The organism is Methylosinus sp. Ce-a6 (genome assembly GCF_009811655.1).
In the GTDB taxonomy this organism is placed as follows: domain Bacteria; phylum Pseudomonadota; class Alphaproteobacteria; order Rhizobiales; family Beijerinckiaceae; genus Methylosinus.
The window spans coordinates 1-111,019 of record NZ_BGJX01000010.1 but is presented as its reverse complement, the minus strand read 5'-3'; the positions used below and the strand labels follow the sequence as shown (position 1 = coordinate 111,019).

107 protein-coding genes, 2 tRNA genes, 1 other RNA gene and 1 pseudogene (1 of these 111 cut by a window edge) are annotated in these 111,019 nt (G+C 66.2%); 62 read left to right on the top strand and 49 right to left on the bottom strand.

All coding sequences use genetic code 11. The features are described 5' to 3' along the window. The 3 genes in view from Mspo_RS09140 to Mspo_RS09130 are tightly spaced (at most 16 nt apart) and all read right to left on the bottom strand, a layout consistent with a single transcriptional unit that may run on beyond the window. Positions 1–757: the 5' portion of an Hsp33 family molecular chaperone gene (locus Mspo_RS09140; RefSeq protein ID WP_159728975.1), read on the bottom strand. Its footprint begins 209 nt before the window's first position; 757 of the gene's 966 nt are visible here — the first part of the coding sequence; its start codon is at positions 755–757; its stop codon lies off the left edge, out of view. A 16-nt stretch (positions 758–773) separates the two neighbouring features. Further along, positions 774–1,724: an ornithine carbamoyltransferase gene (gene argF, locus Mspo_RS09135; protein ID WP_159728973.1), complete on the bottom strand. Its 951-nt coding sequence runs from the start codon at positions 1,722–1,724 to the stop codon at positions 774–776. Next, a complete protein-coding gene (locus Mspo_RS09130) occupies positions 1,721–2,908 on the bottom strand; it encodes an aspartate aminotransferase family protein (protein ID WP_159728971.1) in 1,188 nt (395 codons plus the stop codon). The genes argF and Mspo_RS09130 overlap by 4 nt, the downstream gene beginning before the upstream one ends. Positions 2,909–3,453: 545 nt before the next feature. Here Mspo_RS09130 and Mspo_RS09125 point away from each other — a divergent pair. Next, positions 3,454–3,999 (top strand): GcrA family cell cycle regulator, encoded by a 546-nt coding sequence (locus Mspo_RS09125; RefSeq protein ID WP_159728969.1) that lies wholly within the window; start codon positions 3,454–3,456, stop codon positions 3,997–3,999. A gap of 17 nt (positions 4,000–4,016) precedes the next feature. Here Mspo_RS09125 and Mspo_RS09120 read toward each other — a convergent pair whose 3' ends face one another. The 4 genes from Mspo_RS09120 to pdxH form a co-directional block, all read right to left on the bottom strand. Further along, complete coding sequence (locus tag Mspo_RS09120; RefSeq protein ID WP_244613270.1) at positions 4,017–4,523, bottom strand: hypothetical protein; 507 nt, start codon at positions 4,521–4,523, stop codon at positions 4,017–4,019. A gap of 22 nt (positions 4,524–4,545) precedes the next feature. Continuing rightward, positions 4,546–4,803: a hypothetical protein gene (locus Mspo_RS09115; protein ID WP_159728967.1), complete on the bottom strand. Its 258-nt coding sequence runs from the start codon at positions 4,801–4,803 to the stop codon at positions 4,546–4,548. Between the two features lie 81 nt (positions 4,804–4,884). Continuing rightward, entirely contained in the window at positions 4,885–5,358 is a 474-nt protein-coding gene (locus Mspo_RS09110) for a TIGR02301 family protein (RefSeq protein ID WP_244613268.1), read from the bottom strand. Positions 5,359–5,525: 167 nt separating this feature from the next. Continuing rightward, positions 5,526–6,134 (bottom strand): pyridoxamine 5'-phosphate oxidase, encoded by a 609-nt coding sequence (gene pdxH / locus Mspo_RS09105; RefSeq protein ID WP_159728963.1) that lies wholly within the window; start codon positions 6,132–6,134, stop codon positions 5,526–5,528. A gap of 62 nt (positions 6,135–6,196) precedes the next feature. Between pdxH and Mspo_RS09100 the strand changes: the two genes are divergently transcribed. The 3 genes from Mspo_RS09100 (at position 6,197) to Mspo_RS09090 (ending at position 9,919) form a co-directional block, all read left to right on the top strand. After that, positions 6,197–6,706 (top strand): RT0821/Lpp0805 family surface protein, encoded by a 510-nt coding sequence (locus Mspo_RS09100; protein WP_244613266.1) that lies wholly within the window; start codon positions 6,197–6,199, stop codon positions 6,704–6,706. A gap of 112 nt (positions 6,707–6,818) precedes the next feature. Next, positions 6,819–7,775, top strand: coding sequence for a DnaJ C-terminal domain-containing protein (locus tag Mspo_RS09095; protein ID WP_159728989.1), 957 nt, complete (start codon positions 6,819–6,821; stop codon positions 7,773–7,775). A 278-nt stretch (positions 7,776–8,053) separates the two neighbouring features. After that, entirely contained in the window at positions 8,054–9,919 is a 1,866-nt protein-coding gene (locus tag Mspo_RS09090; protein ID WP_159728961.1) for a cation:proton antiporter, read from the top strand. Between the two features lie 76 nt (positions 9,920–9,995). On the opposite strand, the gene Mspo_RS09085 is transcribed toward Mspo_RS09090, so the two are convergent. From Mspo_RS09085 to amoC, 9 genes are all read right to left on the bottom strand, one after another. After that, positions 9,996–11,537, bottom strand: a complete 1,542-nt coding sequence (locus tag Mspo_RS09085) for a RecQ family ATP-dependent DNA helicase (RefSeq protein WP_244613264.1) — start codon at positions 11,535–11,537, stop codon at positions 9,996–9,998. Between the two features lie 50 nt (positions 11,538–11,587). Continuing rightward, positions 11,588–12,211, bottom strand: a complete 624-nt coding sequence (fixJ, locus tag Mspo_RS09080) for a response regulator FixJ (protein ID WP_159728959.1) — start codon at positions 12,209–12,211, stop codon at positions 11,588–11,590. A gap of 333 nt (positions 12,212–12,544) precedes the next feature. Beyond that, a complete protein-coding gene (locus Mspo_RS19590) occupies positions 12,545–13,051 on the bottom strand; it encodes a hypothetical protein (RefSeq protein ID WP_201281664.1) in 507 nt (168 codons plus the stop codon). Positions 13,052–14,094: 1,043 nt separating this feature from the next. Further along, positions 14,095–14,571: an ATP F0F1 synthase subunit B gene (locus Mspo_RS09070; protein WP_159728957.1), complete on the bottom strand. Its 477-nt coding sequence runs from the start codon at positions 14,569–14,571 to the stop codon at positions 14,095–14,097. Positions 14,572–14,585: 14 nt separating this feature from the next. Beyond that, a complete protein-coding gene (locus Mspo_RS09065; RefSeq protein WP_159728955.1) occupies positions 14,586–15,182 on the bottom strand; it encodes an ATPase in 597 nt (198 codons plus the stop codon). Positions 15,183–15,260: 78 nt separating this feature from the next. After that, positions 15,261–15,488, bottom strand: coding sequence for a F0F1 ATP synthase subunit C (locus Mspo_RS09060; RefSeq protein ID WP_159728953.1), 228 nt, complete (start codon positions 15,486–15,488; stop codon positions 15,261–15,263). 50 nt (positions 15,489–15,538) lie between these two features. Continuing rightward, positions 15,539–16,279, bottom strand: a complete 741-nt coding sequence (locus Mspo_RS09055) for a F0F1 ATP synthase subunit A (RefSeq protein WP_159728951.1) — start codon at positions 16,277–16,279, stop codon at positions 15,539–15,541. Positions 16,280–16,345: 66 nt separating this feature from the next. Continuing rightward, on the bottom strand, positions 16,346–16,681 hold the full coding sequence (locus tag Mspo_RS09050) for an AtpZ/AtpI family protein (protein WP_159728949.1): 336 nt from the start codon (positions 16,679–16,681) through the stop codon (positions 16,346–16,348). A 385-nt stretch (positions 16,682–17,066) separates the two neighbouring features. Further along, entirely contained in the window at positions 17,067–17,843 is a 777-nt protein-coding gene (gene amoC, locus Mspo_RS09045; RefSeq protein ID WP_159728947.1) for a bacterial ammonia monooxygenase, subunit AmoC, read from the bottom strand. Positions 17,844–18,037: 194 nt separating this feature from the next. Here amoC and Mspo_RS09040 point away from each other — a divergent pair, with 194 nt between their 5' ends. Next, positions 18,038–19,012 carry a LysR family transcriptional regulator gene (locus Mspo_RS09040; protein WP_159728945.1) on the top strand — a complete coding sequence of 325 codons (975 nt, stop codon included), beginning with the start codon at positions 18,038–18,040 and terminating at the stop codon, positions 19,010–19,012. Between the two features lie 126 nt (positions 19,013–19,138). Here Mspo_RS09040 and Mspo_RS09035 read toward each other — a convergent pair whose 3' ends face one another. The 3 genes from Mspo_RS09035 to ettA are packed head-to-tail and all read right to left on the bottom strand — an operon-like array spanning position 19,139 to position 23,007. Beyond that, positions 19,139–20,140: a ParA family protein gene (locus Mspo_RS09035; RefSeq protein WP_159728943.1), complete on the bottom strand. Its 1,002-nt coding sequence runs from the start codon at positions 20,138–20,140 to the stop codon at positions 19,139–19,141. After that, a complete protein-coding gene (locus Mspo_RS09030; RefSeq protein WP_159728941.1) occupies positions 20,137–21,318 on the bottom strand; it encodes an RNA-binding domain-containing protein in 1,182 nt (393 codons plus the stop codon). The genes Mspo_RS09035 and Mspo_RS09030 overlap by 4 nt, the downstream gene beginning before the upstream one ends. Before the next feature lie 36 nt (positions 21,319–21,354). Continuing rightward, complete coding sequence (gene ettA / locus Mspo_RS09025) at positions 21,355–23,007, bottom strand: energy-dependent translational throttle protein EttA (protein WP_159728939.1); 1,653 nt, start codon at positions 23,005–23,007, stop codon at positions 21,355–21,357. A gap of 183 nt (positions 23,008–23,190) precedes the next feature. Here ettA and Mspo_RS09020 point away from each other — a divergent pair, with 183 nt between their 5' ends. Next, positions 23,191–24,189: an NAD-dependent epimerase/dehydratase family protein gene (locus Mspo_RS09020; protein WP_159728937.1), complete on the top strand. Its 999-nt coding sequence runs from the start codon at positions 23,191–23,193 to the stop codon at positions 24,187–24,189. 233 nt (positions 24,190–24,422) lie between these two features. On the opposite strand, the gene lysA is transcribed toward Mspo_RS09020, so the two are convergent. The 3 genes from lysA to argH form a co-directional block, all read right to left on the bottom strand. Next, positions 24,423–25,697: a diaminopimelate decarboxylase gene (gene lysA, locus Mspo_RS09015; protein WP_159728935.1), complete on the bottom strand. Its 1,275-nt coding sequence runs from the start codon at positions 25,695–25,697 to the stop codon at positions 24,423–24,425. 9 nt (positions 25,698–25,706) lie between these two features. Further along, a complete protein-coding gene (locus Mspo_RS09010; RefSeq protein WP_159728933.1) occupies positions 25,707–25,976 on the bottom strand; it encodes a lipoprotein in 270 nt (89 codons plus the stop codon). 220 nt (positions 25,977–26,196) lie between these two features. Beyond that, a complete protein-coding gene (gene argH, locus Mspo_RS09005; protein ID WP_159728931.1) occupies positions 26,197–27,588 on the bottom strand; it encodes an argininosuccinate lyase in 1,392 nt (463 codons plus the stop codon). 25 nt (positions 27,589–27,613) lie between these two features. Here argH and Mspo_RS09000 point away from each other — a divergent pair, with 25 nt between their 5' ends. Continuing rightward, positions 27,614–28,303 (top strand): TlpA disulfide reductase family protein, encoded by a 690-nt coding sequence (locus Mspo_RS09000; RefSeq protein ID WP_159728929.1) that lies wholly within the window; start codon positions 27,614–27,616, stop codon positions 28,301–28,303. Continuing rightward, the gene (locus tag Mspo_RS08995) at positions 28,300–28,872 is read left to right on the top strand and encodes an NUDIX hydrolase (RefSeq protein WP_159728927.1); all 573 of its coding nucleotides are present in this window, start codon (positions 28,300–28,302) and stop codon (positions 28,870–28,872) included. The genes Mspo_RS09000 and Mspo_RS08995 overlap by 4 nt, the downstream gene beginning before the upstream one ends. Positions 28,873–29,070: 198 nt before the next feature. Here Mspo_RS08995 and grxD read toward each other — a convergent pair whose 3' ends face one another. The 3 genes from grxD to purL form a co-directional block, all read right to left on the bottom strand. Then, a complete protein-coding gene (grxD, locus tag Mspo_RS08990) occupies positions 29,071–29,412 on the bottom strand; it encodes a Grx4 family monothiol glutaredoxin (RefSeq protein WP_159728925.1) in 342 nt (113 codons plus the stop codon). A gap of 75 nt (positions 29,413–29,487) precedes the next feature. After that, positions 29,488–29,718: a BolA/IbaG family iron-sulfur metabolism protein gene (locus Mspo_RS08985; RefSeq protein WP_201281663.1), complete on the bottom strand. Its 231-nt coding sequence runs from the start codon at positions 29,716–29,718 to the stop codon at positions 29,488–29,490. A 23-nt stretch (positions 29,719–29,741) separates the two neighbouring features. Continuing rightward, positions 29,742–31,937: a phosphoribosylformylglycinamidine synthase subunit PurL gene (gene purL, locus Mspo_RS08980; protein WP_159728923.1), complete on the bottom strand. Its 2,196-nt coding sequence runs from the start codon at positions 31,935–31,937 to the stop codon at positions 29,742–29,744. Between the two features lie 363 nt (positions 31,938–32,300). Between purL and Mspo_RS08975 the strand changes: the two genes are divergently transcribed. Both Mspo_RS08975 and Mspo_RS08970 read left to right on the top strand, forming a co-directional pair. Then, the gene (locus Mspo_RS08975) at positions 32,301–34,016 is read left to right on the top strand and encodes an OmpW family outer membrane protein (protein WP_159728921.1); all 1,716 of its coding nucleotides are present in this window, start codon (positions 32,301–32,303) and stop codon (positions 34,014–34,016) included. A 182-nt stretch (positions 34,017–34,198) separates the two neighbouring features. Then, a complete protein-coding gene (locus Mspo_RS08970) occupies positions 34,199–35,305 on the top strand; it encodes a DGQHR domain-containing protein (protein ID WP_159728919.1) in 1,107 nt (368 codons plus the stop codon). Positions 35,306–35,493: 188 nt separating this feature from the next. Here the strand turns inward: Mspo_RS08970 and Mspo_RS08965 are convergent, their stop codons facing one another. The 7 genes from Mspo_RS08965 to Mspo_RS08935 form a co-directional block, all read right to left on the bottom strand. Further along, entirely contained in the window at positions 35,494–35,688 is a 195-nt protein-coding gene (locus Mspo_RS08965) for a DUF4169 family protein (protein ID WP_159728917.1), read from the bottom strand. Positions 35,689–35,694: 6 nt separating this feature from the next. After that, positions 35,695–36,249, bottom strand: a complete 555-nt coding sequence (locus Mspo_RS08960) for an SspB family protein (RefSeq protein ID WP_159728915.1) — start codon at positions 36,247–36,249, stop codon at positions 35,695–35,697. Between the two features lie 45 nt (positions 36,250–36,294). After that, positions 36,295–36,670, bottom strand: a transfer-messenger RNA (tmRNA) gene (gene ssrA / locus Mspo_RS08955). Between the two features lie 123 nt (positions 36,671–36,793). After that, complete coding sequence (locus tag Mspo_RS08950) at positions 36,794–37,126, bottom strand: helix-hairpin-helix domain-containing protein (protein WP_159728913.1); 333 nt, start codon at positions 37,124–37,126, stop codon at positions 36,794–36,796. Between the two features lie 119 nt (positions 37,127–37,245). Next, positions 37,246–37,470, bottom strand: coding sequence for a hypothetical protein (locus tag Mspo_RS08945; protein ID WP_159728911.1), 225 nt, complete (start codon positions 37,468–37,470; stop codon positions 37,246–37,248). Then, the gene (gene pth / locus Mspo_RS08940; protein WP_159728909.1) at positions 37,467–38,072 is read right to left on the bottom strand and encodes an aminoacyl-tRNA hydrolase; all 606 of its coding nucleotides are present in this window, start codon (positions 38,070–38,072) and stop codon (positions 37,467–37,469) included. The genes Mspo_RS08945 and pth overlap by 4 nt, the downstream gene beginning before the upstream one ends. A gap of 101 nt (positions 38,073–38,173) precedes the next feature. Beyond that, complete coding sequence (locus Mspo_RS08935) at positions 38,174–38,833, bottom strand: 50S ribosomal protein L25/general stress protein Ctc (RefSeq protein ID WP_159728907.1); 660 nt, start codon at positions 38,831–38,833, stop codon at positions 38,174–38,176. A 231-nt stretch (positions 38,834–39,064) separates the two neighbouring features. On the opposite strand from Mspo_RS08935, the gene Mspo_RS08930 reads away from it, so the two are divergent. The 7 genes from Mspo_RS08930 to Mspo_RS08900 all read left to right on the top strand — a co-directional run bounded on the left by Mspo_RS08930 (position 39,065) and on the right by Mspo_RS08900 (position 43,470). Further along, entirely contained in the window at positions 39,065–39,409 is a 345-nt protein-coding gene (locus Mspo_RS08930) for a helix-turn-helix transcriptional regulator (RefSeq protein ID WP_159728905.1), read from the top strand. Continuing rightward, the gene (locus Mspo_RS08925; RefSeq protein WP_159728903.1) at positions 39,393–40,295 is read left to right on the top strand and encodes an SRPBCC domain-containing protein; all 903 of its coding nucleotides are present in this window, start codon (positions 39,393–39,395) and stop codon (positions 40,293–40,295) included. The genes Mspo_RS08930 and Mspo_RS08925 overlap by 17 nt, the downstream gene beginning before the upstream one ends. A gap of 9 nt (positions 40,296–40,304) precedes the next feature. Beyond that, on the top strand, positions 40,305–41,315 hold the full coding sequence (locus Mspo_RS08920; protein WP_159728901.1) for an SRPBCC family protein: 1,011 nt from the start codon (positions 40,305–40,307) through the stop codon (positions 41,313–41,315). 90 nt (positions 41,316–41,405) lie between these two features. After that, the gene (locus Mspo_RS08915) at positions 41,406–41,828 is read left to right on the top strand and encodes a VOC family protein (RefSeq protein ID WP_159728899.1); all 423 of its coding nucleotides are present in this window, start codon (positions 41,406–41,408) and stop codon (positions 41,826–41,828) included. A gap of 144 nt (positions 41,829–41,972) precedes the next feature. After that, positions 41,973–42,383 (top strand): VOC family protein, encoded by a 411-nt coding sequence (locus Mspo_RS08910; RefSeq protein WP_159728897.1) that lies wholly within the window; start codon positions 41,973–41,975, stop codon positions 42,381–42,383. Between the two features lie 62 nt (positions 42,384–42,445). Further along, positions 42,446–42,991: an SRPBCC family protein gene (locus Mspo_RS08905; protein ID WP_159728895.1), complete on the top strand. Its 546-nt coding sequence runs from the start codon at positions 42,446–42,448 to the stop codon at positions 42,989–42,991. Further along, on the top strand, positions 42,988–43,470 hold the full coding sequence (locus Mspo_RS08900) for a VOC family protein (RefSeq protein ID WP_159728894.1): 483 nt from the start codon (positions 42,988–42,990) through the stop codon (positions 43,468–43,470). Before Mspo_RS08905 ends, Mspo_RS08900 begins: the two co-directional genes overlap by 4 nt. A gap of 87 nt (positions 43,471–43,557) precedes the next feature. On the opposite strand, the gene Mspo_RS08895 is transcribed toward Mspo_RS08900, so the two are convergent. Beyond that, positions 43,558–44,967, bottom strand: coding sequence for a cytochrome P450 (locus Mspo_RS08895; protein WP_159728892.1), 1,410 nt, complete (start codon positions 44,965–44,967; stop codon positions 43,558–43,560). A gap of 225 nt (positions 44,968–45,192) precedes the next feature. Here Mspo_RS08895 and Mspo_RS08890 point away from each other — a divergent pair, with 225 nt between their 5' ends. Next, positions 45,193–46,857 (top strand): acyl-CoA dehydrogenase family protein, encoded by a 1,665-nt coding sequence (locus tag Mspo_RS08890; RefSeq protein ID WP_159728890.1) that lies wholly within the window; start codon positions 45,193–45,195, stop codon positions 46,855–46,857. 67 nt (positions 46,858–46,924) lie between these two features. On the opposite strand, the gene Mspo_RS08885 is transcribed toward Mspo_RS08890, so the two are convergent. After that, positions 46,925–47,905 carry a glycoside hydrolase family 26 protein gene (locus Mspo_RS08885; protein ID WP_159728888.1) on the bottom strand — a complete coding sequence of 327 codons (981 nt, stop codon included), beginning with the start codon at positions 47,903–47,905 and terminating at the stop codon, positions 46,925–46,927. A 175-nt stretch (positions 47,906–48,080) separates the two neighbouring features. Between Mspo_RS08885 and Mspo_RS08880 the strand changes: the two genes are divergently transcribed. The 3 genes from Mspo_RS08880 to Mspo_RS20195 all read left to right on the top strand — a co-directional run bounded on the left by Mspo_RS08880 (position 48,081) and on the right by Mspo_RS20195 (position 51,146). Next, entirely contained in the window at positions 48,081–48,542 is a 462-nt protein-coding gene (locus Mspo_RS08880) for a host attachment protein (protein ID WP_159728886.1), read from the top strand. A 136-nt stretch (positions 48,543–48,678) separates the two neighbouring features. Continuing rightward, positions 48,679–50,913 carry a TonB-dependent receptor gene (locus tag Mspo_RS08875; RefSeq protein ID WP_306344959.1) on the top strand — a complete coding sequence of 745 codons (2,235 nt, stop codon included), beginning with the start codon at positions 48,679–48,681 and terminating at the stop codon, positions 50,911–50,913. Positions 50,914–50,927: 14 nt separating this feature from the next. After that, on the top strand, positions 50,928–51,146 hold the full coding sequence (locus Mspo_RS20195) for a TonB-dependent receptor (protein WP_306344958.1): 219 nt from the start codon (positions 50,928–50,930) through the stop codon (positions 51,144–51,146). 15 nt (positions 51,147–51,161) lie between these two features. Here Mspo_RS20195 and Mspo_RS08870 read toward each other — a convergent pair whose 3' ends face one another. Next, positions 51,162–52,013, bottom strand: coding sequence for a transporter substrate-binding domain-containing protein (locus Mspo_RS08870; RefSeq protein WP_244613262.1), 852 nt, complete (start codon positions 52,011–52,013; stop codon positions 51,162–51,164). A gap of 114 nt (positions 52,014–52,127) precedes the next feature. On the opposite strand from Mspo_RS08870, the gene Mspo_RS08865 reads away from it, so the two are divergent. Beyond that, on the top strand, positions 52,128–54,101 hold the full coding sequence (locus Mspo_RS08865) for a glycosyltransferase family 2 protein (protein ID WP_159728882.1): 1,974 nt from the start codon (positions 52,128–52,130) through the stop codon (positions 54,099–54,101). Continuing rightward, positions 54,098–54,382 carry a ribbon-helix-helix domain-containing protein gene (locus Mspo_RS08860; RefSeq protein WP_159728880.1) on the top strand — a complete coding sequence of 95 codons (285 nt, stop codon included), beginning with the start codon at positions 54,098–54,100 and terminating at the stop codon, positions 54,380–54,382. The genes Mspo_RS08865 and Mspo_RS08860 overlap by 4 nt, the downstream gene beginning before the upstream one ends. A gap of 12 nt (positions 54,383–54,394) precedes the next feature. On the opposite strand, the gene Mspo_RS08855 is transcribed toward Mspo_RS08860, so the two are convergent. Then, positions 54,395–55,090, bottom strand: coding sequence for a pirin family protein (locus Mspo_RS08855; RefSeq protein ID WP_159728878.1), 696 nt, complete (start codon positions 55,088–55,090; stop codon positions 54,395–54,397). A 120-nt stretch (positions 55,091–55,210) separates the two neighbouring features. Here Mspo_RS08855 and Mspo_RS08850 point away from each other — a divergent pair, with 120 nt between their 5' ends. Beyond that, on the top strand, positions 55,211–56,134 hold the full coding sequence (locus Mspo_RS08850; RefSeq protein WP_159728876.1) for a LysR family transcriptional regulator: 924 nt from the start codon (positions 55,211–55,213) through the stop codon (positions 56,132–56,134). An 18-nt stretch (positions 56,135–56,152) separates the two neighbouring features. Here Mspo_RS08850 and Mspo_RS08845 read toward each other — a convergent pair whose 3' ends face one another. Further along, positions 56,153–56,602, bottom strand: a complete 450-nt coding sequence (locus Mspo_RS08845; RefSeq protein ID WP_159728874.1) for a hypothetical protein — start codon at positions 56,600–56,602, stop codon at positions 56,153–56,155. A gap of 150 nt (positions 56,603–56,752) precedes the next feature. Between Mspo_RS08845 and Mspo_RS08840 the strand changes: the two genes are divergently transcribed. Continuing rightward, the gene (locus tag Mspo_RS08840; protein ID WP_159728872.1) at positions 56,753–59,074 is read left to right on the top strand and encodes an ATP-dependent helicase; all 2,322 of its coding nucleotides are present in this window, start codon (positions 56,753–56,755) and stop codon (positions 59,072–59,074) included. A 105-nt stretch (positions 59,075–59,179) separates the two neighbouring features. Here Mspo_RS08840 and Mspo_RS08835 read toward each other — a convergent pair whose 3' ends face one another. Beyond that, the gene (locus Mspo_RS08835; RefSeq protein ID WP_159728870.1) at positions 59,180–60,721 is read right to left on the bottom strand and encodes a sugar transferase; all 1,542 of its coding nucleotides are present in this window, start codon (positions 60,719–60,721) and stop codon (positions 59,180–59,182) included. A gap of 299 nt (positions 60,722–61,020) precedes the next feature. Between Mspo_RS08835 and Mspo_RS08830 the strand changes: the two genes are divergently transcribed. From Mspo_RS08830 to Mspo_RS08795, 8 genes are all read left to right on the top strand, one after another. Then, positions 61,021–62,985: an autotransporter assembly complex family protein gene (locus tag Mspo_RS08830; protein ID WP_159728868.1), complete on the top strand. Its 1,965-nt coding sequence runs from the start codon at positions 61,021–61,023 to the stop codon at positions 62,983–62,985. After that, positions 62,985–66,752 (top strand): translocation/assembly module TamB domain-containing protein, encoded by a 3,768-nt coding sequence (locus Mspo_RS08825; protein WP_159728866.1) that lies wholly within the window; start codon positions 62,985–62,987, stop codon positions 66,750–66,752. Before Mspo_RS08830 ends, Mspo_RS08825 begins: the two co-directional genes overlap by 1 nt. Before the next feature lie 185 nt (positions 66,753–66,937). After that, positions 66,938–68,314 (top strand): TldD/PmbA family protein, encoded by a 1,377-nt coding sequence (locus Mspo_RS08820; RefSeq protein WP_159728865.1) that lies wholly within the window; start codon positions 66,938–66,940, stop codon positions 68,312–68,314. Next, positions 68,311–69,606, top strand: a complete 1,296-nt coding sequence (locus Mspo_RS08815; protein WP_159728863.1) for a TldD/PmbA family protein — start codon at positions 68,311–68,313, stop codon at positions 69,604–69,606. The genes Mspo_RS08820 and Mspo_RS08815 overlap by 4 nt, the downstream gene beginning before the upstream one ends. 38 nt (positions 69,607–69,644) lie before the next feature. Beyond that, complete coding sequence (gene lspA / locus Mspo_RS08810; protein WP_244613260.1) at positions 69,645–70,169, top strand: signal peptidase II; 525 nt, start codon at positions 69,645–69,647, stop codon at positions 70,167–70,169. Between the two features lie 138 nt (positions 70,170–70,307). Then, positions 70,308–70,922, top strand: a complete 615-nt coding sequence (locus Mspo_RS08805; RefSeq protein WP_159728860.1) for a hypothetical protein — start codon at positions 70,308–70,310, stop codon at positions 70,920–70,922. 435 nt (positions 70,923–71,357) lie between these two features. After that, positions 71,358–72,746 (top strand): pitrilysin family protein, encoded by a 1,389-nt coding sequence (locus Mspo_RS08800; RefSeq protein ID WP_159728858.1) that lies wholly within the window; start codon positions 71,358–71,360, stop codon positions 72,744–72,746. 17 nt (positions 72,747–72,763) lie between these two features. Beyond that, positions 72,764–74,044: a pitrilysin family protein gene (locus Mspo_RS08795; RefSeq protein WP_159728856.1), complete on the top strand. Its 1,281-nt coding sequence runs from the start codon at positions 72,764–72,766 to the stop codon at positions 74,042–74,044. A gap of 936 nt (positions 74,045–74,980) precedes the next feature. On the opposite strand, the gene Mspo_RS08790 is transcribed toward Mspo_RS08795, so the two are convergent. Then, the gene (locus Mspo_RS08790; protein WP_159728854.1) at positions 74,981–76,417 is read right to left on the bottom strand and encodes a hypothetical protein; all 1,437 of its coding nucleotides are present in this window, start codon (positions 76,415–76,417) and stop codon (positions 74,981–74,983) included. A gap of 343 nt (positions 76,418–76,760) precedes the next feature. Here Mspo_RS08790 and Mspo_RS08785 point away from each other — a divergent pair. Further along, positions 76,761–76,850: transfer RNA gene (locus Mspo_RS08785), tRNA-Ser, on the top strand. A 179-nt stretch (positions 76,851–77,029) separates the two neighbouring features. Here Mspo_RS08785 and Mspo_RS08780 read toward each other — a convergent pair. Next, complete coding sequence (locus Mspo_RS08780) at positions 77,030–77,923, bottom strand: aldo/keto reductase (RefSeq protein ID WP_159728852.1); 894 nt, start codon at positions 77,921–77,923, stop codon at positions 77,030–77,032. A gap of 19 nt (positions 77,924–77,942) precedes the next feature. Then, positions 77,943–79,091, bottom strand: coding sequence for an FIST N-terminal domain-containing protein (locus Mspo_RS08775; protein ID WP_159728850.1), 1,149 nt, complete (start codon positions 79,089–79,091; stop codon positions 77,943–77,945). Positions 79,092–79,402: 311 nt separating this feature from the next. Here Mspo_RS08775 and Mspo_RS08770 point away from each other — a divergent pair, with 311 nt between their 5' ends. Further along, the gene (locus Mspo_RS08770; RefSeq protein ID WP_159728848.1) at positions 79,403–80,662 is read left to right on the top strand and encodes a NupC/NupG family nucleoside CNT transporter; all 1,260 of its coding nucleotides are present in this window, start codon (positions 79,403–79,405) and stop codon (positions 80,660–80,662) included. A 21-nt stretch (positions 80,663–80,683) separates the two neighbouring features. Here the strand turns inward: Mspo_RS08770 and Mspo_RS08765 are convergent, their stop codons facing one another. Then, positions 80,684–80,974, bottom strand: a complete 291-nt coding sequence (locus Mspo_RS08765; RefSeq protein WP_159728846.1) for a hypothetical protein — start codon at positions 80,972–80,974, stop codon at positions 80,684–80,686. Positions 80,975–81,314: 340 nt separating this feature from the next. Between Mspo_RS08765 and Mspo_RS08760 the strand changes: the two genes are divergently transcribed. The 5 genes from Mspo_RS08760 (at position 81,315) to gor (ending at position 87,755) form a co-directional block, all read left to right on the top strand. After that, a complete protein-coding gene (locus tag Mspo_RS08760) occupies positions 81,315–82,712 on the top strand; it encodes a M23 family metallopeptidase (RefSeq protein ID WP_159728844.1) in 1,398 nt (465 codons plus the stop codon). A 75-nt stretch (positions 82,713–82,787) separates the two neighbouring features. Beyond that, positions 82,788–84,605, top strand: a complete 1,818-nt coding sequence (locus Mspo_RS08755; protein ID WP_159728842.1) for an ABC-F family ATP-binding cassette domain-containing protein — start codon at positions 82,788–82,790, stop codon at positions 84,603–84,605. 269 nt (positions 84,606–84,874) lie between these two features. Next, a complete protein-coding gene (gene rpiA, locus Mspo_RS08750) occupies positions 84,875–85,591 on the top strand; it encodes a ribose-5-phosphate isomerase RpiA (protein WP_159728840.1) in 717 nt (238 codons plus the stop codon). Between the two features lie 148 nt (positions 85,592–85,739). Beyond that, a complete protein-coding gene (locus Mspo_RS08745; RefSeq protein WP_244613258.1) occupies positions 85,740–86,312 on the top strand; it encodes a DUF2059 domain-containing protein in 573 nt (190 codons plus the stop codon). 75 nt (positions 86,313–86,387) lie between these two features. Beyond that, positions 86,388–87,755, top strand: coding sequence for a glutathione-disulfide reductase (gene gor, locus Mspo_RS08740; protein WP_159728839.1), 1,368 nt, complete (start codon positions 86,388–86,390; stop codon positions 87,753–87,755). Between the two features lie 40 nt (positions 87,756–87,795). Here gor and Mspo_RS08735 read toward each other — a convergent pair whose 3' ends face one another. Both Mspo_RS08735 and Mspo_RS08730 read right to left on the bottom strand, forming a co-directional pair. Further along, positions 87,796–90,339, bottom strand: a complete 2,544-nt coding sequence (locus Mspo_RS08735) for a TonB-dependent receptor (RefSeq protein WP_159728837.1) — start codon at positions 90,337–90,339, stop codon at positions 87,796–87,798. 83 nt (positions 90,340–90,422) lie between these two features. Beyond that, positions 90,423–90,806: a hypothetical protein gene (locus Mspo_RS08730; RefSeq protein ID WP_159728835.1), complete on the bottom strand. Its 384-nt coding sequence runs from the start codon at positions 90,804–90,806 to the stop codon at positions 90,423–90,425. A 110-nt stretch (positions 90,807–90,916) separates the two neighbouring features. On the opposite strand from Mspo_RS08730, the gene Mspo_RS08725 reads away from it, so the two are divergent. The 8 genes from Mspo_RS08725 to Mspo_RS08695 all read left to right on the top strand — a co-directional run bounded on the left by Mspo_RS08725 (position 90,917) and on the right by Mspo_RS08695 (position 97,192). Further along, positions 90,917–91,327 (top strand): DUF2946 family protein, encoded by a 411-nt coding sequence (locus Mspo_RS08725; protein WP_159728834.1) that lies wholly within the window; start codon positions 90,917–90,919, stop codon positions 91,325–91,327. A 175-nt stretch (positions 91,328–91,502) separates the two neighbouring features. Then, positions 91,503–92,144, top strand: coding sequence for a MotA/TolQ/ExbB proton channel family protein (locus tag Mspo_RS08720; protein ID WP_159728832.1), 642 nt, complete (start codon positions 91,503–91,505; stop codon positions 92,142–92,144). Next, a complete protein-coding gene (locus Mspo_RS08715) occupies positions 92,144–92,644 on the top strand; it encodes a biopolymer transporter ExbD (RefSeq protein WP_159728830.1) in 501 nt (166 codons plus the stop codon). Before Mspo_RS08720 ends, Mspo_RS08715 begins: the two co-directional genes overlap by 1 nt. Further along, the gene (locus tag Mspo_RS08710; RefSeq protein ID WP_159728828.1) at positions 92,641–93,354 is read left to right on the top strand and encodes a hypothetical protein; all 714 of its coding nucleotides are present in this window, start codon (positions 92,641–92,643) and stop codon (positions 93,352–93,354) included. Before Mspo_RS08715 ends, Mspo_RS08710 begins: the two co-directional genes overlap by 4 nt. A 23-nt stretch (positions 93,355–93,377) precedes the next feature. Then, a complete protein-coding gene (locus tag Mspo_RS20085) occupies positions 93,378–93,506 on the top strand; it encodes a hypothetical protein (protein ID WP_256366352.1) in 129 nt (42 codons plus the stop codon). 56 nt (positions 93,507–93,562) lie between these two features. Then, positions 93,563–93,904, top strand: coding sequence for an energy transducer TonB (locus Mspo_RS08705; protein ID WP_159728826.1), 342 nt, complete (start codon positions 93,563–93,565; stop codon positions 93,902–93,904). Between the two features lie 85 nt (positions 93,905–93,989). Continuing rightward, a complete protein-coding gene (locus Mspo_RS08700) occupies positions 93,990–95,261 on the top strand; it encodes a sialidase family protein (RefSeq protein WP_159728824.1) in 1,272 nt (423 codons plus the stop codon). 107 nt (positions 95,262–95,368) lie between these two features. Further along, complete coding sequence (locus tag Mspo_RS08695) at positions 95,369–97,192, top strand: patatin-like phospholipase family protein (RefSeq protein WP_159728823.1); 1,824 nt, start codon at positions 95,369–95,371, stop codon at positions 97,190–97,192. A 238-nt stretch (positions 97,193–97,430) separates the two neighbouring features. On the opposite strand, the gene Mspo_RS08690 is transcribed toward Mspo_RS08695, so the two are convergent. Then, a complete protein-coding gene (locus Mspo_RS08690) occupies positions 97,431–98,357 on the bottom strand; it encodes an alpha/beta fold hydrolase (protein WP_159728821.1) in 927 nt (308 codons plus the stop codon). Positions 98,358–98,733: 376 nt separating this feature from the next. Between Mspo_RS08690 and Mspo_RS08685 the strand changes: the two genes are divergently transcribed. The 3 genes from Mspo_RS08685 to Mspo_RS08675 are packed head-to-tail and all read left to right on the top strand — an operon-like array spanning position 98,734 to position 102,051. Beyond that, on the top strand, positions 98,734–100,011 hold the full coding sequence (locus tag Mspo_RS08685; RefSeq protein ID WP_159728819.1) for a class I SAM-dependent methyltransferase: 1,278 nt from the start codon (positions 98,734–98,736) through the stop codon (positions 100,009–100,011). 28 nt (positions 100,012–100,039) lie between these two features. Beyond that, positions 100,040–101,200: an acyl-CoA desaturase gene (locus Mspo_RS08680; protein WP_159728817.1), complete on the top strand. Its 1,161-nt coding sequence runs from the start codon at positions 100,040–100,042 to the stop codon at positions 101,198–101,200. Further along, entirely contained in the window at positions 101,197–102,051 is an 855-nt protein-coding gene (locus Mspo_RS08675) for an alpha/beta fold hydrolase (RefSeq protein WP_159728815.1), read from the top strand. Before Mspo_RS08680 ends, Mspo_RS08675 begins: the two co-directional genes overlap by 4 nt. Positions 102,052–102,078: 27 nt before the next feature. Here the strand turns inward: Mspo_RS08675 and Mspo_RS08670 are convergent, their stop codons facing one another. The 3 genes from Mspo_RS08670 to Mspo_RS08660 form a co-directional block, all read right to left on the bottom strand. Beyond that, positions 102,079–102,366 (bottom strand): hypothetical protein, encoded by a 288-nt coding sequence (locus Mspo_RS08670; protein ID WP_159728813.1) that lies wholly within the window; start codon positions 102,364–102,366, stop codon positions 102,079–102,081. A gap of 130 nt (positions 102,367–102,496) precedes the next feature. Then, positions 102,497–102,573: transfer RNA gene (locus Mspo_RS08665), tRNA-Asp, on the bottom strand. Then, positions 102,564–102,794, bottom strand: coding sequence for a hypothetical protein (locus Mspo_RS08660; RefSeq protein WP_159728811.1), 231 nt, complete (start codon positions 102,792–102,794; stop codon positions 102,564–102,566). The genes Mspo_RS08665 and Mspo_RS08660 overlap by 10 nt, the downstream gene beginning before the upstream one ends. A gap of 157 nt (positions 102,795–102,951) precedes the next feature. Here Mspo_RS08660 and cydP point away from each other — a divergent pair, with 157 nt between their 5' ends. The 10 genes from cydP to Mspo_RS08610 all read left to right on the top strand — a co-directional run bounded on the left by cydP (position 102,952) and on the right by Mspo_RS08610 (position 110,179). Then, positions 102,952–103,122, top strand: coding sequence for a cytochrome oxidase putative small subunit CydP (cydP, locus tag Mspo_RS08655; RefSeq protein WP_159728809.1), 171 nt, complete (start codon positions 102,952–102,954; stop codon positions 103,120–103,122). A gap of 22 nt (positions 103,123–103,144) precedes the next feature. Further along, complete coding sequence (locus Mspo_RS08650) at positions 103,145–104,707, top strand: cytochrome ubiquinol oxidase subunit I (protein ID WP_159728808.1); 1,563 nt, start codon at positions 103,145–103,147, stop codon at positions 104,705–104,707. A 233-nt stretch (positions 104,708–104,940) separates the two neighbouring features. Next, complete coding sequence (gene cydB / locus Mspo_RS08645; RefSeq protein WP_159728806.1) at positions 104,941–106,080, top strand: cytochrome d ubiquinol oxidase subunit II; 1,140 nt, start codon at positions 104,941–104,943, stop codon at positions 106,078–106,080. Between the two features lie 33 nt (positions 106,081–106,113). Next, positions 106,114–106,215 carry a cytochrome bd-I oxidase subunit CydX gene (gene cydX / locus Mspo_RS08640; protein WP_024878255.1) on the top strand — a complete coding sequence of 34 codons (102 nt, stop codon included), beginning with the start codon at positions 106,114–106,116 and terminating at the stop codon, positions 106,213–106,215. Between the two features lie 199 nt (positions 106,216–106,414). Next, on the top strand, positions 106,415–106,783 hold the full coding sequence (gene rpsM, locus Mspo_RS08635) for a 30S ribosomal protein S13 (RefSeq protein WP_018267193.1): 369 nt from the start codon (positions 106,415–106,417) through the stop codon (positions 106,781–106,783). Between the two features lie 126 nt (positions 106,784–106,909). Then, positions 106,910–107,299, top strand: a complete 390-nt coding sequence (rpsK, locus tag Mspo_RS08630) for a 30S ribosomal protein S11 (protein ID WP_018267194.1) — start codon at positions 106,910–106,912, stop codon at positions 107,297–107,299. A gap of 88 nt (positions 107,300–107,387) precedes the next feature. Further along, positions 107,388–108,407, top strand: coding sequence for a DNA-directed RNA polymerase subunit alpha (locus tag Mspo_RS08625; RefSeq protein ID WP_159728804.1), 1,020 nt, complete (start codon positions 107,388–107,390; stop codon positions 108,405–108,407). 121 nt (positions 108,408–108,528) lie between these two features. Beyond that, positions 108,529–108,945, top strand: a complete 417-nt coding sequence (gene rplQ / locus Mspo_RS08620; protein ID WP_159728802.1) for a 50S ribosomal protein L17 — start codon at positions 108,529–108,531, stop codon at positions 108,943–108,945. 4 nt (positions 108,946–108,949) lie between these two features. Beyond that, complete coding sequence (locus Mspo_RS08615; RefSeq protein ID WP_159728800.1) at positions 108,950–109,369, top strand: DUF4260 domain-containing protein; 420 nt, start codon at positions 108,950–108,952, stop codon at positions 109,367–109,369. Positions 109,370–109,507: 138 nt separating this feature from the next. Continuing rightward, entirely contained in the window at positions 109,508–110,179 is a 672-nt protein-coding gene (locus Mspo_RS08610; protein ID WP_159728798.1) for a hypothetical protein, read from the top strand. Between the two features lie 6 nt (positions 110,180–110,185). On the opposite strand, the pseudogene Mspo_RS08605 reads toward Mspo_RS08610, so the two are convergent. Then, positions 110,186–110,536: pseudogene (locus tag Mspo_RS08605) on the bottom strand (ATP-binding cassette domain-containing protein); the annotation flags it as partial. A gap of 91 nt (positions 110,537–110,627) precedes the next feature. On the opposite strand from Mspo_RS08605, the gene Mspo_RS08600 reads away from it, so the two are divergent. Continuing rightward, on the top strand, positions 110,628–110,891 hold the full coding sequence (locus Mspo_RS08600; RefSeq protein WP_201281662.1) for a hypothetical protein: 264 nt from the start codon (positions 110,628–110,630) through the stop codon (positions 110,889–110,891). The last annotated feature ends 128 nt before the right edge of the window (positions 110,892–111,019 follow it).

Sequence of the window (111,019 nt, the reverse complement as noted above, 5' to 3'; positions counted from 1 at the left end):
AGAGCAGCCGCTCGCCCGAGAGGCCGGGGTCGACGAGCTCGTGATCCTGCGTCGTCGCCGCGAGCGACAGGCCCTCGACCCAAGCATCGTCTTCCGCCCCCTCGAGCGGGACGACGCCTTCGGGCGCGTCGCCGGGATCGAGATCGCGCGGACGCAGCGGCGCCTCGGGCAGATATTGCAGCAGCAGCCCGCCCGCGCGCCAGCTTCGCCCGGCGGGCGTCACGCTCTCGGCGACAGCGAGCCGCACATAGCTCGGAATCTGCTCGGACTGGCGAAAATAGCGATGCGCCGCCTCGGCGAGGCCGTCGCCTTCCAGCGCCACCACGCCCTGATAGCGCGCGGCGTCGCGGTCGCGCTCCATGGTCAGCGCCAGATGGCCGCAGCCGATGAGCGCGCCCGGACCCATGCCCGCGAGGATGCGGCTCTCGTCATAGCGCGCGAAGCCGCGCAGCTTACCCGGCGCGTCGAAATCGACGACGATCATATCGACGGGCCCGTCGCTGCGCGTCTGCAATTGGAAACGCCCATGCGACTCGATGAGCGAGCCGAGCAGCGTCGTCAGCGCCGCCGCCTCGCCGAGCAGGCGCGCGACGGCGGGCGGATAGTCGTAATGGGTGAGGATGGAGTTCACGGATGGCCCGAGCCGCGCCAGACGCCCGCGCAAATCGAGCGGCTCGACGGCGAAGGGGAGCAGGCTGTCGTCCTCGGCGAAGGGCGACGCCGGCCGGGCGATGGCCTCCTCCGCCCGCCTGGTCATTTGCTCGCCTGTGCGTTCATGGCGCCGCGACTCCGAACACCCAGGCGAGCACGCCCTTTTGCGCGTGAAGCCGGTTCTCCGCCTCGTCGAAGACGACCGATCGCGGCCCGTCTATGACCTCGTCCGTCACTTCCTCGCCGCGATGCGCCGGCAGGCAGTGCATGAAGATCGCATCCTTGTTCGCCGCTTGCATCAGCTTGGCGTTCACTTGGAAGGGCGCGAGCAGCGCATGGCGGCGCGCCTCCTCCTGCTCGTCGCCCATCGACACCCAGCAGTCGGAGATCACCGCATCCGCGCCGGCGACCGCCTCGTAAGGATCGGCGGTCAAGTTCAGCCGCACGCCATTGGCGCGCGACCAGGCGACGAGCTCGTCGGAAGGCGCGAGCTCCTTGGGCGTCGCCACATTGATGGTGAAGTCGAAAGGCTTCGCCGCATGGACCCAGCTCGCCAGAACATTATTGGCGTCGCCAGTCCAGGCGACGGTGCGTCCCGCTATGGGGCCGAGACGCTCCTCGAATGTCAGCACATCGGCCATCACCTGGCAGGGATGCGAGAGCTTGGTGAGCCCATTGACCACCGGCACGCTCGAATAACGCGCGAGCTCGGCGAGATCGTCATGCGAGAGAATGCGAATGACGATGGCGTCGACGAAGCGCGACAGCACGCGGGCCGTGTCGGCGATCGTCTCGCCGCGGCCGAGCTGCATCTCCTGGCCCGTCAGCATGATCGTCTCGCCGCCGAGCTCGCGCATGGCGAGATCGAAGGAGACGCGCGTGCGTGTCGAGGGCTTGTCGAAGATCATCGCCAGCGACTTGCCGGCGAGCGGCCGGAAGGCGGGCGGCGCGCCGCGCACGCGCTTGCCCTTGATCGCGGCCGAGATATCGAGAATGCGCCGGAGCTCCGCGGCCGGAACTTCGGAAATATCGAGGAAATGACGGGCGCCCGTCAGCGGCGCATGAGCGGTCATCGCGCGGCTCCCGCGCTCTCGAGCGCAACGCAGGCGGCGCCGAGCCGCCGCGCCGCTTCGGCGAGCTCGCTCTCGCCGACGATGAGCGGCGGCAGCAGGCGCACGACATTGTCGCTCGCCGGAATGGTCAAGAGCCTCGCCTCACGCGCCGCGGCGGCGAAATCCATGTTGGAGACGCGCGTCTTCAGGCCGAACATCAGGCCCTCGCCGCGCACGCTCTCGATGATCGTGGAATGGCGATCCTCGAGCTCGGCGAGCTTCTGGCGGAACAGCGCGCCGAGGCCGGCGACGCGCTCGATGAAGCCCGGCTCCAGCACGACGTCCAGCACGGCGTTGCCGACCGCCGTGGCGAGCGGATTGCCGCCATAGGTGGAGCCATGCGCGCCGACCGTCATGCCCTTGCCGGCCTCGGCCGTGGCGAGGCAGGCGCCGAGCGGAAAGCCCCCGCCTATGCCCTTCGCCAGCGTGGCTATGTCCGGCGTCACGCCCGAATGTTCGACGGCGAGGAAACGCCCGGTGCGGCCGACGCCCGTCTGCACCTCGTCGACGACGAGCAGCAGGCCATGCTCGTCGCAGAGCTCGCGCAAGCCGGCCAAGAACCGCGGCGGCGCCACGCGCACGCCGCCCTCGCCCTGGATCGGCTCCAGCAGCACGCCGGCCGTCTGCGGGCCGATCAGCGCGCGAACGGCGTCGAGATCGCCATAGGGCGCCTGGTCGAAACCGTCGGTCGGCGGCCCGAAGCCGTCGAGATATTTGGGATTGCCGCCGGCCGCGATGGTCGCCAGCGTGCGGCCGTGGAAGGCGCCCTCGAAAGTGACGAGCCGATAGCGCTCGGGCCTTCCTTCCACAGCGTGGAATTTGCGCGCCGTCTTGATCGCGCATTCGACCGCCTCGGCGCCCGAATTGGTGAAGAAGACGAGATCGGCGAAAGTCGCCTGGACGAGGCGGCGGGCGAGGCGCTCGGCCTCCGGAATCTGGAACAGATTGGAGACGTGCCAGGGCTTCGCCGCGGCGGCGGCCAGCGTGCCGACGAGATGCGGATGGCCATGGCCGAGCGAATTGACCGCGACGCCGGCGCCGAAGTCGAGATAGCGCTCGCCGTCGCTGGCTGCGAGCCAAGCGCCCTCTCCCCGCTCGAAAGCGAGATCGGCCCGCGCATAAGTCGGAAACAGCGCCGAAACCACCTCTGGCGACTCCTTCGGAGAGACCCTGCTCGCCGGCGCCGCAGCACGGCGCGGGACCGCGCGGCGAGGGTCTGAAAATCAAAGTGCCGCCCTTCGGGGGCGGCATCTCTCACGTGGAAACATTCTAGGTCCTCCCCTCGCGTCGGTCAAATCCGTTTCCGGAAGGGCCGAAGGCGCCTGGAGTGCGGCGAAACGACGGCGCCGAAAGGGCCGCGGCCGCAGCGCTCGCGCGCGAACGAGACCTTCACGCGCGGCGCAATGCGCGCGGACCCTTATAATTCCAATGCGCGCGACGCCCATAGTGAGTCCTCGGCGCAACACCAGCGAAGAATGAACAGCATTACCTTGTGGGGAACGCCGTTTCGCTTGCCAGGGACTCTTGCGCGTGATTCAACTGGTAGAGTAGCGTTCGCGTCATCGCCCACGACATCTCGTGAGGCGCCTTCAATCGAGTGTGTGTGCGTCTTGTCGACTCCGGCATCGCCGGTTGCGCGAGCGTTCGCCGATTCTCTCGGCTGAAGCCGGCTTAATCGAGGAGGACCTTCATGTCCTGGACCGACGAGCGCGTCGAGATGCTGCGCAAGCTCTGGAACGACGGCCTCAGCGCCAGTCAGGTGGCGGCCGAGATCGGCGCCGGCATCACGCGCAACGCAGTCATCGGTAAAATCCATCGTCTCGGCCTCGCGCAGCGCGCCAAGACGCCCATTGCGGCGCGCCCGCGCGTCGCCAAGCCGCAACGCCCGCAGCCGGCGGCCGCGGCGCCGCGCGCGCATCACGGACATGGTCCGAGCGTCGTCGGCAATGTCGCGCTCGCCCTCGCGCCGCGCGCGCTCTTGCTGCCGGACGCGCGTCCGCAAGAGGAAGTCGTCATTCCCCTGTCCGAGCGGGTCACGCTGATGGAGCTCAGAGAGGCGATGTGCCGCTGGCCGATCGGCGATCCGACAACGGCGGATTTCCGCTTCTGCGGCGCGAAATCGCCGGGCGGCGGCGGCGGCCCCTATTGCGGCTATCATTCGCAGGTCGCCTATCAGCCTGCGCAGGATCGTCGCCGCGCGCGCGACCAGCTGCGCTCCGCCGCGCGTCTTGCCTGAACGGCGCGTATTTCCCGTCAATCCGCGTTCCAGAAATAGTGCCAGACGCCGTCCGCGCCGACGCCGATCCGCATGACCTTCGGACGGCCGTCCGCATTGGACGAGACGAGATCGAAAAAGCGCACGCAGGCCCATAGCGCGCGCGCCTCTTCCTCATTCGCCGGCGGCGTCGGACGGCGCGCATAGGCCGGCCATTCATAGGCTTCGAAAGGCCCGCGCGCGACGCGCAGAAAAGGCTGCGTCAAAACCGCGCGCGCCAGGACGAGCATCTCGCGTCCGGCGCGGTCGAAGGAGAGCGACTTCAAAACCTCGATCGGATCGGCGCCCGCCGGTCGCCGCGCGCCGCGCTCGAACAAGGGACGCACCTCGTTCCAGTCGATCGGAATGCGCAGCGCCTCTATGTCGCCGGTCTCGCAGGCGGCGAGGATCTTCTCGCGTAGCGCGCGCACCGGCGCAGGCAGCGCCGCGAGATCGCGCATCGGCTCGGAGATGGATTCGACCGCAGGCTTCGTCGGCTTCTTCACGCGCGCGCCTCGAGGAGCCCGCTCAATGGCGCAGGCCGCTCGAGAATTCGCCGTCGCGAAGGCGACGCGGCAGACGCTCCGCGAAGGCGGCGACCTCCTCCTCGCCATAAGTGGCGACGAGCTCGTGCAGCGCCGCGGAGAGCGCCGCATGGGCGAAGGAATCGCCTTCTATCCCGGCGAGCGCGGCTTCCGCGAAAGCCTCGGCGAGATAAGCGAGCGCGACGCGCCGCTGCTCGGAGCCTGCGGCGTCGTCCAATGCGAAAGGGAGAAGGCGCGTCATGCGGATCACTGTAACGAAGCGCGGCAAAACGCGCGAGACGGGTCCTTGCCGGACGGTTAACGCCCATCCGCGCTTTCGGCGTCAGGAATTCCCGTAGCGATAGGCGATCTCATGCGCGATGCGGCCGCCCTCGTCGAGATAGCGCGAGATCGCCGTGCGCGCATTGGGCGTGCAGGAACGATAGGTCGTCTCATAGCCGCGAAAGCCGCGGTTGAACGCGCCCGTGAGCTTCAGCCGCCGTTGACCTGTCTTGGCTTCCGCCTCGAGCAGCGCGCTCATTTTGGCGCGCCAATCGTCGCCGTCCTCCGCGCCGCAGAGATCGCGCAGATAAGAGAGCGCGCCGAGAATTTCGGAGAGCCGCAGCAATTGCGGCTCATAGGGCGGCGGCGGCCCTTCCGCGGGCTGCTGCGCCTCGGGCTGCGCCGGCGGCTGCTTTCCCGGCGGCGTTTTCGCGGCGCTCTTCTTCTTGGGCTTGGTCTTGCCCTGTGACGGCGCCGGCTGGGTCACGCGCGGCGCCGATTGCTGCCGGCCCCAGCCGAAGAGGCTCTGGAACAAGTCCTGCGCGCGCGCCGGCTGAGCGATCGCGCATGAGAACGCGAGAAGGAAGGCGAGCCTGAAGGCTCGCGGTCCAGGGCGCGCTTTGGATCGCGAGCCTTCAGGCTCGCTCGCCCGAATACTTGCATCATCCGACCAGCGTCTCATCGCTTCGCCGCTTTCTCTCGTCACGGATAGAGCCGCGCCTTCATCCAGCCCGCGCCTTCGCGCGTGAATTGCACGCGATCATGCAGGCGAAAGGGCCGATCCGCCCAGAATTCGATTGCCGAGGGAATGATCCGATAGCCGCGCCAATGCGGCGGCCGCGGCACCTCGCCGAGCCCGAAGCGCGCGACCTGAAGGGCGACCGCCTTCTCGAGCGCGAAACGGCTCTCGAGCGGCTGCGACTGGCGGCTCGCCCAGGCGCCGATGCGGCTGTCGCGCGGGCGGCTCGCGAAATAGGCGTCGGCCTCGGCCTCGGACACGAGCTCCACGGGACCGCGCAGCCGCACTTGGCGGCGCAGCGATTTCCAGTGGAAAAGCGCCGCCGCCTTCATCGTGGCGGCGAGCTCGCGGCCCTTGGCGCTCTCGGCGTTGGTATAGAAGGTGAAGCCGGATTCGTCCCAATCCTTCATCAGCACCATGCGGGCGTCCGGCAGGCCGAGCTCGTCGACCGTGGCGAGCGCCATCGCTTCGGGAACGTCGGGCTCGCGAGATCTGGCCTCCTCGAACCACTCGCCGAACAATGCGTAAGGTTCGGAAGCCTCGCAGAAGTCACTCTGTGTTAACCCCTTCACGAGAAAATCCTCAGCTGCCGCCGAAAGGACGAGGCGGTGGTCCTGGTGGTGAGGCAGCGCATTTGCACGACCTGCGAGACACACATAACGCCGCCGCGGCCGGTTCTCAAATCGGCCGCGCCATAGTGCGCCCGGCCGCCGCACGCCTGCTCGCGGCCGCGCTCGCGGCGGCTGCGCTCGGCGGCTGCTCCTTCGCCATTCCCGGCGGCGAGCCGGCTCCGACCTGGAAAACCGTCGGCGACGATGTGACCGGCTCCATTCCGCACAAGACGGCGCCGACGCTCTCCCATGGGCTCGACCAGGAGGATTGGCGGCGCGCCAGCGCCGCGCTCGGCGTCGCGCTCGATCCTCAAGGCGCCGGCGCGACTGTCAATTGGGACAATCCGGAGAGCCGCGCGCGCGGCTCCTTCACGCCGGTCGGCCAGCCCTATCCGTCCGACGGCAGGGTGTGCCGCGCCTTTCTGGCGGAAGTCGGGACCAAGGACAGCCATGAGCAGCTGCAGGGCACGGCCTGCCGCGAGAAATCCGCCGAATGGGCGCTGATCGACGTCCGTCCCTGGCGCAAGGCGTGATTTTCGAACTCGGACGCATCCTTGCGCGCCGCGAGCTCTTCTCCCAAATAGACAGTCGGACATGAGCGTCCGCGCCGCTCGAGGCGGACGCGACAATGGGCTTTTGAAAGAAATGCGCGATCCATACGACGTCCTGGGCGTCGCCAAGACGGCGAGCGCCGCCGAGATCAAGAAGGCGTTCCGCCATCTGGCGAAGAAATACCACCCCGACCAGAACAAGAACGACCCCAAGGCCAAGGAGAAATTCGCCGAGGCCAATTCGGCCTATGAGATTCTCGGCGACGAGAAGAAGAAGGCGCAATTCGACCGCGGCGAGATCGACGCCGAGGGCAAGCCGCGCTTCACCGGCTTCGAGGGCTTCGGCGCCGGGCCGGGCGGCTTCTCGCGCGGGCAGCGCGGGCCGGGCGGCGCCGAGCATTTCGAATTCCATTTCGGCGGCGGCGACGCCCCCGGCGGGCGCGCCGGCTTCGATCCCTCCGACCTCTTCGCCGATCTCTTCGGCGGCGGAGCGGGCGCGCGCCGCACCCGCGCCCCGCGGCGGGGCGAGGATGTCGCGCTGCAGGTGACGATCTCGCTGGCCGAGGCGGTGAAAGGCGGCGGCACGCGCGTCTTTCTGCCCACGGGCCGCACGCTCGAGGTGAATATTCCGGTCGGCATAGAGGACGGCAAGCAGATCCGCCTGCGCGGACAGGGCCACGCCGCCCCGCCCGGCGGCGAGCCCGGCGACGCCATCGTCACCGTGAAAATCGCGCCGGACCCGCTGTTCGCCGTGTCGGGCCGCGATCTGAAGCTCGACCTGCCGATCGCCTTCTATGAGGCGGCGCTCGGCGCCAAGGTGGCCGCCCCGACGCTCGGCGGCCAGGTGGAGCTCACCATACCGCCGGGCTCCAACGGCGGCCGCGTGCTGCGCCTGCGCGGCAAGGGGCTGCCCGCCGCCGACGGCAAGCCGGCCGGCGATCTCTATGTGACGCTGAGGATCATGCTGCCCGAGGGCGCCGACGCCGAGCTCGAGGCCTTCGCGCAGAAATGGCGCAGCTCCAAGCCCTACGATCCGCGCAAGGGGATGTGAGGGGGCGCCCATCTCCTTCTCCCACTCGAGGGAGAAGGCGGCCCTCGCGTCAGCGAGGGTCGGATGAGGGGCGCCGCGAAAACGCGACATCACGACGGTCCGCGCTCGGACAACACCGAAGATTTCCTGCCGACCCGACGGCCCTCATCCGACCCGGCTACGCCGGGCCACCTTCTCCCGCAAGCGGGAGAAGGAAGAGCCCCGAGAAACGACGTTCGTAACCGGCCGTCCGCTCCCCTATGCTGAATCCCGAATCGGCGGGACGGGAAAGGATGGCGATGACGGGAGCTGCGGCGTTTCAATGGGGCGAATATCGCGAGGCGCTGCTGTTCCTCGGCACCGCGGGAATCGTCGCGCCTCTGTTCCACCGGCTGCGCGTCAGTCCGATCCTCGGCTTCCTCCTCGCCGGCGCGGCGCTCGGGCCCTTCGGCCTGGGACGGCTGGCGCAGCGGCATGAATCGCTCGCCGCCTTCGCGCTCGGCGATCTCGAGGGCGTCGCCAAGATCGCCGAATTCGGGCTCGTCTTCCTGCTCTTCATGATCGGCCTCGAGCTGTCCTGGGAGCGCCTCGCGCGTATGCGCCTCTTGGTGTTCGGTCTCGGCCTTTCGCAAGTGTTTCTCTGCGGCGGCGCGCTGGCCGCGGCCGGCGTGTTCTGGGCCGGGCTCGGCGCCGCGCCGGCGGCGCTGCTCGGCGCGGCGCTCGCAATGTCCTCCACGGCGATCGTCATTCCCCTGCTCGCCGAGCGCCGGCGCCTCACCCGCGCCGCCGGCCGCGCCGCCTTTTCAGTGCTGCTGCTGCAAGATCTGATGGTCGCGCCGCTGTTGTTCCTCATCTCCTTTCTCTCCGATGCGCAGGTGGAGAGCGAAGGATTGAAGGCGCTGCTCGCCTTTCTGCCCGCGCTGGCGGCGATGGCGGCGCTCATCGTCGCGGGCCGGCTGCTGCTGCGGCCGCTGTTCCATCTGGTGGCGGCGGCGCAATCGATCGAGCTCTTCACCGCCGCGAGCCTGCTCGTCATCATCGGCGCGGGCGTCGCCAGCGCCGCCGCCGGCTTTTCGATGGGGCTCGGCGCCTTCATCGCCGGCCTGCTGCTCGCCGAGACGGAGTTCCGCCGCGAGATCGAGGTGACGATCGAGCCGTTCAAGGGTCTGCTGCTCGGCCTGTTCTTCGTCTCCGTCGGCGCCGGCCTCGATTTCGGCCGCGTGATCGACGATCTCCACCAGGTGCTCGTCATCGCGCTCGGCCTCGTCGCGGCGAAGACAACGATCGTCTTTCTGCTCGGCCGCGCCTTTCGGATGCAAAGACGCGTCGCGGCGGAAACGGCGCTGCTGCTCGCGCCCGGCGGCGAATTCGCCTTCATTCTCGTCGGCGCGGCGATCGCCGCCGGCGTGCTGCCGAAAGGCCTCGGCGCCGACGCGATGCTCGCCGTGACGCTCGGCCTCTTCATCCTGCCGGGGCTGGCGCGGCTCGGCGAGTGGATCAATCCGGGCCGCCGGCCGCAGGACGACGAGGCCGAATTCGCCCATCTCGCGCCGGAGAGCGAGATCGCCGCGGGTCAAGTCGTCATCGTCGGTTATGGACGCGTCGGCGCGCTCATCGGCGAGATGCTGAGCCGCCACGGCATTCCTTTCGTCGCCGTGGACAATTCGGCGAAGCTCGTCGCCGAGAAACGCGACCGGGGCGTCGACATTTATTGGGGCAATTGCATGAGGCGCGAATTCCTCATGCGGCTCGGCGTCGCGCAGGCGCGCGCCCTGGTGGTGACGGTGGAGAATCCCCATGCGGCGCAGGAGATCGTGCGCCTCGCGCATCAGGAGCGCGCCGATATGGCCATCGTCGCGCGCGCCCGCGACGCGCGGCACGCGACGCATCTCTACGAGCTCGGCGCGAGCGACGCCATTCCGGAGACGATCGAGGCGAGCCTGCAGCTCGCCGAGACCGTGCTCGTCGATCTCGGCGTGCCCATGGGCTATGTGATCGCCTCCATTCACGAGAAGCGCGACGAATATCGCAAGCTGCTGCAGCCGACCGGCGAAGAGGCGCGCAAGCGCGCCGATCGCGCCTCGACGCGGCTGCTCGAGCTGAAGAAGCGCCGCGCCCGGCCGGCGCCGGAGGGGGAAACGGAGGGGAGCGAGGGCGAGGGATAGTCGAGCGCCCCCACCCCTCCCCCGCACAGCGCCCGCCCCTTCTCTCGCGAGGCGAAGCGGGGATGAGCGAGGGGCCTCAGCCCACTCTCTCGGCCTCGCCGACGGCGCGCAAAAACGCCTCCGCCTCGATCATCGTCTCGCCTTCGGGCAGGGCGTGCGGCCGCGCGATCGCCAGCCGCCGCAACATCGCGTCGCTCGCCACCGCGCGCGGCGCGAGGCGGCGGCGTTTCGCTATGGCGAGCCGCAGCCCGATCAGCTCCCGATAGAGCCGCTCGTCGGCGACGCTGAGCGTCTCCTCCTCCTTCTTCGCTTCGGAGGCGAAGGCGGCAGTGGCGGCGAGGCTCGGCGGCGCCTCCGGCTCGTCGATCGCCGCGGCGCTCACGCCGGAAAAACGCGCGAGCGCCGCCACGCGCCAGCCGAGCGCCACGAGCCCTGCGCGGCGCGGCAGAGTCAGCACGCCGCCGCGGCAATTGTCGCAGCGCCCGCAGCGGTCGCTCGCCTCGCCGAAGGCGGCGAGCAGCGCCTGAAAGCGGCAGGAGGGCGTGAGGCAGAGCCGCGCCATGGCGCGGCGGCGCTCCGTCTCCCCCGCGGCGACGGGATCGTCGGCCGGCGGCGCGAAGCCGAAGCGGCCGGCGAGCTCGCCCGGATCGAACAGAGCGAGCGCGTCGGCCGGCTCGCCGTCGCGGCCGGCGCGGCCGATCTCCTGATAATAGGCCTCGATCGAATTCGGCAGATCGGCGTGGAAAATGAAGCGCACGTCCTTTTTGTCGACGCCCATGCCGAAGGCGATGGTCGCGACCATGACGACGCCGGCGCGCGCGAAGAAGGCGTCCTGATGGGCGGCGCGCGTCGCCGCGTCCAGCCCTGCGTGATAGGCGAGCGCGTCGAAGCCGAGCCGGCGCAGCGTCGCCGCCATATCGTCGGCCTTGCGGCGCGAATTCACATAGACGACGCCGCTCTGCCCCGCCCGTCGGCGCAGGAACCGCGCGAGCCGCCCGAGCGCGTCGGCGCGGGGCGCGAAAGCAAGCCGCAGATTGGGCCGCGCGAAGGAGGAGACGAAGACCTCCGGCGCGCGCGCAAAGAGGCTCGCGACAATGTCGGCGCGCGTGCGCGGGCCGGCCGTCGCCGTCACCGCGAGGATCGGCGCGCCGAGCCGCGCGGCGATCTCGCCGAGCCTTGCGTAATCGGGACGGAACTCGTGGCCCCATTGCGAGACGCAATGCGCCTCGTCCACCGCGAACAGCGCGACGCGGGCGCTGCGCAGCAGCTCGACCGTTCCGTCCTGGACGAGGCGCTCGGGCGCGAGATAGACGAGCCGCGCCCGCCCGCCGGCGAGGCTCGCGATCGCCTCGCCATGCTCCTCCTCGCTCTGGCCCGAATGCAGCGCCACAGCCGGAACGCCCGAGCGGGCGAGGCTCCGCAACTGGTCGCGCATCAGCGAGATGAGCGGCGAGACGACGACGACCGGCGCGACGCCCATGGCCGCCGGCAGCTGATAGAGCAGCGATTTGCCGGCCCCGGTGGGCATGACGGCGAGCGCGTCGCGCCCGGCGAGCAGCGCGGCAAGCGCGCTCTCCTGCCCGGGCAGAAAGGCCGCGTGCCCGAAACGCGCGCGCATGACGCGCCGGGCCTCCTCCATAGCGAGCGGAAAATGTCGCAACAGCGTCCTCAGGCGGATGCGGCGGGCGGAATCAGCACCGCCATGCGCACGAGCTCCGAGAGGCTCTTGGCTTGCATTTTCATCATCAGCCGGGCGCGATGGGCCTCCACCGTGCGCACGCTGATGCCGAGCTCGTGAGCGATGAGCTTATTGGGCCGGCCATCGAGGACGCCCATCAGCACCTCGCGCTCGCGGACGGTGAGGCTGGCGAGCCGGTCGCGCGCCGCGGCGGCCTCGGAGCCGACGACGCTCTCGCCGTCGAAGAGGCGGCGCAGCGCCTGGCGCACGGCGCCGAGCAGCGCCTCGTCGTCGAATGGCTTCTCCAGGAGGTCGACGGCCCCGGCCTTCATCGCCTGGACCGCGAGCGTCACATCGGCATGGGCGGTGATGACGATGACCGGCAGATCGACACGGCGCGCCTTGAATTCGGCGAGCAGGTCCATTCCGCTCACTTCCGGCATACGCACGTCGGTGATGACGCACCCCGCTTCGCCCGGCCCGGCGCTCGCGAGGAAATCGCGCGCGGAGGCGTAAGCGCGCACGTCGAAATTCTCCGTCGCCAGCAGGAGCCTCAAAGAATCGCGGACGGCGGCGTCATCGTCGATGACATGGACGATGGCCGCCGTCGTCATATCCGCGGCCCCCCGCTCCGAGATCCGGACAGGCGAAAAAAGACGAAATAAAAAAAGCCGATCGGTCGCATCGAGAAGACGTCCGACCGCCCGTTGGGCGGGGTTTCGGGCCACAATAGGCGCAATCGGCCGGGATGATCCTATGCGGCGCGCCGATTGGCAATAGCCTGCAGACCGCAATCACGAGCCGATGGCGCGGCTCCTCCCTCGCGTCGCGATCGAGCTCGAGCGAAAACTCGAAGAATCGGAAGCAGATCTTTTCCGTGAAACTCCCGCATATGCAAGAAATTCGACACAGAACTCGCTCGAAGCGGCGAAGGCCCGCTCGGCCGCTCAGCGATCGCTCCTCAGGGAAAGGCGCGAGCCCGGCCGGGCGACGACCGCGTCGCCGCCGTGGGATCCCGGCGGCTCGCCGAGCGCCGCGCGACGATCGGCCCGGCGGCCCTCACGCGAAAAGGACAGCACGACCCCCGGCACACGCGAGGCCCCGGCGGATGCGGGGCGGCTTCGGCGCGCATCCAGATATTGGGCGGCGAGCGCGGTCTCGAAGGCGGCGTCGAGCTCGGCGGCCAGGGTCGAAGCGGCGACACCGGCCTCCGGATGGGCCGTCAGCAGCAGCCTGAGCACGATGAGCAGATCGGCGGCGCGCGAAGCGACGCCGAGATCGAGGTAGGCGCGCAGATCGGAAACGATCATGGCCCGCACGGCGCCGAGGCCGCGATGAGCGTTGAGCATATAGCTCTCGAGGAGCGCGTCATGGTCGGAAGAGGGGATGGCGCCGAGAACCAGCTCGTTGGAAGCCAGACCCGCTCGGGCCGCGCATTGCGACACGGTAATCATGAGGAACTCCTTACGCGTTAGGCAAACTCGATACAGTTTTGTCGATGAGGCGTGGGTCAGAAGAAAGATGTTTCGGCCTGAACGCCAGGGGGCTGCGCAGTGGATCGTCGAAGACGAGACGCCGAAAGGAATGTTTCGAATTGTTCGATTGCGCATGGAGGTGAAATCGAGAGGTCGAGACCATCAGAACCAAATCTCCTGGTCGGCCGGATCGCGGCGCGCCGCGCTGATTCGTCATTACTTGGTACGCGCGAATTCCAAAATTAGGACATGTACCTATTTGGACGAGACCGGCCCCGGCGTCAGGGATAATATCATCTATTTTCAGTGATTTATGCCGTCATCTGCGCGGCCTTCCGAAGGCATTTTTCTGCGGTCGCTTGCAAAAGAATAGAAAACTATATTGATATAACGTTCGTATATATTCGATTTCAATTCAAATTCGCTTCGCTCGAAGAAACGATGACCGCCCCGGCCATCATCGCGCGCGGAGCGAAGATTCCATGGGGATGGATAGCGGCCGCAATGCGCGGCCGCGCATGATGATGGTCCAGCTCGCATGGCTTCGGCGCTGTCGCTGTGGTACGAGGAGCGCGCGGCCGCGGCCGGCAGGGATCGTCTGTCTTGACGGAACAAACGCACATTCGGTCGTCGCAGCTTTGCGACCGCACGCTGATTCCGCATTCGGCGGGCGAGGCTCGGGAGGGCGAGACCATTCTTCGCCGCGGCGTCGTGAACGCCACGCGATCCATCGGATCGCCCGCCTCGGATCCGGGCCGAGGCCATTGGACCTCGGGCTATTCAAGCTCCGCTCGGCCGATCTTCGTCCGGCCGGCGCTTCGGACGGGAAGCGGTCAGGCGGCCTTCGCGGCGACGGCGCCCTCGATGACGGCTCCCTGCGTCGCATATCTTCACAAGGCGACCAGCAGCCTGCGCGCCAAAGCGACGAACGTCCGTCTCTTCGCAATGACGGCTGGGGTGACAATAGGAAACGGCCCGAGGTCTCGCGACTTCGGGCCGTTTTTGTTCTTATCGTGCGGTCGTCAGTGCGCCAGCGACTTCACATCCGCAATGCCGGCGGAGACGAAATCCGTTCCAGCGACGCCCTTGCGCAGCACGGCTTCAACGACCTTCACCGCGGCGTCGGCGGCGCTGGCGCGCACTTCGGCGGCGGCCTGCGCCTCGGCCTGGGCGATCTTGTCCTCGACCTGCTTGGTGCGGCGGGCGATATATTCCTCGAGACGCTGGCGGGCCTCGGTGGCGAGCAGCTCCGCCTCGCTCTTGGCCTGGGCGACGATCGCCTTGGCCTCGATCTCGGCGTCCTCGCGCTTCTTCTCGAAGGAGGCGAGCAGGCTCTCGGCCTCGCTGCGCAGGCGCTCGGCCTCGGCGAGCTCGCCCTTGATGCGGATGGCCCGCGCGTCGAGCGATGCGGCGAGCTTCTTATGCGCGCCCACATAGAGAAGCACGCAGAGGAAGATGGCGAAGCCGATGGCGACGAAAAGTTCCGCGTCGTAATGCATGGCCGGTTCCCTGCTCAGCTCGCCTTGATGTTGCGGAATTCGCTCTGCAGCGTCTCGGCGGCGAGACGGGCGCCGGTCAGCTTCTCGAGGATCGCGCCGGCGGCCTCGGTGGCGATCGCCTCGACATTCGACAGCGCCTCGGACTTGGCGGCGAGAATCTTCGCCTCGGCCTCGGAGACCTTCTTGGCGAAGGCGGCCTCTTCCGAAGCGCGGCGCGAGGCCGTCTCCGACGCGGCCTGCTGCTGCGCGGCGCGGCCGATGTCCTGCGCCTGCGCCTTGGTGGCGCGCAGCGTCTCGTCATGCTCGGCGGCGGCGGCCTGCGCCTTCGCCTGCAGCTCGCGGGAGGCGAAGAGGTCGCTCTCGATGCGGCTCTCGCGCTCGCTCAGGATCGAGCCGATGCGCGGCAGCGCGATGCGCGACATGAGGATGTAGAGAAGACCGAAAATCAGCGCCAGCCAGACGAGCTGCGGCGCGAAATTATTCGTGTCGAAGGGCGGGAAGTCGCCCCCGCCGTGATGCTCGACGGTCCCATGCCCCGCGGACTCATGCGTCGCGCCCTGCGCGGCGTGCGGCGCCGCTTCCTCGGCGGCGGCGAGAACGATGTTCGCCATGACGGCTCCGAAACCTCTTCGAGTGTTGTCAGATGCGACGAAGGCCCGGAACCTTCCGCCCCGGGCCTTCGAAACGGATCACTTCAGATAGAGCAGGATCGCGATCAGGAACGCGAAGATGCCGAGACCTTCGGCCAGCGCCGCGCCGATGATGGCGTTGGTGAACTGGCCGGCGGCGGCCGACGGGTTGCGCAGCGCGCCATTGACGAAATTGCCGAAGATGAGACCGACGCCGATCGCGGCGGCGCCCGTGCCGATCGCGGCGAGGCCCGCGCCGATCAGCTGGAAGGAAGAAGCATCAGCCATTGGTAACTCCTGCTCTTTTCAGTGGGCGACTATTTATTGTTGGATATTTATCAGTGGCCCGGGTGGATCGCGTCATTGAGATAGACGCAAGTGAGGACGGCGAAGACGAACGCCTGAAGACAATTGACGAGCAGCTCCAGCGCATACATCGCGACGACCGCCAGGATCGGGATGGGCGAGAGCGCGGCCCAGGCGCCGGCGCCGAGCAGCATCACCACGAAGCCGCCGAAGACGGCGAGGGTGATATGGCCGGCGAGGATGTTCGCGAAGAGACGAACGGAGAGCGACACGGGGCGCGAGAGGAAGGAGATGATCTCGATCGGGATCAGCACGACGAGCACCGGCGCCGGAACGCCATGCGGCACGAAGAGCTTCAGAAAGCCGAGGCCGTGGCGATAGAGCCCGTAGAGGATCACCAGCGTGATGACGAAGGCCGCGAAGGCGAAAGTGACGACGATCTGGCTCGACAGCGAGAAGGTGTAGGGGACGAGGCCGATCAGATTCGACATCAGGATGAAGGTGAACAGCGTGAAGACGAAGGGGAAGAAGCGCATCCCTTCCTTGCCCGCCGTCGAGCGCACCGTGCTGGCGACGAACTCATAGAGCACTTCGGCGAGCGCCTGGCCGCGGCCCGGCACCAGCGCGCGCCTGGAGGTGGCGCCGATCGTCAGCAGAACCGCGGCGAAGGCCGCGAGCAGCATATAGAGCGCAGAATTGGTGAAGGAGACGTCGACGCCGTTGATGAAGTAAGGCGCAATGCGTTGGAGCTCGAACTGCTCGATAGGATTCATCGCTCGATCCGGACGGCGCGCCCGGCCCTTCATCTCCGCGGCGCCGAGGGAGTCGGGCCGCCCGTTTCATCCGCCGCCTCGCGCGTCTTTCGGCGCGGCGAAGCGAAACACATTATAGAAGCCCGCGGCGACGCCGAGCCCCAAGAACAGGACCAGCAGCCACGGCTTGGTGCCGAACCAGCCATCCGCCTGCCAGCCGATCAGCGCGCCGACGAGAATCGCCGCGACGAATTCGGACAGCACGGTGAAGCCCGCGCTCAGCGCCTTTCCGAACGACCCGCCGACCGGCAACCCTCCTCCAGTCTCGGCGCGCCGTTCCTCCTCCTGCTTGCCGAGCTCGGTCTGGAGCTTCTCCAGCCTCGCGCGCAGCTCTTGGTCGCTCTCGTTCTTGCCCGCTCTCATCGACTCTCTCCCTCGCGCAAAAGCTCAGCAGCACGCGCGAGCAGAATAGATGATCGCCGAAGAAACGCCCGGACAGGGGCGACGGAAGGGATTTCGACGCGACGCGATATGGGCCGGGCGGCCAAGTCGTTCGAGCCGCGCGCAACATATGGGCGGCGCCATTTCGTGTCAAGCCGCCGCTGCGTCGCGCTATGCCTAGAAAAATCACGAGTTTTTCGAGATTGTGCAATTCTCGAGCAGCGAAGTTTCTCGCGTCTGCGAAATGTGGCGATCTTCGTCCGGGGCGGGGAATGGCGATGGCTCCGGACGAAAGGCGGCCGCCCTTCCTTTTCAAAAGGGCGGCCTTCTCGTCATCTTCGGGAGCTTTTGAGGAACGAAAGAGGCGTCAGCCGATGACCGCGTTCACGCCCTCCTCGCCGAGCAGCGCCTTGACGCGCATCAGCAGTTGCAGCACCACGCCGAACACGCCGAGCGCCATCCAGCCGAAGAAGACGAAACCCCAGTGCAGCGGCGCGACGAAGAGCTCCTCCATGAACCAGAAGGTGTGGCCCCATTCATTGAGGCCGACATTGGGGATGATCATGAAGGGTCCGACCGCGACGATCAGATAGGCGAGCGAGAATCCACGCGCGAAATAGGGGATGCGAGTCTTGGCGTGGAAGAAGGCGCCCACCGCCATGATCGAGTAGATCGGATAGCTCATGTAGAATTCGATGATATGCGACGGGGTGAAATCGGTGTCGCGGATCACCGTCATGTGCCAGGTGCCGTCCTGCTCCGTGAAGAAGCTCGCGCCCCAGTAAATGGCGATGGCGTAGATCGTCAGCCATTTCATATTGTCGACGAGCGCGCGCATCTCCTGGCGCGGCGTCACCGTGGACATGTCGCGGGTGCGCGTCTTCCACAGATAGCCGGCGAGGCCGAGCCCGGCGACGAGCTCCAACGGAATCTCGGTCCACAGGATCGAGAGCCAATAGGTCTGGAACTCCGGCGCGAAGGAATCGAGGCCGGCGCGCCAGCCGAAAATCTGCTCATAGATGCGCACGATCAGATAGAATGTGCACAGCGACGCCGCGCCGATCCAGAATAGCTTCAGATCGACGATCGCATCGACGTCGTCTGCGGCGCCGGTCCGCGAGGCCGTCTCCGTCGTGAGGCTCATGTTTCTCTCCTTTTGTTTTGCGTCCGCGCGCTCTTCCACGCGGCCGTCCGGAGAGGTAAGGTCGCTCTCGCCTTGACGTAAAATGCATTGTTTTCATCGTGCTATCGAAAATTTTCAGTGGCGTCGAAGGCGCCGTTCTGGCGTCATCTTCACGCGCGATCCTCGTGATCGCGCGAAGGGCGGATGGCGGGAACATGACCGAGCTGCGGAACTTCGATCTCAATCTTCTCGTCGCCTTCAACTTCCTGATGGAGGAGCGCAATGTCTCGCGCGCGGCGCAGAAGATGTTCATCACCCAGTCGGCGATGAGCCATGTGCTGCAGCGCCTGCGCCAGCAATTGGACGATCCGGTGCTGGTGAAGACGCCGCAGGGCATGAAGCCGACGCAGCGCGCGCTCGCGCTCGTCGAGCCGATCGCGGCGATATTGAACGAAGTGGAGCAGGTGATCCGCGGCTCGAAGGCGTTTTCGCCGGCGACGACGCAGCGTCGCTTCACCATAGCGACCAACGACTATGTCGAATTCTGCTTGCTGCCGCCGCTGATGAGATCGGTGAGCCGGCAGGCTCCGAATGTGGAGATTCATCTCGTGCAGACGTCGGGCTCGCTGCGCGAGGCGGCGGACGCCGGCGAGGTCGATCTCGTCATCGGCTTCGACGTGATCCTCGATTCGACGCCCTATGTGCGCCGCGAGCGGCTCTACACCGATCGCATCGTCTCGCTGGTGCGCCAGGATCATCCGGATTTTCCCGATGACGAGCCGACGCTCGAGCAATTCGTCGCCGCGAAACATATGCTGATGTCGCGCCGCGAGGCGGGCACCGGGATCATCGACGATTGGCTGGAGAGCCGCGGCCTCGCGCGCACGGTCTCGCTCGTCGTGCCGAATTTTCTGTCCGCGCCTTGGATCGTGGCGAGCACGGATCTCGTCTTCTCGCTGCCGCTGCGCATCGCCGAGCATTTCGTGCGTCTCGCGCCGCTGCGGATTTTGGAGATACCGATCGAATTCCCGACCTATGATCTGTTGATGGTCTGGCGCTCGCTGCAAGACCGCGAGCCGGCCCACGCCTGGCTGCGGCGGGAGATCGTGGAGGTTTGCCACGGCGTCGTGGAGCCGCCGGTGGAGGAGCCACCGCAGCCGGCGCGGGAAAAAGGAAGGGCGCCGGCGTGACGTAGCGCCGGCGGCGGCGTCAAAAAGCGAAGAACGGCCGTTCCGGGCTGACGCGCGCCGCTCGCGAAGGCAGTCGAGCCGGAGAGACGGTAGCCATCGCACGACCGAGCAATGGCGGCGCTCTCGTTAAAGACGAAGTCGATCGATAATTTTGTCGGCCAGAGCTCGAAAGTTCTTACGAGCCTCGATCACGCCGGCCTGATGCGCGCCAATCGCTCCATCCGCCGCTTTCAAGTTGAAAATCGGCTTGATTGCGTCCTGCGCCATCGGCATCAAGGATCGATAATCCTTCAGCTCTGCGAGGCAGTTGGGATCTTGATGCGGATCGCGGCAACTTTCATCGACACCGACGTGTCTTAGGACAAACTCTCGGTAGGCTGCGGGCATTTCCGCCGCCCAATTGAGATAGGCTCTCGCCGGACGTCCCGAGCGCATCGAAAAGCGGCTGATGACATAGCCGATAGGCTCCATCGCCCCCTCCGGCGCTTCGAAACCCAAGCCTTTTGGCGCACGCTTCTTTTTTTCCGCCCAGTCTTCCCGCCATGTGGTCAAAGTCTTGCCAACATTTTTCAGCCCTTGCAGCGAGAATGCGTCGCTGCCGAGAGGAATCACGACATGATCGCTCGCCACCAGAGCCGCGCGATTCAGCGGTCCGAGATTCGGACCGACATCGATGAGCGCTATCGTTGCATTTTGCTTATGCGCCACCGTGACGATTGCCCGGTGGAAACCGCATATCGTCCGAAACGCTTTCTTTTTCGTCGGCTCTTCAGAGGAAAGGCAATTTCCCCACTGGGTCGACAATTCACTTTCCGCACCGGAAAGAGCCAAGTCGCCAGGGATCAGCGTAAGGCCTTCAGTCATGATTTCGGCGTCGATCTCGGCAAGATCACCCACCCCTTCCAGCAACGGCAGAAACGCATGGTAGATCGTTCGGACGCCATGGCCCGTTTCCAACAACTCCGCCGCGCGGTCCTCCCCGAGGAAAAACGTCGTGACATTGGCTTGCGGATCGAGGTCGCAGACGACCACTTTGTGGCCCATCTCATTGAGCATCCAGGCCAAATGAAAAACGAGCGATGTCTTTCCGACGCCGCCTTTATTGTTGAAGAAGGCGACTGTCTTCATCGAGCGGCTCGCATGACGACGAACACGAAATTACCTTCAGCGCGTATTTCCAACGGCGGATTTCCGTTATCTTCCAATGCCTTGCGCGCAAGAGGAATCCCTACGCCGAACCTCTCCACCAAGCCCATGTTGTGCATCGCTTCCGCGACATTCGGATTCCGATATCCGGTGAAGCCCGGCTCTCCCAATTTATCCGGTTGAATTTGAAACGGGCCGCCGGGATTGTCGATTTGGATTCTGTCGTCGAACCAAGTCACCCTGATCGGGGCGCTGATTTCGTAATCGCGGTGCATGACGGCGTTTCGGACGATCTGTTGGAGAGCCGTTATCGGATAGAGCGACTGTTTGACATGACGCTCACCCGGGATGGTCAGTGATGTGACGTTATGCGCCGAGAGCTTTTCCTCCAGAACACGCACAATTACGTCGATGGTGCCGCTCGAGCGCGCCTCATCGATCGTGTCGTCAGTGATTTTGTCGCCTGCAATCCGACGAAACTGCACATAAGCGCCGGGCAACCAAGAGAGTGGATCGATTCCGACGACGAGCAATCCGGTAGGTGTGGCGCGGCCCTCCCCGTCCATGAGCTTGAGAGCGGCGAGCTGTTGCTCCACCGAACGCCCGTTTTCCGCCAAAACCGACGGATTCACAGCCTCGGTCAAGTAATCCAGTTGAAATCGCTTCACATCGAGGTCGCCGATCGCGCTTCCCGAGATGCCTCGCGCATCGAAGGGCAGCGCCCGGCCTTTACGTTGCTCGATAAGTCTTCGTTCCTCCTCCGAAGTCGCTGGCGTAGTCGTTGTTCCGATCCGCACATAAGCAATGCCGTGGCGGCGAACGGGCGGCGATTCCGATGGAGAAACCTCCAGAACTATGACCGTTTTGCCGTGAACGGCGACAGGCGTGACCGTCATCGAAGGGGTCGGCGTAATTTTTCCGTCCACTCGGAGCTGCGCCAATTTTTGCAATGTCGCATCGTCACTTGGCGTTCCGACAATTCGTCCATCCTTGTCGATGCCGATCAAGATTAACCCAGGGCTTCCAAACCCATTGATGTCGTTGGCAAACGCGCACACGGTCTTGCTGATGCCGTCAAGACCGGCGATCGATTCCTTGAACTCTATCGTTGCAGCTTCGCCTTTGGAGGCGAGCGCCTCGAGATCGTGTGGAGCAGGCATGTCGCCTCTCTCTTCCAGCGAGTTTCGATCATTCATTCACCGCGAGAATTTCTTATATTTCAGCCGATGCGGAATCACGCTGTCGAGGCCGAGACGGCGCTTCTTGTCCTCCTCGTAATCGGCGAAATTGCCCTCGAACCATTCGACATGGCTGTCGCCCTCGAAGGCGAGCATATGGGTCGCGATGCGGTCGAGGAAGAAGCGGTCGTGCGAGATGATGACCACGCAGCCGGCGTAATCGACCAGCGCCTCTTCCAGCGCGCGCAGCGTGTCGACGTCGAGATCGTTGGTCGGCTCGTCGAGCAGCAGCACATTGGCGCCCTGCTTCAAAATCTTGGCGAGATGCACGCGGTTGCGCTCGCCGCCCGAGAGCATCCCGACCTTCTTCTGCTGGTCGGTTCCCTTGAAGTTGAAGGCGCCGCAATAGGCGCGCGAATTGATCTCGCGCTTGCCGAGATAGATGATGTCATTGCCGCCGGAAATCTCCTCCCAGACGGTCTTTTTGTCGTCGAGCGCGTCGCGCGACTGGTCGACATAGCCGAGCTGCACGCTCTCGCCGACGTTGACGGAGCCGCCGTCCGGCTTCTCCTGCCCGGTGATCATGCGGAACAAGGTCGTCTTGCCGGCGCCGTTGGGGCCGATCACGCCGACGATGCCGCCCGGCGGCAGCTTGAAGGAGAGATCGTCGATGAGCAGGCGATCGTTGAAGGCCTTCGACACATGCTCGACGTCGATGACATTGGCGCCGAGGCGCTCGGCCACCGGAATGACGATCTGCGCGGTCGTCGGCGCCTTCTCGTTCTGCTTGGCGACCAACTCCTCATAACGCTGGATGCGCGCCTTGGATTTGGCCTGGCGGGCCTTGGGCGAGGAGGAGATCCAGTCGCTCTCCGCCTCGAGGGCGCGCTGGCGGGCCTTGTCCTCGCTGCTCTCCTGCGCGAGGCGCTTCTGCTTCTGCTTCAGCCAGCTGGTGTAATTGCCCTCGTAAGGAATGCCGCGGCCGCGATCGAGCTCGAGAATCCAGCCCGTGACATTGTCGAGAAAGTAGCGGTCGTGGGTGACGATGAGGATCGCGCCCGGATAATTGCGCAAATGCCCTTCCAGCCAATTCACCGTCTCGGCGTCGAGATGGTTCGTCGGCTCGTCGAGCAGCAGCATCTCCGGCTGCTCGAGCAGCAGGCGGCAGAGCGCCACGCGGCGCCGCTCGCCGCCCGAGAGCTTGACGACGTCGGCGTCGTCGGGCGGGCAGCCCAAAGCCTCCATCGCCTGATCCACCTGGCTGTCCAAGTCCCAGAGGCCCTTGGCCTCGATCTCGTCCTGCAAGCGGGTCATCTCGTCCGCCGTCTCGTCGGAATAATTCACCGCGAGATCATTGTAGCGGTCGAGAACCGCCTTTTTCTCGGCGACGCCGAGCATCACATTGCCGCGCACGTCGAGCGCCGAGTCGAGCTGCGGCTCCTGCGGGAGATAGCCGACGCGCGCGCCCTCGGCGACGAAGCCTTCGCCGGTGAACTCCTTGTCCGTGCCGGCCATTATACGCAGGAGCGTCGACTTGCCCGCGCCATTGACGCCGAGCACGCCGATCTTGGCGTCCGGGTAGAAGGAGAGATTGACGTTGTCGAGGACCTTCTTGCCGCCCGGATAGGTCTTGGTGAGACCCTGCATGTGATAGATGAACTGCCGCGCCATGGGTGATCGGTCCCGCTAGAGAAAGAAACTCGGCGCGATGTTTAGCGCCTTTTGGGCGGAAGTGAAAACCGGCTTTTTGCGCGGCGGGAGGGCGCGACCGCGGCAGATACGTACGGGGCCGAATGTTGACAGCGCCGGGCCTTTTCCGCCACAGGTTGACCGTCTCCAACGGGAGCGGGCGATATGCGCGTCTTCGTGACCGGCACGGCCGGATTCATCGGCTTCCACCTCGCAAGACATCTGCTCGAGCTCGGCCACCGGGTCGACGGCTTCGACGGGCTCACCCCCTATTACGACGTGACGCTGAAAGAGGCGCGCCATGCCGAGCTCCGCCAGTTCGAACGCTTTCGCGCGCATATCGCCATGCTCGAGGATATGGAGGCGCTGACGCGCGCCGTCGAGACGGCGGAGCCCGAGGTCATCGTCCATCTCGCCGCGCAGGCGGGCGTGCGCTACAGCCTCGAGAATCCGCGCGCCTATATCGACGCCAATCTCGTCGGCGGCTTCAATATTCTCGAGGTCGCGCGCGCGCAGGGCGTCCGCCATCTGCTGATGGCCTCGACGAGCTCCGTCTATGGCGGCAATGAGCATATGCCTTTCCTCGAGAGCGAACGCGCCGATTTCCCGTTGACGCTCTACGCCGCGACGAAAAAAGCCAATGAGGCGATGGCGCATTCCTACGCGCATCTGTGGCGCATTCCGACGACGATATTCCGCTTCTTCACCGTCTATGGCCCCTGGGGCCGGCCGGATATGGCGCTGTTCAAATTCGTCGACGCGATCGAGAAGGAAAAGCCGATCGACATCTATAATCACGGGAAGATGCAGCGCGATTTCACCTATGTCGGCGATCTCGTCGACGCGATCCAGCGGCTCGTCGACCTCCCGCCGGAGATCGGCGCGGACGACTCCGTCTCGCCCGTGGCGCCTTTCCGCATCGTCAATATCGGACGCGGCGAGCCTGTCGGCCTGCTCGATTTCGTCGAGGCGATCGAGCGCAAATTGGGCAGACGAGCGATCCGCAACTATCTCGAGATGCAGAAGGGCGACGTGCCCAGCACATTCGCCGATTGCTCGCTGCTGGAGCGGCTCACCGGATATCGTCCGCACACATCGGTGGAAGAGGGGGTTGCGGCTTTCGTCGATTGGTATCGCGGATATTACGGGAGCGCGAGGGGCTGAACGGGCCCCTCCCCGCTTCGCAAAACAGGCGCTCCCTGTTTGCGTATGATACGGTTTCCGCGTGATCGCTTCGCTCGATGACCGCCCCGGCCGTCATTGCGAGCGAAGCGAAGCAATCCAGAGCCGCCCCACGGCTCTGGATTGCTTCGTCGCTCCGCTCCTCGCAATGACGACCATACGGAATGCGAAACGCATGACTGCCGAAGTCGGCAACAGCCGACGCGGGGAGGGAACTATTTGCCCAACCACTCCGGCACGGAGTCGAGCGCGATCAGCTGCTCCACGCTCGGCCGCTCGCGCACCACCGCCCATTTCGCGCCGTCGACGAGAACCTCCGGCGCGAGCGGGCGGCTGTTGTAGGTTCCCGCCTGCACCGCGCCATAGGCGCCGGCCGTGAGAATCGCCAGCAGATCGCCCTGCGCCGGCTCGGGGATGGAGCGGCCGAGCGCGATATAATCGCCCGTCTCGCAAACCGGCCCGACGACATCGGCGACGATCTTTGGATGCGACGGCGAAGCCTGCGCGACCGGGATCAGCTCGTGCCAGGCGTCATAGAGCGTCGGGCGGACGAGATCGTTCATGCCGGCGTCGACGATGACGAAAGTCTTGGCCTCGCCCTGCTTCACATAGAGCACGCGAGTCACCAGAATTCCGGAATTGCCGACGATGAGCCGCCCCGGCTCGAACAGCAATTTGCATCCCAGCCCGGCCATATGGCGGCGCACGATCTCGGCGTAGCGGTCGGGGTGATAGGAGGCCGGATCCTCACCCTCGTGATAGGGAATGCCGAGGCCGCCGCCGAGATCGACATGGGAGATCGCGCGCCCGTCGGCGCGCAGCCCCGCGACCAGCTCGGCGAGCAGCGAAAACGCCTCGTCGAAAGGCGAAAGATCGGTGATCTGCGAGCCGATATGCATATCGACGCCCGTGACCGCAACGCCCGGCAGGCGCGCGGCATGGGCGTAAATCTCGCGGGCGCGCGACAGCGGCACGCCGAATTTGTTCTCGGCGAGACCGGTCGAAATCTTGGCGTGCGTCTTGGCGTCGACGTCCGGATTGACGCGCAAGGAGACAGGCGCGCGCTTGCCCTTGGCGGAGGCGATGCGGGAAATCTCGGCGAGCTCGGGCTCCGACTCCACATTGAAGCAGAATATGCCCTCGTCAATGGCGAGCGCGATCTCGGCTTGCGTCTTGCCGACGCCCGAGAAGGTGATCTTGCCCGCGGGAACGCCAGCGGCTCTGGCGCGCTTCAGCTCGCCGCCCGAGACGACGTCCATTCCAGCGCCGAGGCCAGCGAGCAGCGTCAGCACGGCCTGGTTGGAATTGGCCTTCAGCGCATAGCAGACGAGCGCGTCGAGGCCCGCGAAGGCGGCGGAGAAGACCTCGAAATGCCGGCGGATCGTCGTCGCCGAATAGCAGTAGAAGGGCGTTCCGACCTTCTCGGCGATCTTTGCCAACGGAACATCGTCGGCGTGGAGCGCGCCGGCGCGATAGTCGAAGTGATGCATGTCGCGCTTTTAATCCAGCAGCGGGTCGAGGATGAAGGGATATTGATCGGGCGGCCGGAAGCCGGGCGTGCCGGGGATATATTCCACCGCCTTCACATCCTCGGCGACCGGCGTCTTGCCGCCGACGGGCGTGACCGTGGTCTTCTGCGCCACCACCGCCCTGGGCCGCGCCGCGACCTCGGGCGGCAGATCGAGCGCGCCGCGCCGCCCGCAGCCGGAGAGGGCGAGCGCGAGGATCAGGAGCGACGCCGCCGAACGCGGCCGGAACAGATCAGCCATGAATCTCATCCATCGGAGAATCTCATCCATCAGCGCCCTGACGAAAGGGCGCTCACCTCCCCCTGATCGCCGAAGGCGAGCGGGAGGGGGCGACATTCCGAGTTTCGGGGCTCACCCCACCCCGGACCGCTTCGCGGTCCGACCCTCCCCTCGAGGGGAGGGTGAGACCAGGTCCGCGGCACTATAGACGAAAGCGCGCGGATGACGAGACCGCGCGGCCTCAGTCCTTCCTCTTGGCCAATTGCTTCAGCCAGCGCCGCGCCTGCTTGCGCACATTCTCGGGCGCCGCGCCGCCATAGCTCGTGCGGCTCTTCACCGATTTGTCGACGCCGAGCACGCTGAACACATCTTCGGTGATGCGCGGCTCGACCGACCGCATCGTCTCCAGCGGCAGCTTCTCGAGGCCTAAATTGCGCGCGGCGGCGAGGCCGACGATACGCCCCGTCACATGATGCGCCTCGCGGAAGGGCAGGCCGAGCGCGCGCACCAGCCAGTCGGCGAGATCGGTCGCCGTGGCGTAGCCGGCGCCCGCCGCCTTGCGCATTCGAGGACGGTCGACGCTCATGTCGCGGACCATGCCCGCGATCGCCGCCACGCAGAGCGCGAAATTGTCGAGCGCGTCGAAGGTCCCTTCCTTATCCTCCTGCATGTCCTTGGAATAGGCGAGCGGCAGGCCCTTCATGACGACGAGCATCGCCTGCAACGCGCCGAGAATGCGCCCGGTCTTGCCGCGCACCAGCTCGGCGGCGTCGGGATTGCGCTTCTGCGGCATGATGGAGGAGCCGGTGGTGAATTTGTCGGAGAGCGCGACAAAGGCGAATTGCGAGGTCGTCCACAGCACGATCTCTTCGGCGAAGCGCGAGAGATGCGTCGCCGAGATCGCCGTCGCCGAGAGCGTCTCCAGCACGAAATCGCGATCGGAGACGCTGTCCAGGGAATTGGCCGTCGGCCGCGCGAAGCCGAGCGCCTTGGCCGTCTTCTCGCGATCGATGGGGAAGGAGGTGCCGGCGAGCGCCGCCGCGCCGAGCGGACATTCGTTCAACCGCGCGCGCGCATCGGAAAAGCGCCCGCGGTCGCGCGCGAGCATTTCGACATAGGCGAGCAGATGATGACCGAAAGTGACCGGCTGCGCCGATTGCAGATGGGTGAAGCCGGGCATGACGCTGCCGGCCTCTTCCAGCGCCTTCTCGGCGAGGGCGAGCTGGAGATCGGCCAATTGCGCGTCTATGTCGTCGATGGCGTCGCGGACATAGAGGCGGAAGTCGGTCGCGACCTGGTCATTGCGCGAGCGCGCCGTGTGCAGGCGTCCGGCCGCCGGGCCGATGAGATCGGCGAGCCGCTGCTCGACATTCATATGAATGTCCTCGAGCGCGCGCGAGAAAGCGAAGCTCCCCTCCTCGATTTCGCCCAGAATCTGCTCTAGGCCGCGCGTGATGGCGGCGGCGTCCTCCTGCGACACGATGCCCGTCTCGGCGAGCATGGCGACATGAGCGAGCGAGCCGCGCACATCCTGCGGGGCGAGGCGCCTGTCGAAGTCGATGGAGACGTTGATCGCCTCCAGAATCGCGTCGGTTGCGCTTTGGAAGCGGCCGCCCCATATTTTGCTCGTCATAAATCCTCTCGGGATGAGCCGATCGATGACCGACCAGAAAGTAAGCCCCAGCCGAGGCCGCCTGCCGACTTACGCCGGCGGCGCGCTCGTCCTCGCTGCGATCGCCGGCGTTCTATACGTGAACGGCGGCGGCAGCGGCAAGACGAGCGCCGTGAGCCAGGCCTGCGCGGCGTCGCGCGAGACGTCACAGCGCGTCTCGGCGCTCGCGAAGGGCGAGGTCGCGGCCATGGCCATCGCGAGCGAGCCCGAGCCCATGCCGGACGTGACCTTCACCGGGCCGGACGGCCAGAAGCGCAAGCTCGAGGACTTCAAGGGCAAGACGGTGCTGCTCAATCTCTGGGCCACTTGGTGCGTGCCCTGCCGCGGCGAGATGGCGGCGCTCGACCGGCTGCAGGCCAAGGCTGGCTCGGATAAATTCGAGGTGGTGACGATCAATGTCGACACCTCCAGGCTCGACCGGCCCAAGGCCTTTCTCGGCGAGATCGGCGCGAAGAGCCTCGCCTACTACGCCGATCCCAAGGCCGAGATCTTCTTCCAGCTGCGGCAGAGCGGCCAGGCGCTGGGCCTGCCGACGACCTTCCTCATCGACGGCTCCGGTTGCCAGATCGGCTTGATGCAGGGTCCGGCCAATTGGGATTCGGAGGAGGGCCGCTCGCTGGTGACGCGCACGGCGGAGCTCTCCTCGAGACCGGCGCCCGCCGAGACCATACATTGACCGACGACATATTGCGGCCCTGGGAGGTGCGGTCGTCCCGCACGCTCGTCCGCGACCGCTGGATCAATCTGCGCGCCGACCGCTGCGTGACGCAGCGGGGCGCGGAGCTCGATCCCTATTATGTGTTGGAATACGAGGACTGGGTCCATGTCGTCGCCTTGGACGAGGAGGACCGTCTGCTGCTGGTGCGCCAATATCGCCATGGCGCCGGCTCGGCGTCGCTGGAGCTGCCGGGCGGCAAGCTGGACGCACATGAGAGCGATCCGATCGCGGCCGGCGCGCGCGAGCTGCTGGAGGAAACCGGACACGCCGCGCCATCATTGCGACATTTGGCGCGCCTGTCGCCCAATCCGGCGACGCACGCCAACTGGATTCACGTCCTTTATGGCGAGGGCGCGAAAGAGATCGCGCCTTTAAATCTCGACAGCGGCGAGGACATTTGCGTCGAGCGCATCCCCTGGCGCGAGGCGCTGGCGCTGGCGCTCGGCGGCGGCGTCCTCAACGTCCAGCATGTCGGCCTGCTGGCCATCGCTTTCGCCCGCATGAAGGGCGTGACCATCGGCGGTTAGGCGCTCTCCTTCTCCCGCTTGCGGGAGAAGGTGGCCCGGCGAAGCCGGGTCGGATGAGGGCTCGTCCCACATCGACGCTCTTCGAACAAGAGCCCGCGCGCTCCCGGGACGAGAGCCCGCTTCGCGTCACAGCCCCTCATCCGACCTCGCTTCGCGAGGCCACCTTCTCCCGTAAACGGGAGAAGGATTCGCGCCCCATTACGCCTTCGCCGCCGCCTTGTGGGGAATGCCTTCCTTGTCGAAGAGCGCGGTCAGCTCGCCCGACTGGAACATTTCGCGGGTGATGTCGCAACCGCCGATGAACTCGCCCTTCACATAGAGCTGGGGAATGGTCGGCCATTGCGAATAGGCCTTGATTCCGTCGCGAATGGCGGCGTCGGCCAGCACATTGACGCTCTTGAAGGGAACGCCGACGTGGCCGAGAATCTGGCAGACCTGCATGGAGAAGCCGCATTGCGGGGCGGCGGGGGTGCCCTTCATGAACAGCACGACGTCGGCGCTGTCGATCTCGGATTTGATCGCGGTGGTGATGTCGGACATGGGATTACCTCGTCTAGCGGAATTCAAGGTTCCGTTGCAGGCGGCCCGGCGAGCGCCGCCGGACAAAACGCGAATTTATAGAGCGGTCGTCGTCAAGGCCAGAGCATGCAGCTCGCCGCCGAGCCGCTCGCCGAAGGCCTTGTTGACCATCTGATGCTGCTGCACGCGGCTCTTGCCGCGGAAAGCCTCCGATTTCACCGTGGCGGCCCAATGATCGCCGTCGTCGGCGAGCGCGGTGATCTCGATCACGGCGTCCGGAATGGCCGCCTTGATGAGACGCTCGATTTCACTTCTTTCCATCGCCATTTGCGCATCGACCTCCTGGAGCCTTAGGCGAAGACGCCGTCATCGCCGGCCATATAGGCCGGCAGCGGCGCCTCCTGCGCATGTTGCAAGCCGTAAAGCAATATCGGCGCCTCGCCGGGGAGATGCAACTCGTTTCCGCCGGTCGCGCCCAGGGCGAGGATCGCGATTCCCCCGGCCCTCGCTTCCTTCTCGATCGCCTCCGCCTCCGCGGGCTCGGCCACGATCAGGAAGCGCGCCTGATCCTCGCCGAACAGAACCGCATGGGCCGGCCCCTCGGGCAGGCGCTCGATCGTCGCGCCGACGCCGCCGGCGATCGCCATTTCCGCGAGCGCCACGGCGAGGCCGCCGTCCGAGAGATCATGGGCGGCGAGTATGCGCTGCTCGAGCACGAGAGCGCGAACGAAATCGCCGTTGCGCTTCTCGGCCTCGAGGTCGACCGGCGGCGGCGCGCCGTCGCGGCGGCCGCAAAGATCGCGCAGATAGAGCGACTGGCCGAGCCAACCCTTCGTCTCGCCGACGAGCAGGATCGTCTTGCCGCCGTCGGGCAGAGCGCTGGCAGAGGCGAGCGCCACATCGCTGATGACGCCGACGCCGCCGATCGCCGGTGTCGGCAGAATGCCTGTCCCCATCGTCTCATTGTAGAGCGAGACATTGCCGGAGACGATGGGGAAGTCGAGCGCCCGCGCCGCCTCGCCTATGCCTTCCAGGCAGCCGACCAATTGGCCCATGATCTCGGGCTTCTCGGGATTGCCGAAATTGAGATTGTCGGTGAGCGCCAGCGGCTGGCCGCCGCGCGCGGAAATATTGCGCCAGGCCTCCGCCACCGCCTGTTTGCCGCCCTCGACCGGATCGGCCGCGCAATAGCGCGCCGTCACATCGGTCGTCAGCACCAATCCCTTGCGCCCCTCGCGGACGCGGACCACGGCCGCGTCGCCGCCCGGCGCGCGCACCGTATTGCCGAGGATCAGATGGTCATATTGCTCCCACACCCAGCGCTTGGAGCAGAGGTCCGGCGTCGCCAGCAGGGCGAGCAGCGCCGCGCCATTGGAGTCGGCCGGCGCGATCGAAGCCGCATCGAGAACCGGCGCCTTCGGCGTCGGGACATGCGGCCGGTCATAGACCGGCGCCTCGTCGCCGAGCTCCTTGATCGGCAGATCGGCCTCGACCGCGCCCTTATGCTTCACGACGAAGCGCAGATTATCGGTGGTCTTGCCGATGATCGCGAAATCGAGGCCCCATTTGCGGAAAATGGCCTCGGCTTCTTTCTCCTGCTCGGGCCGCAGCACCATGAGCATGCGCTCCTGGCTCTCCGAGAGCATCATCTCATAGGCGCTCATGCCTTCCTCGCGGCAGGGCACGGCGTCGAGATCGAGCTCTATGCCGAGATTGCCCTTGGCGCCCATCTCGACGGCGGAGGAGGTGAGGCCGGCCGCGCCCATATCCTGGATCGCGATGACGGCGCCCGACGCCATCAGCTCGAGACAGGCCTCGAGCAGCAGCTTTTCCGAAAAAGGATCGCCGACCTGCACGGTCGGGCGCTTCTCCTCGGCGTCGGCCTCGAAGGAGGCGGAGGCCATGCTCGCGCCGTGAATGCCGTCGCGGCCGGTCTTGGAGCCGAGATAGACGATCGGATTGCCGACGCCGGCCGCCGCCGAATAGAAGATCGCATCGGCGCGCGCGAGGCCCACGGCCATGGCGTTGACCAGAATATTGCCGTCATAGGACGAGTCGAATTCGGTCGAGCCGCCGACCGTCGGCACGCCGAAGGAATTGCCATAGCCGCCGATTCCGGCGACGACGCCGGCGACGAGCCGCCGAGTCTTCGGGTGCGCCGGCCGGCCGAAGCGCAAGAGATTCAGGCAGGCGATCGGCCGGGCGCCCATTGTGAAGACGTCGCGCAATATGCCGCCCACGCCCGTCGCGGCGCCTTGATAGGGCTCGATGAAGGAGGGGTGGTTGTGGCTCTCCATCTTGAACACGCAGGCGTCGCCGCCGCCTATGTCGATGACGCCGGCGTTCTCGCCCGGCCCCTTTATGACCCAGGGCGCCTTGGTCGGCAGCTTGCGCAAATGGATGCGCGACGATTTGTAGGAACAATGCTCGTTCCACATGGCCGAGAAAATTCCGAGCTCGGTGAGGGTCGGCGCGCGGCCGATGAGCGCGAGAATGCGATCATATTCCTCTTTCTTCAGCCCATGCGCCAAGGCCGTCTCGAGCATCGTCTCTCCCCCGCCGGCGCCGCCCGGAGGCGGTCTTCGGCTCTGTCGCCTGGAAGTCAAATCGTCGCAGTCACGGCCGAGCTCCATGGAGGCCGGCTGCCGACGAATCTGCCGCGATTCTCTCGATTCGGCCCGGAAAGGCCGAAGAATCCGGCGGTTCGCCACCCGATTAATAGGATCGCCGCGCGATGGCAACAGCGGCGCCCTGTTGCCAAAGAGTCACAGCCGGAGAGAAAGAATTGTGAGACGCCGCAATCTTTGATCTAGATCAAGTCCTCCAGTCTAAAATCGGAGCAATTTGATCGCCGACTCGGACAAGCGCGCGCTTCGCGCCGGTCCTCGAGAGCAATACGGGGGAGCCTGATGAGAAGAGTTTTACGCGGCGCGCTCGCCGCATCTGTTTTGACCGCAGCGAGCGCTACGGCTCAGGCGGCGGATCTTCCCTCGCTGAAGGGCGCGCCGCTCCCGCCGCCGCCCCCGGCCTTCAGCTGGACCGGCCTCTATGGCGGTATCAACATCGGCTATGGCTTCGGCGACTCGAGCCGGGAGACCGGCTCGCTCGGCTATCTGACGCCCGGGGCGCTCGGCGCTCTTCCGGGAGGGTCGGGCTGGAGCGCCTCCCAGGATCTCAACGGCGTCATCGGCGGCGGACAGGTCGGCTATAATTATCAGGTCTCGCCCTGGCTCGTGCTCGGTCTCGAGGCCGACATTCAGGCCTCGAGCGTGGAGAGCAAGGCGAAATCCGCGATCGGCGTCTTCGACGCCATCAACGGCCCGCATCTGCAGACCTCCGATTCGACCAAGGGCGTCGACTGGTTCGGCACGGTGCGCGGCCGCGTCGGCTTCACTCTGCCGTCCCTGCCGAATCTGATGGTCTATGGCACCGGCGGCTTCGCCTATGGCCAGGTCATCCACAATGTCGGCTTCGCCGATAATTTCATCGCCGCGGGCGCCGGCTTCGGCGGCGCCGCCGTCGGCCATGGCTATTCCGACGACACGCGGACCGGCTGGGCGGCGGGCGGCGGCGTCGAATGGTCGCCCTTGCCGAACTGGTCGCTCAAGGCCGAATATCTCTATGTCGATCTCGGCTCGACCAACGCCAATTCCGTCGCTCTGAACGGCGGCGCGGTGGCGGCGCTCGGCGCCACGGCCCCGGTGTTCGCGGCGACGCAGAACTCGCCGACCCGCTTCCACAATGTTCGCGTCGGCCTCAACTGGCACTTCGACCCCTTCGCGCCGGGCCTCGTCGCGCGCTCGGCCGGCGGTCTGCCGTCGCTCAAGGAGCCGCCGCCGCCGGCTTTCGTCGACAGCTATCAGCCCTTCCAGGTCCGCCTGAAGGTCGCCGGCGTCATTCCGCTGAACGGCCATGGCACGGTCTATGATCAGGGCATCGGCTATCCGGGCCTCGGCTCCATCGGCCGTCTCTCGGGCCTCACCGGCGCCAATGGCGTGATCGCCGGCGCGAGCACCAACACCTCGACGTCGATCATCCCCATGCTCGACGTGGCCTATTATCTCACCAAGAACTGGGCGATCGAAGCCATCTGCTGCGTGGCGCCGCATCACATCCAGGGCACGGGGACGATCGCCAGCGACTTCGCCCGCGCCTGGCTGTTCCCGCCGTCCATCATGGCGCAGTATCACTTCACCAATTTCGGCCAGTTCCAGCCCTATCTCGGCGTCGGCGTGAACTTCACGACCTTCTGGGGCGTGCGCGTCAACAACGACACCTGGGGCATTCCCTTCGCGGCGGGCTCGGCGCTGGCTGGCCTCGGCGTTCCCGGCGTCACCAGCACCTTCCAATGGGCGACCGTCGCTCCGTCCTGGGGTCCGGTCGGACAGGTCGGCTTCGACTATATGTTCAACGAACATTGGGGCGTGAACGTCGACTTCAAATATATCGGGCTCCACCCGATGGTTCACTCCACGGCCGTCGCTTTCGCGCCGACGGCTCCGGTGCTCGGACCGATCTTCCTCCCGGTCAAAGTGTCGCTGCCGATCAATCCGATCGTCATCTCGGCGGGCATCACCTATCGCTTCGGCGGCGGCCTGCTGCAGCCTGTGCTCGCCAATTTCTGAGCGACCCCGTAAATCGAGAAAAAACAAACCGGCTCCGAAAGGAGCCGGTTTTTTGTTGGGGATAATGCGATTCGCCTTGTCCTTTGCCGCCTTCTCGTTAGGATTCGGTCGGTCACGTGTTCGATTCGGTTTATTTCGACGATCGCCGGCGCATCCGGCGCGTTTTTTCGAAGGATCAGAACATGGAAAATCCGATCGACGCGCCGCCGTCCGACCATGCCGATCCGAGCGAGCTCGAGCCTGCGCTCGAAGCCGCGCTTCCAGCCGAGCGCGCCGACGAAACGGATGCGCCGCAACCGCCGAGCGACGGGCGCTTCGCCAAAGCCCCCGCCCTGCTCGTCACCCAGGGCAAGCACCGTTTCTACACGCTCGTCCTGCCCAGCGATCTGCTCGCGGCGACCTGCACGGTGGAGGCGCGGCTCGAAAATCCGATCGAAGGTTTCCAGCGCCTCCTCGACAAGAAGCGCGCGCGAGAAATCGCCGATTATATCGATAGCGGTTTCGGCAGCGTGCCGAGCGCGATCATCCTGTCCGCGCAGCCGCGCGCGCAGCTCCATTTCGACCGCCAGACGGGTGAGCTGAGCTTCCGCAAGGACCCGCGCTCCTTTCTCATCATCGACGGGCAGCACCGCGTCTATGGCTTCAATCTGGCGGCCAAGAGCGTCAAGGCGCCGGTCGTCGTCTACAACAGGCTGACGCGCGCGCAGGAATGTCAGCTGTTCATGGACATCAACACCAAGCAGCGCCCCGTCCCGCCGGAGCTCCTGCTCGACATTCGACGCCTCTCCGAATCGGAGACCGAGGCCGAGGCGCTGCTGCACAATGTGTTCGACCTCTTCGCGACCGACGAGAAGAGCGTGCTCTCCGGCCTACTGAGCCCGTCCGAGCGCCGCAAAGGCAAGATTTCGCGCGTGACCTTCAACGCCGCGCTGAAGTCGATCGACGGCGCTTTCGTCGACGCCTCGCCGCAGGACGTCTATCAGGTGCTCAACGCCTATTTGCGCGCCTGCCTCAACGGGCTGCGCTATCACGGGGCGGAGGCGAACATCGTCAATCCCGCTCTGTTCAAGGCCCTCGTGCTGCTGTTCGCCAATGTCGCCGAGCGCGTCTCCGACCGCTATGGCGGCCGCTACACGACGCAGAATTTCGAGGACATTCTCGGCCCCTTCTTCCGCAAGCTGAAGAAGAACGAGCTGCCCAAGCCCACGACGGGCCATCTCGCGCTCTATGAGTATTACCGGAAGACGCTGAGCTCGGGCTTCTCGCTCAAGCAATGGCTGTTCGCCTGATCGTCTAGAGCCATTTGAATTCGCATGTTCTTCTCCGAAAACCGCTTCGCACTTTTCGGGAACATGCTCTAACGTCAACGTCATTGCGAGCGGAGCGAAGCAATCCTTCAGCCCTGGGGCGGCCCCTGGATCGCTTCGTCGCTTCGCTCCTCGCGATGACGGCCGTGAGATGATCAACCGGAAGCCGATCACTTCGGCGTGGATTCCGGCTTCTCCAGCCGATGCGCGTCGAGCTTTCCGCTCTCGAGCCGAGCGGCCGCTTCGCCGAGCTCACGCTCTGCTTTCGTGCGGCCGAAGGCGACGCGATTGGCCTGCGCCTCCGCCTCTTCGGCGCGCTTCTCCCTGATCTTGCGGGCGCGTCGCAGATTGACGATCTCGCCCATGGCGGGTCAGGTCTTTTTGCGGAAGGCGTCGATGGAGACGATTTTGGCGGCCTCGCCGCTCTCCTCGGCCGCGGGCGGCTCCGTCTCCTGCCGCTTGTCGCTGCGGGCCGGACGCAGACCCGGCCGCACCGGGGTCGGCTCGGCGCTTTGCTGCGGCCGCGCCGGAAACTGAGTCGGAGCCTCGTCGCGGGCCGGGGCGAGCTCGTCCACCTCCCATTTGAGGCCGAAATCGACGGACGGGTCCGAGAAGACCGTCACCGCGTCGAAGGGCACATAGAGCTGCTCGGGAATGCTGCGGAAGGACAGGCCCACGGAGAAGCCGCGCTCGTCGACGACGAGATTGGAATATTGATGCTGCAGGATGATCGTCATTTCCTGCGGCCATTGCTCGGCGAGGCGCATGGAAATGCGCACGCCCGGCGCCTTGGTGCGAAAACTGATGGTGAAATGATGGTCGCCGGGCAGCCGGCCGGCGGCCGCCGCATCGGCGAGAACCTTGCGCATGACGCCGCGCAGCGCGTCCTGAACGAGAAGATCGTATCTGATGAGGTCGGTGGACATGACGCTCGCCGAGAACCCCTGTTTGCTCTGCCCCTTGGGGACGAAAGTGGAGGCTTCTGTTGCCAGGCGCCTCCGAGCCCCGCCTAGAAGTGCAACCCCCTAGGGCTTGAATCCCAGTACCTTCACTGCATTACGCAGCGACGGCCACCGGAGCATAGTTGTCGTTGGCAACTATAAGGTTCGACCCGATAACGGCGGTATCATGCCGAGCGAAAAATCACCCTTTACGCCCTCGTCGATCCTATTTCGCCCCCGCCCCAGGCCGCCGCGCCAAATGCATCGATGCGTGACGGCCTCGGGTGGAGGCGCCGGGTACCGCCCCCGGGTCCGATAGGTTTATTACGGAGTTCGTTTATCGCCATAGCCGCCCCGAGGGACGGCAGTTCACAATATACGCATTACGGGCCGATGCGGAAAGGGGCTCGGCGACGGAGCCTCGCTGTTTCTCCCCCGCTTTCTGCCAAAACGACGAAAACGCCCGCCGAAGTTCGGCGGGCGTCTCGAAAAGCGCGGAGGTCCTGGGGAGGACGCGCTCGGCTAGGGATCAATTGTGCTTGACGGTCAGCCCGTCCTTGACCTGGGTGAACAGCGTCTCGGTCAGAATGCGGCTCTTCACCAGCTCGTCCGTGGACTTATAGGGCCGGCCCTTGACGATCGCCTCCGCCAGAGTGTGGGTGAGGCCCTTGACGCCGGCGAGCTGCTCCACCGTCGCCGTATTGATGTCGAGCGGCTGGGCGACGGCGACCACCTGCTTCACCGGCGCGGTCGCGGCGGCGGCCGGTCCCGCCGCAGGCTTCGCCGCGGGCGCCGTCGCGGTCTGGGCGAAAGCCGGAGCGGAGGCGAAAAGGGCGATGGCGAGAATGGCGTTGGTCTTCATGATGTCTGTCTCCTTGGACCGGGACGTTTCCCCGATCGACGAGCGCATCATGCCGGCCTCGCGCTGAACCCGATTTGAATGCGGCGTTCAGCGGAAATTCAGCCGCCGGGCCCCGGCTCTCACTCGCCCTTCAGGCAGGAGACGGCGGCGGGCAGGCAGGCCGCGCCGACCATGGAGCAAGCCGCGGCGCCATCCGCCTGACGCGCGCAGACGAGGCAGCCGTCGGTCCATTCCTGGCAGGCGGGGTGGTCTTCGCCATAGGCCTGGGTCGGTTTTTCTTCGGCCGCAGCGGCCACGCTCGCGCAAAAAAACGCGAGCGCGAAGGCCGCGCGCGCGGCGATCACGGCTCGCCCACGCGCTTGGGCGCGGCGAAGCCCGCCGCCTCCATGGCGAGATGAATCCTGTTCTGCAGGCCGGCGTCGTCGCCCTTGGCGATCAGCGCGGCATTGTCGGCGAGCGCGCCGCAGAGCGCGCGCACCCATGGCTCCTCGCTCTTGGCGAAATCGCCCAGCACATAAGAATGCACGCGCGCCTTGTCGCCCGGATGGCCGATGCCGAGCCGCACGCGCTTGAAATCCTGCCCGATATGCGCGCCGATGGAGCGCAGGCCATTGTGGCCGGCCGCGCCGCCGCCCACTTTCACGCGGCATTTGGCCGGCGCGAGATCGAGCTCGTCATGAAAGACGACGACGTCGGAGAGCGCGATCTTGTGGAAGCGCGACGCCTCGCCGACGGAGCGGCCCGATTCGTTCATATAAGTCTGCGGCAGCAGCGCGAGCACGCGCTCGCCGGCGATCGTCCCCTCGCGGACGAGGCCCTGGAACCGCGCGCGCGGCGCGGAAAAATTATGGGCGGCGGCGATCGCCTCGACCGCCATGAAGCCGATATTGTGCCGGTTCCCGGCATATTCGCGGCCGGGATTGCCGAGGCCGACGAAGAGCAGCATCGCCTATTGGCTCCCAGCGAGGAGTGCGGTCGGAATTGGGCAGTCGGCGTCGGGCGGTCGGCAGTCGAGACGACCGCCCAACGCCCGACTGCCCGCTGTCGTTACTTCTTCTTCTCGGGAGCGGCCTTGCCGCCCTTGCCCTTGGCCGGAGCCGCGGCGGCGGCGGCCGCAGCGGCGGCGGTCTCCTCTGCCGAGACGACGGGCGGCGCGATCGAGGCGACGGTGAAGTTCTTGTCCGGATTGGTCGGCTTGCAGTTCGGCGGCAGGGTGAAGGCCGAAATATGCAGCGAATCGTTGAAGTCGAGACCGGTCAGATCGCCGGTGATCGCATCCGGAATATTATCGGCCGGCACCCACATCTCCACCGAATGGTAGACGATGTTGAGCGAGCCGCCGCGCTTCAGGCCCGGAGCCGCCTCATGATTGACGAGATGCACGGGAACTTCGACGCGCAGGCGCGAGCCGGCCTTCAGGCGCAGGAAGTCGACATGCAGCGGGAAATCCTTGACGACGTCGAGCTGATAGTCGCGCGGAATGGCCCGCTCGGCCTTGCCGTCTATGTCGAGCTCGAAGATCGTCGTGAGGAAGTGCCCGGCGTAGATGAGCTTGGTCAGCTCCTTCTTGTCGAGCGACAGCGGCGTCGGCGCCTCGCCGCCGCCATAGATGACTCCTGGTATACGGCCCTCACGGCGAACGCTGCGGGCGGCCCCCTTGCCTGTCCCGCTGCGCACCGTGGCCGCGAGCTTCTTGATCTCGGCCATTTCGGTGTCCTTTTTCAAAGAGAAAGCGCGCCTTTCGCCTCCAGGGGTGTCGGATGCCGGCGCGCTGCAGGGCTTATAGGCGACGCCCAAATCCGAGGCAAGGCTGCGGGTGGCCTCGGTGTCCTCGGCGGCCTCGAGGTTTGGTCGCCACGAGGAACCGAACACGAAGCTTGACAGCTATATTCCATATTAGTTATATAACTGTATAGTTAATTACATGACAGGTAACAGATGCCCGACCCACTCAGCGCCACATTCGCCGCGCTGGCCGATCCGACGCGCAGGGCGATCCTCGCCAGGCTCGCTCGAGGCGAAGCATCGGTCGGCGAGCTCGCGGCCCCTTTCTCCATCAGTCAACCGGCGGTCTCGAAACATCTGAAGGTGCTCGAGCAGGCCGGCCTGATCAAACGCGGCCGCGCCGCCCAATCGCGTCCCTGCAAGCTGGACGCGGCGCGGCTGCGCGAAGTCTCCGACTGGCTCGAGACCTATCGGCGATTCTGGGAAGAGAGCTTCGATCGGCTCGACGCTTATCTCGCCGAACTGCAGAAAGGCGACCCCGATGCTCAAAAGAATTGACGAATCCTTTCCTCCCCTCGTGATCGCGCGGCGCTTCGCGGCGCCGCCGGCGCTGCTCTTCGACGCCTGGCTCGATCCGAAGGCGGTCGGCAATTGGCTCTTTCGCACGCCCTCCGGACAATCCGCGCATGTCGAGATCGGCGCGCGCGTCGGCGGCGGCTTCGCCATTCACGAGCGGCGCGGCGAAATTCTCCAGATGCATTTCGGCGAATATCTCGAGATCGAGCGCCCGAGCCGTCTCGTCTTCGCCTTGGGAATACGGCGCGAAGGCCCGTTCACGCGAATCGACGTCGACATTCGCCCCGACGGCGCTGGAAGCCTGCTGACGCTGACGCATTATCTGACGCCGGAAGCGGCGCCGAGATCCTTGGCCATCCGCGCCGGCTGGACCGGAATTCTCGAAGGCCTCGCGCGCCAGACGGGCGAAGCGGACGCGCCGCATCGGCTCGTTCTGCTGCGCACATTCGAGGCGCCGCGCGCGCTCGTCTTCAAATGCTGGACCGAGCCGCAGCATCTCATGCGCTGGCTCTGCCCCGCGACATTCCGTGTGCTGTTCGTCGAGAATGATCTGCGCGTCGGCGGCAATTGGCGCGGCGGCATGCGCTCGCCCGAGGGCGAGGATTTCATTCACCGCGGCGAATATCTCGAGATCGAGGCGCCCGCGCGCCTCGTGCTGACGCATCAATGGGAGCGCAATCATCTCGAGCCGAAAGCGCTGACGACTCTCGAGATCGAGCTCACGGAGCAGGACGGCAGGACCGAGATGATCTTCGTGCAGAGCGGCCTCGCCACCGCAGAGTCCGCCGCGTCGCACGGCCATGGCTGGACCGGCGCATTCGACAATCTCGCCGAGCTCGCGCGCGAGCTCGGCGCGAAAAGCGAGTGAGGAGACGTCATGTCCGACGAGGCTCGAATTTCCATTCCAGCCGATGCGCCCGAGATTTCCGGCGCGCGCCTCGTCGATGCGCCGCGCGCGCTCGTCTTCGACGCTTTCTTCTCCGCCGATCGCCTCGCGCGATGGTTCGGGCCGAAGGGCTTCTCGCTCACGACGCGCGCTTTCGAATTCGCGTCCGGCGGCGTCTGGCGTTTCGTCATGCACGGCCCGGACGGACGCGATTATGAGAACAGAATCGTGTTTCGCGAGATCATGCGCCCCGAGCGCATCTCCTATATTCATGCCGGCGACGACGTCGACGTCGAGCCCGTGCGGATGGAGACGATCATCGTTCTCTCGCAGGAGGGCGAGAAGACGCGCGTCGATTGGCGAATGCGCTTTCCCTCTCTCGCCGAGCGCGATCGCGTCGAGCGCGACTATGGCGCCGCGATCGGCCTCGAGGAAAATCTCGGACGTCTCGGCGATTTCGTCGAGGCGTCGGCGGGCTCCGCCTTCGTCACGTCACGCCGCTTTTCCGCCTCGCGCGAGCTGCTGTGGAAAGCGCTCACCGAGCCCGAGCGCATGGCGCAATGGTTCGGGCCGAAGGGCGTTCCGGCCGTCGCCGCGCAAATGGATTTCCGCCCCGGCGGCTCCTATCACTATGGGCTGCGGACGCCGGACGGCGGCGCGATGTGGGGGTTGTTCGAGTATCTCGAAATCGAGCCGCCGGCGCGCATCGTCCTCCTCGCTTCCTTCTCGGACGCGATGCGCGGCCTCACGCGCCATCCTCTGAGCGGAACCTGGCCGTTGAAGGTCGAGACGACTTATCTCTTCGCGGAAACAGACGGCGGCTCGGAACTGACGTGCCTCGCCCGGCGCCCTTCGAAGCGAGCGCGGAAAAGATCGCGACCTTCGCCGGCGCGCTCGGCGCCATCAACAATGGCTGGGCCGGAACACTCGAACAGCTCGAGAGCTATCTCGCGAGAGTCTTGTTTCACTGAAACACGGAAAGACTCTAGGCTTTTGTTTTGACGCATTTCCGACGCCGAACCGGCGTCCGCTTCGGCTGGAAACGCTCTAGCCTCTGATCGCGGCGAACCGCTTCACACAAAGGAGACGTCCATGACCATCGAGCCTTATCTCTTTTTCGCGGGCCGCGCCGACGAGGCCATCGCCTTCTACGCAAATGCGCTCGGCGCCGAAGTGCGGATGCTGCTGCGCCACAAGGACAATCCCGAGCCGCCGCCGCAAGGCGTCATCGCGCCCGGCTTCGAGGACAAGGTGATGCACTCGACCTTGAAGATCGGCGACGCCATCCTGCACGCTTCCGACGGCTGCGGCCAGGAGGAGCCGGGGGCGACGGGTTTCAACGGTTTCGCCCTCTCCATCTCGGCGAAGGACGAGCCGGACGCCGATCGCATCTTCGGGGCGCTCGTCGACGGCGGCGAGGTCCGCATGCCCCTGGGCAAAACCTTCTTTTCTCCTCGTTTCGGCATGGTCGCGGATCGCTTCGGCGTGCTGTGGATCGTCATCGTCCAGCACTGATCGCGCTTCCCCGGGACATGATCTTCAGCCCTGAAAGGCGGCCTCCGGATTGCTTCAGAGCTCGCGCTCGCGAGCCCAGCGAACGATCCGTAAAATCGCGGCGAGCGCCACGCATGAAGCGGCGCTCGCAGGGGAGAAGACGCCATGACCATTCAACCTTATCTGATCTTCGACGGCCGCGCCGAGGAAGCCGCCGCCTTCTACGAGAAAGCGCTCGGAGCGCAGATTCAAATGCTGATGCGCTACAAGGATTCCCCCCTGGCGCCGCCCGCGGACATGATGCCGCCGGGATGGACCGCGAAGGTCATGCATATGGCGCTGAAGATCGGCGACACGATCGTCTTCGGCTCGGACGGCGACGGCGAGGAAACCGGCTTCAAAGGCTTCTCGCTCTCCTATGGCGCAAAAACGATCGACGAAGCCGAACGCGTCTTCGCCGCGCTCGCCGAAGGCGGCGAGACGCAGATGCGTTTGACCAAAACTTTCTTCTCACCTGCTTTCGGCACGCTCACCGATCGCTTCGGCGTTCCCTGGATGGTGGTCGTGCCGCAGTGACCGCGCGCGGCGCTCTATGCTTTCGAGCAAGAGCGCCGCTCCGCCCCTTTGCGAGGTTCGACATGTTGGAGATCATCGGCGCCGGCGTCGCCGTCATCATCGCCGCTATTCTGATCCTGGCCGCGCGCCAGCCGGACGTCTGCCACATCGCGCGCTCGATTTTCGTCGCCGCGCCGCCGGAGCGGATTTTCCCGCTCGTCGACGATCCGCGCGCCACCAATGAATGGAGCCCTTTCGTGAAGGACCCGAGCGTGAAGCTCTCCTATGCCGGTCCGGAACGCGGCGTCGGCGCGGCCTGCGATTTCGAAGGCGATGCGAAGGTCGGCGCCGGGCGCGTCGAGATCGTCGAATCCGTCACGCCGACGAAAGTGGTCCTCGCCTTGCGCATGGATCGGCCGATGAAATGCAGCAATCGCGTCGAATTCACCATTGCGCCGCAAGAAGGCGGCTCGCTCGTCACCTGGGACATGAAGGGACGCCAGCCTTTCATCGGCAAGCTGTTCAGCCTCGTCATGAAGCCGGAACAAATGGTCGGAGGCGCTTTCGAGCAAGGTCTCGCCGAGCTCAAGACGCTCGTCGAGACGGCGCGCGAGGAGGCGGCGCAATGATATCGGCTTCGAAAATCAGACCCTGCCTCTGGTTCGACCGCGAGGGCGAGGAGGCGGCGAATTTCTATGTCTCGCTGTTTCCCGATTCGCGCGTCACCGGCGTCTCGCGCTATGGCGAGGCCGGCCCCGGCGAGCCGGGCGCGGCGATGGTTGTCTCTTTCGAGCTCTGCGGCCTGCCCTTCATGGCGCTGAACGGCGGCCCCGTCTATCGGCTGACCGAGGCTTTCTCGCTCTCCGTCGATTGCGCCGATCAGGCCGAGGTCGACCATTATTGGGAGAAGCTCGGGGAAGGCGGCGAATATAGCCGCTGCGGCTGGCTGAAGGACCGCTATGGCCTCTCCTGGCAGATCACGCCGCGTCGCCTGCCGCAGCTGTTGAGCGGCGACGACACGGCCGGCGCCGCACGCGCCATGCGCGCCATGATGGGCATGGCCAAGCTGGACGTCGCGGCGCTCGAGGCTGCCTATGCCGGGATCTGATAGGCTTTCCGAGCGGATTGGTTCCGCGCTTCTCCGTCGCCCATCAGGCGGAGAGAGAAGGAAGGCGGCGGAGGCCGCGCGCAGCTGTCAGTGGGAAACCGTATGACGCTCCGCCTGGCGGACCGGCGCATTTCGCGAAAGACGCGTCACGCGTAGCGGCAGCGCGCCGTTCGGCCGCGTGGTCAAGGCCGGCGCGAGCTGCAGGCGATGGCCGGGGACCGTCTCGACGCGGAACTCGCGCAGCAGAGTTGCGACGATCGTCGTCATTTCGAGCAGCGCGAAGCTCATGCCGACGCAAATGCGCGGACCGGCGCCGAAGGGCAGATAGGCGTAGCGATGGCGCGCCTTGGCCTTCTCCGGCGCGAAACGGTCGGGATCGAAGCCATTCGGCTCGTCCCAGAGATTTTCGTGGCGGTGCAGGCACCAGACCAGAGCATAGATCGGCTCGGTCTTCGCGATGCGATGCGCGCCGAGCGTCGTATCGGCGCGCGGCTGGCGGCCGATCACCGCCGCCGGCGGGAACAGCCGCATGGCTTCGAGCAGGACCTGCCGGGTGAAGGCGAGCTTTTCCACCGTCTGCGGGCCGATCTCCTCGTCGCCGCAGACGCGCGCGACCTCCTCGCGCACGCGCTGCTGCGAGTCCTGGTCCTTGGCCAGCAGCCATAAGGTCCAGGCGAGCGCGACGGCCGCCGTCTCATGGCCGGCGAGCAGCAGGCCGTGCAGATTGGCGATCAATTCGGCGTCGGTCATCGTGCGCCCGCTCTCCGGGTCCTTGGCCGAGAGCAGAAGGCCGAGAATGTCGCGCCGCTCGCCGCCGCTCGCGCGCCGCGCCGCGAGCAGCTTCTCCGTTTCCGCCCGCAAGAAGCGCGCCCCTCTGCGCGCGGCGAGAAAGCCCGGATAAGGCGTCCGATTGGCCGGCAGACCGAACATTGCGACGAGCAAGCGCCAGGCGACGCCGCCCAGCACCGGCCGCAGCGCTGCGACAAAGCCCTCGCCGTCGAACGCCTCCGAAGCGCCGAACACCGCCTTCTCGATGACGGCGAAGGTCGTATGCGACATGGCCGCCATGACGTCGACGACGGCGCCGTCCGTGAGCTCGCGCCAGTCCTCGGCCTGCGCCCTGGCGCAGGCGGCGAAATCGGGCGTGAGCGCCAGAAGCGTCTCATGGCGGAAGGCGGGGGCGATGGCGCGCCTCTGCCACTTCCATTCGGCGCCATCGGCGAAGAACAGCGTCTCTCGGTCGATCGGCCCGGAAAGGGCGTTGCTGGTGAGATCGTCGCGGCGGAAGTCCTCGGCGCGGGCGACGAGAGCCTCTTCGATCAGCTCGGGGCCCGTCACATAATGGATGCGCGGAACCAAGGGCCACAGCCCTTCCGAGACGAAATAATCCGATCGATAGGCGGCCGGCGGGTAGTTCTCGAGGTAATTGCGCGTCACCGCCAGAAAGGAGGGTTTTTCGCGCGGCGTGAAGGGGAGGAAATCGGAATCGTGAAACATTGAGAAAGCTCCGCAATAGCCGACCCGGCTCCGGCGCTGGGACAATATAGGGCGAACTTCGATTTTTCTGTGGTCGGGCCGCGCCGGCCCGGCGGGACGCGAAACGACCCTCCGCCCGCGCCCGCCTTCCCGGAACGGTTGCGTCCTCCCGCGATTGGCGGCATTTAGAAAAAATCCGTCACCCTGCGGCCCCGCCGGGCCCGCCCTTGAAAAGAGCGAGAGAGAATGAGCGCGACCGAGACCTCCTCCACGAACTGGCTTCCCGACGCCAAGGCGGCTTTCGCCTCCGTGGAGGCGCTCTATGGGCAATCGCTCGCCGCCGTCCGCGCCCGCGTCACCAAGGACGGCAAGCTCTCCAACGAGCTCATCGAGGTCGAGCAGCACGCCGCCCACGGCCTCTCCTGGTTCGCGACCTATGTGCAGGGCCTGCGCGAGCTCCTCTCCTACGCCGACCGCCTTACGGCCGAGGGCGCCTATGGCGAGGTGGAAAATCTCCTCACCCGCATCGCCTTCGCCGAATATCTGGCGCAGGTCTTCGGCGGCATTCCGATGAGCCAGGGCGAATTCGTGCGCCTCTCGGATTTCGGCCTCACGCCCGACGAGGTCGCAGCGCGGCGCATTCCCGAGATCGACCGGCTGATCGCGACCGGCGCCACCGCCGCCAACCGCGCCCGCCTCGCCGAGCTGATCGACCATCACGAGGCCGCCGAAACCATCGGCGCGACCGGCCTCGACGACACGCTCGAGGCGATCCGCAGCGAGATGCGCAAATTCGCGGCCGACAATGTCACGCCGCACGCCCACGAGTGGCATCTGAAGAACGACTATATTCCGCTCGAGGTGATCTCCGGCCTCGCCGATCTCGGCGTGTTCGGCCTCACCATTCCGGAAGAATACGGCGGCTCGGGCCTCGGCAAGATCGCCATGTGCGTCGTCTCGGAAGAGCTGTCGCGCGCCTATATCGGCGTCGGCTCGCTCGGCACCCGCTCGGAGATCGCCGGCGAGCTGATCCTCGTCGGCGGCACCGAGGAGCAGAAGCAGAAATATCTGCCCAAGATCGCCACCGGCGAAATCCTGCCCACCGCCGTCTTCACCGAGCCGAACAATGGCTCCGACCTCGCCAATCTGCGCACCCGCGCGACGCGCGAGGGCGACGTCTACAAGGTCGTCGGCAACAAGACCTGGATCACCCACCCCGTTCGCGCCGATGTGATGACGCTGCTGGTGCGCACCAATCCCAATGAGAAGGGCTACAAGGGCCTCTCCATGCTGCTCGCCGAGAAGCCGCGCGGCACGGACGAGAACCCCTTCCCGGCCAAGGGCATGACCGGCGGCGAGATCGAGGTGCTCGGCTATCGCGGCATGAAGGAGTTCGAGATCGGCTTCGATAATTTCGAGGTGCCGGCCGCAAACCTCCTCGGCGGCGAGGAGGGCAAGGGCTTCAAGCAGCTGATGGAGACCTTCGAGTCCGCCCGCATCCAGACGGCGGCGCGCGCGCTCGGCGTCGCCCAGGCGGCGCTCGATCTCGGACTGCGCTACGCCAAGGAGCGCGTGCAATTCGGCAAGCCGCTGTTCGCCTTCCCGCGGGTCTTCGACAAGATCGTCGCCATGGCGATCGAGATTCACGTCGCCCGGCAGATCACCTATTTCGCCGCCCGCGAGAAGGACGAGGGCAAGCGCTGCGATCTCGAGGCCGGCATGGCGAAGCTGCTCGGCGCGAGAGTCGCCTGGGCCGCGGCCGACAATGCGCTGCAGATCCACGGCGGCAATGGCTTCGCGCTGGAATATCCGGTCTCCCGCGTGCTCTGCGACGCGCGCATCCTCAACATCTTCGAGGGCGCGGCGGAAATCCAGGCGCAGGTCATCGCGCGCCGTCTGCTGGAAGGCTGACACGAAAAAGCGGACGGGCGCCGCGCCCGTCCGCTCACGATTCCTTTCGATCTCCCTTCGCCGAGCGCTATCTCGCGCAGCTCGACGCGCGACTGTCGCCCTTGCCGTCGCCGGCGGCGAATAATTCGTAGAAGCGTTTGCGCGATTTCGGAAAGCGGCCGCTCTCCAGATCGGAGGTCGAGACGTCGAAATAGACGTGAAAGGCGATGGAGCGCGCATGGTGGCGCAGCCAATCGCGCATCTTCTCGACGAAGAGCGGATTGTCCGGCCCATTCAGCAGGCCGACGCCCCATTCGCCGAGATGCATCGGCTTGCGATGGCGCCGCGAGAACTCCTCGAGCCAGGCGAGCCCGAAGGGCCCGGAATAGGCCGCCTCCCAGGCGGCGGCGGGCGTGAGCGGGCTCGGCGCGTCATAAATATCGAGCCCGATCGTGTCGACGACGTCGTCGCCCGGATAGGCGAGATCGGGCGAGCCGGCCATGGCGCCGGCGTTCGGCGTCCAAGCGAAGGTGAAACGCCCCGAGGCGCTGTGGAATATGCCCCGAACGCGCCGAAAGGCGGCGATGTAATCCGCCTCGACGCCTTTGGCGGCCCAGGGATACCAGTCCCCGTTCATCTCCCAGCCGATGCGGATGACGGCGTCGGGCTGGGCGGCGGCGATGGTCCTCGCGGCCTCGGTGAAATCGGCGTCATGGCCGCCGGCGGCGATTCTCGCGAGCGGAACGCCCTTCGTCGTCAAGGCGATCGACCAGATCAGCCGGCGTTTGGGATTCTGTCTCGTCCAATAGGCTGGAATCCAGCGATAGCCTCTCATTTCCTCCCACGAATCGACCCCGTAGAAATCGAGCGCGAGAAGCGAGGACGGCGCGGCGCCGAGCGCCGTCTCGCGGGCGCGCAGATTGGCTTCCCGTCCGCCCGCGTCGCCGCCGTCCGCCCGCTTCGCCCAATTGACGAAGAAGCCCATGCAAGGCGCTTCCTCGGCCGCATGGGCGGCGCCGGAGAAAAGCGCGGCGAGCGCGAGAAGCGGCGCCGACAGACATTTGCTCATCCCTCGCCCCTGCTCCGCTCCTGATCGGCCGAACCCCGACGCTCTCGCTCGGTATTATCGAAGATCGCGACCGGCGTCCGCAAATAGCGTGAGCGCGGCAATCGACCGCGGTTGTCGTCGCGCAGGGCAATTCCCAGATTGATAATCGTAGGGCCGTTCAACGAAAGACGAAAAAATGACAAATATTGCGGTTCACAACGGAGCCTGGGTGCTCGTCGGCGACGGCCGGAGAGCCCTGTTTCTGCAAAATCACGGCGATCCGGACCTGCTCGACCTGCGTGTCGTCGAGGCGCGGGTGGACGAAAATCCCGCGACGCGCGATCAGGGAAGCGACGCCCCCGGCCGCGCTTTCGGCACGGCGGGCGCGCCGCGCAGCGCGGTCGAGAATTCCGATTGGCACGAGCTCGAGAAGGAGCACTTCGCCGCGCGGATCGCGGATCGGATCAACACGGCGGCCGAGAGCGGCGAATTGAGCGAGATCGTGATTATCGCCCCGCCGCGGGTGCTCGGCGACCTGCGCCAGGAGCTGACGCCCAAAGCCAAGAGCAAGGTGAAGGGCGAGCTGGACAAGGATTTGACGCGCCATCCGCTGCTCGAGATCGAGAAGGCGCTGGCGCGCGAATTTCGCGCTGAGTGAAGGGTCGGCGACCCCGGCGGCATGGCTCTGCGCCGCCGGGCCTATTATTTCTCACATTCGGACAAAAATCGCTGGACGTCCCGCGTCCAATAAATATATAAATTAGATATGATTTATGTATTTATTGGAGCGAAAGATGCGGTCGTTCCTTTCTGCCCAGCGACATCTCTCATCCTCCGGCGGCGCCGTCATCGCCTATGTCTTCGCCGCCGGCCTCGCCGTTTCCGCCCGAGCGCAGGACGCGCAGATCGAGGACGTCCGCGTCGGCCTGGAGACGGCGGGCCGCAGGGAGGAGACCACGCTGCGCGAGGCGCCGCGTTCGGTCGGCTTCGTCGACGCCAAGAAGGCGGAAGAGCAGCACCTCGAACGGCTGTCGGACTTCTCCCAGCTCGTTCCCAACTATCGTCCCAACGAATCCAACCCCATCGCCTCGCGTCCGACCATCCGCGGCGTCAGCAGCACCGTGGGGCAGCTCAACCGCGGCTCCATCAACCCCGTCGGCGCGGAATTCGACACGGGCTATGTTCTCGACAATGTCTTCTGGAAATACGCCGGCTTCCAAGCCGGCGACCTCGTCGATCTCTCGTCCTTCGAACTGGCGCTCGGACCGCAGGGAACCGCCGGCGGCAAGAACACGACGGTCGGCAATGTGGTCGTCTCGACGCAACGGCCGTCCTTCGAGCGCAGGGCGACCCTCGAGACGAGCTTCGCCAGCTACAGCCGGATCATCGAGAAGCTGAATGTGACGGGACCGATCATCGACGACAGGCTCGCCTATCGGGTCACAGCCTATTTCGACAAAGGCGACGGCTGGATCAGGGATCAGGTCACCGGCGCGAGCTATCTGAACAATGACCGATGGGGCGTGCGCGGCCAGCTTCTCTACCTCGGCGAAGACGTCGCCGACCGCCTCATCTTCACCTATGGCGCGCAGCACGAATATACGGCGATCGGCGCCTATACGACGGGCCCCGTCGGCAACTCCTTCCTCGTCTACGCCAATGGAACGCTGCCCGCCCGGACCTACGCGCAGAATGTCGCGCTGCGGCTCGGCAAGCCAATTCTCACCTTCGATCCTTACAGGCCTTACGAGACCAACGCCGGGGGATTCGGCGAGCGCCATCTCATGGTCTCGAACGAGCTGAACTGGACCTCGGGGCGCTACACGCTCTCGTCGATCACCGCTTTCGGAAATTCGCGCGTGATCGGGAATAATCCGTTCGGCAATCAGGAGCTCGAGATCAACGTCGGCGTCTTCGCGCCCTTAGTCGATCAGTTCTCGCAGGAATTGCGGCTCTCCTCGCCCAAGGACGAGCGCCTCGAATGGACGACGGGTCTCTATTCGCTCTATGAGAACGCCTGGAGCCGCACCTACACACGCTTCGGCGCGGACGCCGCGGCCTGGTACAACCGCCCGGCCCTGCAGCGCGGCCTGCAGAACAATCGCGACAGCAAGTCGCGCACCTTCAGCATCGCCGGCTACGGCCAGGGGACCTATCACATAGACGAGGCCTTCGCGCTCGCCTTCGGCCTGCGCGACAGTTACGAGATCAAGGAAGGCTCCGTCTTCAGCTGGGATCAGCTCTACGCCAATCGACACGGCTTCGCCCAGCAGGAAGCCGCCATTCGCGCCGGCGGCGGCCAGCCCTTCTTCGACACCGGCGGACAGAGCAAGACCTTCAACTCCGTCACCGGAATCGTCAATCCTCAATACAAATTCAACGACAATCTCCTCTTCCACGCCCTCGTCGCCCGCGGCGAGAAATCCGGCGCGATCAACAATTCCGCCCAGCCGATCCTCGACGGCTCGCTCAACTTCAAAGGCTGGCAGCCGCTCATCACCAAGCCGGAAACCTCGTGGGACTATGAGATCGGCGTCAACACCAATTGGCTCGACGATCGCCTCATCGCCAATTTCAATTTCTATTGGAGCGACATCTATAATTTCCAGACGAGCCTCACCGACGCCTCCTACACGGACAGCACCGGACAGCCGATCCGCACCTCCTATCTCGGCAATGTCGGCCATTTGCGACTGCGCGGCTTCGAATTCGTCGGCAGGTGGAATCCATTGGAGCGCTTGTGGCTCTCCTTCAACGGCGCCTATACGGAGGCGCGCTGGCTCGACTACGCCAACGCCACGCCGCCCGCGGATTGGATCTGGCCCCCGACGGCGGGCTCTCCCTCCGCGCCGCTCACTTTGTCGCGCTCCAACACTCGTTGGGAGAATCTGCCGCTCTGGTCGTTCAACGTCGGGGCGAATTACGACCATCCGCTCGGGCCGCTGCTTCGCGGCCTCGGGCCGGAGGGGACCGTCCGGTCACAGGCTTCGGCTATGTCAATGTCGCTTGGCAGGACAAGACGCAGCTGACCAATCCGCAGTCGGTGTTTCAATTCTGGCAGCCGCCTTTCGCGATCGTGAACGCCGGCCTCGGCGTTCGGAGCGACGACGAGCGCTACAGCCTCTCGGTGTGGGCGAAGAATGTCTTCGACGAGCGGCCGATCTATTCCTGGTCGCCCGGCGACCCCAGCAATCCCGCCACCATCGGCCTGCCGAGCCAGCCGCGCGTGTTCGGCGGAACGCTGCGCGTCAGACTCATGTGAGCGAGCGAGACGGGCTCAATAAGGCCCCACCGGAAAATATTTCAGATAGAGCTCTGCGTAGACGCCCTTGTGGGCGAGGCGCGCCAGCGCATAGTCCAGGGCGCGGCGCAGAGCGATATTGTTCTTCTTCACCGCTATGCCGACGCCGTCGCCGAAGAAGGTCGGGTCGGAATAGGGGCCGTCCTTGAACATGCAGCAGTCGGCCGCATCCGCGCCATTGAGCCAGAAGGCGAGCGAGATGGCGTCGCCGAACATCGCATGGGCGCGGCCTTCCTTCAGCGCCGTGCGCGCCTGTTGCGCGGTGGGATAGGTCGCGAGCTTCGCCGCCGGAAAAAATTTCTGCAGAAAGGCCTCATGCGCGCTGTCCGCCGCCACCGCAATGGTGCGGTCGGCGAGCGCGGCCGGCGAGGCGCCCGGCAGCACCGAATCCTTGCGCACCACGAAGCGGCCCGGAGTCGTATAATAAGGCGCGGTGAAATCGGCCTTCTTGCGCGCCTGCGCGGTGATGGCGAGAGAGGCGATCGCCGCGTCGCCGCTATTGTCGTCCAAGGCCGCGATCAGCGTGTCCCAGCGACGGCGCTGAATCGTGCAGGGAAGCTCGAGCTCCTCGCAAATGGCGCGCGCCAGATCGACGTTGAAGCCGGCGATCGCGCCGTCCGGCAGCGCGAAATCGAAAGGCGGAAAATCGTCCTCGGTGAGAAAACGGATTTGCTTGATCGCGCCGAGGTCGGGCTTTTCCATCTTGCGGGCCGGGTCCCAAAAGGACGGGGCCGCCGCCGCGCCGCTCTCCGCGGCGCCCGCCGGCGCGGCGACGAAGCCGGCGGCGAGAGCGAGCGCGACCCGCGCGGCGAGGCGAAAGCTTGTCAAAATTTCGCTTCTGCGCCAAGCTTCAGCCACAGTTCGTTTCTCGCGGATCATTCGAGGCCTCGCGGGCCGCCCCGGCGCGCTCGGAGCGCGGCGCGTCGCGGCGGAGATTAGCGCATGAGCGTGAATCCGGTCGATAGGGTTTCGCCGTATTCGCCGGCGCCCCATCGCGACGACAGCGCCGCTTTCGCGCGCCGCCGCGAGCCCTCGACCGAGGCCGCGCTCGCCCGCCAGCGCGCCCGCCCCGGGCCGGAGACGCTCGCGCCCGGCGCGGGCCGCCCGCTTCCCGCCGAGATCGCCTTTCTCGCCGCCCATGGCGCGCCGCTGGTCATGCTGCAATATGGCGCGACGATCGCCCGACGTCAGGGCGTTGCGGCCGATGTCGCGCTGATCGCCGAAGGGCTGATCCCCGAGGAGCGTTTCTATCGCATCCTCGCGACGGAGCTGCGCGTTCCCTATCTCGAGGCGCCGCCCGCGCTCGAGCCGTCGGCGAGCCTCGAGCGGGACGTCGGCCTCGGCTACGCTCGTTTCGCCGAGGAGTCCAAAGGCCTGCGCTGGCTGTTCGCGCCGCGCGGCGACGAGATCGGAAGGCTCGTCGGCGTGACGCGCTCGGCCGCCGGGCGGCCACTCTTCGCCATCACCGCGCCGTCCCTGTTCGAAAAGGCGCTGCGCCGCTCCTCCGCGCGCAGGCTCGCGGCAGCCGCGGCCTATTCGGTGGAGCGCGTCGAGCCGGAGCTCGCCGCGAGACGGGCGCTCAGCGGCTTTGCTCCGAACGTCTTCGTTCTCGCCAACCTCGTTCTGCTCGCCGCCTGGCTCACGCCGGCGCTCTCGCTCCCCGTCTCGACGCTGCTCGCTCTGCTGTTTCTCGGCAATGTCGGCCTTCGCCTCCATCTCTGCGCGATGCGGGGCCGGGCGCGCGAGACCGCGCCCGCGCTCACGGAGCGCGATCTGCCGCTCTATTCGATCGTCGTGGCGCTGTATCGCGAGGCCGACATCGTCCCGCAATTGGTCGAGGCGATCGCGGGACTCGACTATCCGCGCGCCAAGCTCGACGTCAAATTCGTCGTCGAATGGGACGACGCCGCGACGAGCGCGGCCCTGCGCGCCGCGCCTCTGCGGCCTTGCTGGGAGATCATCGTCGCGCCGCCCGGCGAGCCGCGCACCAAGCCGCGCGCGCTCAATGTGGCGACGCCATTCCTGCGCGGCTCGCTCGTCGCCGTCTTCGACGCCGAGGATCTGCCCGAGTCCGACCAGCTGCTGAAGGCCGCGGCGCTGTTCGCGACGGCCGACGATAGGCTCGCCTGCCTGCAGGCGAGCCTTTCCATTCACAATCAGCGGCGCGGCTGGGCGACGGCCATGTTCTGCATCGACTACGCCGTCTTGTTCGATGTCTTCGACAAAGGCGCCTCCGCCGCGGGGCTGCCGTTCTTCCTCGGCGGCTCCTCCAATCATTTTCGCCGGTCGGCGCTACGCGCGGTCGGCGCCTGGGACGCCTATAATGTGACCGAGGACGCCGATCTCGGCCTGCGGCTCGCGCGGCGCGGCTATGAGATCCGGACATTCTCCTCGCGCACGCAAGAGCAGGCGCCGCCGCGTTTTTCCGCCTTGGTGAAGCAACGCTCGCGCTGGATGAAAGGCTGGATGCAGACCGCGATCGTCCATTGCCGGAACCCGGCCGCCTTTTTCGACGATCTCGGCGCCGCCCGGGGACTGGCGGTTCTGACGATATTGGCGGGCGGCTTCGTCGCGCCGCTCCATGCGCCGATCTTTTTCGCCTCTTTCGTTTGTGACGCGGCTTTCGGATCGCTGCTGAGGCCGGCGACTTTCGGCGAGGGGCTCGCCAGCGGCCTGTTTTGTCTCGTCGCCGCGAGCGGGGCCGCGGCGGGCGTCTGGCTGCGCCTCGTCGCCATGCGGGATACGAAATCTCTCGGCCTCTGGCCGGCGCTGCTGCGCTTGCCCTTGTGGAGCCTGATGTTGGCCTCGGCCTCCTGGCGGGCATTGCGCGAGCTGCGCCTCAGGCCATTCTATTGGGACAAGACGGAGCATTTCCCGATTGCGGGGTCGCTCGAACGATTGAGGCGCACGGCATGACCCGCAGACGCGCGCGCGCGCCTTCGGCGACGGAGCCGGAGCCCGCCGACGACCAGAGCGCTTCCGTGGTCGCCAAACATTCGCTCGTCATCGCCGGCCACAGCACCAGCGTGTCGCTCGAGCGCGTGTTCTGGGAGGCGCTGAAGTCGGCGGCCGCGGAGGAGGGCTGCTCGCTCGCCGGGCTCGTCGCGCGCATAGACGCAGGGCGCGGCCGCGCCAATCTCTCCTCGGCGCTGCGCGTCTATGCGATGGAGCGGGCGCTCGGCCGCAGCCGCGGCTGAGCGCCCGCTCCGTCAGGCGGCGTCGACCAGAACGGTTTCGGCGTCCTCGATCCCGACGAACTCTATGGTCTCGACGCCCTCGATCGCCGCGCCGTCGCGCGCCTCGAGGATTTGGCCGTCGATCTCCATTTTTCCGGACGCGAGGGCAAGATAGGCATGCCGTCCCGGCCCCAGGACGTAGGAGACGCGCTCTCCGGCTTTCACCGTCGCGCCGAGCACTCGCGCGTCGGCGCGGATCGGCAAGGCGTCGGCGTCGCCGAGCCCGCTCGCCAGAACGACGAAACGGCCGGAGCGCTCGCCCTTGGGAAAGGGCTTGGCGGCCCAGGACGGCGCGCCGCCGCGGGCCGTCGGCCTGATCCAGATCTGAAAGAGCCGCGTGACCCCTTCCTCGAGATTAAATTCGGAATGCGCGACGCCGGAGCCCGCGGACATCACCTGCACGTCGCCGGCCTGCGTGCGGCCGACATTGCCGAGCGAATCCCGATGCGTGATCGCGCCTTCGCGGACATAGGTGATGATCTCCATGTCCGAATGCGGATGCGTCGGAAAGCCGGTCCCCGGCGCGATCTCGTCATCGTTCCAGACGCGCAGCGCGCCCCAGCCCATGCGGTCGCGATCGACATAATCGGCGAAGGAAAAATGATGCCTCGCCTTCAGCCAGCCATGGTCCGCCGCGCCGAACGAGGCGAAAGGTCTGCGTTCGATCATCTCTTCTGCTCCTGAAAGGGGGGACGATCGGTCCCCGGTCGAAGCGGAAGATGGCCCTCGACGCGGGCAAGAAAAACAGAAACAATAGAAAACTATCGTTTCGCTTCTTTGAGGTGAGCCATGGCCCTGCCGGATCTCGAAGCCTGGGCGATCTTCGCCAAAGTGGCGGAGACCGGCTCTTTCGCCGCGGCGGCGGCGGAGCTCGGCCTTTCGACCCCGACGGTCTCCAAGGCCGTGGCGCGGCTCGAGGCGCGACTCGGCGAGCGGCTGATTCATCGAACGTCGCGCCGTTTCGCTCTGACCGAGAGCGGCCGGACGCTCGGGTCGCGCGCCGCGGCGCTCATCGCCGAGGGCGAGGCGCTGGAGGCCGAGGCGCAGGCCGGCTCGGCGACGCCGCGCGGCCTTGTGCGGCTCGCCGCGCCAATGTCCTTCGGACTACGCTATGTCGCGCCGGCGCTGCCGGAGTTTCTGGCGACGTTTCCACAAGTTTCGGTCGATCTCGCGCTCGACGACCGCCTCGTCGATCTCGTCTCCGGCGGCGTCGACGTCGCGCTGCGCATCGCCGAACTGCCGGATTCGAGCCTCCTCGCGCGAAAGCTCTGCCCAGTGCGGCGCTTCGTGGTGGGCGCGCCGTCCTATTTCGAGCGCCATAGCGCGCCGCAGCGGCCGCGCGATCTCGCGAGCCACGCCTGCCTCGGCTACAGCTATTTGCGCAGCGGCGAGGTCTGGCGCTTCGCCGACGCTTCCGGCGCCGAGGAATCCGTGCGCATAAAGGCGCGGCTCAGCGCCAATAACGCCGATGCGCTCTGCGCCGCGCTCGACGCCGGAGCCGGCCTCGCGTTGCAGCCGGATTTCATCGTGTGGGAGGCGCTGGCGTCCGAGCGCCTCGTCCGCACGCTCGAGGATTGGACAGCCCCGCCTCTGGCGCTCAACCTCGTGACCTCCGCCGGCGAACCGTGCGCGCCGCGCATCCGCGCGCTGATGGATTTTTTGACGCGGCGGTTCGCGGCCGGGGCGGCGCCTTGGACGAGGGCAGCGACGTAATGCGCCACCCGGTCGACTCTAATCCACCGCCTTCCAATTCTCCGCGAAATACCCCTCCCCATCGAGCGGCGCGACCTGCTTGCCCGGCCGCGCTTTCTTGCCGACGCATTTCCATTCGTAGATCGTGTCATGGCCGGTCGCGGCCATGGGGATGAAGTCCGCGCCCGGATTCTCCCGGCAATATCGCGTCGCGCCGGGCAAGGCGCGCGCGTTGTTCGCCTTGAAACAGGGGATATTGGCGCCGACGACGCAGGCCAGCGTCCGCCCGGCGGAGCAGCGGTAATAGGCCGCGCCTATGTCGCCCGAGAGGCCGAAAGCGCGGCGGATCGCCGGCGCGAGCGAGGCCGGCGCCTCTCGCGGAGCGGAAGTCGCCCCGGCCGGGCAGAGCGGCGCGGCCGAAGCCGGAGCGGCGAAGGCCGTGAGAAGGCCGAAAATCAGCGCGGTGCGGCAGGCCATGGGCTTGGGCATGGGCTTCTCCCTGGGAATAGAAGGCCGGCGGGCTTTTCCACCGTGACAGGCGGCCCCGGCCTCTCCACATTGGGGACGACTCGCGAATCGGGCAATGATTCGCCTTCCGTTCTCCTGTATTCTCCCCCGCTTCGAAGGAGACCCAACGCCTTGTCACGTCCCGCGCAGCCGGAAGATTTCACGCCTCGTGAGGGCGGCCTCGCCGCCCGCGCCGCGGCGCTCGCCGGACGCGGGCGCTTTCTGGACGCGCTCAATCCCGAACAGCGCGCCGCCGTCGAGACGATCGAGGGCCCGCTGCTGGTGCTCGCCGGCGCCGGCACCGGCAAGACGCGCGTGCTGACGACGCGCATCGCCCATATTCTTTCGAGCGGGCGGGCGCGGCCTTGGGAAATCCTCGCCGTCACCTTCACCAACAAGGCGGCGCGCGAGATGCGCGAACGCGTCGAGACGCTGGCCGGCCCGGGCGCCGAGGCGCTGCAATGGCTCGGCACATTTCACGCGATCAGCGCGAAAATCCTGCGCCGCCACGCCGAGCTCGTCGGGCTGAAATCCAATTTCACCATTCTCGACACCGACGATCAGATCCGCCTGCTGAAGCAGGTGTTGCAGGCCGAGAATATCGACGACAAGCGCTGGCCGCCGCGCGCGCTGGCGCATCAGATCGACGCCTGGAAAAACAGAGGACTCTCGCCGGAGCAGGTGCCCGCCGGCGAGGCGCAGAGCTTCGCGGACGGCAAGGGCAAGAAGCTCTACGCGCTCTATCAGGAGCGCCTGAAGGTTCTGAACGCCGTCGATTTCGGCGATCTTTTGCTCGAGACGCTGCGGCTCTTTCGCGAGAACGCCGATGTGCTCGACGAGTATCGGCAGCGCTTCCGCTATATTCTCGTCGACGAATATCAGGACACCAACACCGCGCAATATCTCTGGCTGCGCCTCATCGCGCAGGGGCGCCACAATGTCTGCTGCGTCGGCGACGACGATCAGAGCGTCTATGGCTGGCGCGGCGCGGAGGTGGAAAATATTCTGCGCTTCGAGAAGGATTTTCCCGGCGCGAAAATCGTGCGGCTCGAGCGCAATTATCGCTCGACCGGGCATATTCTCGCCGCCGCCTCGCATCTCATCGCGCGCAACGAGGGGCGGCTCGGCAAGACGCTCTTCACCGAAGGCGCCGATGGCGAGAAGCCCACCGTCACCGGCGTGTGGGACAGCGAGGAGGAAGCGCGCGCCATCGGCGAAGACATAGAGCAAGCGCAACGCAAGGGGCATAATCTGGAGGAGATCGCCATTCTCGTGCGCGCCTCCTTCCAGATGCGCGAGTTCGAGGAGCGATTCATCACGCTCGGCCTCCCCTATCGCGTGATCGGCGGCCCGCGCTTCTACGAGCGGCTGGAGATACGCGACGCCCTCGCCTATCTGCGCTGCGTCGCGCAGCCTTTCGACGATCTCGCCTTCGAGCGCATCGTCAACACGCCCAAGCGCGGATTGGGCGACGCGACGCTGCAAGTGCTGCATGATTATTCGCGCCGCGAGAGCGCGCCGCTGATGCAGGCGGCGCGGGTGATCGTCGAGACGGAGGAGCTGAAGCCCAAGCCGCGCGCCACATTGCGCGCGCTCATCGCCGATTTCGACCGCTGGCGGGGCCTCATCGAGACGACGCCGCAGAACGAGCTCGCGGAAATGGTGCTGGACGAATCGGGCTACACACAGATGTGGCGCGACGACAAGACGCCGGAGGCGGCCGGCCGGCTCGAGAATTTGAAAGAGCTCGTGCGCGCGATGGAGGAATTCCCCGATCTCGCGGGCTTTCTCGAACATGTGTCGCTGGTGATGGAGACGGACGAAGCCGCCGATCAGCAACGCGTGTCGATCATGACGCTGCATGGCGCCAAGGGGCTCGAATTCGAGACCGTCTATCTGCCCGGCTGGGAAGAGGGGCTGTTTCCGCATCAGCGCTCGCTGGACGACAATGGCCGCGCCGGATTGGAGGAGGAGCGCCGCCTCGCCTATGTGGGCATCACGCGCGCGAAAAGACGGCTCAAGATTTTCTTCGCCACCAATCGGCGCATTCACGGGCTCTGGCAGACGACCCTGCCGTCGCGTTTCCTCGACGATCTGCCAGCGGCGAATGTGGAGGTGACGGAGGCGTCCAGCGGCTCTCAATACGGCTCCTATGGCGTGTCGCGCTTCGCCAATATGGACAGCTATGGCTCGAGCTATTCGACGCCGGGCTGGAAGCGCGCGCAGGCCGCGCGCGAGACGGCGAGCAAGCCCGCGCGCCGCGCCCCGCCGATGATCGAGGGGGAAGTTCTGGCGAAGTCTTCCGCGGGCTCGCGCTTTACGATCGGCGCGCGCGTGTTTCACCAGAAATTCGGGCCGGGCACTGTGGCCAATGTCGACGGCAACAAGCTGCAGGTCGATTTCGACAAGGCCGGGCGGAAGATGGTGCTGGAGAGCTTCGTCGAGCGAGGGTGACCGCTGCGCGCGGCTGCGGCAAATTCGAAAAAAAAGCGAGTGTTCCGGCGGCGATGAAATCAGCCGGACTCGCCGAACCTTAAGTCCACTTCGGCTGAAAACGCTCTATACGGAATATTCCTCCTCGAAGCCCTCGAAGCTATCGGCGCGCAGCGCCTCTTCGGCTTTGGGTCCGAATGCGGCGACCGACGCGAATTCTCGTCGATACCAGCCGATCGCGTGATCCACCGCGCGTCCGTTCAGCTTTTCGCCGGTCAGAGCCACCAGCAGCGTGCCGACGGCGATCTCGAGATCGAGCCGCAAAGAGGCGTGCTTGATATACCAGACGTCCAGCGCGTTTTTTTCCTCCGGCGTCACCGCCGTTCCGCCATTGATCTGCGCCCATCCGGTGACGCCGGGGCGCACGCTGAGCCGCCGTCCCGGATCGTCCGGCTGATCATGCGGCAGGAGCGGTCGCGGACCGATGAGCGACATGTGCCCCAAGATCACATTATAGAGCTGGGGTATCTCGTCGAGGCGCGTCGCACGGATCATTCGTCCTATGCTCGAGAGGCGCCGCTCTTCCGCGACCGGCCGTCCATTTTTGTCGAAGGGAGCGCGATAGGTGCGGAATTTATAGAGCAGGAATTTTTGTCCGTTCCTGCCGATGCGTTGCTGCCAGAACAATATGGGCGCGCCGACATCGAGAAAAACCACATAGGCGACGCAGAGCGCGATCGGAAGGGCGAGAACGAACAGCAGGCTCGCGACGCACGCCTCGAAGAGACGCTTCTGCTCGAAATAGATGGGCGCTTCGAGTTTTTGGCCGCTGTCGACGTCCGCGGCGGAGGTCGCCGGCGGCGACGAGATGAGATTGAGCGCCTCCGACATGCCGACGATCGCGACGCCGCGCGCCTCGCATTGGGAGATGATCTCGTCGACGAGTTCTGAAGGCAGGAAGCCCTTGTCCTCGGAAAGCCAGACCTGATCGACATAGACGCCATGGACGGCATATTCGTCGATGACGGCGCCGATGTCTCTCGGGCCGCCGACGATCGAGACGCCGGCGATTTTCCGGCCGGCGAGAAACGCCCGGCCGTCGAGCGCGGCGACGATCTGCGTCGTTCGCGGCGAGAGACAATCGGTCAGCTTGATCGCGGCGGAGACGAAGCCGTCGACGCCGATCACGATCACGCGTCGCAGCTCGGCGGGCTCGTCGGAGCCTCGCGGCCGCTCGCGCTGTACGTCCTTGTGCAACACGCACATCGCCACTCTGCTCGAGATGATGCCGGCGCTCAGCACGAGGCCGAAGATCAAGGGCGTCGAGCGGGGCACGCCCTCGAGGCGCGTGAAAGTGAAGAGAATCACGCAGCTCGTCGCGACCGCGCAGGCCGATGCGGCGCAAATGGCCCAGGCGTCGCGCATGGAGAAAAATTGTCCCATATGATCGCTCAGCCGAAAGCCGACGATCATGAGAATGGCGCAGCCTGTCGAGAGCAAGGCGAATTGATAGGGCGCCGGAATCTCGGCGGGGAAGCCGCCGGGCTCGAGCAGGGCGGGATCGCGCAATGCGAGCGCGATGAAGGATGCGGCGATCGCCCACGAGAGATCGCAGGCCTCGATGTGGAAACGAATTCGGTCTCTCGATGCCGGCGAAGCCAATCGCATGCGCATGTCCTCCGATCGCGCAGCGAAACTGGCTTGCATTCGCTGAAATGTCACTCCGTGATGGCGTCTAAGTCGAATGACGGAGACGCGGGCATAAAGCGATCTTCCCGCGGCCGCAGCGGATCGGCTCGGCGTTCCACGCTCGATCCGACGCTGAAATGCGCGAAGGCGTCGAAACGTCATCCGAAAAGCGCATCAAGACATATTTAACCATAGGTTGCGTTGTTAAGCTTAACGCGATGGACCGCTTGCAAGGCTCCGCTTATGGTGCGGCAATGTTTGGTTCGGTTCGTTTCGAAGTGAAAATAGCGAAGCGTTTTCTGAGCGCGACGGCGCTCCTCGCGTTCGGCGGCCTGGAGGCGGCGTCTCCTGTCCGAGCCTTCGACCTGTTCGGCCTTTTCGGCGCCGCCGAGGAGGCGCCCGAGCCGAGCCCCGACTCGCTGCCCTATAAAATCGAATTCGCCGGCCTCGACGAGGCGGAGGGTCTCGCCCGCAGCCTCCAGGACGTCTCCAACACATGGCGGCTGCGCCTGCAGGCGCCGCCCAGCGGCGCCGGGCTCGCGCGGCGCGTCGTCGCGGATTTTCCGCGCCTCGCCGAGGCGTTGTGGGCGAGCGGCTATTATGACGCCGAGATAAGGGCGACGATCGTCGGCGTCCCGGTGCGGCCGGACGGCCATGGCGCCGATGTCGCGGCGGCCGCCGCCGAGCGGCTGCGCGGCCAGGCGCTCGCGCCGATCCGCATGGAGATCGTCCCCGGCCCGCTGTTTCGCCTGCGCAAGGTCGCCATTCTCGACGCACGCGACGGCAAGCCGCTCGACGCGGCGCTGCTCACCAAAAAATCGCTGCAGCGCGACGCGGAGGAGCCGGCGCGCGCCGCCGCGCTGCAATCCATGCAGGCGGCCTGGATCGACGCGTTGCGCGCCAATTCCTTTCCGCTCGCCAAGGTCGTCGCGGCGAAGCCGACCATTTCCCATCCCGAAAAGGCGATGGACGTCGTCGTGACCATCGACCCCGGCCCGCGCGCCGGCATAGGCGAAGTGAGGACGAGCGGCTCGCCCGGAATCGATCCGGACGTCATCCGCTCCTTCATCTATCTCGAGGAGGGCGAGCCCTATAGTCCCAAGAAGCTCGCCGATCTGCGCAAATCGATCGGAAGGCTGGAGGCCGTCGGCTCGGTGAAGGCGGAGGACGGCGAGACGCTCGACGCCAACGGCAATCTGCCGATCTTCGTGCAGACGAGCGAGCGCAAGCGCCATGCGGTGGGCGCGGACGCTTTTTTCTCCAATGTCGACGGGCCGGGCCTGCGCGCCTATTGGACCGATCGCAATCTCTTCGGCGGCGCCGAGCGGCTGCGCTTCGATATAGAAGGCGGCCTCGCGCCCTTCGGCAGCTCGGCGAGCTATACGGGCCTATCCTCGATCCGCCTGAACGACGTCATCGGCCGCGCCAAGGCGAGCTTCGTGAAGCCCGCTTTGTTCGGCTCGCGCGAGGATCTTCTGCTCGACGCCGGCGTCGTGCGCGAGAAGACCGATTACTACTGGGCCTATTACGGCGCCGCCTCGGCCTCGATCCGCCATCGCTTCAGCGATTCGGCGTCCGTGCAGGCGGGGCTCGAATTCGAGCGCGGCCACAGCTTCGACGCCTTCGGCCCGCATGATTATTCGCTGCTCGGCTTTCCGCTCTCGGCCAATTACGACGGAACCGACGATCTTCTCGCGCCGACCAACGGCTTTCGCGCCGTCGCCAATGTCACGCCCTATGTGAGGGCTTTCGGCGACAGCGTCGGCATGGCGCAATCGAAGACGCAGATCTCCGGCTACAAGGCGCTGGACGACGACGGCTGGCATGTGCTCGCCGGCCGCGTCGCCGCAGGCTCGATCCTCGGCGCGAGCATAGAGAATATTCCGGCGAGCCATCGTTTCTTCGCCGGCGGCGGCGGCTCGGTGCGCGGCTATCGCTATCGCTCGCTGAGCCCGGACGCCGGCCTCGGCTTCCCCGTCGGCGGGCGCAGCCTGCTCGAGGGCTCCGTCGAAGCGCGCATAAAGGTGACGCGCGAGATCGGAATCGTTCCCTTCTACGACATCGGCTCCGCCTTCTCTTCGCCGGTTCCCGACTTCCGTTCTTCGATGCGTTCCTCGGTCGGCTTGGGCCTGCGCTATTACACGGGGATCGGCCCCATCCGCCTCGATGTCGCGACGCCGCTCGGCCGGCGCCCCGGCGAGAACAGATTTGCGATCTTCATCGGCGTCGGGGAGTCGTTCTGATGCGCTTTCGTCTGCGCCGCATTCTCGTCCACGCCTTCGGCGCGCTGGCGCTGCTCGCCGTCGCCGCAACGCTCGCGCTGCGCATGCAAGCGCGAGAGGGCGGGAGCTTTCTCGCCGATCTCGTCTCGCGCGCCGCCTCCTCGCCCGATATGAAAGTCAATATCGGCGCTTTCGAAGATCCATTGTCGGCGCATCCGCTGCTGCGCGACATCGCCATCGCCGATCGCGACGGCGTTTTCCTGAAGATCGACGAGATCGCCCTCGACTGGTCGCCTTCCGCGCTCTTTGCTCTGCGCGTCGATATAGAGAAGCTCGCCATAGGCGCGATCGACGTCGCCCGCCGTCCGGCGCCCGCGCGCGCCACGACCGAAACCCCGAAAAGCGGCGGCGGCTTCGCTCTGCCGAATATTCCGGTCCGCATCCGCCTCGGCCGGCTGGCGCTCGAGACGCTTGCGCTCGGCGAGCCGGTTCTCGGCGTTGCGGCGACATTCGCCGCGACCGGCGACGCCGCGCTCGACAATGGCGCGCATCTTTCGCTCGATATTCGCCGGCTCGACGCGCCGGGCTCGATCACCGCGAAAGCCGATGTCGCGGCCGACGGCCACAGAATCGCGCTTTCCGTCATCGCGCGGGAGCCGGAGGGCGGCGCCATCGCGCGCCTCGCTGCGCTGCCCGGCCTGCCGCCGGTCGATATTTCGCTCACCGGCGAAGGAACGCTCGATGATTTCGCCGCCCATCTCGCCGCCGAGGCCGGAGAGACGATCGGCGCCGAGGGCGCGGCGCGCCTCATGCGCAAAGACGCGGCGCGGCGGCTCGACTTCGACATGGGGCTCCGCCTCGCCCCGCTGCTTCCCGCCGCCGCCGTCCCGCTCTTTGAAGGAACGACGCAGCTCGCCGGCGCCGCGACTTTGCGCGACGATGGCGCGCTCGAGGCCGATATCGCCATTCGCAGCCGGACGACGTCCGAGGATGCGCCGCGTCCGCTCGATCTTTCCATTGCGCTGAAAGGCGTTCCGAAAGACGAGCGGCTGAGCGCGACGCTGAGCGGAACGCTCGCCGCGCCGGCGCTCGCCGCGCCTGCGCTGGAAAGGCTGCTCGGCCGCCGCCTCGCGCTCGGCGGCGCTCTCGCTTCGCTTCCCGGCGGCGGGTTGCGCTTCGAGGGCCTGTCGTTGCAGGGCGACCATCTCGCCGCAAGAATCGACGGCGCGGCGATGCGCGAAGCGCTCGACGTCGACGCGAAGATCGACATCGCCGATCTTCGTCCCGCCGATCCGCGCCTCTCCGGCCGCGCCGAAATCTCCGTGAAGGCGACGGGCTCCGCCGACAGGCCCAACGCCGATTTCGCGGCGCTGCTCGAAGACGCCCGTCTCGACGGACATGCGATCCGCAAGCTCGCGCTGCACGGCGCCGCGCGCGATCTCACCGGCGCGCTCTCCGCCTCCGCGACGCTCGACGGCGCGATCGACGACGCCCCGGCGCGCGGCAAATTGAATGCGCGCAAGGACGCCGGCTGGACGATCGACAATCTCGATCTCGCGATCGGCCGCGCGACGCTGCGCGGCGCGCTCGCGCTCGATGCGCAGGGCCTCGCCAGCGGCCGCCTTTCTCTCGCCGCGCCGGATCTCGACGATCTCTCGGCGCTCGCTCTGCGCGAGCTCTCGGGCGCGCTGCAGGCGGACATCCGCCTCGACGCTTCACAGGGCGCGCAGAATATGTCGATCGAGGCGCAGGGAACGCGCATTCGCGCCGCCGACGCCGCGATCGAAAGGCTGAGCGCGAAACTCACCGGCCATGATCTCCTGCGTCGGCCGGCGCTCGACGGAAGCGTCGCGATCGATTCGGCCCGCGTCGCCGGCAAGACCATTTCCAGGGCGCGCCTCATCGCCGCGCCCGCCGGCGCCGCCACCTCGCTCGACCTCGCCGTCGATGCGGAGGGTTTCGTGATTGCGAGCCGCGCCGGGCTGACGCCGGGCGAGCGGATGCGGCTCGACATTCGATCGCTCACTGCGCAACGCGCCGGCAAGCGCATCGCCCTCGCCGCGCCGGCCAGCGTCATGCTCGGCGCCGGCGCCGTGGAGCTGAAGGGCCTCGCCTTCGCGCTCGGCGCCGGCCGGCTCGACATAGACGGAACGATCGGCGAGCGGCTCGATCTCACCGCGAGGGCGCGCGCTATTCCGCTCTCCATCGCCTCCATCGCCGACACGAATCTTTCGCTCGACGGCGCGCTGGACGCGGAAGCGCATATTGCTGGCGACAAGAAATCGCCGAGCGGCGATTGGAAGATCAAGATCGCCAAGCTCTCCGCGCCGCAATTGCGCACGAACGGCCTGCCGCCGCTCGACATGGCGGCGCATGGTTCGCTCGCCGGCGCGCGCACGAGCCTCGACGCCGATATAGCGCTCGGCGCCGGCGGACGCTTCGCGATCACCGGCTCTGCGCCGATCGACGCCGCCGGCGCGCTCGATCTCAGAGTGAAGGGAGAGGCCGACGCCAAGCTCGCCGACACCGCGCTCGCCGCCAATGGCCAGAGCTTGCGCGGCAAGGCCAATGTCGATCTGCGCATCGCCGGCTCCGCCTCCGCGCCGGCGCTCGAAGGCGCCGTCACGCTCGTGAACGGCTCTTTCGCCGATCCGCTGAACGGCGTCTATCTCGACCACATAGACGCCAGGCTCGACGGGCGCGGACGCGAGATCGCGATCACGCGTTTGACCGCTCTCACCAAAAATGGCGGGCAAATCGCCGCCACCGGCCATATCGCCGTCGAGCCGCAGGCCGGAATGCCCGGCGCCATTCGCATCAAAGCCAAAAACGCGCAGCTCGCCAGCACCGATCTCGTCTCCGCCACGGCCGATCTCGATCTCGACATGAGCGGCGCTCTGGCGCGTGCGGCAAAGGTGTCCGGCCGCGTGACGCTGACGACGATGGAGGTGAATGTCCCCGATCGCCTGCCCGCCTCCTTCCAGGCGCCGCGCGGCGCGGTCCATATTTCGCCGCGCGATTTCGCCAAAGAGATGCTGGCGCTGGAAGCCAAGGAGAAAGCGCGGGCGGCCAAGCGTGCGCCTTTCGACGCGACGATCGATCTCGCGCTTCTTGCGCGCAATCGCATCTTCGTGCGCGGTCGCGGCATAGACGCGGAATTCGGCGGCGAATTGAAATTGAGCGGATCGATTCAAAAGCCCGCCGTGAACGGCGCTTTCGATCTGCGCCGCGGAAAGCTCCAATTGCTGACGCAGCGCATCGACATCACGCGCGGAAAATTGACCTTCGCCGGCGGCCTCGTCCCGCAGCTCGATTTCTCCGCCGAGACGACGGCGAGCGACGTCACCGCGAAGATCGGCGTCTCGGGGCCGGCGTCGCTGCCGAGCTTTGCCTTCTCCTCGACGCCGGAGCTGCCGCAGGACGAGGTGCTCTCGCGCCTGCTCTTCGCCAAAGCGTCCGGCTCGCTCTCGGCCTTTCAGGCGGTGCAGCTCGCGACCGCCTTGGCGCAATTCTCCGGCGCCGGAACCGGCGTCGACGCATTCGAGAAAATGCGCAAGGCGCTCGGCGTCGATTCGCTCGATCTCGAGGCCGGCGGCTCCAGCGGCCCGACGGTCGGCGCCTCGCGTTATATTTCCGACAATATCAGCGTCGGCGTGCGCACGGGCGCCAAGCCCGAGCAGACCGCGGTCGGCGTCGGCGTCGATGTGACCAAGAATGTGCGGGTGAAGGGCGAGACCCGCGTCGACGGCAAATCCTCGCTCGGCCTCGGCGTCGAATGGGAATATTGAGGACGCGACGCCTCGACGAAGCGCTTCCCTCTCCTTCGTCCTTCGAGATGGCCTTTTCGAGGCCTCCTCAGGATGAAGGAGAGCGTCACTCGATCGCCCCGGCGGCCAATGCGTCGTCATTCCACTCGCGGACCTGTTCCGCTATATTGTTTTCAGAAACATCATTGACCCGAAAGGCCGCGCATATGCTCGACCGTCTCGTCGCGCGCGCGGCGCAATTGCCTGCCTATGGCGAATTGCGCTGGCACGCCAATCATTCGTCACGCATCATGATGCGCAAAGGCGTGCTGCTCGCCAATGGTCGCTCGCGCGACGGCGGCGTCTCGGCGCGCCTCTATCATAACGGCGCCTTCGGCTTCGCCGCCGCGCCCGCCGATGACGAGGCGACGCTCGCCGCCGTCATCGCCGCGGCGAAGGACAATGCCGAATTCGCCGGCGGCGCCGCCGCGACCGGCCCGCTCTCCAGCGCCACCGGTTCCGGAACCTACGATTATCGCAGCGAGCGTCCGCCGCTCTCGGCGGAAGAGCGCGTCGATATCGTGCGACGGCTCGATGAGGCGATCCGCGCCCGCTATCCGGGCCTCGTCAATGTCGATATCGCTTTGTCGAGCCATGCGAGCGAGAAGATTCTCGCCAATAGCGACGGCGCCGCGACCTGTTCCTTCGTGCCGCGCGCGGCGCTCGTCGTCTCCATGAGCGTCGCCGCCAATGACGGAATCGTCGAGCTCTACGACATTCTCGGCGGCTTCGGCGAGATCGAGGATCAATCCTTCGACGCGGAGACGATCGCGCCCTGGCTCGAGGAGCTGCACGAGCATTTGCGGCGCAAGGCCGAGGGCGGCCAATGCGAGGCCGGCGATCACGACGTCGTGCTCGATTCCGCGCTCGCCGGCATTCTCGCCCATGAGGCGATCGGCCATACATGCGAGGCCGATCTCGTGCTCGCGGGCTCGGTCGCCGGCGACAATCTCGGGCGGCAGGTCGCGAGCGAGAAGATCACGCTCGGCGACTATGGCGGACGCGGGCCGGACGGCAAATCCTCCTTCGCCATTCATGTCGACGACGAAGGCACGCCCTGCCGCGACGTGGCGATCATCGAGAATGGCGTGTTGAAGAATTTCCTGCACGATAAGCGCACGGCGCAAATGCTGGGCGCGGAGCCCGCCGGCAACGCCCGCGCTTTCTCCTTCCAGGACGAGCCTTTGGTGCGCATGCGCAACACTTGCATTTTGCCGGGCGCGGACAAGCTCGCCGATATGATCGGCGCGATCGAGCGCGGCTATTATCTGAAGCGCTCCACCAACGGGCAGGCGGACGCGACGAGCGAATTCATGTTCGGCGTCAATTGCGGCTATGAGATTCGCGACGGCAAGCTCGGCCGCGCCATTCGCGACACGACGATCTCCGGCGTCGCCTTCGACATGCTGAAGAGCGTCACCCATGTCGGCGACGATTTCCGCTGGGCGGCGGGCGGCGGCTGGTGCGGCAAGAAGCAGATGATCGCCGTCGGCATGGGCGGCCCGTCGATCAAATGCCGCGTCACTCTGGGAGGACGCGGATGAGCGCTCTTTCGGACGATTTTCTCGATTCGATCCTGGCGCGGGCGAAGGACGCCGGCGCCACGGCGGCGCAGGCGCTCACCCATCGCACGCGCTATTTCGAGATCGAGTTCGATCACCGCAGCGTCGATCTCGTGCGCTCGACGGACAATGAGACGACGACGATCACTCTGTTCCGCGACGGCAAGCGCGGCGGGGCGACGCTGAACGGCCGCCGGCCGGAGGATGTGGAGGCCGCGATCGCCGCCGCGGCGACGGCGGCCGCGGCGGGCGTCGCCGATCCCGCCAATGACATTGCCGACGCGCCCTCGCTGCCGGCGAGCGATCACGGCCCCGCCGCGCCGGATCGCGCCGCCATGCGCGGGCAGGTCGACGAATTTCTGGCGAGCCTGCCGGCGCGCCATCCGCTGCTGCGGCTGCGCGACAGTCTCTACACATTCACCGATCAGGAGACCGAGTTCGCCAATTCGCGCGGGCTGCGACAGCGCGAGCGGCGTGGCCGCCACGGCTTTCGCGCCATGTTCATGGCCAAGGACGGAGCGCTCACCACCTCTTTCAACGCCGTCGGAGCGAGCGCCTTCTCGCCCTTCGCCTCGCTCCAGGAGGCCGCCGGGGTCGGACGGCTGATGGCCGAATGCGAGCGCTCGCTCGAGCGCCGGCCGGTCGCCGGAAAATTCGTCGGCGAGGTGATCGTCACGCCGCACTGCCTGATGGGCCTCATGCCGTCGATCGCCAATGCGCTCGCCGGCCCGGCGCTGCTGGCCGGCTCCTCGCCCTATAAGGACAAGCGCGGCGAGCGCATAGCGAGCCCGCTGTTCTCGCTCGACAACGCCCCGCGTTCCGAGGATTTCTCCGCAGGCGCGGATTTCGACGAGTTCGGCGTGCCGACGCGCGATCTGCCGATCATCGAGGATGGCGTGCTGAAGGATTTCCTCATCGGCTATTTCTTCGCGCGCAAGCTCGGCATGTCGCAGACCGCGGGCGCGCGCAACAGCCGCGTGCGGGGAGGCGAGACGAGCCTCGCCGACATGATCGCCGGCGTGAAGCGCGGAATCCTGTTCTCCCGCTTCTCCGGCGGCGCGCCCAACGACAATCTGGATTTTTCTGGAATCGCCAAAAACTCGTTCTATATCGAGGACGGCGAGGTGAGACACGCCCTGAACGAGACCATGGTGAGCGGGAATTTTCAACAATTGCTGCAAGATATTCACGCCGTGTCGAAAGAGGTCGTGAATTTCGGCGATTGCGCCTATCCTTTCATCGCCGCCTCGGGCGTCACCATTTCGTCGAAATGAGGCCGGGCGCCGGCGCCCGTGGATGGTGGAGATTCGTCTTGTCGCATCGCCTTCGGCTTTCCGGTCCTCGAACCTTCGGCCTCGCGGCGGTCGGTCTCGCCCTGGCGCTGGACCAGGCGCATAAATTCTGGATGCTGCACGTCTTCGACATCGGCCTGCGGCAGCCGATCCATCTCACCTCCTTTCTCGACCTCGTGCTGTCGTGGAATTTCGGCGTCTCCTATTCGCTGCTCTCCTCGCAGTCGCAGCCGGCGCGCGCGCTGCTGGTGGCGTTCCAACTGTCGATCGCGGGTTGCCTCGCCTATTGGCTGTGGCGGGCGCCGCGCCGGCTGACGGCGGCTGGGCTCGGCCTCGTCGTCGGCGGCGCGCTCGGCAATGTCGCGGATCGGCTGACGCGCGGCGCAGTGGCGGATTTCTTCTTCTTTCACACGGCTTTGCCGGTGGGGCCGCTGGCCAATTACGTGTTCAATGTCGCCGATGCGGCGATTTTTCTCGGCGTCGTGCTGCTGCTGCTCGAGAGCTTCCGCGCCAACTCCCCACGGCCGTCGCCGGCGGCCGGATAGCCCGTAAAGACGATTTCGGCTGGCCCGAAGCCTCGCGCGCCTCTAAAATGCCGTCAAGCGGGCCGTTACAATGCGGCTCTTCGGCATTGCGCGCGCTTCGCCAGGGAGGCCGCGCCCGTGGAAGGGAGTTTTAAGGCGATGAAACGGGCGACAGCCTCTCTGCGTCGGGCGCCGGCATGCGTCGGGCTCGCGCTCGTCATCCTCGGCGGCGCGGGCGTCGCGCCGGCCGCGGCCTATGACGACAAGTCGACGATCTCCTCTGTGCTCGGCTTCATCGGCGTCAATTCCGACGATGAGGAGAATCGGAAGATCGTCTTCCGCGAGCATCCCAAGCTCGTCGTGCCGCCCAATCGGCAGGCGCTTCCGTCGCCGCAGGCGGAGGCCGCGCGGCCCGCCTCCTGGCCGGTCGATCAGGAGGTCGCGAGGCGCAAGGGCCTGGCGCCGGCGCGCCAGCCCGGCCTCAACGAAAATCCCAATGTCGCGGGCGCCGATGGCGAGCACAATGGCCCGCGCAAATGTCTCGTCGCCGCCTCCGACGGCCATTGCACGATCATGACCGATGCGGACGAGCCGGGCGCGGGCGGCACGAAGACGCGCGGCGCGGGCGAGTCCTCGACGCGCTCCTATCTGACGGAGCCGCCGGCCGCCTATCGCCAGCACGTCGCCGGCGGCAAGGGCGCCAAGGAAGAGGAACCGAAGACCGACTGGGCCAATCCGGTCGGCATGATCGGCAAGCTTTTCGGCGGCTCGTGAGCATTTGCGGCCATCGAGCTCGGCGGCTCCGCTTCCAGCGGCGGCGCTGGCTCCTTTCATTCGGCCATTGTCGGCGACGTCGATCGGCTGCGGCCTCCAGCCGAGCTCGGGCGGACGAATGTCGGCTTTGACCGCGCCGAGCGAGCAGGCCTCGGCCGCCTGATCGCGCTCGACGCCGCGACGCGGAGCGCCCCCTGGGCCCGGGCCGACGCGGCGCCTGACATACATCTCATTCGCGCTTATATAGATCGAATGCTTCCGTCGGAGCGCCCGGAGCGACCGTGGCCCGAGCGGCGCGGACGTCTTGGCGCCGATTTCTCTTGGACCGTCTTGGACAGTCTCGAACCGTTCTCTCTCGAACCGCTCCCTCTCGGACCGCGCTCTCGGCCGAAACGCGCGGCCGAGAGCCGACAGCTTTAGCGAGGAAAGATCGAAATGCCGATGACACAGCCGGGGGCCGAGGCGATCGCGGCCGACCACGCCGCGAACACCGCCGCCGCCAAGGCCGCCGCAGGCGCCGCGAAAGCCGAGAACGCGGCCGCGGGCGTCATTCATTCTCGTCTCGCCAACGGGCTGGAAATCGTCGTCATCCCCGACCGCCGCGCGCCGGTCGTCACCCATATGATCTGGTATCGCAACGGCTCGGCCGACGATCCGGTCGGCAAGTCGGGAATCGCGCATTTTCTCGAGCATTTGATGTTCAAGGGCACGCACGCCCATCCGCAGGGCGAGTTCTCCAATCTCGTCTCGGAGCTCGGCGGCCAGGAGAACGCCTTCACCAGCTATGACTACACGGCCTATTTCCAGCGCATCGGCAAGGAGCATCTCGGCACGCTGATGGAGTTCGAGGCCGACCGCATGATCAATCTCGTCCTCTCGGACGAAGTGGTGGGGCCGGAGCGCGAGGTGGTGCTCGAGGAGCGTCGCATGCGCACGGAGAACGACCCTTCCGCCCAGCTCGACGAGGCGGTGCAGGCGGCGCTGTTCCCGCACCATCCTTATGGCACGCCGATCATCGGCTGGGGCCATGAGATCGAGACGCTCGGCCGCGAGGACGCGCTCCATTATTATCGTCGCTTCTATACGCCCGAGAACGCCGTCCTCATCGTCGCCGGCGACATCGATTTCGAGACGGCGCGCGACCTCGCCGAGAAGTCCTATGGACGCATTCCCGCGCGCGACGACGCCCCCTCGCGCCGGCGCCCGCGCGAGCCGGAGCCGCGCGCCCATCGGCTGGTGACGCTCGCCGACGAGAAAGTCGAGCAGCCGACGCAGGAGCGCGTCTTCCTCGTCCCCTCCTATACGACCGCCGCGCCCGGCGAGGCGGAGACGCTCGAAGTGCTCGCCCATGTGCTGGGCGGCGGTCCCTCCAGCGTGCTCTATGACCAGCTGGTGGTGGAGCAGAAGGTCGCGGTCAACGCCGGCGCCTATTACATGGGCTCGGCTCTGGACGACACCCGCTTCTGGGTCTACGCCACGCCGGCGCCGGGCGTCTCGCTGGAGCGGCTCGATGACGCCATCGGCGCGGCGCTGGACAAGTTCGCGGCTTCCGAGATCGCCGAGGCCGATCTGAAACGCGCCAAGAACCGGCTCGTCGCCGAGGCGGTCTATGCGCAGGACAGCCAGGTCTCGCTCGCCCGCTGGTATGGCGAATCGCTGGCGACAGGGCTTTCCGTCGAGGACGTCGCCGCCTGGCCGGAGCGCATCGACGCGGTGACCGCCGCGGATCTTACGGCCGCGGCCCGCAAATGGCTGCAGAAGCGCCGCGCCGTCACCGGCTTCCTGCAGCCGGAAGGCGAGGACCAAGCCGGACTCGCAGCCTGAAATCGGAGCTCAACCGCATGACAGCCCACGCCATCGCGCCCGCGCGGACCCGCGCCGAGACCATTCAGCGCGTCGTCACGCCCGGCGGGATCGAGGCCTGGCTCGTCGAGAGCTACGCCGTCCCGCTCATCGCGCTGGAATTCGCCATGCGCGGCGGCGCGGCGCAGGAGCCGGCGGACAAGGCCGGCCTCGCCACGCTGCTCGCCGGCCTGCTCGACGAGGGCGCCGGCCCCTATGACGCGCGCGCCTTTCATCGCGCCATCGAGGATCTGGCGATCCGGCTCGGCTTCGGCTGCGACCGGGACACGATCTCCGGCCATATGCAGACGCTCGCCCGCAACCGCGACGAGGCTTTCGAGCTCTTGCGTCTCGCCGTCTGCGAGCCGCGGCTCGAAACCCAGGCGATCGACCGGGTGCGCGGGCAGATCGCCGCCGGGCTGAAGCGCGACGCCAACGACCCGGACGCGCTGGTCGCCAAGGCGTTTCGCGAGGCGGCGTTTCCGAATCATCCCTATGGGCGGCCGGTGCGCGGCGATCTCGAATCGCTCGAGCGGCTCGCGCGCGACGACCTCGAGGCGCTGCGCGGGCGGCTGCTGGCAAGGGACAATCTCGTCATCGCCGTCGTCGGCGCGATCGACGCGGCGACGCTCGCGGCCAAGCTCGACGCGACCTTCGGCGCGCTGCCGCGCGCGGGTCGGCTCGACAGCGTGGCCGAGATCGACATTCACGCGCTCGGCCAGCGCCGCATCGTCGACCTCGACGTGCCGCAATCGACGATCCGCTTCGGCCGGCCCGGCCTGCAGCGCAAAGATCCGGATTATTTCGGCGCCGTGGTGATCAATCACATCCTCGGCGGCGGCGTGTTCACGGCGCGGCTCTTCAACGAGGTGCGCGAGAAGCGCGGCCTCGCCTATTCGGTCTATTCCCACCTCAACGAATATGACCGCTGCGCCATGCTGGTCGGCGGCGCCGCGACCAAGAACGAGCGCGCCCGCGAGTCGCTCGAGGTGATCCAGCGGCAATTCGCCGAGCTCGCGGCCGAGGGCCCGACCGCGGACGAGCTCGACAAGGCGAAGAAATATCTGACCGGCTCCTATGCGCTGCGCTTCGACACTTCGACGAAGATCGCCGGCCAGCTGGTCAATCTCCAGCTCGACGATTTCGAGCCGTCCTATCTCGACGAGCGCAACGGGCGGATCGACGCGGTGACGCTCGACGACGCGCGGCGCGTGGCCAAGCGCCTGCTGGGCAATGGCGAGCTTCTGGTGTCGGTCGCCGGACGGCCGCAGGGTCTTTGAGAGACTTTCCTTGTTTCATTGAACCATGGAAAGACTCCAGGCTTCTGTTTTTGACGCGTTTCCAACGCCGAACCGGCCTCCACTTCGGCGGGAGACGCTCTCGAGCGCTTTTTGCTCGAAGGAATCGTTCGAGCGGCCAGAATTCGTTCCAAATGGAAAATTCGACCAGTCTCCGATCCAAAAGGATCGGAGACTGGTCTTTAAGCGTTTTTCGGGAAAGAACATATGAATTCAGGCAGTTCTCGGGCGCATTCGGAAATGATTTGTCCGAATGCGCCCGAGCCTCTCGGCCGCCGCAACAAGTGTAGACAGCGGCTCCTTCCCTAGAAATCGGCAATGTTCTGAAAAGAAAAACGGGCGCCGCGGCAAGCGGCGCCCGACGGATCGTCATGAAAAAGGGGTCCGGCCGACGCCGAACCCCTGCGCCGTTTCAAATTCCGTCGGGGAATAATTGATCCACTATCGATCGACTACGCATCTTCTTTAACCCGTCGCCGCTGCAAAAGAAACAACCTAATATAGATCGGCAGAAGAAAGACGATGCATGTGTCTGGCAGGCAACACTAGTAATTATACTATAGGATAATTACGTTGGGTAATGCCACTCGGTATCAATACGGTTTCCGGGTGACTGTTCGGCGCATTTCCTTCCCTCCCAGCTCGCAGGGAGAGGGGCGGGGTGAGGAGCCGAGGGCTCGAGCCACGGCGGAAAATGTCAAGCCCTTCATTCTCGCCTTCTCCCCGCTAGCGGGGAGAAGGCGCTGACGCCCTACAAAGCGATCGCCCGGAAGAGAATCTTTGCTTTCACCGGCTCGCGGCAGTCGAGAAACGCCTCCTCGCATCCATGCCTCGCCCTCCGCTAACCAATTGGTCTCGGGACTGTAATTCTGCCTGCCCCAGAGAGACGGACGAGTGACGCCGCCGGTTGTGTCCCCGTTATCCACAGACCTCGGCGGCGAGCGGCAGAGAGAGCTCGAAGGCCGCGCCGCCGTGCGTCCTCGAAGAGAAGCGACCGTGATGGGCCTCGACGATGGCGCGCGAAAAGGTCGGGTCCGCGCCTTCGTCCGGTCCGCCATCGCCCAACCGTGACGCGGCGGGAGGGTCCGCCGAAACGGCGCCGGCCGTACGGATATCTACGGCGATCTCGTCGCCGCTGCTCGAGGTGACGACGATCAGGCCGGGGCGAGACGAGGCGCTCGCCGCCTCCGCGGCCCTGCGCAGCAGGTCGACCAGCACGTTCTCGATCTGCGACCGATCGCCACAGACGAGATCGCGCTCCGCCCGGAGCCGCAACTCGGCGTGGACGGAAGTTTCGGCGCGGCGACTGACCGTCTTCCAGGCGTCGCCGATCAATTCATGCAGCGCGAGCCGCCTCGGCTGCGGTTCTTCGCCATGAGCGAGAGCGTCGCGCCATTCCCCGACGAGCCGCGCGGCGCGGTTCAATTGGGCGCCGGCGCGGTCCATCGCGCCCAAGAGCGCTTCCGCGCGCCCGCAGCCGCCGAGCGTGGCGTGACGCCGAGCCGCCTGAAGATAGGCGGTCGCCGCCGTCAGCGGCTGATTGATCTCGTGAGCGAGGCCGACCGCCCAACGCTCGATCGACGTCGATCGATCCGCATAGGGGCGCGGCGGCTCCTGCGCCGCGCCGAGGTCCAGCGCGTAAGCGAAACCCTGCGCGCAGGCTTCGTCGCGGGCGACGAAACGCAGCCGCAGCCGCGAGCGCCCGCCGTCCTTGCGGATGAACTGCGCTTCGACGAAGCGGGCGTCGCCCGACGCGCAGAGCCGGTCGAGCGTGAGGCGGTCATCGGGGGCTCCGAGATGGATCGACTTCCGCCAGTCGATCCGCCCGGCGTCGAGATCGTCGCGCCCATAGCCGACCATTCGGAGAAACTCATCGTCGGCGTCCGTCACGCCGCCGCGGGCGTCCCAACGGAAGGCGCCGACGAGGCCGCCCTCGCGCAGCGCTCGCAGCCATGCCTCCTCCTTCGAGCCCTCGCTGCGCGTCGGCTCGCGGGGGCGGGCGCCCGAGAGGCCGGCGACGACCATCGCCGTCAACAGCGCGGGACCGAGGCTGACGGCGAAGCTCGCCCAATTGGGGGCGTTGAAAGACGCGAAGAAGAAATGCGCGAGCAGCCCCGAGGCGAACGCCGCGGCAACCGCCGAGACGCCGCCGAGAAGAGCCGCGAACTGCGCGGCCGCGTAAAAGGCCGCCCAAGAGAGCTGTTCGCCCAAGGGCGCTTCGAGGCCGATGTGCGTCAGCGCCCCGAGCGCGCCGAGCGCTGCGCCGAATAGAACGCGCCTTCGCTCGAAGAGCTCACGCCATCCGACAGTGTGTCGCGAAAGGGCGCAGAACCCGGCGACGAGGCTGGAGCTCATACGCCGCGACGCCCCCGCGTCCTTTGAAAAAGTCCTCGTGCTCGGCACAAGCAATTTTCCAAAAATCATCTAGTGCGACCCGAAGACTGGCGCAGAAGCCGCGCTTTGGCAATCATCGAGAAGCGGGACGAGCAACCGCCGCCACGGCTGGAACCGCACAATGCGCCTGTTTCTCGGGCGATCCACGACCTCGGTCCGAGTCGGTGGACGTCGACCGGTTCGCCCCGCGGCCCGCATGTCGGCGCCTCTTTCGCCGATCGCGCCGCGTCAGCCTTGATCGGCGAGGCGAACGCGTGTTATGGGGCGCAATGCCGCAGCGAGGCTCGACCTCGCTATGCCGTCTGGAGAGGTGGCTGAGTGGTTGAAAGCACCGCACTCGAAATGCGGCATACGGGCAACTGTATCGGGGGTTCGAATCCCTCCCTCTCCGCCATCTTTTCGCTCACGGCCGCTTCGCTTCGCTCGACGCCTCCGCGGAGGCGGCCCCTCCCGGGCGATCGCGCCGTCGCGCTCCTGGCTCGGCGTTCGAACTTAATCAGAACTCTCCGCCATTCTTGGGTTCGCGCCAGCCGCCATGCCGAGCGCGCAGGCTCCGAGCTCGAACAGCCGTTCTCACCCTTCCCCCGGCCGAGAGACCAGAAGAGCGTCCAGCGTCGCGCATTCCTCTGAGCTCAAGCGAAAGTCGAAAATCGCCAGATCCTCGAGCATGTGATCTTTCGCCGACGTGCCGGTCAGACAGAGAATGTCCTGCTGCGTCAGAAAGCGGAAGAACAGCTGAGCCGGGGTTCGCTCGTGTTTTTCGGCCAGCGCGACGAGATCCGGCTGCGCCAGGACCTCGGGATTGGCGGTCAGCGTCCAGAAGCTCTGATAGACGACCCCATTGTCCCGGCAAAAGGCGCGAATGTCGCGGTCATAGCCGGTCTTGGCGTAGAAGCGGTTCTGCAGCACGGCGGGCTTGACGCGGGCGTTCTTCCATAGACGCTCCAGCCGGTCCCGCTCATAGCAATTGCTGATCCCCAATTGGCGCAGGCCGCCTTCGTCATGGAGGCGCTCCATCGCCCGCCACGCCGCCAACGTGTCCTCGTCCTCCGGATAGGGGGAATGGAGCACCAGAGCGTCGAGACGATCCGTGCGCAGATTGCGGAGCGACGCCTCGAAGGACTGTCGCACCTGCTCGCCGACGCTCGCCTCGGCGTCATAGGGGATATTTTCGGGGTCCTGTCCGCGCAAGGGCGTGAATTTGGTCTGCAGATAGATTTCCGCGCGCGTCAGTCCCGCGGCCAGCGCCCGCCCCAGCCCTTCGCCGACGCCCGCCTCGTCGTAATGCTTGGGCTGGCAGGCGGTGTCGATCCCGCGAAAGCCCATGCGCAGCGCCAGCTCCACGAGCCCCGCTGTGCGCTCCTTCTTCCAGGCCGCGCCATAGATGATGCGGGGCATGGCCACCCCATAGGCCGAGACGATCCGGCTCGGGTCTTCGGCGTAACGCACGGCCGGCTCTGCAGTCATCTCGGCGCTTTCCTCATTCTCAGGCTCCGGCGAAGACCGTCAGCACGCCGGTATAGCCGTAGAGATGGTGGCGGGCGATCTCCCCGCCCGCGAAAAAGCCGACCAGGGGCGCCTCGCCCAACGCCTCGTGAACCATGCGGAACTCCGCGTGAGGCTCGCCGAAATGCGGCCCGCCGCGCCCCGAGCAGCTGATATACAGCGCGCCGCGTATGCCGCCGGCCGCTTCCGCCTGGGTCCGCACCTCCGCGACGATGCGCAGAAGATCGTGCTTGGCGGCTTCCGCATTGCGCTTGCAGAAGGCGAGCCGCATGCCGTCCTTGATCTGCTCCGCGATCATGAGCAGCCCGCCCTTGCGGCCGACGCCGATGATATGGCGCACTTCCGTATTGGTCCCGAATTGGCCCGGGCGGGCGGAGGCGTCCTCGCCTGCGGCGACGAGGCCGGCCAGCGTCTGGGCGAGCTCGGCGCGCAGCTCCGCGTCGCCGACATCGAGGGTGAGGCCCAGATCCTCGACAACGCAATCGAGCGCGCGCTTCTCGTCCAGCGTCACGAGGTAATTGGCCTGCGCCCGCGTGATGGCGCGCTGCGGCCCGATCGGCTGGCAGCCTTGCGTCACTCGCGAGACGATCGGCGCATCGGCGCCGAAGGCGACGCCGGAGAGCCCTCCCGGCAGAACCTCGTCCGCGAAGCAGAGGGGCTGATTGCGCGCCGAGGAGAGGCCGCCGAACAAATAGCCGGTGGCGATCCCGGCGCTGAGCGATTCGAGCTTCGCCTGCAGGTCCGGGGTCCCGCCGCTGGCGTGGACCAGAGCGGTGTAGGGCGCAAAGCCCTTTCCGCCGGCGGGCAGATGCTCCGGCGCGGAAAAGAGCTCGAAAGAGCCGGGAGGGAGATCGGCGAGCATGAGCGCCATGCCCGGCTCGTCGAAATATTCGACCGCCCCGGCGCCGATTCCGACGCCGACCGCGCCTGCCCAATGCACGCCGGGCAGAAGCTGCCGCAGCGCCGATAGAATGCTCGCCGCCGCCTGGGTGTGATAGTCGGTGAGATAGCACCAGCCGAGATTGGGCGCGGGCGCGCCTTTCAACCTGTTCTCGATCTGCTCCCGGCAGGAGGCGAGGGCGGCCCGCCAATCGGCGCCCCCGGCATGGGCGTGAATGAACTTGCTCATGATCTCGTCCCCCGAACCGAAGCCTCGCGCCGGCGCCACTATGCGTTTAGCAACGCGCGTGCCGGCCGCGCCGAGAGCGAGGAGCAGGGGCGCTTTCGCGCGCAGGCGCTCCAGCGATCGGGAGGCCGACTTCGTCGTCGATTTCCATGCGTCTCTGGGAAGGATCGCGGAACGTCGCTCGCGCGCGCCTCTGGCCGTCGAATTTGCATTGCGTTCTCGCCGGCCGAGCGCATAGAGCCTCGCCCGACAGCAATGGGGCTCTCGCCGAAACTCCTCGCCGAAGCCTTCTCATCGGAGATCCGAGGCGTTTCATGGCGGATATCGCTCGCTCCTCGCTCGCTTTCCTCTGCTTGTTCCTGCTCGCCGTCGCCGTGAGCGAAGATCGGCGACGCATTCCCTGGCGCGTCGTTTTCGGCGGTCTGGCGTTGCAATTCGCGGCGGCGCTGATCCTTGTTTATTTTCCGCCGGCGAAACAGGCGGTGCTGCTCGCCAATGACGCCGCCGACGCCTTGCAGACGGCGACCGAGGCGGGATCTGGCTTCGTCTTCGGCTATCTCGGCGGCGCCCCGGCGCCCTTCGAGGAGAAGGCGCCCGGCGCCGGCTTCATCCTCGCCTTCAAGGCGCTTCCCATGGTGCTGACGATCTCGGCGCTCGCCTCGCTTCTTTTCTATTGGGGCGCGTTGCAGCGCGTCGCCGGCGCCTTCGCCTGGGCGCTGCAGCGCTCCATGGGCCTTTCCGGCGCGCTGGCGCTCGGCGCCGCCGTTCACATTTTCGTGGGCATGATCGAGGCGCCGCTGCTGGTCCGCCCCTATCTCGAGCGCATGCAGCGCGGCGAGTTATTCGCGCTGATGAGCTGCGGAATGGCCGGCGTCGCCGGCACGGTGATGGTCATCTATGCGGGATTTCTCGCGCCCTTTATCCCGGACGCGCTCGGCCACATCCTCGTCGCCTCGGTGATCGCGACGCCGGCGGCGATCGCCGTCGCCGCCGTCATGTCGCCTTGGGACATCTACAAGGAAAACGCCGAAGCGCGGCTCGTCGTGGAGAATCCGCCTGCCGGGGCTTTCGACGCCGTCGTCAAGGGCGTCGCCGACGGCGTCGGCCCGCTCGTCGGCATCGTCAGCGTGTTGCTGACGACGATCGCGCTGGTGACGCTCGTCAATATGGCGCTCTCCCATCTGCCGCCGATCGGCGGCGAGACGCCGAGCCTGCAGCTCGCTTTCGCCTATGCGTTTCGTCCCGTCGTGTGGCTGATCGGCGTTCCTTGGGGCGAGACGCAGGCGGCCGCCTCGCTGATGGCGACGAAGACGGTGGTCAATGAATTTGTCGCCTATCGCGACATGAGCGGCCTTCCCGACGAGGCGCTGTCGCCGAGGAGCCGGCTGATCCTCACCTACGCCCTGTGCGGCTTCGCCAATTTCGGCAGCATGGGCATTCTGGTCGGCGGGCTGAATGCGATGCTGCCGGGCCGGCGCGCGGAAATCACGCGTCTCGGCCTGCGCTCCATCCTTTCGGGCACGCTCGCCACCTGCATGAGCGCCACGCTCGCCGGGCTGCTCTACGGCGGCTGACGGAGGCGGGCGCCGCCGCCTTCAGAAACACCCCTGCGCCTTCAGCTGCAGGAGCCAGACGCCGCAGTCGGGGCCGCGGCGGCGATGCCGATGCGGGCGGTCCCAAGGATCGGGCTCCCATTCCTCCTCATGCTCATAATGGTGATGGCGGCGCTCCCGCGCGCGCTCGCGCCACACGCATTCGTTGTAGTTATTCTGCATCGCCAGACACAGCGGCACATTGGGCCTGGCGAAGGCCGCCCTCGGGGCGAAGCCGCCAGAAAGCGAGACGCCCGCAGCCACAACCAGGGAGAGAGGAGAAATGCGCGCCATTTCAAAAGCCTTTCTGTCGGCGGCGATTCTAACAGATTCGCCCGAGCCGAACAGATCGGCCGCCCGCCGGTTCGTCGGGAGTGCTCGTCCGGCCGGGGCGGCAATCGGGTGAGGTCTCCTCGTCCTGAGGAGCCCGCGAAGCGGGCGTCTCGAAGGACGAGGAAAGCTTCATGCGCCGCCCCCTCAGCATGAGGGCGAGTGTGATCGCCCTTCACCCGATCGCCCCCGCCCCGGTTTGCCGATCGTTAACCTTAATAATGTCTAACAGAGCCCGGCCCGCCCCTCTCCTCCGCGCGCGGAATCGCGGCCTCTCGCGCCGGGCGGCCCCTGGAACTCGAACATGCCGAAAATCCACGACTCCGGACCGCGACAAAAACATCCTCCTTTCGTCATCGAATTCTCGCTCGGCTCGCGTCGGCGCCGTATCGAGCTCTCCACCCCCATGCTCGCGACGGCGGGCGTCGTGGCCGTCGCGGCCGGGCTCCTCGCCCCTTGCGCCGCCGCCTATCTCGCCTTTCGCGACGATATGCTCGCCGAGCTCGTCGATCGGCAAACCCAGATGCGCTACGCCTATGAGGATCGTCTGGCCGCGCTGCGGCTGCGGCTGGATCAGGCGACGAGCCGGCAATTTCTCGACCAGGGCGATGTCGAGAGCAAGGTGCAGACGCTGGTCGCAAGGCAGGCGAAGCTGGAGACGCGGGCGGCGCTGGTCGCGCGGCTCGTCGAAGGCGTCGCCGCTCCGAACGCGGTCGCCCCTGCTCCCGCCCCGGCGCAGCGCCATCCGCCGGCCGCGACCGCGGGATCGCCAGCCGGCGCGAGCGCCTATGCGCCGGCGCCCGACGAGCGGCCGGCGCCTTTCGCCGGCTTCGACAAGCCGCAGCCCGAGGGACTCGAGCTGCGGCTGAGAGGCGACGACGACGCCCCGTCGAGGCCGGCCGAGCGCCCCGGCGCCTCCGCCGCCCTCTCTGCTCCGCCGAGCGACTCGCGCCGCGTCGCCGCTCGTGCGGGCCTGCCGCTGCAATCGCGGCTCGAGCGCCTGGAGGCCTCGCTCGATCACGCGGAGCGGGAGCAGACCCGGCGCCTCTCGCGGATGGTCGAACCGATGCGGGCGGCGGCGGGGCGGCTGCGGCGCGCTTTCGACGTCGCCGGCCTGCCGGTCGAGCGATATCTTCCCGAGGGCCGCGCCCGCGCCGAGGCTTTCGCGGGCGGGCCCTTCGTGCCGGCCGACCGCGCGTCGAGCGATCTGCTCTTCGAACGCGAGCTGACCGCCGCGCAGAGCGCCGCCAAGACGCTCGAGGGCCTGCGCAGCGCGCTGCCGAGCGTGCCCTTGCGCAAGCCGCTCGCCGGCGCGGCGGAGACGACGTCCGGCTTCGGCTATCGCACCGACCCTTTCTTCGGCCGGCCGGCGCTGCATACGGGAATCGATCTGCGCGACGATTATGGCTCGCTCGTGCGCGCCACGGCGGGGGGCGTCGTCGTCGCCGCCGGGCCGAGCGGCGGCTATGGGCAGATGGTCGAAATCGACCATGGCTCCGGCCTTGCGACGCGCTATGCGCATCTCTCCGCCATTTCCGTCGCCATCGGCCAGGAGGTCGCGCCCGGCGAGCCGGTCGGGCGCCTCGGCTCGACGGGCCGCTCCACCGGGCCGCATCTCCATTATGAGGTGCGGGTGGACGGCGAGCCCGTCGACCCCACGCGTTTCCTGCGCGCGGCCTCGACGCTCGCCGAGAGCCATTGAGCCGGGCTGGCGTTCCGGGGCGAGTGCGATAAAAGACCGCGAGCCGGCCCGCCGGCGCGGACAACATCGGACCCCATGGCCCCGCCTCCTCTTTTGACGCTCCAGAACGTCGCCTTGACGCTCGGCGGCAAGCCGCTGCTCGAATCGGCCGATCTCTCGGTCTCGCCGGGCGAGCGGCTGTGCCTCGTCGGCCGCAACGGCTCGGGCAAATCCACTCTGTTGCGAATCGCCGCCGGCGAGGTGGAGGCGGATGCGGGAGCGCGCTTCCTGCAGCCGGGCGCGAGCCTGCGCTATCTGCCGCAGGAGCCCGATCTCTCCAAATTCGAGACCACGCTCGATTATGTCGTCGCCGGCCTCGGGCCGACCGACGATCCCCATATCGCCAAAGCGCTGCTGCTCGAGCTCGGCCTCACTGGCGAGGAAAATCCCCGCAGCCTGTCGGGCGGCGAGGGCAGGCGGGCGGCGCTCGCCCGCGTCCTCGCGCCGGAGCCCGACGTTCTGCTGCTCGACGAGCCGACCAATCATCTCGATCTACCGGCGATTCTCTGGCTCGAGGAGCGGCTCGCCGGCTTGCGCTCGGCGATCGTCGTCATCAGCCACGACCGCCGCTTTCTGCAGGATCTGACCCGCGCCACGCTCTGGCTGGACCGCGGGCGGACGCGGTATTTGTCCCGCGGCTTCAAGGAGTTCGAGGCCTGGCGCGACCGCGAGATCGAAGAGGAAGAAAAGCAGCAACACAAGATCGACCGCAAGATCGTCGCCGAGGAGCATTGGCTGCGCTATGGCGTGACCGGCAGGCGCAAGCGCAATCAAAAACGGCTCGGCGACCTTCGCGAGATGCGGGCGGCGCGGCGGCGGCGGATCGCGCCGACGGGCGACATAAAGCTCGAGGTCGCCGAGGCGCAGACCTCCGGCACGCTGGTCGTCGAGGCGCGCGGAATTTCGAAATCCTTCGGCGATCGCGTGATCGTCGGCAATTTCTCGACGCGCGTGCTGCGCGGCGATCGGCTCGGAATCGTCGGCGCGAATGGCGCCGGCAAGACGACGCTCGTCAAGCTGCTGACGGGGGCGCTGGCGCCGGACAATGGCTATGTGCGATCGGGCGCCGCCGTCGAAATGGCGACGCTCGACCAGAGCCGCGCCAGCCTCGATCCGCAGACGACCTTGAAGGACGCGCTGACCGGCGGCGGCTCCGACTTCGTGGAGATCAACGGCCAGCGCAAACATGTCGTCGGCTATATGAGGGACTTCCTCTTCGGCCCCGAGCAGGCGCGGACGCCGATCGGCCGCCTCTCCGGCGGGGAGCGCGGGCGCCTGCTGCTCGCCCGCGCGCTCGCCCAGCCCTCCAATCTTCTGGTGCTGGACGAGCCGACCAACGACCTCGACCTCGAGACGCTCGACCTGCTCGAGGAAATGCTCGCCGATTATCCCGGCACGCTGATCGTGGTGAGCCACGACCGCGATTTTCTCGACCGCATCGCCACTTCCGTGCTGATGTCGGAAGGAGACGGCCGCTGGATCGAATATGCCGGCGGCTATTCCGACATGGTGGCGCAGCGCGGCGAGGGCGTGCAGGCGCGAAGCGCCGCCACGGCCCCGCGCGACGAGAAGCCGAAAGCTCCCGCCGCCGCGCCGCGGCAAAAGCCCGCTTCCAAGCCGCGCCTCACCTTCGCCGAGCAACATGCGCTCGCCACTCTGCCGGCGAAGATGGAAGAGTTGCGCGGCAAGAGGGAGAAGCTGCGGAAGATTTTGGACGACCCCGAGCTCTATGCGCGCGATCCGGCGAAATTCGCCGATGCGAGCAAGCTCTTCGCGAAACTGGAGGCGGAGCTCGCCGCGGCGGAGGAGAGCTGGCTGGAGCTCGAGATCAAGCGGGAAGAGATCGGCGGGTGAGGAGCCGGCGCCGAAAGGGGAGGGCTATCGAATGCACACATTTTCTTCGCCCCCCGCGATGTCATGGCCGGGACAAGCCCGGCCATGATGGCCACAGCGTCTCGCGATGCGTGCATTCGATAGCCACTCGCGGGGGAGGTGGAAACGCCCAGCGCCGCCGGCTTCTGCTGTCCCATCGTCCCTGCCGCCGGCGGATCCGCCGTTGCTTTCGGCCCCCGAACCGACTATCGGCGTTAGTCCCCCCTTCGACCGACAGAGGATCGCCGCCCATGCCCGCTCCCTCCGCCGACGCGCTGAAACGACAGGCCGCCGCCGTGGCGCTCGAGGCCGTGGCGCCGGGAATGCGGCTCGGCCTCGGGACGGGCTCGACGGCGGCGCATTTCGTCGATCTGCTCGGCGAAAAGGTGAAGGCGGGCCTGGACGTCCTCTGCGTGCCCACCTCCGAGCGCACGCGCGCGCAGGCGCAGGCGCTGGGCGTGCCCCTGGCGACGCTGGAGGAGGCGCCAGAATTGGACCTCGCCGTCGACGGCGCCGATGAATTCGACGCGCAATTGCGCCTCATCAAGGGCGGCGGCGGCGCGCTGCTGCGCGAAAAAATCGTCGCCGCGGCCGCCAAGCGCTTCATCGTCATCACAGATGAGTCGAAGAAAGTCGCGACGCTCGGCGCCTTTCCGCTGCCCGTCGAGATCGACGTCTTCGGCGCGAAGGCGACGCGGCTGCATGTGGAGCGCGCGGCGAAGGATCTCGGCCTTTCGGGAACGGTCGCTCCGCGGCTGAAGCCGGACGGCCATGTTTTCGTCACCGACGGCGGCCATCTGATCCTCGATTGCGCGTTCGGCGCGATCGCCGATCCGGAGGCGCTGGCCCTGCGCCTCTCCGCCATCCCAGGTGTCTTCGAGCATGGATTGTTCATCGGTCTTACGACCGCCGTCGTCGTCGCGGGCCGGGACGGCGTCGAGACGCTCGGCCGGCTCGACCCGGCGTGACATAGAGCGTTTCCAGCCGAAGTGGACGCCGGTTCGGCGTTGGAAACGCGTCGAAACAAAAGGCGAGCGTCTTTCCATGTTTCAATGAAACATGGAAAGACGCTCGCGCCGCCGAACGCCGAAGTCGTTTCACGAGGAGATGTCCCGAGTGATCTTTCGCCGAGTGATTTTTCGCCTGACGATTCGTTTCGCCGCGCTCATTCTGGCGACCGCCGTCTTCGCCGCCGAGCAGCGGCCGGGCGCGGCTCCGGCCGCCGCCGTCGCTCCGCCCGTCGCCTCGTCGCCGCCCACCGCCTCTTCGGCCTCGCCGGCGCAGCTGGCGCTGGCGCGCTCGGTGCTCGTCGATTCCGGCATCGCCTCGTCTTTTCGGCTCATCATTCCGCAATATCTCGAGCAGATCGCGCTTTCGGTGACGCGCACGCGGCCCGAGATGGTTCCCGACCTCAATCTCGTGCTCGCCGCCGTGCGGCCGGAGTTCGACAAAAAAGTCGAGGAAATGATCGACAGCGCCGCGCAGCTCTACACGCAGCGCTTTTCGCAAAAGGAGCTCGAGGATGTCGCCGGCTTCTTCAAAAGCGCCTCGGGGCGCAAATATGTCGGCATGCTGCCAGTGCTGATGAGCGATATGTTCGTCGCCATGCAGGCATGGTCGCAGAAGATTTCCGTCGACATGATGACGCGCGTGCGCGAAGAGATGCGCAAGAAGGGCCACGAGCTCTAGCCGCCGCTCGCGCGGGAGACTCTGGCGAAACCCGCGGGACTTGTTTTCCGGGGCTTTGGAATTCCGGGGTTCGGCATGACGCAATATGATTATGATCTCGTCGTCATCGGGGCAGGCTCGGGCGGCGTTCGCGCGGCGCGCATCGCCGCCGGATACGGCGCGAAAGTCGCGATCTGCGAGGAGTTCCGCATCGGCGGCACTTGCGTGATCCGCGGCTGCGTGCCCAAGAAGCTCTATGTGATGGCGAGCCGCTTCCGCGATGATTTCGAGGACGCCGCCGGCTTCGGCTGGCGCGTCGGCGAGGTGGAGTTCGACTGGAAGACGCTCGTCTCCGCAAAAGAGGGAGAGATATCCCGCCTCTCCGGCCTCTATGCGCAAAATCTCGAAAAGGCCGGCGTCGAGGTCATTCGCGCGCGCGGCGTCATCGCTTCGCCCAATGAAGTCTCCTTCGCCGGCGGCAAGCGCGTCTCGACGCGCTACATTCTCGTCGCCACCGGCGGCGCGCCCGTGCTGCGGCCGGAGATTCCCGGCCTCGAGCTCGCCATCTCCTCCAACGAGATTTTCGATCTGCCCGAATTGCCGAGGAGCCTGCTCGTCGTCGGCGGCGGCTATATCGCCGTGGAGTTCGCCAGCGTCTTCGCGCGGCTCGGCTCCAAGGCGCACCTCTCGCTGCGCGCCGATCTGCCGCTGCGCGGCTTCGACGAGGATCTGCGCCGCCGGCTCGATGAGGGGCTCGTCGCGGCGGGCATAGAGATCCACCGAGGCGCTCTGCCTGTGAGCCTCGAGAAAACCGCGAGCGGCCTTTCGGCCACTCTGCAGGACGGCGCGCGGCTCGACGTCGACGCCGCGCTGCTCGCGACCGGCCGCGCGCCGCTGACGCAGGGCCTCGGGCTGGAGACGGCGGGCGTCGCGACGAAGGAGAATGGCGCGATCATCGTCGACGCCTATTCGCGCAGCAATATTCCCTCCATCTACGCCGTCGGCGACGTCACCGACCGCCTCAATCTGACGCCGGTCGCCATTCGCGAGGGCCACGCCTTCGCCGACACGGTATTCGGCGGCAAGGACGTCGTCGTCGATCATGCGCTGACGCCGACCGCCGTGTTCACGACGCCGGAGATCGGAACGGTCGGGCTGACGGAGGCGGAGGCCAAAGCGAAATATGGGCGCCTGAATGTCTTCGAGGCGAGCTTCAGGCCGATGCGCGCGACACTGTCGAAGCGCGCCGAAAAAGTCTTCATGAAGATATTGGTGGACGCGGCGAGCGATCTCGTCGTCGGCGTGCATATTCTGGGGCCGGAGGCGGGAGAGATGGCGCAGCTTCTCGCCATTTCGCTGCGCCTTCGCGCGCGCAAGGCCGATTTCGACGCCACCATGGCGCTGCATCCGACGCTCGCGGAAGAGCTGGTGACGATGCGCTCGCCGAGCCGCATCGTCGAATAGAGGCGATCCGAGCGGGCGCGGATCGCCTCCTCTCACGCGATCATCTGAGGAAGGACAGATCGAACAAGGCCGGCTCATTCCCTTCGAAGAAGAGGCCTCTCTCTCCCTTCGCCCGGCCGAACTCATATTTGCCCGAGAACACGAAGGTCCGCTGCGGGAAGGGGTGGAACAGCGCGAATTTGTAGTTGTTCACATTGTCGACGCCGAGATCGAAGGACAAGCGCTCGCTCCATTGATAATGGGCTTTCAGATCGACGACGAAAAAGCGGTCCGACGATCCGAAAATGCCGTGGACGACGTCGTTGTTCGCGAGCGTCGTCCAGATCCGGTCCTGCCAGCGCGCCGCCACAGTGAACGCCCAATAGGCGTCGGGACGGTAGGTCGCGCCCGCCATCCAGCGCCATTTCGGCACGCCCGGCGGGTTCTTGCCGGAGACGGATGTCGCCCAGGGAAATTCGAAATTCGCGCCGAATGGAAATCCCGCGCTCGGCGCGGTGGGCGTCCAGTCCCTGAACGAGATGATCCGCGAATTGACGAAGGTGACGCTGCCGAACAGCTCCAATCCCCGCACGATCACATTGTCTTTCTGCGCCGCGATCTCGAAGCCGCTGTTGCGAATGCGATCGACATTCTGGTTCGTGGCGGTCTGGAAGGCGGGAGTCACGAATTTGGTTTGGCTGACGATCGCGTCGCGCACCTCGTCGTCGAAGAGCGAGAGCCGCGCCGAGCCGTCGGCCCCCAGCTTGCGCTCGATGGCGATCTCCTTGCTGAGCGACACTTCGGGCCGCAGATTGGGGTTTGGATTGGTGACGAAGCCGGTCGCGCCCGGCGTCACGGAAAGATTGTAGAGCTCGCGCACGGTCGGGAAGCGATTGGCGAGGCCGATGTTGCCGGTAATGGTCCAGTTCTCGTCCGGCGTCCACTGCAGCGACCCCTTCGGCGAGAACCGGGTGTGATAGAGATTGGGCTGGAAGATCGGATTTCTGCTCGCCGCCGTTCCCGTGAAAGCGGTGGCCGTCGCATTGAGTCCCGTCGACTGATTATAGCCGTCAGACGCCTGCCAATGCTCCCAACGTCCGCCGACCGTGAGCTTGAAATCGGGGTGGAATTTCCACGCGTCCTGCACCCATAGCGCCTGCGTGCGCGTCGTGCCCTGGGCGATGGACTGGGCGGCGCCGAGCGATGACGCCTGGCCCGCGGTCCAATTCGTCGTCACCCAGGTCGGGTTGTTCATATGGTACTGATCGCCGTGCAGACCGAAGCTGATGTCGTGGCCGGCGAGGAAACCTTGCGGTCGGAGAATGCCGTTCAGATCGAGCAATGTCCAATAGGTTCCGGTGAACTTCTGGTCGCGCCCGGTCATCGTGTAGCCGCCGAAGGGATTGGCCGCCGTCGATCCCAATGCGCTCCAGGGCGAGCGCTGCGAGCTCGACGGATAGTTGAAATGCGACGCGGACAATTCCCAGTCGAACACGCCGCCGGTGTTCGATTTCACCGAAAGCGCATTGGTGATGACGGTCTCCTGGTAACGCAGATTCGCGGCGCCGAATCCCTGCAACGCCGCCGTCCCGATCGAGCCGAGCCCGGCGGCCGGCCCGAACAATTGGTTGCGTCCGCCCGAGATGTAATTCTCCGGCCACGACACGCGGTCGCTGTTGTAGACCCCGAGCGTGTAGGCGGCGCGAATGGTCGGGGTGATGTCATAGGCGAGCTTCAACTTGCCGTTGATGAAATTCTCGTCGGAAATGGAGCCCGAGCCGACGATATTCTGGGGAACGCCGTATTTGTTTTGGGAATAGAAGCCGCCGGGAAAGGGGAAGAGATTGCCCGTCCCGGCGTTGATGAAGCTGATCGGCTGATTTTCATTGTGCGCGTAGTTGAGCGCCAGAAACCATGAGAAGTCCCGGACTTTGTCGCCCGCCGTGAGGGCGGTCGTCTCGGTCACGAAAGCTCTGCTGACGCCCCACCAGGAATAGTCCTGCACCGAGACGGTCTGCTTGGCCGTGACCTCCAACTTTTCCGGCATGCGCGTCGTGTATTTGATGACGCCGCCGATGGAGTTGCCGGCATATTGCGCAGCGAACGGGCCGTAGAGATAATCGACCCGCTCGATTTCCTCCGGCGAGACGAGCCCCCATCGCGGCTGACCGTCCGTATGGCCGTTGCTGATGAGCTGGCTGATGAGCAGGTCGTCGACAAAGACCATGCTGCGCGCCGACGCCAGTCCCCAGGTGCGGGTCTGGATCATGCCCTCCGAGCCGCCGCGCAATTTGCGAACGAACAGGCTCGGCACATATTTGAGCGCGTCCTGGCTATCGACGATGTTGATCTTCTCTTTGATCTGCTTGCGCGTCACGCTCGCGACCGTGTTCGGCAGCCGAAACTTTTCGACGAAGGCCGGCTTGCCGTCGGGCAAGGTCGGCGACCATGTCGAAACCGGCGCGTGGGACGCCGCGGGCCCGCCCGACGCGTCGATATCGATTGTCGGCAGCGTCTCCTGGGCGCGGGTCGGGAGAATTGCGGCGGAACAGACGACGAAGAGCGCGCCGGCGGAAACGCCGCGCAACAAAAGATGACGATGCATTTTTGAGATGTCCTTCCCCTGACGCCATCTCGGCGATGGCGCGCGTCATGGACGGCGCGAACGCGCCGTTGCGGTGGTCGCGGTCAGGAGAAGGAAGGCGAGGCGCGCGTCGGCGCGTTGCGGTCGTCGCGCGAGAAGGGAACGCTGGCGAAGACGATGGCGACCCGCGTCTCCTCGGCGTGGAGCGCGGGCGCTTCGACTCGTTCCGCCAAAGCGAGGAGCGGAGCGCCGCCCATGCCGATCTCGCAAAAGGCGCAAGCGCCATGGTGGTGAGATCGGTCGCTCTTGGGAACTTGTTTTGAGGGATCGCCGACGCTGGACGACGCGCTCGCGTCGGCATGGGCGAGAAGACAGAGGCGCGCCGCCGCGTCGCCCGCGGCATGCGTCCGCCAGCCGCCGAGGGGCGCCGACAGCGCCTGGCTCAGCAAGGCGAGAAGAAAGAGGATACGGGCGAACGTCGTCGCCATCGCGCGCGTTAACTCTACGGATAGAACCGAATGCGAGTTAGCGCGTTTCGTGGAACAAATCCAAGACCTCGCAGATTGTCAGAAATTAAAAAATCCGTTAAGAGACATTTATGTCACACACGGGGGGACAGCGCATCGAGATGCGCGCGATCTGCGCGATCGCGGCGATTTGCGCGCTCGTTTTCGCGCTCCTCGTATCCGGCGCGGCGCATCGCCTCGCGAGCCCGGCCGACGAACGCGCGGACCTGCAACTCGCCGCAGACAGCGTGTGCCATTACGCGCTCCCCGACATGAACGGCGGAACGCCGGACAGGCCCTCGAAGGGGGCAGGCTGCCCCTGTTGCCTCGCCGCGCATTCCGGTCCGGCCGTGCTTCCCGACCGTATTTTCGTCGTCCTGCGGCGCGCGCCGGCGGCGAAGCCCGCCATCTATCGCGCCTTCGCCGCCGCGACGCCGCCCTTCGCATTGTCTCAGGCGGTCAATGGCGCCCGCGCCCCGCCCGGGTCCCTCTCATTCTCCTGACGACGAGCCGGAGTCCCGCGCGAATGGCGCGGGGTCGGCGACAAGGGTTTGGACGGCTGCTTCCCTCCTCGACGAGCGGACATCGCCGCCGAGCGGACAAATTCATAAGCAATGACAATCTGCTGATCCGCGGCGCCGCCGCGCGGTCGGGGAACCCCAAGCGCGAGTGCGTCCCATGGAATACGGCTCAATTTCTCCTGTCACCATGTTCTTGAACGCCGGGCCGGTGGGCAAGACAGTCATGGCCGTCCTGCTGCTGGCGTCGGTGTGGACCTGGGTGCTCGTCATCGAGGGCGTCGTCGCCGTCACGCGCATCGGCAAGTCGGCGCGCGTCGCGCGCTCCGGCGGCCCGGCAGGACTGCTCGCGCCGATCGAGGAGGCGGGCGAGCACGCCGCGAGCATCGATCTGCCCGGCGAGTCGATCGGCGAGAAGCGCGAGCGCGTCGCCGAGATCATGAGCCGCGTCGGCCGCGAGCTCATGACCAAGGCCGAAGGCGGCCTGCCCAATCTCGCCGTCATCTCCTCCGTCGCGCCCTTCATCGGCCTATTCGGCACAGTGTGGGGCATTATGACGAGCTTCGCCGGCATCGCCCAGTCGCAGGACACGAGCCTCGCGGTGGTCGCGCCGGGCATCGCCGAGGCGCTCGCCGCCACGGCTTACGGCCTCGCGGCGGCCATTCCTGCCTCGGTCGGCTATAATCGCATCGGCGCGGCCTTCTCGCGCGCCGGCCAGCAGGTCGCCCATTATATCGAGGACAAGGCGCTCGACGTCACCAGCGGGCATATCGCCGCGGCGAGAAAGCGGGAGGCCGCGTGATGGTCGGCCTTCCGACGCGCTTCAAGAACGGCGACAGCCTGTATCAGCCGCTCGCCGACATCAATGTGACGCCGCTCGTCGACGTCATGCTGGTGCTGCTCATCATTTTCATGGTGACGGCGCCCCTGCTCGCCAAAGGCATGAAGGTCGATCTCCCGCAGGCGAAAAACGCGCAGCCGCTCAATCCCAAGGAGCCGATCGTCGTCGCCGTCTCCAAGGACGGCAAGGTGGCGCTCGGCGGGGAGGAGGTGTCGCCGGAGGCGCTCATCGACGGGATCAAGGCGATGATGGGCTCCGACACCAGCCGCGTCGTCCATGTGCGCGGCGACAAGGAGGCCAATTACGGCGAGGTGATCGCCGTCATGGACCGCCTGGCGACGAATGGCATCACCCATATCGCCATCCTCACCGACTCGCGCGCCAAGACCGGGCCGGCGGCGAAAGCCGCCCCGGCGGCGAGCCCCGCTCCTGCGGCGGCTGCGGGAGGAGCGGCGAAATGACGGATGCGATCCTCTCTTCCTATGAGACCGATGCGGAGCGCGCCAGCGCTTCGCCGCCCATCAAGCCGGGCTGGCTGCGGCCGGCGAGCCTCGCCGGCGTAATCGCCGCCCATGCGACCGTCGCCTGGCTGCTGCTGAAGCTGGCCGTGCCGAGCGTCTCTAGCCTCGACTCGATCAGCATGGAGCTCATTCCGCAGGGCGATTACTTCGAATCGCAGGAAGTGACCGCCGCGGAGGAGGAGCCCCCGCCGCCCGAGGAGATCGAGCACCCCGACCTCGCCATTCCGCCGCCGCAGGTGATGGCGCCGGAAACGCCGACGCTTCCGCAGCAGAAGGAAGTCGTCGAGAAGAAAAAGAAGGTCGTCGAGAAGAAGCGCGACGTCGACCACGACAAGAAACGCGAGGCGCAGGCGAAGCGCCGCATCGGCGCGCCGGAGGGCCAGTCGCAGAGCGAGGGCATGTCGCAGAGCGCCTATAAGGCCATGCTCGCCAAGGCGATCCGCGAGCACACGCCGGGCAGCTCGGCGCTCGGCGAAGGAACCGCGCAGTGCTCCTTCCATGTGACGGCCGCCGGCGGCATCACCAGCATTTCCGCTTCCGGCTCATCGCCCGCCCATGCCGCGCTGGCGCGGCGCATATTGGCCTCCGTCCATGCCCCGCCGCCGCCCAGCGGAGCCTTTTTCGCGAGCCAGAGCTTTCATTTCCACTGATCCGAAGAATCGAGGAACGCCCTATGAGAAAGGTCGCTCTGTCGACGGTCGCCGGCCTCGTCGCCAGCCCCGCCTTCGCGGTCGAGAGCGAAGCCGCCGCGCCGCCCCCCGGCGGCTCCTTCTCCGCGGCGCGGGAATTCGACTTCCACTGATCGGCAAAGCTCGCGCGGCGGTCCTCTCGCCGCGCGAAAAGACATGCGGACCCGAGATGAAACGCCCGACGCTCGCTCTTCTCTTCGCTCTTTCCTCCCTCGGCGCTGCGGCGACCGCTCCGGCGACGACGGCCTCTTCGGGCCTGTCGCAAAGCAAATTCCTCGGCCTGCTCTATAGCGAGATCGCCAAACGCACGCCGGTGACGAGCCCGGCCGGGCCCGGTTCGGCGACGGCCAATTTCCACATCGACGCCGTGGGCAAGGTCGACAGAGTGACGATCGCCCAGTCGAGCAGCCCGAAACATGCGGAGATCGTCCGCGCGATTCTCTCCGGCCTCGTCGCTCCGCCGCCGCCCGGCGGCTCTTTCGAGGGCTCGCAGAAATTCAATTTCCACTGATCTGGCGATGAGCCGCCGCCCGCGGCGAATCGCAATTGCCGGCGGTTCGAGCAGACATTCCGCTTCCATCGGGAAAGAAACCTTCATGAAATCGATCGCGCTCGCTCTTCTCGCCCTTTTCGCCGCATCGAGCGCGCTCGCGCAGGAGACAGGCGGGCGCGCGGAGAAAGGGGGCCATATGGGCCATGCGGCGGAGCCCGCCTGCGCCGAGCCGCTGCCCGAATGCGCCGTCACCGCGACGCCCGCCTTCGGCGCCGACGGGCGGCTGTGGCTGACCTATTCCGTCGCCGGGACGATCTATGGCGCAACGTCCAGCGACAATGGCGGAAGTTTCGCGCCGCCCTTCGTCATAGCGGCGCCGGTGGGAACGCTGGACGATAATGGCGAGGCGCGGCCGAAAATCGTCGCTCTCGCCGACGGGACGCTCATCGCGAGCTTCACCACCCGGCCCGAGAAGAGCCATGACGGCACGGTCTTTGTCACGCGCTCGACCGATGGCGGCAAAAGCTTCGCCGCGCCGCAGCCGCTCGTCGACGACAAGGGCCAGCGTTTCGAGACCTTCGTCATCGGCCCGAAGGGGCGCATCTACGCCGCCTGGCTCGACAAGCGCGACGCCGCCAAAGCCAAGGCCGCCGGCGAGGCGTTCGAGGGCAGCGGCATCGCCGTCGCCTGGTCGGACGACGGCGGCAGGAGCTTTGCTGGCAAGAGCATATTGCTCGACCATTCCTGCGAGTGCTGTCGCATCGGCGCGGCGCTCGACCGCGACGGCCGGCCCGTCTTCGCCTGGCGTCACGTGTTCGAGAACAATCGCCGCGACCATATGGCGGCGAAGCTTTCTCCCGACGGCAAGACGCTCGTCGGCGCGCGCGTCAGCCTCGACGATTGGGCGACGAGCTGCCCGCATCAAGGCCCGGCGCTGGCGATCGACGCCGCGGGCCGCTGGCACGTCGCCTGGTTCACACGCGGCAAGACGCGCCAAGGGCTGTTCTATGCGCGCAGCGCCGACGGCGGCAAGAGCTTCTCTACGCCCGAGCGCATCGGCGACGCCGAGCGCGCCCCGCAGCGCCCGCAGCTGCTCGCCGCCGGCGACAGGCTCTATCGCGCCTGGAAGGAGTTCGACGGAAAGGTGACGACGATCCTCGTCCAATCCTCGCGCGACGGCGGCGAGAGCTTCGACGCGCCGCGCATCCTCGCGCAGACGGCGGAGGCCTCCGATCATCCGCTGCTCGTCGAGAGCAAAGGAGTCGCCTATCTCTCCTGGCTGACGCATGAGGAGGGATATCGGCTCATTCCGCTGGAGCGCGACCGCGCCGAGGCGCAGGGGCGCAGCACGGCGGGGCTCTCCGGAGCGCGGTGAGCGTCCCGAGAAACCGCCCTTGCATTCTCGCATTCGTCCGATGATCATGCGCGCCGCATCGTCACGCGGGGGCGCGCGACGAAACGCATCGGGACGAATGCATTTCCATGGCGAAGACGCTCGTAGCGGAAGATCAGAGCTTCTGGCAGTCCCTCGAGGACGAGGATCGCAATAAGATCAAGGCCTGCGTGAAGACCCGCCGCATTGCGCGCGGCGAGGCGCTGATCGTGCAGGGCGACGCGTCCGAAACGCTCTACATCGTCAATTTCGGCCAGTTCGGCGTCGAGAACGCCGGCAATGGCGAGGTCGTCGCGGAGATCGGCAAGGATCAGCTCATCGGCGAGATGGGTTTCTTCACCGGCGAGCCGCGCGGCGCCAATGTCATCGCCATGCGCGACTCCGAGGTTCTGGAGATCGACCGCGCGCTATTCGACGCGCTCGTCGCGCAATTCCCCGATCTGCAGCGCGCCGTCACCCGCTCGCTCGCCAAGCGCCTCGCCCGGCTCGGCGAGATCACGCGGCGCAACTTCCGCCAGAGCAGCCGGCTGCGCGTCATCGCGCTCGTTCCCGCTGGCGGCGGCGCCGTTCCGGAAGCTTTCGGCGCGCGCCTGCTGCGGGCGATCGGCGCGCGCGCGCGCGCGCGCGTGCTCTCCCCCGCCGACGCGCGCGCGCATTTTTCGAACGGCGCTTTCGATCGCTACGCGGTCGCCGATTGGCTCGGCGAATTGGAGCGCGAGAGCGACCTCGTCGTCTGCGTCGCCGGCAATGAGCTCGACGAATGGAGCCGCGCCGTCCTCAACTCGGCCGATCTGCTGATCATGGCCGTGACCGGCGGGTCCGAGGCGCTCAATCCGATCGAGAGTTTCGCCTTCACGCTGTTTCCGCCGAACCGTCGGCGCATCGTCAAGCTCTATCCGCAGCGGCCGGCGGCCGCCGATCCCTCCGCGCCCTGGCTGCGCGAGCGCGACGTCTTCATGCTGCATCATGTCGCCCTCGATTCGGGCGCGGATTTCGATTGTCTCGCCCGCTTTCTCACCGGCCAGGCGATCGGCTTCGTCGCCGGCGCCGGCGGCGCGCTCGGCCTCGCCCATATCGGCATCGTCAAAGCCTTTCAGGAATCGGGCGTCGTCTTCGATATTTTCGGCGGCAGCAGCATCGGCTCCGGCATGGCGGTCGCCTTCGCGCAATTGAAGAGCCCGGAGGAGGTGGAGGCGGCGATTCATGAAATCTTCGTGCGGAACGCCGCGCTGAAGCGCCTCACTCTGCCGAAATTCGGACTGCTCGACCACACGATCCTGGAGGCGACGCTGGCGGCGTCCTATGGCTCCATCGCTTTCGAAGATTTGTGGCGCCCTTGCTTCGCCATAGCGACGGATCTCTCCACCTATTCGATGCGCGTCATCCGCTCCGGGGCGACCTGGCAGGCGGTGCGCGCCTCCTGCGCCATTCCCGGCGTGCTGCCGCCCTTCTTCGACGAGGACGGACATATGCTCGTCGACGGCGCCGTCTCCGACAATGCGCCGATCGCGCCGATGCACGCGCTCAAGAACGGCCCCAATCTCATCGTCGATCTCAGAAACGCCGATCCGCGGCTCTATGATTTCGACTATCGCGCGCTCCCCGGCCGCAACGAATTGCTCGCGGCGATGTTCAATCCGCTGCGCCGCAAGCCCTTGCCCAATTGCCCCTCGCTCGCCAGCGTCATTCAACAGGCGGTGTTCAGCAATATTCGCGAAAAACCGAATTTCTCCGGCGCCCTCGACGTGACCGTGCAGCCGCCCGTCTGTCCCGGCGCGAGCTTCATGACCTGGGACAAGCATCGGGAAGTCGCCGAATTCTCCTATAAATGGGGCCTCGAGGCGATCGCCCGGCTGGAGGCGGAGGGCAATCCGGCGCTCGCCGAAATGCGCCGCCTGTCGCAGCCGAGCTGAACGCTGGAGCGTTTCCAGCCGAAGTGGACGCTGGTTCGCGTCGGAAACGCGTCAAAACAAAAGCCGAGAGTCTTTCCGTGTTTCAACGTCATCGCGAGGAGCGCAGCGACGAAGCGATCCAGGAGCCGCCCCACGGCGCTGGATCGCTTCGCCTTCGGCTCGCGATGACGCCCGTGTTTATGAAGTAATCAGCCGGAAATCGTATGAAACATGAAAAGACTCCAGCGGCGCGCGGCGCTCACGCGGCGTCGAGCGCGGCGCGCAGCATCGGCAGATAGCGCTGTGGATTTTCCAGCATGGGAAAGTGCCCGCAATTCTCGAAGACGACGAACTCCGCCTCCGGCAGAAACGCCTTCAACGAATCACCGATCGTCGCCACGAGATGATGCGTCGGATCGCTGTCGCCCCAGACGATGGTCACTTTGCGCGGCTGCGCGGCATAGGGCTTTTCCGGCGTCGCCATCAACGCCTGATAGGCGTTGCAGAGACAAAAGCAACCGCCGCGATCGAGGCCGGCGATCGCTTCTTCCGCGAGCTTCGGCGCGATCGCCGAATGCGCCGGCGGCATGGCGACCTTGTACCAATGGCGCGTCACCACATGATCGAGCGCGCGCATGAAGATCTGCCCGACATAGGGCCGGCGGATCAAATTCATGCGATCCGTGCCCGCCGCCCATTTCTGCGCCTGCGAGATCGAGACGGTCTGTTGCAGCATGAGATGGCGCACGCGGTCCGGCCGCGCGGCGGAAAAAGCGACGCCCGCGAAACCGCCGAGACAGGCCATGTCCAGCACCGCGTCTCTTATGCCGAGCCGGGCGAAGACTTCGTCGAAGACATCGCAATAGCTCTCGACGTCGAAGCGAAAGCCCGATTTCACGAAGGATTGGCCAAAGCCCGGCGTCTCCACGCAGACGACGCGGGCGTGGTTGGACATTTCGTCGATGATCGGCAGATATTGCTCGATCACATTGGGCGGATCGGGCACGATCACCAGCGTCTTGTCGCTCGCGCCGCTCTTCTTCGGCGCGACGAGCGTGCGCAAAGTCGCGCCGCGCGTCTCGATGAACTCGCCCTTTGCGCCGTTCAGCGTCGGGCCCGCCTCGCCGCGAGCGGCGCGCGCGCGCCGATCCGCCCACAACCAGCGCGACATTTCGATTGCGTCCATTTGTCCATCTCCGCCGAATAAGCTCTCGCCCGGCTTCCATAGAGCGGAGCGCCGATGCGCCCTGTGCGACGGCGCACATAATTTCATTCCGCTCGTCTCTAACACCATCGCCCAGGCTCGAGCCGATCGTCGCCCCGCAAGAAGCGGCGAGAAGGAACCGAGCGCAAGCTGAGCAGCTTGTCAACATGCGGAAATAATGTGACAACTTTTGTCACAATGTTGTCTTGCGGCGTCTCGGCGCGGCATGGCGAGCAGCATGAAAAACAAGGCGCGGCGCAAATAGCGCGGGGCGCGCGAAAGATTTCGCGCGTGTTACCGGGCGCAAGAAAGCGCGGAATTCTTTTCTGAATCGCGCGACATGGATTTGGAGAGACGAATGACGGATACGAGATATATGCCGGAACACGCCGCGCGCGGCTTCGACGCGAGAACGCCGCGCGGACAATCATCCTTCCCGCAGATCTTCGGGGCGCGTCGGCCGGAAGACGCATTCTTCGAAATGCTGTCGCGCCATCTCCATCGCGGAACGCTGATCGTTCGCCACAATGGCGTCGATCATCGCTTCGGCGCCGGCGACGAGGCGCCTGTCGTGCTGCGCGTCCTTCGCGAGGATTTCTTCAGCCGCGTGCTCGCCTATGGCAATCTCGGCATGGGCGAAGCCTTCATGGCGCAGGATTTCGAGGTCGAGGACGGCCGCCTCGTCGATTGCCTCATCATGCTGTGCCGCGCCGGCCTGCATAAGAAGCTGCGCTCGGATTGGAGCTTTCTCCTGCGCTACGCCGGTCTTCTCGCCGGCAATCGGCTGATGAGCCCGGCGACCAATGTCCGCCGCCATTACGATATCGGCGAAGACGTGTTCGACGCTTTTCTGCTCGACCGCTATCAAGTCTACTCTTGCGGCTATGCGCATTCGCAGGACGACGACGCCAATCTCTTGCAGCAGCGCAAGCTCGATCGCATTTGCCAGAAGCTCGAGATCGAGCCGGGCCAATCGCTGCTCGACATAGGTTGCGGCAAGGGCGGCATGCTGATCCATGCGGCGCTGAATTTCGGCGCGCGCGGCGTCGGCGTGACGAATAGCGTCGCGCATCATGCGCGCGCGGAAGAGAACGCCGACAAATATGGCGTCTCCGATCGCGTGCGCTTCGTGCTCGGCGATTATCGCGAGATCGAAGGCGCTTTCGACCGCATCGTCAGCGTCGGAATGCTGGAGCATGTGCGCGCTGGCGATTATCCCGCTTATTTCGGCGCCATCGAGCGCCTGCTCGCGCCGACGGGCCGCGGCCTCGTGCATGTCATCGGTTGCAACACCGCGATCAATCGCCACGATCCCTTCATCCAGAAATATATCTTCCCCGGCTCCGACACGCCGAAACTCTCGGCGATGACGACGCAGCTCGAGAACAATCGCCTCGCCATTCTCGACGTCGAGAATATGGCGCGCCATTACGCCGTCACCTTGCGCCGCTGGCTGGAAGCCTTCCGCGCCAATTGCGACGCGCTCGACCCCGAGCGCTACGACACGGTCTTCAAGCGCATGTGGGAATATTACCTCAGCTGCGGAATCGCATCCGCCGCCGCGGGCGACCAGGCGCTCTACCAGCTCCTCTTCACCAAGGATTATCACGCGCCGTACCGCCTGCAGCGCGTTTGAGACGAATATTCGTATTTCGGGGGTGCATATGTCCAAGGAAGCCAATCAGGATTTCGCGCGTCTGCGGCAGCAGGTCCATCGCGCAGGGTTCGGCCGCAAGCTGACCGCCATCGGCATGGCCGAATGCCTTCTGTTCGTGGCGTTGACCATCGCAGGCGTCTCTCTCGTCATCGTCTCGGACATGCTCGTCGTCAAAGCGATCGGCATGATTCTCGTGGCCTATGGCTGCATGGGCATGTCGACGAACGGCCATACGGCCTCGCATCATGCGATCAGCGACAGGCCCTGGGTCAATGAATTCATCATGTATTTCGACTTCGCCTTCTTCCTCGGCGTGTCGGGAAACTATTGGCGTCATAAGCATGTCGTCGTTCATCATCCCAATCCGAACGTCATCGGCGTGGACGACGACGCCGATCTCATGCCGGTGTTCACGCTCAACGATCGCGATCTGAAGAACGCCAGCGGGCTCGCCAGATGGTGGTTCGAGCATCAGGGCTATTTCTTCCCCATCGTGCTGCTCGGCAATTCCTTCGGCGTCGCTTTCAAGGGCTGGCGATTCCTCATTCGCGAGCTGAAGGACGATCAGCGCCGCAATTGGACGAGCTGGGTCGACCTCGCCTGCGTGAGCGCGCATTGGGTCGTGTGGACGATCATTCCGATCTATTTCTTCGGCCTCGCCAATGTCGCTCTGTTCTTCGTCGTGCAGATGTTCATGATGTCCTATGTCATGTTCGCGCTCTTTGCTCCGGCGCATTATCCGGAGGAGGCGATCCAGGTGACGAAGGATGCGACGCGCGACAATTATCTGATGCTGCAGACGGCGACGGCGGTGAATTTCGAGACGGGTCCGATCGGCCGGCTGCTCTGCGGCGGCGTCGATTTCCAGATCGAGCATCACCTCTTTCCCTGGATCAGCCCGCGTCACTATCCCGCGCTCGCGCCCATGCTGCGCCAGTTCTGCGAGGAGCACGGCTATCCCTATCGCTCGCAGGGCTGGGGAATCGCGACCTGGAAATCCGTCGTGACGCTGTTCGAGCCGAAGAAGATCGAGGAGCAGTTCCCCGCGGTTGAAAATCTGCCGCTCGCCGCTCATTATCAGCAGCAGAGCAGACTTCGCCGCGAAGCCGAGGCGCCGCTCGCCAATGGCGCGGCCGCGAGACTGGCCGAGGAAAGCGTGACCGCATGACCAACGCCGGCGACGGCAAGGGCGTTTCGGTGACGATCGCCGCGAGAGACGGAGCCTCTCTCGCGGCGACGCTGTTTTCAGCGCCGCAGAGCGAAGGGCCCGTCGTCGTCGTCGCCGGCGCCATAGCGGTGAAGCAGAAATTCTATGAGCGCTTGGCGCGTTTTCTCGCCGCGCGCGGATGCAGCGTTCTCACCTTCGATTATCGCGGCGTCGGCGCCTCGCGCCAATTCGGAACGCCGGGCGGCGGTCTGCGCGCCTGGGGCGAGCAGGACTTGGCCGGCGTTCTGGATCATGCGGCGACGCTCGCGCCCGATGGGCGATTGCGCGTCGTCGCCCATAGCGTCGGCGGGCAGATGGTCGGGCTCGCGGACAATAATCATCTCATCGGCGCCATGTGGGCGGTCAGCACGCAGATCGGCGATTGGCGCCTGTGGCCGGCGCCGCGCAAATACGCCCTCTTTCTGTTCTGGAACGCCTTATTGCCGCTTCCCACCGCTCTGCTCGGCTATTTTCCGGCGGCGCGCCTTCGCCTCGGCGAGGACCTGCCCAAGGACGCGGCGCTCGAATGGGCGCGCTGGTGCCGCAGCCCCGCCTATTTCGTCGACGCGGCGGGACGACCGTTCTCGGGATGTTTCGACGGCTTCACGGGAACGATTCGCGCCTTGGCGATCGAGGACGATTGGATGGCGCCGAAACCGGCGGTCGACGCGCTGCTGCAACGCTTCCGGCGCGCGAGAATCGAGCCCATGGCGATTCGCGCCGAGGGAGGGCCGGTCGGCCATTTCGGCTTTTTCCGCGACCCCGGCCGCCCCTATTGGGAGGATTGCGCGCTCTGGTTGATGGAGAACTGAGGAGGCGGCGTCTATGTCCCGCCGTCGTCACTTCACGAATTTGACGGCGGCGAGAATCACGCCGCCGAGCGCGACGACGGCCGCGAAAAGCCAACGGGCGATGTCCGCTCGAAGATTTGCCGCCGTGGTCTCGATTTTGGCCTCGAGCCGCAGCTCGGACTCGCGCACGTCGGCCTTCGTCGCCACAGAATCGCGCAACGCCGCGTCCAGCGCATCCGCCTGAGCGCGCGCCTGCCTGTCGTCGAACCCGGCCTCTTTCAGCCGATCGATATAGGCGAGACGATCGAAGGTGATGGCGGGCGAGGTCATGCTCATAGAATAGGCGCAGGCAAGGCCGGAATCAATCGACGAGCGTCTTCCTCGACCGAACGCCCGGGCCCCTCGCCATTCCCACCGAGCCCACGTGGAAAAAGCGGCATAAGCAGTGCGAGCTGCTGATTTAAACTGGCGAGAGAGACGGGGCTCGAACCCGCGACCTCCGGCGTGACAGGCCGGCGCTCTAACCAACTGAGCTACTCCCCCGCGAGCGCGGCGCAACGCATTGCGCTAGCGAGAGGCGCCGAATAAGGCACGCGCCGGCCAAAGTCAAGAAACTTGGCCGAGAGAAACTTGGCCGAGAGAAACTCGGCCGCCCCGAAATGCGCGCCGCGCCGCGGCGGCGACAAAATCGCGAAGCCGAAGCTCGGATCTTCGAACCGCGGCCTGCGGCGACCGCCGTGGTCTTTAAGGACTTTCGCGGTCATGAAGACGAAGCCGTTCGGGGCTAGTGTCCCCTAGAGCGTTTCCAGCCGACTGCGGTTCGGCGTCGGAAACGCGTCAAAACAAAAGCCGAGAGTCTTTCCGTGTTTCAATGAAACATCGAAAGACTGTCGGCCCGACGCTTCGGGCGGGGAGAAACTCATGTCGGCCAATCCGGCGCCGCATCGGCTCGGGCGAGAGATCGCCACAGCGCTCGCTCTCAAGACCTTGGCCCTCGCCCTGCTCTATTTCCTGTGTTTCGACGCCGCCGAGCGGCCGCAGATCTCGCCCGCCGCCGTGGCGGAGAAGCTCTTTGCCCGGGACCGGGGCTGATCCTATTTTTCAGGAGCGCATGATGTTCGATCTCGACGTGGTGACGCTTTCGAGGCTGCAATTCGCGCTGACCGCCCTCTATCACTTCCTCTTCGTGCCGCTGACGCTCGGCCTGTCGCTGATCCTCGCCATAATGGAGAGCGTCTATGTGATGACCGGCCGGACGATCTGGCGCGACGCGGTCAAATTCTGGGGCGCGCTGTTCGGCATCAATTTCGCGATGGGCGTCGCGACCGGCATCACCCTGGAGTTCCAGTTCGGGACCAACTGGTCCTATTACTCCCATTACGTCGGCGATATTTTCGGCGCGCCGCTGGCGATCGAAGGGCTGATGGCCTTCTTCCTCGAGGCCTCCTTCGTCGGGCTCTTCTTCTTCGGCTGGAACCGGCTGAGCAAGGTGGCGCATTTGACCGTCACCTGGCTGGTCGCGCTCGGCGCCAATTTCTCGGCGCTCTGGATCCTCATCGCCAATAGCTGGATGCTCAATCCGGTCGGCGCGCAATTCAATCCGCAGACGCTGCGCATGGAGCTCAGCTCCTTCATGGAGGTGTTCTTCAACCCCGTCGCGCAGTCGAAATTCGTGCATACGGTCAGCGCCGGCTATGTGACCGGCGCGATGTTCGTGCTCTCCATCTCGGCCTATTATCTGCTCTTTCAGCGCCAGCATCGCGAGATCGCGCGGCGCTCGGCCAATGTGGCGGCGAGCTTCGGCCTCGCCTCGGCGCTCTCTGTCGTCGTTCTCGGCGACGAGAGCGGCTATACGGCGAGCTTCAACCAGAAAATGAAGATCGCCGCCATCGAGGCCATGTGGGAGACGGAGCCGCCGCCGGCCTCCTTCACCATATTCGGAATTCCCGATGTGAAGGAGCAGACGACGCATTTGAAAGTGGAGGTTCCTTACGTCCTCGGCCTCATCGCGACGCGCTCGTTCGACACGCCGGTCGAGGGCATCAAATCCCTCGTCGAAAAGTCGAAGACGCGCATCCGCAGCGGCTTGCCCGCCTATGAGTGGCTCGCCGCGCGCCCGGATGGACCCGACGCGCCGATTCCGCCCGAGCTCGCGCCGGCCTTCCGCGACCTCGGCCATTCGCTGCTGCTGAAGCAGATCCGCCCCGACATAGAGAACGCCACTCAGGAGCAGATTCACGAGGCGGCTCTCTCCACCATCCCCAATGTGCCGGTGCTGTTCTGGGCCTTCCGCATCATGGTGGCGCTCGGCTTTTATTTCATCTTCCTGTTCGGCGCCGCCTTCTACGTCGCCAGCCGCCGGCGCCTCAGAGAAAATCCCTGGCTGCTGAAGCTCGCCTTCTACAGCCTGCCGCTGCCCTGGATCGCGGCCGAGCTCGGCTGGATCGTCGCCGAATATGGCCGCCAGCCCTGGATCATCGACAGCGTGCTGCCGACCTTCCTCGGCGCCTCCAATGTGCCGGTCTATAATGTGCTGCTCAGCCTCGGCGGCTTCGTGCTGTTCTACAGCGCGCTCGCCATCGTCGACGTCTGGCTGATCGTGAAATATGTCCGGCTCGGCCCGCAGATCGAATCCTTCCCGCGCGAGACGCCGGAGCGGCCCCTCCAAATCGCGTGACGCGCTTTCACCCTCCCCCTCTGGCGGCCTGCGTCAATGAAAGTGAAGGTGCTCGAGCCCCCTCCCCAACCCTCCCCCGCTGCGCGGGCGAGGGAGCAGACTCGGCGCTTCATCGAAGCTTCGCGAAACGTCGACGCCCCCCTCTCCCGCGCAGCGGGTGAGGGAGGGGGCCTTCGGGTCTTCGGCTCGAATGATCGTCTCGACATGAAAATCCTCATCGAGGAGATTTCGACATGATCGATTATGGAATTCTGCGGCTCGTCTGGTGGGCCTTGCTCGGAACGCTGCTCATCGGATTTGCGATATTGGACGGCTTCGACCTCGGCGCGGCCGTGCTCCATCCCTTCGTCGCGCGCTCGGACGCCGAGCGGCGGCAGACGCTCAACGCCATCGGCCCGGTGTGGGAAGGCAATCAGGTCTGGCTGATCCTCGGCGGCGGCGCGATCTTCGCGGCCTTTCCGGCGCTCTACGCCGTCTCCTTCTCCGGCTTCTATCTGGCGATGTTCCTGGTGCTGCTCGGCCTCATTCTGCGGCCGGTCGCGATCACCTATCGCAGCAAGCTCGAGGCGCTCGGCTGGCGGCGGGCCTGGGATTGGATCTTTTTCGTCTCCGGCTTCGTCCCGGCGCTTCTGTTCGGCGTCGCCTTCGGCAATGTCCTGCTCGGCGCGCCGTTCCGCTTCGACGATCAGCTGAACGTCGTCTATGAGGGCAATCTCTTCGGCCTGCTCAGCCCCTTCGCTCTGCTCGCGGGCCTCGTCAGCCTCTCCATGATCACGCTGCAGGGAGCCACCTGGCTCGCGACCAAGACGGAAGGTCCGGTCGCCTTTCGCGCCAAGCTCGCCGGCTGGCTCGCGGCGATCGTGCTGCTGGCGGCCTTCACTTACGCCGGCTATTGGGGATCCGAGACGATCGACGGCTATGTGCTGACGAGCGCGGTCGATCCCTCCGGCCCGTCCAATCCGCTCGCCAAGACCGTCGCGCGCGAGGCCGGCGCCTGGAAAGCCGCCTATGAGGCGCGGCCGTGGACGCTGGCCGCCCCCGCCGCCGCCTATTTCGGCGCGCTGGTCGCCATGCTCGCCCTCGCTTTTTCGGCCCCGCTCGTCGCCTTCATCGGCTCGAGCCTCGCCGTGGGCGGCGTCGTCGCCACGGCGGGATTCACCCTGTTTCCATTCCTGCTGCCGTCCTCGGCCGACCCCAATCACAGCCTCACCCTGTGGGACGCCTCCTCGAGCCAGCGCACATTGACGCTGATGCTCGCCGCGGTCATCGTCTTCCTGCCGATCGTGCTCGCCTATACGGCCTGGATCTACAATACGCTGCGCGGGCCCGTGACGGAGGCGCGCGTCGCCGACAAGGACGATTATCCCTACTGAACGAAACTCCCCCATCGAGAGAAGGAGATCGCCATGTGGTATTTTTCCTGGATCCTCGGCCTCGGCCTCGCCTGCGCCTTCGGCGTGATCAATGCGATGTGGCTGGAGCTCGAGGAATATAGCGAGGAAAAATGATCGACCGCGGGCGCGGGCGCCTTGACGGGCGGGCGGCTTTCGCCTAGGAACCCCAACTTCACCACTTCGGCGGCGCGCTCCGTTTCCAGCGGGAACGGAGCCTTCGTCGTATAAGCGACCCGCAGGGGCCGGCCTCCACCGGACGCGGGTCTAAACAGCGGCGAACGCGAGAGTTCGCCCCCGATGGAGAGACGAGAAAATGGCCCGTATCGCCGGCGTCAACATACCGACCAACAAGCGCGTCGTCATCGCTCTGCAGTATATCCACGGAATCGGGCCGAAAAAGGCGCAGGAGATCATCGAGAAGGTGAACATCCCGGCCGAGCGCCGCGTCGCGCAGCTCACCGACGCCGAAGTGCTGCAGATCCGCGAGACGATCGACCGCGACTATCTGGTCGAGGGCGACCTGCGCCGCGAGGTGGCGATCAACATCAAGCGTTTGATGGACCTCGGCTGCTATCGCGGCCTGCGCCATCGCCGCCAGCTTCCGGTCCGCGGCCAGCGCACCCACACCAACGCCCGCACCCGCAAAGGCAAGGCGAAGCCGATCGCCGGCAAGAAGAAGTAAGTTTCGGCTTACGTGTCGCGAAGCCCTTCGCGACGATCACCTGGGCGCGGAGCGCAACACGCTCGCGCCATCATCGAGCCCTAGCGCCCGGCATTACGGGCGCGTCCGAAGGACGAGAAAGAGACCATGGCCAAAGAGACCACCCGCGTTCGCCGCAGGGAGCGCAAGAACATCGTTTCCGGCGTCGCGCATGTGAATTCGACCTTCAACAACACGATGATCACCATCACCGACGCGCAGGGCAACACCGTGTCCTGGTCGTCGGCCGGCACGATGGGCTTCAAGGGCTCGCGCAAATCGACGCCCTACGCCGCGCAGATGGCCGCCGAGGACGCGGCGCGCAAGGCCGGCGAGCATGGCGTGCGCACCCTCGAGGTGGAGGTCTCCGGTCCGGGCTCCGGCCGTGAATCGGCGCTGCGCGCGCTGCAGGCCGCGGGCTTCACCGTGACCTCGATCCGCGACGTGACGCCCATTCCGCACAATGGCTGCCGCCCGCGCAAGCGCCGCCGCGTCTGACGAGACCTATTTTCATCGGGACGAATTGCGACGGGGTCTCGCGCCGGCCGCGCGGGACCCGGCCGAGAGCTGAAGGAAAGGCGCCACAGTGAGCATCCAGAAGAACTGGCAGGAACTCATCAAGCCCAGCAAGCTCGAGGTGACGGCGGGTTACGATCCGCGCCGCATCGCGGTGGCCGTCGCTTCGCCGCTCGAGCGCGGCTTCGGCTTGACGCTCGGCAATGCGCTGCGTCGCATCCTGCTCTCCTCCCTGCAGGGCGCGGCGATCACCTCGATTCATATCGACGGCGTGCTGCACGAGTTCTCGTCGATCCCCGGCGTGCGTGAGGACGTGACCGACATCGTCCTCAACATCAAGGATATCGCCATCAAATACAGCGGCGAGGGCCTGAAGCGCCTGACGCTGAAGAAGCAGGGCCCCGGCCCCGTCACCGCGGGCGACATCCAGGCCACCGGCGATCTGCAGATCCTCAACCCCGATCTCGTCATCTGCACGCTGGACGAGGGCGCCGAATTCCGCGTGGAATTCACGATTGCGACCGGCAAGGGCTATGTCCCGGCCGACCGCAACCGCGCCGAGGACGCGCCGATCGGCCTCATCCCGATCGACAGCCTCTATTCGCCGGTCAAGAAGGTGAGCTATCGCGTCGAGAACACCCGCGAGGGCCAGGAACTCGACAAGGACAAGCTGACGCTGACGATCGAGACCAATGGCGCCGTCTCGCCGGAGGACGCGCTCGCCTATGCGGCGCGCATTCTGCAGGACCAGCTCTCGGTCTTCGTGAATTTCGAGGAGCCGCGCCGCGAGGAGGCTGCTCCGTCCATTCCGCAGCTCGCCTTCAACCCGGCGCTGCTCAAGAAGGTGGACGAGCTCGAGCTCTCGGTGCGCTCGGCCAACTGCCTGAAGAACGACAATATCGTCTATATCGGCGACCTCATCCAGAAGTCGGAGGCGGAAATGCTCCGCACCCCGAACTTCGGCCGCAAATCCTTGAACGAGATCAAGGAAGTGCTGGCGCAAATGGGCCTGCACCTCGGCATGGAAGTGCCCGGCTGGCCGCCGGAGAACATCGACGATCTCGCCAAGAGATTCGAAGAGCATTATTGAGTGAGATAGGGAGTGGTGAGTAGTGAGCAGGGCGTTCTACTCACTGCTCGCCATCTCACCGCTCACTAAGACAACGGCCGTTCCTTGGCACGGCGGCCGCTAGAAGAAACGGAGACGCCAAATGTATCACGGTCGCGCGAAGCGCAGATTCAACCGCACGCATGAGCATCGTCAGGCGATGTTCGTCAATCTGGCCCAGGCGCTCATCAAGCATGAGCAGATCGTCACCACTCTGCCCAAGGCCAAGGATTTGCGTCCCGTCGTCGAGAAGCTGGTGACGCTCGGCAAGCGCGGCGATCTTCACGCGCGCCGCCAGGCCATCGCCCGCCTGCGCGACGTCGATCTCGTCAAGAAGCTCTTCGACGTGCTGGGCCCGCGCTATAAGGAGCGCAACGGCGGCTACACCCGCGTGCTGAAGGCGGGCTTCCGCTATGGCGACAACGCCCCGCTCGCCGTCATCGAATTCGTCGACCGCGACGTGGACGCCAAGGGCCAGGATTCCGGCCCCGTCCAGACGGCCGCGGAAGAGGCGGCGTAAGCCGATGCTCTCCGGCCTGACGAGCGGAAGCGTGCTCGGCTGGCCGAAAATTCTATTGCGGCTGGAAGGGGCGGCGCTGATGGCGGCCGCCCTTTTCGCTTATTTCGGCCTCGGCGCGGATTGGCGGCTACTGGCCTGGCTGTTCCTCTTCCCCGATCTGTCGATGGTCTTCTATCTCGCCGGCCCGCGCATCGGCGCGATCGCCTACAACACCGCCCATACGACGATCATCCCCTTCGCCGTGCTCGGCGCCGGGGTCTATCTCGGCCAGAACCTGATGGTCTCGATCGCGCTCATCCATCTTTCGCATATCGGCTTCGACCGTATGCTCGGCTTCGGCCTCAAATATGGAGCCGCCTTCGGCGACACCCATCTCGGTCGCGTCGGCCGCAAAGTGGACGCGGAGCAAAACACGGATGTCTGAATTTCCCCGTCATCGCGAGCGAAGCGAAGCGATCCAGGGCCATAGGGCGAAATTCCTCGAAGATTCGCGGCGCGGCGCTGGATCGCTTCGTCGCGGCGCTCCTCGTAATGACGGCCCGGGCAATGACGGCCGCGGCGAATGATCGGGCCCTGGGAAGAGCTCTCCCGCGCCCGCACCGCCGCGGGCGACGAGCTGCTGCTGCGCCATCGCGGCGGAATTTTCGAGATTCGCTGCAACGGCTCTGATCTCATGTCCAACCGCGCCCATCGCTCGGAGGAAGAGCTGGCGCGGCTCGCCCTCGCGGAGGTGAGCGCCGCGACGCCGCGCATATTGATCGGCGGGCTCGGCATGGGCTTCACGCTGCGCGCCGCGCTCGACGCCGCGCCGAAGGACGCGCGCGTCGCCGTGGCGGAGCTGCTCCCGGAAATCATCGCCTGGAACCGCGGTCCTCTGGCGCCGCTCGCCGGACGCCCGCTCGAGGACGCCCGCGTCGAGCTGCGGGAGGAGGATGTCGCCACCGTGATGGAGGCCGGCGAGGGGGCCTATGAGGCGATCCTCCTCGACATAGACAATGGGCCGGAGGCGGTGCTCTGCGACGTGAACTCCGCGCTGTTCTCGGCGCGCGGCCTGCGCAAGATGCGGCGCGCGCTCGCCCCGGCGGGCGTCCTCGCCGTCTGGTCCGCCGATCCCTCGCCGCGCTTCGAGGAGCGCCTCGAGGAGACGCGCTTTTCCTTCCGCGCGATGGAGGTCGCCGCGCGCGGCGCCGAAGGCGATCCGGCCCATGTCGTCTATATCGCGCGCCCGGCCTGACGGCCGTCACGCCGCTCCGACGCCGTCGATCGCCTCGCTCTCCTCGGCGCGCCGCTGGGCGGCCCACATTCGCGCATAGGCGCCGCCCGACCCGATGAGACGCGCGTGGTCGCCGCGCTCGACGATCGCGCCATCCTCCAGCACGATGATCTCATCGGCGTCGACGACGGTCGAGAGCCGATGCGCGATGACGAGGCGCGTCACGCCTTTCGCGGCGATCGCCAGCCGATCCTGGATGAGGCGCTCGGTCCGCGTGTCGAGCGAGGAGATGGCCTCGTCGAAAACGAGAAGGCGCGGGCGCCGCAGCAGCGCCCTGGCGATTGCGACGCGCTGCTTTTCGTCGCCCGAGAGGCGCAGGCAAATCCATGCCCTGGTCCGCGCGCGGCTCGACCTGCTCAACGCGACCTTCCCAGACGCCGCGCTGCGACGAGCGCCGGCCTACGCCTCCGTGCGCGGAATTCTGCGGCAGCTCGATCCGGACGAACTCGAGAAGGCGTTCCGTCGTCATGCGGAAAGTCTCGACAGGTCCTGCGCGGCCGCGCCGTCCCGCTTCATCGCCATCGACGGAAAGACGCTGCGGCAGAGCTTCGACGCTTTCGCCGATCGCAAAGCGGCGCATGTGCTCAGCGCCTTCGCCGTCGATCATCAGATCATTCTCGCGCATGATGTGATCGACGAGAAATCGAACGAGATCCCCGCCGACCGGGAATGATCTGATCGTGCAAGTCAAAGGCAATCAGCCGGGCCTGCTACAACGCTGCGGGAACATCGTCGCGACGGCTATTCCGATCGCGCTTCACGACAGCCGCCGCGTTCTATGCGTCATCCGTCATGTCGCCC

Bases quoted from the DNA above. Each gene is read 5' to 3' on its own strand.
- argF (WP_159728973.1), bottom strand. From the start codon at position 1,724: ATGACCGCTCATGCGCCGCTGACGGGCGCCCGTCATTTCCTCGATATT.
- Mspo_RS09125 (WP_159728969.1), top strand. From the start codon at position 3,454: ATGTCCTGGACCGACGAGCGCGTCGAGATGCTGCGCAAGCTCTGGAAC.
- Mspo_RS09115 (WP_159728967.1), bottom strand. From the start codon at position 4,803: ATGACGCGCCTTCTCCCTTTCGCATTGGACGACGCCGCAGGCTCCGAG.
- Mspo_RS09095 (WP_159728989.1), top strand. From the start codon at position 6,819: ATGCGCGATCCATACGACGTCCTGGGCGTCGCCAAGACGGCGAGCGCC.
- Mspo_RS09090 (WP_159728961.1), top strand. From the start codon at position 8,054: ATGACGGGAGCTGCGGCGTTTCAATGGGGCGAATATCGCGAGGCGCTG.
- Mspo_RS09085 (WP_244613264.1), bottom strand. From the start codon at position 11,537: ATGCGCGCGCGTTTCGGGCACGCGGCCTTTCTGCCCGGGCAGGAGAGC.
- fixJ (WP_159728959.1), bottom strand. From the start codon at position 12,211: ATGACGACGGCGGCCATCGTCCATGTCATCGACGATGACGCCGCCGTC.
- Mspo_RS19590 (WP_201281664.1), bottom strand. From the start codon at position 13,051: ATGATTACCGTGTCGCAATGCGCGGCCCGAGCGGGTCTGGCTTCCAAC.
- Mspo_RS09070 (WP_159728957.1), bottom strand. From the start codon at position 14,571: ATGCATTACGACGCGGAACTTTTCGTCGCCATCGGCTTCGCCATCTTC.
- Mspo_RS09065 (WP_159728955.1), bottom strand. From the start codon at position 15,182: ATGGCGAACATCGTTCTCGCCGCCGCCGAGGAAGCGGCGCCGCACGCC.
- Mspo_RS09060 (WP_159728953.1), bottom strand. From the start codon at position 15,488: ATGGCTGATGCTTCTTCCTTCCAGCTGATCGGCGCGGGCCTCGCCGCG.
- Mspo_RS09055 (WP_159728951.1), bottom strand. From the start codon at position 16,279: ATGAATCCTATCGAGCAGTTCGAGCTCCAACGCATTGCGCCTTACTTC.
- Mspo_RS09050 (WP_159728949.1), bottom strand. From the start codon at position 16,681: ATGAGAGCGGGCAAGAACGAGAGCGACCAAGAGCTGCGCGCGAGGCTG.
- amoC (WP_159728947.1), bottom strand. From the start codon at position 17,843: ATGAGCCTCACGACGGAGACGGCCTCGCGGACCGGCGCCGCAGACGAC.
- Mspo_RS09040 (WP_159728945.1), top strand. From the start codon at position 18,038: ATGACCGAGCTGCGGAACTTCGATCTCAATCTTCTCGTCGCCTTCAAC.
- Mspo_RS09035 (WP_159728943.1), bottom strand. From the start codon at position 20,140: ATGAAGACAGTCGCCTTCTTCAACAATAAAGGCGGCGTCGGAAAGACA.
- Mspo_RS09030 (WP_159728941.1), bottom strand. From the start codon at position 21,318: ATGCCTGCTCCACACGATCTCGAGGCGCTCGCCTCCAAAGGCGAAGCT.
- ettA (WP_159728939.1), bottom strand. From the start codon at position 23,007: ATGGCGCGGCAGTTCATCTATCACATGCAGGGTCTCACCAAGACCTAT.
- Mspo_RS09020 (WP_159728937.1), top strand. From the start codon at position 23,191: ATGCGCGTCTTCGTGACCGGCACGGCCGGATTCATCGGCTTCCACCTC.
- lysA (WP_159728935.1), bottom strand. From the start codon at position 25,697: ATGCATCACTTCGACTATCGCGCCGGCGCGCTCCACGCCGACGATGTT.
- Mspo_RS09010 (WP_159728933.1), bottom strand. From the start codon at position 25,976: ATGGCTGATCTGTTCCGGCCGCGTTCGGCGGCGTCGCTCCTGATCCTC.
- argH (WP_159728931.1), bottom strand. From the start codon at position 27,588: ATGACGAGCAAAATATGGGGCGGCCGCTTCCAAAGCGCAACCGACGCG.
- Mspo_RS09000 (WP_159728929.1), top strand. From the start codon at position 27,614: ATGACCGACCAGAAAGTAAGCCCCAGCCGAGGCCGCCTGCCGACTTAC.
- grxD (WP_159728925.1), bottom strand. From the start codon at position 29,412: ATGTCCGACATCACCACCGCGATCAAATCCGAGATCGACAGCGCCGAC.
- Mspo_RS08985 (WP_201281663.1), bottom strand. From the start codon at position 29,718: ATGGCGATGGAAAGAAGTGAAATCGAGCGTCTCATCAAGGCGGCCATT.
- purL (WP_159728923.1), bottom strand. From the start codon at position 31,937: ATGCTCGAGACGGCCTTGGCGCATGGGCTGAAGAAAGAGGAATATGAT.
- Mspo_RS08975 (WP_159728921.1), top strand. From the start codon at position 32,301: ATGAGAAGAGTTTTACGCGGCGCGCTCGCCGCATCTGTTTTGACCGCA.
- Mspo_RS08970 (WP_159728919.1), top strand. From the start codon at position 34,199: ATGGAAAATCCGATCGACGCGCCGCCGTCCGACCATGCCGATCCGAGC.
- Mspo_RS08965 (WP_159728917.1), bottom strand. From the start codon at position 35,688: ATGGGCGAGATCGTCAATCTGCGACGCGCCCGCAAGATCAGGGAGAAG.
- Mspo_RS08960 (WP_159728915.1), bottom strand. From the start codon at position 36,249: ATGTCCACCGACCTCATCAGATACGATCTTCTCGTTCAGGACGCGCTG.
- Mspo_RS08950 (WP_159728913.1), bottom strand. From the start codon at position 37,126: ATGAAGACCAACGCCATTCTCGCCATCGCCCTTTTCGCCTCCGCTCCG.
- pth (WP_159728909.1), bottom strand. From the start codon at position 38,072: ATGCTGCTCTTCGTCGGCCTCGGCAATCCCGGCCGCGAATATGCCGGG.
- Mspo_RS08935 (WP_159728907.1), bottom strand. From the start codon at position 38,833: ATGGCCGAGATCAAGAAGCTCGCGGCCACGGTGCGCAGCGGGACAGGC.
- Mspo_RS08930 (WP_159728905.1), top strand. From the start codon at position 39,065: ATGCCCGACCCACTCAGCGCCACATTCGCCGCGCTGGCCGATCCGACG.
- Mspo_RS08925 (WP_159728903.1), top strand. From the start codon at position 39,393: ATGCTCAAAAGAATTGACGAATCCTTTCCTCCCCTCGTGATCGCGCGG.
- Mspo_RS08920 (WP_159728901.1), top strand. From the start codon at position 40,305: ATGTCCGACGAGGCTCGAATTTCCATTCCAGCCGATGCGCCCGAGATT.
- Mspo_RS08915 (WP_159728899.1), top strand. From the start codon at position 41,406: ATGACCATCGAGCCTTATCTCTTTTTCGCGGGCCGCGCCGACGAGGCC.
- Mspo_RS08910 (WP_159728897.1), top strand. From the start codon at position 41,973: ATGACCATTCAACCTTATCTGATCTTCGACGGCCGCGCCGAGGAAGCC.
- Mspo_RS08905 (WP_159728895.1), top strand. From the start codon at position 42,446: ATGTTGGAGATCATCGGCGCCGGCGTCGCCGTCATCATCGCCGCTATT.
- Mspo_RS08900 (WP_159728894.1), top strand. From the start codon at position 42,988: ATGATATCGGCTTCGAAAATCAGACCCTGCCTCTGGTTCGACCGCGAG.
- Mspo_RS08895 (WP_159728892.1), bottom strand. From the start codon at position 44,967: ATGTTTCACGATTCCGATTTCCTCCCCTTCACGCCGCGCGAAAAACCC.
- Mspo_RS08890 (WP_159728890.1), top strand. From the start codon at position 45,193: ATGAGCGCGACCGAGACCTCCTCCACGAACTGGCTTCCCGACGCCAAG.
- Mspo_RS08885 (WP_159728888.1), bottom strand. From the start codon at position 47,905: ATGAGCAAATGTCTGTCGGCGCCGCTTCTCGCGCTCGCCGCGCTTTTC.
- Mspo_RS08880 (WP_159728886.1), top strand. From the start codon at position 48,081: ATGACAAATATTGCGGTTCACAACGGAGCCTGGGTGCTCGTCGGCGAC.
- Mspo_RS08875 (WP_306344959.1), top strand. From the start codon at position 48,679: ATGCGGTCGTTCCTTTCTGCCCAGCGACATCTCTCATCCTCCGGCGGC.
- Mspo_RS08865 (WP_159728882.1), top strand. From the start codon at position 52,128: ATGAGCGTGAATCCGGTCGATAGGGTTTCGCCGTATTCGCCGGCGCCC.
- Mspo_RS08860 (WP_159728880.1), top strand. From the start codon at position 54,098: ATGACCCGCAGACGCGCGCGCGCGCCTTCGGCGACGGAGCCGGAGCCC.
- Mspo_RS08855 (WP_159728878.1), bottom strand. From the start codon at position 55,090: ATGATCGAACGCAGACCTTTCGCCTCGTTCGGCGCGGCGGACCATGGC.
- Mspo_RS08850 (WP_159728876.1), top strand. From the start codon at position 55,211: ATGGCCCTGCCGGATCTCGAAGCCTGGGCGATCTTCGCCAAAGTGGCG.
- Mspo_RS08845 (WP_159728874.1), bottom strand. From the start codon at position 56,602: ATGCCCAAGCCCATGGCCTGCCGCACCGCGCTGATTTTCGGCCTTCTC.
- Mspo_RS08835 (WP_159728870.1), bottom strand. From the start codon at position 60,721: ATGCGATTGGCTTCGCCGGCATCGAGAGACCGAATTCGTTTCCACATC.
- Mspo_RS08825 (WP_159728866.1), top strand. From the start codon at position 62,985: ATGCGCTTTCGTCTGCGCCGCATTCTCGTCCACGCCTTCGGCGCGCTG.
- Mspo_RS08820 (WP_159728865.1), top strand. From the start codon at position 66,938: ATGCTCGACCGTCTCGTCGCGCGCGCGGCGCAATTGCCTGCCTATGGC.
- Mspo_RS08815 (WP_159728863.1), top strand. From the start codon at position 68,311: ATGAGCGCTCTTTCGGACGATTTTCTCGATTCGATCCTGGCGCGGGCG.
- Mspo_RS08805 (WP_159728860.1), top strand. From the start codon at position 70,308: ATGAAACGGGCGACAGCCTCTCTGCGTCGGGCGCCGGCATGCGTCGGG.
- Mspo_RS08800 (WP_159728858.1), top strand. From the start codon at position 71,358: ATGCCGATGACACAGCCGGGGGCCGAGGCGATCGCGGCCGACCACGCC.
- Mspo_RS08795 (WP_159728856.1), top strand. From the start codon at position 72,764: ATGACAGCCCACGCCATCGCGCCCGCGCGGACCCGCGCCGAGACCATT.
- Mspo_RS08790 (WP_159728854.1), bottom strand. From the start codon at position 76,417: ATGAGCTCCAGCCTCGTCGCCGGGTTCTGCGCCCTTTCGCGACACACT.
- Mspo_RS08780 (WP_159728852.1), bottom strand. From the start codon at position 77,923: ATGACTGCAGAGCCGGCCGTGCGTTACGCCGAAGACCCGAGCCGGATC.
- Mspo_RS08775 (WP_159728850.1), bottom strand. From the start codon at position 79,091: ATGAGCAAGTTCATTCACGCCCATGCCGGGGGCGCCGATTGGCGGGCC.
- Mspo_RS08770 (WP_159728848.1), top strand. From the start codon at position 79,403: ATGGCGGATATCGCTCGCTCCTCGCTCGCTTTCCTCTGCTTGTTCCTG.
- Mspo_RS08765 (WP_159728846.1), bottom strand. From the start codon at position 80,974: ATGGCGCGCATTTCTCCTCTCTCCCTGGTTGTGGCTGCGGGCGTCTCG.
- Mspo_RS08760 (WP_159728844.1), top strand. From the start codon at position 81,315: ATGCCGAAAATCCACGACTCCGGACCGCGACAAAAACATCCTCCTTTC.
- Mspo_RS08755 (WP_159728842.1), top strand. From the start codon at position 82,788: ATGGCCCCGCCTCCTCTTTTGACGCTCCAGAACGTCGCCTTGACGCTC.
- rpiA (WP_159728840.1), top strand. From the start codon at position 84,875: ATGCCCGCTCCCTCCGCCGACGCGCTGAAACGACAGGCCGCCGCCGTG.
- gor (WP_159728839.1), top strand. From the start codon at position 86,388: ATGACGCAATATGATTATGATCTCGTCGTCATCGGGGCAGGCTCGGGC.
- Mspo_RS08735 (WP_159728837.1), bottom strand. From the start codon at position 90,339: ATGCATCGTCATCTTTTGTTGCGCGGCGTTTCCGCCGGCGCGCTCTTC.
- Mspo_RS08730 (WP_159728835.1), bottom strand. From the start codon at position 90,806: ATGGCGACGACGTTCGCCCGTATCCTCTTTCTTCTCGCCTTGCTGAGC.
- Mspo_RS08725 (WP_159728834.1), top strand. From the start codon at position 90,917: ATGTCACACACGGGGGGACAGCGCATCGAGATGCGCGCGATCTGCGCG.
- Mspo_RS08720 (WP_159728832.1), top strand. From the start codon at position 91,503: ATGGAATACGGCTCAATTTCTCCTGTCACCATGTTCTTGAACGCCGGG.
- Mspo_RS08715 (WP_159728830.1), top strand. From the start codon at position 92,144: ATGGTCGGCCTTCCGACGCGCTTCAAGAACGGCGACAGCCTGTATCAG.
- Mspo_RS08710 (WP_159728828.1), top strand. From the start codon at position 92,641: ATGACGGATGCGATCCTCTCTTCCTATGAGACCGATGCGGAGCGCGCC.
- Mspo_RS20085 (WP_256366352.1), top strand. From the start codon at position 93,378: ATGAGAAAGGTCGCTCTGTCGACGGTCGCCGGCCTCGTCGCCAGCCCC.
- Mspo_RS08705 (WP_159728826.1), top strand. From the start codon at position 93,563: ATGAAACGCCCGACGCTCGCTCTTCTCTTCGCTCTTTCCTCCCTCGGC.
- Mspo_RS08700 (WP_159728824.1), top strand. From the start codon at position 93,990: ATGAAATCGATCGCGCTCGCTCTTCTCGCCCTTTTCGCCGCATCGAGC.
- Mspo_RS08695 (WP_159728823.1), top strand. From the start codon at position 95,369: ATGGCGAAGACGCTCGTAGCGGAAGATCAGAGCTTCTGGCAGTCCCTC.
- Mspo_RS08690 (WP_159728821.1), bottom strand. From the start codon at position 98,357: ATGGACGCAATCGAAATGTCGCGCTGGTTGTGGGCGGATCGGCGCGCG.
- Mspo_RS08685 (WP_159728819.1), top strand. From the start codon at position 98,734: ATGACGGATACGAGATATATGCCGGAACACGCCGCGCGCGGCTTCGAC.
- Mspo_RS08680 (WP_159728817.1), top strand. From the start codon at position 100,040: ATGTCCAAGGAAGCCAATCAGGATTTCGCGCGTCTGCGGCAGCAGGTC.
- Mspo_RS08675 (WP_159728815.1), top strand. From the start codon at position 101,197: ATGACCAACGCCGGCGACGGCAAGGGCGTTTCGGTGACGATCGCCGCG.
- Mspo_RS08670 (WP_159728813.1), bottom strand. From the start codon at position 102,366: ATGAGCATGACCTCGCCCGCCATCACCTTCGATCGTCTCGCCTATATC.
- Mspo_RS08660 (WP_159728811.1), bottom strand. From the start codon at position 102,794: ATGACCGCGAAAGTCCTTAAAGACCACGGCGGTCGCCGCAGGCCGCGG.
- cydP (WP_159728809.1), top strand. From the start codon at position 102,952: ATGTCGGCCAATCCGGCGCCGCATCGGCTCGGGCGAGAGATCGCCACA.
- Mspo_RS08650 (WP_159728808.1), top strand. From the start codon at position 103,145: ATGTTCGATCTCGACGTGGTGACGCTTTCGAGGCTGCAATTCGCGCTG.
- cydB (WP_159728806.1), top strand. From the start codon at position 104,941: ATGATCGATTATGGAATTCTGCGGCTCGTCTGGTGGGCCTTGCTCGGA.
- cydX (WP_024878255.1), top strand. From the start codon at position 106,114: ATGTGGTATTTTTCCTGGATCCTCGGCCTCGGCCTCGCCTGCGCCTTC.
- rpsM (WP_018267193.1), top strand. From the start codon at position 106,415: ATGGCCCGTATCGCCGGCGTCAACATACCGACCAACAAGCGCGTCGTC.
- rpsK (WP_018267194.1), top strand. From the start codon at position 106,910: ATGGCCAAAGAGACCACCCGCGTTCGCCGCAGGGAGCGCAAGAACATC.
- rplQ (WP_159728802.1), top strand. From the start codon at position 108,529: ATGTATCACGGTCGCGCGAAGCGCAGATTCAACCGCACGCATGAGCAT.
- Mspo_RS08615 (WP_159728800.1), top strand. From the start codon at position 108,950: ATGCTCTCCGGCCTGACGAGCGGAAGCGTGCTCGGCTGGCCGAAAATT.
- Mspo_RS08610 (WP_159728798.1), top strand. From the start codon at position 109,508: ATGATCGGGCCCTGGGAAGAGCTCTCCCGCGCCCGCACCGCCGCGGGC.